The organism is Streptomyces sp. NPDC048211, assembly GCF_043202315.1.
GTDB lineage: Bacteria > Actinomycetota > Actinomycetes > Streptomycetales > Streptomycetaceae > Streptomyces.
The window spans coordinates 114,571-227,589 of sequence record NZ_JBIDAD010000007.1 but is presented as its reverse complement, the minus strand read 5'-3'; the positions used below and the strand labels follow the sequence as shown (position 1 = coordinate 227,589).

The window sequence follows — 113,019 nt, the reverse complement described above, 5'->3', positions numbered from 1 at the left end:
AACGCACGGCGCTCCGCCCACGGCGCGGGCCGGCGCCTCAGCCCACCGAGCTGTAGGCCACCACTCCCCGCAACACCTCGTCAACCGCCTTCCGGGCGTTCCGCCCCACCGAGCTCCCCTCACGCGGAGCCGCCGCGGCCACCTGCCCCAGCACGTCGATCACCTGCTTGCACCAGCGCACGAAGTCCCCCGCAGGCATCTCCGCCTCGCGCAGCACCTCGTCCAGCGTCCGCCCGGACGCCCACATGTACACCGCCCAGGCGAATCCGAGGTCGGGTTCGCGCTGTCCGACCCCCTCCGCCTGGTTGATCTTGAAGTCCTCCTCCAGGGCGTCGAGCCGCCCCCAGATCCGGACCATCTCGCCCATCGCGGTCTTCGCAGGCCCGGACGGCAGCTTCGGCGCGACCGCGTCGTCCGACTGCCGCGCCTCGTACACCAACGCCGAGACACACGCGGCGAGTTCGGCAGGGTTGAGGCCCTCCCACACACCCGCCCGCAGGCACTCGCTCGCCAGCAGGTCCAGCTCGCCGTACAGCCGGGCCAGCCGTCGCCCGTGTTCGGTGACCTCGCTGCCCCGCAGATAGTCGAGCTCGGTGAGCAGGGCCACGATCCGGTCGAAGGTACGGGCGATCGTGTTCGTCCGCCCCTCGATCCGCCGCTCCAGCTGCTGCGTGTCCCGCTGCAGCCGGTGATACCGCTCGGCCCATCGCGCGTGGTCCTCGCGCTCGTCGCACCCGTGGCAGGGGTGGGCACGCAACTCGGCCCGGTAGCGCGCGATCTCGCGGTCGTCCGCCGCGACGGCACGCCCGCGGCGATGCCGGTCCGGGACGATGTGCCCGGCCTTGGTCCGCAGCGCGGACGCCAGATCGCGGCGCGACTGCGGAGAGCGCGCGTTGAACGACTTCGGGACCCGCATCCGCTCCAGCGCCTCCACCGGGACCGGGAAGTCGATCGAGGCCAGCCGCTTGACCTGGCGCTCGACCGTCAGCACCAACGGCCGTGGCCCGTCGTGGTACTCCATCCCCCGGTGCCCGTGCCCGTTGGTCCGCCCGGCCGGAAGTCCCGGGTCGAGGACGAGCGCCAGCCCGGCGAACTTGCCGGTCGGCACATGAATGACGTCGCCCGGCTTGAGCTTCTCCAGGGACGCCGCCGCGGCGGCCCGCCGCTGCGAGGCTCCCTGCTTGGCGAGCTCCGTCTCCCGGTCCTTGAGGTCGCGGCGCAGCCGCGCGTACTCCTCGAAGTCACCGAGGTGGCAGGTCATTCCCTCCTTGTAGCCCTCCAGGCCCTCCTCGTTCTTCTGGACCTGGCGGGAGATCCCGACCACCGAGCGGTCCGCCTGGAACTGGGCGAAGGAGGTCTCCAGCAGCTCGCGCGAGCGGTGCCGCCCGAACTGCTGCACGAGGTTGACGGCCATGTTGTACGAGGGGCGGAAACTGGAGCGCAGCGGATACGTACGCGTGCCCGCGAGTCCGGCCAGCGCGCCCGGGTCCATGCCGCGCTGCCAGAGCACCACCGCGTGGCCCTCGACGTCGATGCCGCGGCGGCCGGCGCGGCCGGTCAGCTGGGTGTACTCGCCGGGGGTGATGTCGGCGTGCTGCTCGCCGTTCCACTTGACGAGCTTCTCCAGTACCACCGAGCGCGCGGGCATGTTGATGCCGAGCGCGAGGGTCTCCGTCGCGAAGACCGCCTTCACGAGTCCGCGCACGAAGAGCTCCTCGACGACCTCCTTGAAGGTCGGCAGCATCCCGGCGTGGTGCGCGGCGATGCCCCGCTCCAGGCCTTCGAGCCATTCGTAGTAGCCGAGGACGTGCAGGTCCTCGGTGGGGATGGACGCCGTGCGCTGCTCGACGATCTCCCGGACCAGCCGGCGCTTGTCCTCGTCGTTGAGCCGCAGTCCGGCGTGCAGGCACTGCTGCACGGCGGCCTCGCAGCCGGCCCTGCTGAAGATGAACGTGATGGCGGGCAGCAGTCCCTCGGCGTCCAGCCGGTCGATGACCTCGGCCCGCGACGGTGTCCAGATGCGGCTGCGCTGGCGCCGCTCGCGCTCGCGGTCCGCCTCGCGCACCATCTTCCCGCGACGGCGTTCACGCGGGTTGTATCCGCGCTGGTTCTCCATGCGGGCGAGCCGGACCAGGTCGGGGTTGACCTCACGGCGTCCGGACCCGCGGCCGCCGTGGTCGCTCTCCTCCTCGAAGAGGTCGTACATCCGGCGGCCGGCCAGCACGTGCTGCCAGAGCGGCACCGGCCGGTGCTCGGAGACGATGACCTGGGTGTCACCGCGGACGGTGTCCAGCCAGTCGCCGAACTCCTCCGCGTTGGACACGGTCGCCGAGAGCGAGACCAGGGTGACGGATTCGGGGAGGTGGATGATCACTTCCTCCCACACGGCGCCCCGGAAGCGGTCGGAGAGGTAGTGCACCTCGTCCATCACCACGTAGCCGAGGCCGTTCAGCGCCTGGGAGCCCGCGTACAGCATGTTCCTCAGCACCTCGGTGGTCATGACGACCACCGGTGCGTCGGCGTTGACGCTGTTGTCCCCGGTCAGCAGGCCCACCTTGTCCGCGCCGTAGCGCTTGACCAGGTCGGCGAACTTCTGGTTGGAGAGGGCCTTGATCGGCGTGGTGTAGAAGCATTTGCGGCCCTGGGCCAGGGCGAGGTGCACGGCGAACTCGCCGACGATCGTCTTGCCCGACCCCGTGGGGGCCGCGACGAGCACGCCCTTGCCGGCCTCCAGCGCCTTGCAGGCCTCGATCTGATAGGGGTCCAGATCGAACTCGTACATCTCGCGGAACGGTCCGAGCGCGGTCGCCTGCTCGGCGGCTCGGATCCGGGAAGCCTGGTATCGCTCAGCTGGTGAGAGGTCCTCTGTCATCTTGTCCACGAGCCTACCCGCCGCCTGTGACAGTCACTCGATCTTTAATCGGCCGTGGTGGAACGCGCCCCCAGCACCCGGACGGCACCCCTGACACAGGTGGCGGTCAGCGGCAGCGGACCGAGCGGCTCACCGTCCGCGTACGCGGTGACACCGACCGCTTCGAGGGCGATCGAGGACACCCGGTGCACCGTGACGACCGGGTGTCCGAGGTGCGTCCCCTTGTACACCTTGGGGAACACCTTGAGGAGGGTCGTACGGCTGCACTCGCCGACGACGGTCACGTCGAAGAGGCCGTCGTCCATGACGGCGTCCGCGCAGATCCGCATGCCGCCCCCGTAGGTCGAGCCGTTGCCGACGGCGATGAGCGTCGCCTCGATCTCCCGGACCGGCCCGCCGTCCAGACTCATGCGGTACGTGAGGGGCTTGAAGGCGGCGAGTTCGGCGAGGATCGCCAGGTCGTACTTGAACCGGCCGCCGACCCAGCGCATCCGGTTGCCGCGGTCGTTGACGCGGGAGTCGAAGCCGGAGGCGAGCACGGAGCCGAACCAGCGCTCACCGACCCGGCCGAGGTCGATCTCGCGGACGGTACCGCCCTTCAGCGCCTCGGCGGCCAGCCGTCCCGCCGCCGCGGGGTCCCGTATCGGCATGCCGAGAGCGCGGGCGAAGTCGTTGCCCGTACCGACGGCGACGACACCGAGCGGGGTCAGGGTCCCGGCGACCGCCTGGAGGGCGAGGGACATCATCCCGTCGCCGCCGACGGCTATCAGCGCGCCCGTTCCCCCCGCCACGGCCTCGCGCGCCCGTCGCAACGCGTCGTCGGCGTCCTCGCCGAGGACCGTACGGACGGAGAATCCGGCGTCCCGCAACGCGGAAGCGGCCGGCTGCGCGGCGTGCGCGCCCCGGCCGCGTCCTGCGGTGGGATTGACGAAAAGAGTGATCTCGCTGGTCACCCGGGGGACCTTACAAGGTCAGGTGATGTCGTCGTAACCGTCTCGTCGGCCCGACCGTCCGCCGTCCTGTTCCCCGTCCGCCTGTGCGGGCAGCGAAGCCGAGACGTTCTCCATCTCGCCGATGTCCTCGGGGGTCAGATCCAGGTCCGAGGCCTCGTCGTCGTCCAGCTCGGCGTCGGGGTTGCCCAGACGCCTGCGCCGGTCGTTGGCGACGCAGATACCGAGCGCGAGGAAGTAGAGCAGCACGATCGGCGCGGCCAGCACCACCATCGTCAGCGGGTCACCCGTCGGGGTGGCGACCGCTGCGAAGACCGTGATGCCCATGATCATCGCGCGCCACCAGGACGCGAGCCGCTTGGCCGAGAGCACTCCGGTGAAGTTCAGCAGGACAAGCAGGAGCGGCAGCTCGAAGGCCAGACCGAACACGATCACCATGCGCGTGACGATGTCGAGATAGTCGTCCACGGGCAGCAGGTTCGTCGTGTTGTCCGGCGTGAAGTCGAGCAGCACCGCCGCGGTCTGCGGCATCAGGATGTACGCGAGCGCGGCACCCACGCAGAACAGCGGCACACCGGCGCCGACGAAGCCCAGCGCGTACTTCTTCTCGTTCTTGTGCAGACCCGGGGCCAGGAACGCCCAGAGCTGGTAGAGCCAGACGGGGGTGGAGAACACCACGCCCGCCATGAGGGAGACCTTGAGGGCGATGGAGAACGGGGCGACCAGACCGTTCACCGTCATCTCGGCGCACGGGTGACCGTTCGCCTGCTTCTTCTGGCCGTCCGTGCACCCGACCGACTCCAGGATGGGCTTGATCAGGAAGTCGATCAGATCCTGGTAGAAGAAGGCCGTGACCGACGTGATCACGATGACCGCCACGACCGCGATCAGCAGTCGGTTACGCAACTCACGCAGGTGATCAGCGAGGGGCATCCGCCCCTCGCCGTCCTTCTCCTGCTTGCGGGCAGACTTGAGCAACCCACTTCCCTCGTCTCGTGCGGCAGCTGTCGGGGAGACCCGTCAGCGATCAGCTCTGGGTGGTGGGCTTCGCTTCGTTCACCGGGCGGGAGCTCGTCACGTCGCCGGGAGCGGCCTGGATCGTGCGCGCTGCGGCGGGCTGCTGGGCAGCCTGGTCGGCGACGGTGTCCGTCGTGGCGACCGGCTCGTCGTCCTTCTTCATCGCCTTGGCCTCGCTCTTGAGGATGCGGGCCGACTTGCCGAGGGAACGGGCCATGTCGGGAAGCTTCTTGGCACCGAACAACAGCAGGATGACAGCGATGATCAGAACGATCTCGAGAGGCTTCAGATTGCCCATGATGTGCTTCCTTCTCGCTGTGGCGGCTGGAGGTGGGCTCGCTGCCCTTGGACCGGACACACGTCCGATCATTTCGCTGGGAGCGATCGTAACCCGCGGGAGTAAACGCGAGGCAATGCCTATGCATACTTTCGATGCGGCCCGCACCTCCTGCCAGGACCGTCACCAGCAGCGTACCCCCCGCGTCCGTGAAAGAGGAGGCCGCGCCCGCCTGGACGGAACGGGCCCCGCTAGCGCAGGGTTTCGCCCGTGGCGGCGAGATCCGTGGCGGCGCGCTCCAGGTCCTCGGCGGCCCTGTTGATGCGCTCAGTGGTGCGCGTCACCTGATGACCGAGACGCTGGGCCTCGATGAAGACCTTGACGGCCAGCACGCCCAGGACGGCGATGCCGAGGAATCCCAGGGCGATGGCGAGCATGGGCCAGAACATGCGCAGAGCCTCGATGTGTCTAGTGTCCGAAGGTCCGGAGTGATGTCTCAGGCACCGGTGTGCAGGCGCAGCGTCCGCACGCCGCCGCCGGTGAGGAGTTCCACTATCCGCTCCCCCGCGGCCCGGCGGACGGACGCGTCGCACGCGGGACAGGTGAAGGAGTAGAACGTGGTCCGGCTGCTCGCGCCGATCGCGAGACGGAACTCCGCCGCCGCGAGTTCGGAGCGCGCGCGGCACTCCGGGCAGGCCGCCTTGAACCGTACCGACTCGGGAACGACCACGGTCGGCACGGCAGGCACACCTGACACCACAGACTTATGGGTCATATCTCCTCAGGTATCCCCTCAGGCCGGGCCGTCGTACGCGGCGAGCGCCGCCCGGGCCGCGGCCTGTGCGCTCCGCGCCAGCTCCGGCGGCGAGACGATGCGCCCTTCCCTGCCGAGCCGGAGCGCGAGTCTGCGCAGCGAGGCCGGGTCGGGGGTGCGCAGGGTGATCCGCAGGCCGCCGTCGGGCAGCTCATCGGCGCTGTCGTGGGGGTAGTACTCGGCCACCCAGCGCCCGCCGGGGCCGACCTCGACCACCACCTCCGGGTCCTCGGCGGCAGGCTGCACCAGCCCCTCGGACAGGTCCCTCAGCTCCAGCTCGGGCGGTGCGGCCGGCTCGTCGAGGAGCCGGATCTCGGCGACCCGGTCGAGTCGGAACGTACGCCGGTCCTCGGAGGACCGGCACCAGGCCTCCATATAGGTGTGGCCGACGGCGAACAGCCGGATCGGGTCCACCTCGCGCTCGGTCAGCTCGTCGCGCGCGGGCGAGTAGTACCGCAGCCAGAGCCGGCGGCGCTCGGAGATCGCCCGGTCCACGTCGGCGAAGACGCCGCCCTCGGACTCGAACGTGACCGAGAGCCGGGAGCTGGCGGCCCCGACCTCACCGGCTGCGGCCTCCAGCTTGGCGGTGGCCCGCAGCAGGGCCTGGCGGTCGCTCTCGCGCAGTCCGGGCAGCGTCGCGACGGCGCGGGCGGCGACCAGCAGGGCCGTCGCCTCGTCGGCGGCGAGGCGCAGGGGCTCGGCGACGTCATCCGGGTTGTGCCACCAGATGCGGTCGCCGTCGGTGTCGATGTCCAGCAGATCGCCGCCGCGGAAGCTCGTCCCGCACATGGGCAGGACGTCGAGGTCCGAGATCAGCTCGTCCTCGGTGATACCGAAGGCCCGGGCGACGTCCTGGACATGGGCGCCGGGGCGCTCGCGCAGATACGTCACCAGGGAGAGCATCCGGCGGGTCTGGTCGATGGCGTTCGTGGCCATGAATACGGTCCCCTCAGTCCTTGGCCACGGCGCGCAGCCGGTCCACCACGTCGGCCCGCAGATCCGCAGGTTCACTCACCACGACGTCCGGACCGAACTCGACGAGCCAGGCGTCCAGACCGTGTCCGTACGGAATCTCCAACTCCTCCCACCCGTCCCCGAGTTCCCGGACCGATATCGCCCGGGCCCGCAGCGGGTAGCCGGAGTCCGCCCGCAGCCTGATCAGCGCGGTGCGCGTCGCCGTCTCGCCCGCCCAGCTCTCGACGGTCTCTCGGACGGTGACCACGTCGGGCACCTCGGCGGTGAAGGCTCCGGCGCGCGAGCGCACCTTGCCGGAGATCCGGGAGAGCCGGAACACCCGCTCCGCGCCCCGCTCCCGGTCCCAGCCGGCCAGGTACCAGTGGCCGCGCCAGCATTCCAGCGTCCACGGCTCGACCTGGCGCTGCTCGGGGCGTGCGGCATTGGCCTTGCGGTAGTCGAAGGTCACCGGCCGGCGGTCGCGGCAGGCGAGCATCAGCGGTTCGAACGCGGCCTCGTGGACGGGGATGCGGGGTTCGAGGGCGCTGTGCACCTCGTACGCGTCCTCCGCCTCCGGCATGCCCGCGGCCCGCAGCTTCTGCAGGGCTCCGCTGGCGGCGCCGGCCAGCCGGGCCTGCTGCCAGACCTTGGCGGCCAGTCCGAGGGCTGCGGCCTCCTCGGCGTCCAGGGTGATCGGGGGCAGCCGGTTGCTGTCGCGGCGGGCGAGGTAGCCGGTGTCGCCGTCCAGGTTCTCCACGGTCTCGATGACCAGACCGAGCTCGCGCAGATCGTCCTTGTCGCGCTCGAACATCCGGTTGAAGGCGTCGTCGGAGCCCGCTTCGAGATAGGCCTCGATGGAACCGCGCAGTTCGCGCTTGCTGAGCGGGCGCCGGGTCCCCAGCAGACACAGTGCCAGGTTCATCAGCCGCTCGGCCTTGGCAATCGCCATCGACGCCCTTTCTGTTTTGCTCTACGACCCTCGACCGTACCGCTCCGGGCTGTCCGGACAAAAGCCGGTGCCGCGACGGGGCAGACCCCGCCCGCCACAGCACGAGGGCCCGTGCCTGGCGGCACGGGCCCTCGGAGCGCGGAGGCGCCGGATCAGACGGCGACCAGGTCGCAGACGAAGATCAGCGTCTCGCCCGGGGCGATCGTGCCGCCACCGGCGCCGCGGTCGCCGTAGGCGAGGTGCGCGGGGATGGTCAGCTGGCGACGGCCGCCGACCTTCATGCCCTGCACGCCCTGGTCCCAGCCCTTGATGACCTGACCGGCACCGAGCTGGAACTGGAGCGGCGTACCGCGGTTCCAGGAGGCGTCGAACTCCTCGCCGGTGGAGAAGGCCACGCCCACGTAGTGGACGGAGACGGTCTGGCCGGCCTGGGCCACGGCACCGTCACCTTCCCAGATCTCCTTGATCTCCAGGTCGGCCGGCGGCTCGCCACCCGGGAAGTCGATCTCGGGCTTCTCGATGCTCACTGACTTGCTCCTCTAAATGATGAACTGGGCAACCGGGACAGTCTTACATCTTTGCCAGGATGTCCACGGCGAAGACGAGCGTGGAGTTCGCGGGGACCGACTGCTGCGCCTTGTCACCGAGGCCCTGGTCCGGCGGAATGACGAGCAGCACACGGCTGCCGATCTTCTTGCCGATCAGGCCGTTCTTGAGTCCCTTGAGGGTGACCTGGGCCAGCGGGAAGGAGGCGGTCTTGCCCGTGGTGTAGGTGTTGTCGAACTCCTTGCCGTCCTTCCACAGCTTGGCCACGTAGTTCACGACGACCGTGTCGGTCTCCTTGACGACGTCGCCCTTGGACTCCAGGACGTAGTTGGAGACCAGCTTCTTGGGCGGAGTGACCTTGCTGGGGATCGTGAGGGTCGGCGCCTTGCCGTCAGTGTTCGTGCCCACCTTCGGCAGGTCGACGTTGTCCTGGGCGACCGGCGTGCCCTTGGCGGATGCCGGGATCTGCTTGGCCTTCAGGATGTCGACGACGAAGACGAGGGTGGCGTTCGGCTTGATGTCACCCTGGCCCTGCGCGCCGTAACCGAGGTCCGGCGGGATGACGAGCTCGACCCTGCTGCCGACCTTCTGGCCGACCAGGCCCTTGTCCCAGCCCTGGATGACCATGCCGGCGCCGAGCGTCAGATCGAACGGCTGCTTGCGGTCGAAGCTGTTGTCGAACGGCTTGTCGGAGTCCCAGGCCTGGCCCAGGTAGTTGACCTGGATCGCGTCGCCGTTCTTGAGCGTGGCGCCGTCACCCTCACTGACGACCTTGGTCTTCAGCTCTTTGGGCGGCGTTCCCGTGCCCTTGGCCAGGGTGGGCTTCTCGCCGAACTTCGCGCCCGCGGTGATGGCGGGGAACCCGCCCTTCGTGGGGGCGGACGCGGAGGCGGAAGCGGAGTCGGAGCCCTTGTCGTCGCCGCCGCAGGCCGCTGTCAGCAGCAGCAGGGGGATGACGAGAAGGCCGGCAATTCGGCGCACTGGTTCCTCAGATCTCAGACGGCACGTTGTTGGGACACAGCCCCAGGGGTCCCCGACACTCTAAGGGCTGTCCCGCAATTCCTGGCGGGCGCACGACGACAGCTACGGCACCTCGCCGCGTTGTCGAAACGCCCGAATACATCCAGTATGCGGGCGCCCCTCCGCCTTGCGATGCACCGCATCTGACGCCGCGCGCTGATCCACCAGGAATTGCGGGACAGCCCTTAGGGCGTGCGCAGGGCCCCGTACGAGGAACGTACGGGGCCCGAGTCGCACAAGAGCCGAGGCGCGTCCTGCGCCGGCTCACATACCCGCGATCAGCTTCTCCACTCGGTCGTCGACGGATCGGAACGGGTCCTTGCACAACACCGTGCGCTGCGCCTGGTCGTTGAGCTTGAGATGGACCCAGTCGACGGTGAAGTCCCGCCGCTGCTCCTGGGCCCGCCGGATGAAGTCGCCCCGCAGCCGCGCCCGGGTCGTCTGCGGGGGCACCGACTTGCCCTCGAAGATCTTCAGGTCGTTGCAGATACGGGCGGCCTGCCCCTTGCGTTCCAGCAGGTAGTACAGGCCCCGGCGGCGGTGGATGTCGTGGTAGGCGAGGTCTATCTGGGCGACCCGCGGATTCGACATGGTCATGTTGTGCTTGGCCCGGTACCGCTCGATGAGCTTGTACTTCATGACCCAGTCGATCTCGGTGCCGATCCGGTCGAGGTCCTCGGCCTCGATCGCGTCGAGCGTGCGGCCCCACAGTTCGAGGACCTTCTCGACGTTGCCCGTGCGGATGCCACGGCGGTCCACGAAGTCCACGGCCTTCTCGTAGTACTCGCGCTGGACCTCTATGGCGGAGGCCTCGCGGCCGCTGGCGAGCCGGACCTTGCGCTGCCCCGTGATGTCGTGGCTGACCTCGCGGATCGCCCGGATCGGGTTCTCCAGCGTCAGATCCCGCATCACCGTGCCCGCCTCGATCATGCGGAGCACCAGGTCGGTCGCGCCGACCTTGAGGAGCATGGTCGTCTCGGACATGTTGGAGTCGCCGACGATGACGTGGAGGCGGCGGTAGCGCTCCGCGTCCGCGTGCGGTTCGTCGCGGGTGTTGATGATCGGACGGGAGCGCGTCGTCGCGGAGCTGACGCCCTCCCAGATGTGCTCGGCACGCTGGCTGACGCAGTAGACGGCGCCCCGGGGGGTCTGCAGCACCTTGCCGGCGCCGCAGATCAGCTGTCTCGTGACGAGGAAGGGAATGAGGATGTCCGCGAGCCGGGAGAATTCCCCGTGCCGCGCCACGAGGTAGTTCTCATGGCATCCGTAGGAGTTTCCTGCCGAGTCGGTGTTGTTCTTGAAGAGATAGACGTCGCCCGCGATTCCCTCCTCGTGCAGGCGGCGTTCGGCGTCGACAAGCAGGCCTTCGAGAATGCGCTCGCCGGCCTTGTCGTGGGTGACCAGCTCGGTCAGGTTGTCGCATTCGGGGGTTGCATATTCCGGATGCGATCCCACGTCGAGGTAGAGGCGGGCGCCGTTCCGCAGAAAGACATTGCTGCTGCGGCCCCATGACACAACACGGCGGAAGAGGTAGCGCGCCACTTCATCAGGAGACAGTCGGCGCTGTCCCCTGAACGTGCACGTGACGCCGTACTCGTTCTCCAGCCCGAAAATGCGGCGGTCCATGACTGAACATTACGCCTGATGGCCCGAGCTGAAACCGGGTTCGACGGCACCGTTTCGATCATTTTCCGATCCTCGCACCGCGACAGCACTACGCCCGGGAGCTGCGAGGACCTTTCCGGTGGCCAGCAGAACCACCAGAGCGGCCACTCCACCGGCCCCCGCGACGGCGAAGCTCCACGCCGTCCCGCCCAGTTCCACGGCCGGGCCCGCCACGGCCGTCCCGGCCGCCGCGCCCACCCCGAACGTCGTCACGAGCCAGGAGAACGCCTCCGTCACCGTGCCCCGCGGGGCGTGCCGGTCGACGACGATGAACGAGCAGGCGATGGCCGGGGCCAGGAACACCCCGGCGACCGCGGCCAGCACGGTCATCGCCACCACGCCCGGGGTCAGCACCAGCGGGAGGTAGCCGAGCGCGAGCAGCGCCACGATCACCCGGAGCCTGCGCTCGGGCGGCCCCGACCACTGACGTGCCCCGTACACCGTCCCCCCGATCAGCGCGCCGAGTCCCAGGGCCGCCATCAGCCAGCCGTAGACGGACTCCTGGCCCTGGTCGTCCGCGTACGCCACGCCCGCCACCGTGATGGACCCCAGCGCCAGGCCGACGAAGAAGAAGGAGCCGAGCAGCGCCAGCAGCCCCGGCGAGCGGAGCGCCCCCAGCCAGTGGGACTCGCGCGGTGCGGAACGCCAGGCCCTGGACGGCTCGGACAGGACGACGGAGAGCGCCCCCAGGACGCCGATCGCGTTGATGACGAGCAGGGCCGCGGCCGGCGACCAGAGGGAGACCAGCACGGTCACCAGCAGCGGCCCCACCGTGAACATGACCTCCTGCGCGACCGCGTCCATGGCGTACGCGCGGTGCACCCGGTCCTCGCTGCCGAGGATGCTGGGCCACAGGGCCCGCAGACCGCCCTCCAGCGGCGGTGTGAACAGTCCAGCCACGGCCACGGCCGCGTAGGCGAGCGGCAGCCACCCGAAGCCCGCCACGGCGAGCAGGACCATGCCGAGGGCCGACAGGGCGGCGGCGGGCAGCTGGACGCGCGGCTGGCCGTACAGGTCCACGGCACGGCCCAGCAGCGGCTGCCCGACCGCGGTGCCCAGCCCGTACACCGCGGCGAGCGCGCCCGCGAGGGCGTAGCTGCCCCCCTCCGCACGGGTGAACAGCACGATCGCGATGGGGGCGGTGCCGTTCGGCAGCCGCCCCACGAGGGTGCCCGTGAGCAGGCGGGCGGCATGCCGCGCCCGGAGGATGTCCAGATATCCCGCGGCCATGTCCCGCCCTCTCCTTGGAGCGCCCTTCCGGCCACCCTAGGTTTTACGTATAACTTCCAGGTACATACGTACCATGAGCCCAGCCCGCAGGTCCACCTCACGGCGCCTGCCCCGACCGGCCCGGAGGCCCGCGTGACCAGCCCAGCCCCACCCGGCCCGCCCCGGCCCACCAGCCGCGACGTCGCACGGGCCGCAGGCGTTTCCCAGGCCACCGTCTCCCTGGTCCTCGGCGACAAATGGCGCGGCCGGGTCTCCGAGGCGACCGCCGGACGGGTCCGCGACGCCGCCCGCGGCCTGGGCTACCGGCCCAACCTCGCCGCCCGCAATCTGCGCCTCGGCCACACCAGGACCGCCCTGCTCGTCGTCCCCGCCCTGACGAACGAGTTCTTCGCCCGGGTCTACACCGGCGCCGCCGCGGTCGCCGCCGAACACGGCTTCGGCGTGGTCCTCTACCCCTCGCCCGACGGCACGGGGCCCGCCCGGGACCCCTTCGCCTCGGCACGCGCCGCCCTGGACGGCGTGATCGCCTCCTCCATGGCCGCCGACGCCCTCGGCGCCCTGCACGGCGCCGACGTCCCTCTGGTCATGCTCGACAGCGATCCCGCCGCGCCGGGACCCGCCGCCCGGGTCAACCTCGACATCGCCGACGGGATGCGCCAGGTGGCACGCCATCTGCTCGCCCTCGGCCACCGGCGCTTCATCCATCTCGCGTCGGCCGTCGACTCCTGGACGTTCGTGGTCCGCGCCCGGGCGCTCCACGACACCCTGAGCGGCGTCCCCGGGACCGACGTCCGTTCCGTGCGGGCCGCGCTGGACGTGCGGGCCGGACGCGCGGCCGCAGAACGCGCGCTGGCCCTACCCGGCCCCCGGCCCACTGCCATCGTCTGCGACGACGACATCCTGGCCGCGGGTGCCTGCAAGGCCGCCCGACGGCTCGGGCTGCGGGTCCCGGACGACCTCTCGGTCACCGGCTTCGACGACCTGGCGCTGGCCACGGCCGTCGAACCCGAGCTCACCACCGTGCAACTGCCCGCCGAGCAGGTCGGCGAGCGCGGCATGAGCGCGCTGCTGGCCGTACTGGACGGCAGGCCGGCGGAGCCCGGCAGCCTGCCGGTGCACCTGGTCGTCCGCGGCTCCTCCGCGCCCCCGCCCGACTGCGGCACCCCATGACAGTGCCCCGGCCCGCCGGGGAGGCGGACCGGGGCACAGAGGCCGGCGCAGCGGCTACTCCACGTCGCCGCCCGAATCGGTGGAATCCTCGGACGCACCGGCACCGGGGGACTTCGGGGCGGCCTTCTTCGCGCTCGCCCCGCCGGTGTCCGTCGTGGCCGCCGAGGTGTCCGCGCCCTCGCCGTCCTCCGTGTCCGAAGGAGCGTCCGTCGGCGTCGAACCGGCGCCGTCCGCCTCCAGCAGCCGCGCCAGCTGCCGGCCGACGATCCGCTTGAACTTGCGCTGCTGCGGCCTCGTACGGTCCAGGACCGCGACCTCCAGCCGCTCCGCGGGGATCTCCCGCTCGCTGCCGTTGGGATCGCGGGACAGCGCCTGCACCGCGAGCTTCAGCGCCTCGGCGAGGGACATCCCGTCGCGGTGGCGCTGATCCAGGAAGGTGCTGATCTGTTCCGCGTTGCCGCCGACCGCGACCGAGCCGTGCTCGTCCACGATCGAGCCGTCGTGCGGCAGCCGGTAGATCTGGTCGCCCTCGGGCCCGGCCCCGACCTCGGCGACCACCAGCTCCACCTCGTACGGCTTCTCGGCCGCACTGGAGAAGATGGTGCCCAGCGTCTGCGCGTAGACGTTCGCCAGTCCACGCGCCGTCACGTCGTCGCGGTCATAGGTGTATCCGCGCAGATCGGCGTAGCGCACTCCGCCGATGCGGAGATTCTCGTATTCGTTGTACTTTCCGGCGGCGGCGAAACCGATCCGGTCATAGATCTCGCTGAACTTGTGCAGCGCACGGGACGGGTTCTCGCCGACGAACACAATGCCGTCGGCGTACTGCAGCACAACCAGGCTGCGACCACGGGCGATGCCCTTCCGGGCGTATTCCGCCCGGTCGGCCATGGCCTGCTGAGGTGAGACATAGAACGGCGTCGACACCGGCTATCCGTCCCTTTCTGTCAGTGGCAGGAGCATCGAAGAAGCCTCGGAACGGACGGTCAGAGCAGCGCTGCGCGCGGGCCGTCGGGCTGTTCCAGCCGGCGTTCCAGAATGGAGCGCGCGATCTCGGAGGATTCCGCCGCGGTCAGCTTCCGGAAGCCCTCGTCGGTGATGACGGTGACGATCGGATAGATACGGCGGGCCACGTCCGGACCGCCGGTCGCCGAATCGTCGTCCGCGGCGTCGTACAGCGCCTGGACGACCAGCGTGAGCGTCTGCTCCTCCGTCAGGTCCTCGCGGTACAGCTTCTTCATCGAGTTGCGGGCGAAGATCGATCCCGAGCCGGTCGACGCGTACCCGTGCTCCTCGGAACGGCCGCCGGTGACGTCGTAGCTGAAGATCCGGCCCCGCTCGCGGTCCACGTCGTAGCCGGCGAAGAGCGGCACCACGGCGAGACCCTGCATGGCCATCGCCAGATTGCCCCGGATCATCGTGGAGAGCCGGTTCGCCTTGCCCTCCAGGGAGAGCTGGGCCCCCTCGACCTTCTCGAAGTGCTCAAGCTCCAGCTGGAAGAGCTTGACCATCTCCACGGCCAGCCCGGCCGTACCGGCGATACCCACCGCCGAGTACTCGTCGGCCGGGAAGACCTTCTCGATGTCGCGCTGCGCGATCATGTTGCCCATGGTCGCCCGCCGGTCACCGGCCAGGACGACGCCGCCGGGGAAGGACGCCGCGACGATCGTGGTGCCGTGCGGCGCCTCGATGGCCCCCTTCATGGGCGGCAGCTGCCGGTTGCCCGGGAGCATCCCGGGCGACTGCTCGGTCAGGAAGTCCATGAACGAAGAGGACCCGGGCGTCAGGAAGGCAGCTGGTAGACGCCCGGTGCTACGAGTGTTGGCTTCCACGCGTTTCCCTCCAGGTAAGCGATGGCCCTGCGCAAGGTGTCAGGAGCATCTCCCAACTTGCCGATGGCCGAGTTGCAGTTGAAGCACAGTACGCCTCGGACCCTACCCGTCTGGTGGCAGTGATCCACATGAACGGCGGGTGAGGCCAGACAGATCGTGCAGACCCCCGACTGCGAGGAGATCGTGTCGTCGCGCTGAGCCATGGTCATGCCGTACTGGCGTTTCAGGTGACCCTCGCGCCCCTCAACCGACTTGCACGCCTTGCAGCGCGTCGCCAAGCCATCGGGGGCGGTCGAGTTGCGGTGCCAGTCGCTGTGTGGTTTGACCTCACCGCACTTCCGGCATTCCTTGTGCCCCTGCGGAACGCGTACACGCTCTCGCACCGGCTTTCCCTGGGACCCTCGGCGGCGCCGGTAATGCGCAGCGCCGTAAGCAGCCACGCATTCCCGGCACCGAGGCTGAAGCCCGTCGCGCCGGTTCCTGTCCGACGCGAAGGAAGTCATTGGCAGCTCCCGCTCACACCCAGAGCACCACTTCGCCTCAAACGATGGGGACATCTCGCCTACTGTCCGCCTTTTTGAACGAAGCTCCGCACGAAATCCTCTGCGTTGGCTTCGAGTACGTCGTCGATCTCGTCCAAGACGTCGTCCACGTCGTCGCTCAGCTTCTCCTGTCGCTCCTTGAGGTCCTCGGAGCCCTGCGCATCCTGCGCCTGCTCCTCGGCCTCTTCCGTGGAACGCGTCGCCTTCTGCTGTCCGCCGCCGGTGTCCTTGGTCGCCATATAGCTCACCCCGCTCGGTTCGAAGCACTTGATCAGACCCTACCTACGGGGTCCGACATTGGCCCGGTACTTGTCTCAACGTCCGGAGGTCATCGGAATGATTCCCAGTCGGCGGCCCTTTCAGCCGCCCGACAGCACCCGGACCAGTTCCTCCGCGGTGCGGCAGCGGTCCAGGAGTGCCTTGACGTGGTCACGGGTGCCCCGCAGCGGCTCCATCGTGGGGACCCGCTGAAGGGAGTCGTGGCCCGGCAGGTCGAAGATGACCGAGTCCCAGGAGGCCGCGGCGACATCGTCCGCGTACTGTTCCAGACAGCGACCGCGGAAATACGCTCTGGTGTCCTCCGGGGGCGCTGTACGGGCCTTCTCGACCTCGTTCTCGTCCAGCAGGCGCTTCATCCTGCCGCGGGCCACCAGACGGTTGTAGAGGCCCTTCTCGGCCCGCACGTCGGCGTACTGCAGGTCCACCAGGTGCAGGCGGGCCGCGTCCCAGTCCAGGTCGTCGCGGCGGCGGTAGCCCTCCATGAGCTCCCGCTTGGCGATCCAGTCCAGCTCCCGGGAGAGGCTCATCGGGTCGTTCTCCAGCCGGTTGAGCGTGTCCTCCCAGCGGACCAGGATGTCCTTGGTCTGCTCGTCGGCGTCCGCCCCGTACCGCTCCTCGACGTATTTGCGGCCCAGCTCGAAGTACTCCATCTGGAGCTGGACAGCGGTGAGTGTCCGGCCGCTGCGCAGAGTGATCAGCTGCTGGAGGTCCGGGTCGTGGGAGACCTGGTGCAGGGTGCGCACCGGCTGGTCGACGGCCAGGTCGACGTTGATGAAGCCGTCCTCGATCATGGAGAGGACCAGCGAGGTGGTGCCGAGCTTGAGGTAGGTGGAGATCTCCGAGAGATTCGCGTCACCGATGATCACGTGGAGCCGGCGGTACTTCTCGGCATCGGAGTGGGGCTCGTCGCGTGTGTTGATGATCGGGCGCTTGAGGGTGGTCTCCAGACCGACCTCGACCTCGAAGTAGTCGGCGCGCTGACTGATCTGGAAGCCGTGCTCGTGGCCGTCCTGGCCGATGCCGACCCGGCCCGCGCCGGTGACGACCTGGCGCGAGACGAAGAACGGCGTCAGATGGCGCACGATGTCGGAGAACGGGGTCTCGCGCTTCATCAGGTAGTTCTCGTGCGTGCCGTACGACGCGCCCTTGTTGTCGGTGTTGTTCTTGTAGAGGTGGATCGGCTGGGCGCCCGGGAGCTGGGCGGCGCGCTCGGCCGCCTCGGCCATGATGCGTTCGCCTGCCTTGTCCCAGAGGACCGCGTCCCTGGGGTTGGTGATCTCCGGCGAGCTGTACTCGGGGTGCGCGTGGTCGACGTAGAGCCGTGCCCCGTTGGTGAGGATGACGTTGGCCAGGCCGATGTCCTCGTCGGTGAGCTGGCTGGAGTCGGCGGTCTCGCGGGCGAGGTCGAAGCCTCGCGCGTCGCGCAGCGGATTCTCCTCCTCGAAGTCCCAGCGGGCGCGGCGCGCCCGGTGCATCGCCGCCGCGTAGGCGTTGACGATCTGGGACGAGGTGAGCATGGCATTGGCGTTGGGGTGGCCTGGCACGGAAATCCCGTACTCGGTCTCGATGCCCATTACTCGCCGTACGGTCATGCGGCCCTCCTTGCCCGGCGGCGCTCCCTTCCGGGGCGGCGCTCAAGTACCGCTGCTTTACCGGTGCGTGCGCGGTTCGCCCGTTCCCGCACTGCGCGACCGGGCGGTATGCCAGAGCCTAGAGCGCCTCTGTGCCGGTGGGGAGATCAATTACGTCATTACCTGCGGTGTCGTGGGAGCTGTCCGGAAAGCAACCGGCTGCGGATGCCCGGCCGGGCATCCGCAGCCGGTCTGCGTTCTAGAGGTACTGCCCGGTATTCGCCACCGTGTCGATGGAACGACCGGTGTCCGCGCCCTGCTTCCCGGTGACGAGTGTGCGGATGAAGACGATCCGCTCACCCTTCTTGCCGGAGATCCTGGCCCAGTCGTCCGGGTTGGTGGTGTTCGGCAGGTCCTCGTTCTCCTTGAACTCGTCCACGCAGGCCTGGAGGAGGTGGGAGACGCGCAGGCCCTTCTGGCCCTGCTCGAGGAATGCCTTGATGGCCATCTTCTTGGCCCGGTCGACGATGTTCTGGATCATCGCGCCGGAGTTGAAGTCCTTGAAGTAGAGGACTTCCTTGTCGCCGTTGGCGTACGTGACCTCGAGGAAGCGGTTCTCCTCGGACTCGGTGTACATCCGCTCGACGACCGACTGGATCATGGCGTGAGCCGCGGCCTCCTTGGAGCCGGTGTGCTCGGCGAGATCGTCCGCGTGCAGGGGCAGCGAAGGCGTGAGGTACTTCGCGAAGATGTCCTTCGCGGCCTCTGCGTCGGGACGCTCGATCTTGATCTTCACATCGAGGCGGCCGGGTCGAAGGATCGCGGGGTCGATCATGTCCTCGCGGTTGGAGGCGCCGATGACGATGACGTTCTCCAGGCCCTCGACGCCGTCGATCTCGGCGAGCAGCTGGGGGACGATGGTGTTCTCCACGTCCGAGCTGACGCCGGATCCCCGGGTGCGGAAGAGCGACTCCATCTCGTCGAAGAAGACGATGACGGGGGTACCCTCACTCGCCTTCTCACGGGCACGCTGGAAGACCAGGCGGATGTGCCGCTCGGTCTCGCCGACGTACTTGTTGAGGAGCTCCGGACCCTTGATGTTGAGGAAGTAGCTCTTGCCGGCCGGCTGGCCGGTGACTTCGGCGACCTTCTTGGCAAGGGAGTTGGCGACGGCCTTGGCAATGAGTGTCTTGCCGCAGCCGGGCGGACCGTAGAGCAGGATGCCCTTCGGTGGCCGCAGCTCGTGCTCCTTGAAGAGGTCCGGGTGGAGGTAGGGGAGCTCGACCGCGTCCCGGATGAGCTCGATCTGGTCGCCCAGTCCACCGATCTTGTTGTAGTCGATGTCCGGGACTTCTTCGAGGACGAGTTCTTCGACCTCGCTCTTGGGGACGACTTCGTAGACGTAGCCGGACCTGGGTTCGAGCAGCAGGGCGTCGCCGGGGCGGATGGTGATGTCCAGCAACGGCTCGGCGAGCCGCACCACCCGTTCCTCGTCGGTGTGCCCGACCACCAGGGCGCGTTCGCCGTCCTCAAGGATCTCCTTGAGGGTGACGATGTCCCCGGCCCGCTCGAATTCCATGGCGTCGACCACGTTGAGCGCTTCGTTGAGCATGACCTCCTGGCCGCGCCGGAGGTCCTCCAGCTCGACACTGGGGCTGACGTTCACCCGGAGCTTGCGGCCCCCGGTGAAGATGTCGCAGGTGCCGTCCTCGTTCGCCTGCAGGAACACACCGAAGCCGGCCGGCGGCTGTGCGAGCCGGTCGACCTCTTCCTTGAGGGCCACGATCTGATCGCGGGCCTCGCGGAGTGTGCCGGCGAGCCGCTCGTTCTGTGCGGACACGCCTGCGAGGTTGGTCTGCAACTCGACGATCCGCTCTTCGAGAATCCTCGTATGACGCGGAGAGTCGGCGAGCTTACGTCGCAGGACGGCGATTTCCTGCTCGAGATAGGCGACCTGGCCGGCTGGGTCATCGGACCCCCGCCCGGGCCGGATGCCGCGGTTGATGTCGTCGTCGTGGGCTGCCACGGTCCTCACCTCCTCCAAGGGGAGCTGGACGCTTCCTGACCCTACCTGGGTGGGTGATGATTGAAACCCCTAGATCACAAAGACTGTGGGGTGTGTCCGATCTTCACCCTTGCGCTCTCTCCCTCGTGTCAGGTGAATACCCACCCTTCAACCTCCGAAAGCGGCCGGTTGTATCGTCGAAGTGTTCAACACCCGTCAGGGCTGGCTTTTTTTGGTTCCGATACGCAGGAACGGCAGGAGAAATGACCGTGCAGCAGGACGCTCCGACCGGTAGCGAGACGCAGGACCTGGAGGTCTGGATCGACCAGGACCTCTGCACGGGGGACGGCATCTGCGTGCAGTACGCCCCGGAGGTCTTCGAGCTGGACATCGACGGTCTCGCCTATGTGAAGAGCGATCAGGACGAGCTGCTGCAGGACAAGGGCGCGACCACGCCCGTCCCGCTGCCGCTCCTCCAGGACGTCGTCGACTCGGCCAAGGAGTGCCCGGGCGACTGCATTCATGTACGGCGCGTTTCGGACAGGGTCGAGGTCTTCGGACCCGAAGCCGCCTGACCGCGGCCCCGTACATCTGACGCGCGCCCGCCGGGACGCCGCCCGGACATCTGACGCGCTCCGGGACACATCCCGCCCGGCCACGGCCTCCGGGGGGCGTGCGGGGACCGCGGACCCGCCGCGTGACGGTCAGACGCCGGTGGCGGCGGGGTCCTCCGACTGGCTGCTGCGCACGAAGGCGCCGTTCTGCCACTGCCAGGTGACCTTCTCCTGCTCGTCGGGGCAGCAGGAGGGCACGGAGGCCGAGGAGTAGCCGAGCAGCGTCGCGGAGACGACGCCGTCACGCACCGCGAAGTCGCCGACGCTCATCTTCTGGACGGGGTCCACCAGGGTCGCGACGATCCGCGGTGCGGCCCCCTTCCCCTGGGTCAGGACGTAGACGCCGCTGGGCGGGGTGCCGGATCCCGCCGCGCAGTGGACCACGGCGACGGTTTCCGGACGGCCGTCGCCGTCCAGGTCGCCGGGGGCCTCCTTGGCCACGGTGTCGCCCGCCCCGCCGCATTCCAGAGGGAAGGCCGCCCGGGCCGGGTCGGGAGCGGCGACGGGCGCCGTGCCGTGCTGCGCCACGGTGCGGTGCGGGGTGGAGGCCGAGGCGCTCGCGTCGGGCTGGAGCAGACCGGCTGCCGCGACGACGGCGGCCATGGCCGCCGCGGTGGCGAGCCAGTGCATCGGCGTGGTGTCGGTGTGCGCGAGGTCCGGGAGCGCGGAGGTCTGCACGCGGGATGTCTCCTGTGGTCCTGTGGTGCGGAATGCCGGAAGAGGCGGTGCCGTCGGCGGGACGCCGGCGGCGGGGTGGGGGTGGCCAGCATCGTGCCACACCTCACACGGCAGTGGAACGGTGGGGTCGCCACCGATCCCGCTCCCGTTCGGTGGGCCGCGTTCGGGCAACGCAAAGGCGCCGCCGCCGAGTTCCCGGGTCGGTCCGGGAAATCGGCGGCGGCGCCGGCATGCGCGGGCGCGCGTCGAAGACCGCGCCCCTGGTTCAGTCGCGGTCGGAGCCGCTCTGGCTGCCCGGTCCGGTGTAGTCCTCGCCGTAGGCGCCCTTGGAGGGGCGGCGGCGGCGCGGCGGGGCCTGGACTCCGTCGGCCAGCCGGCGGGCGGTCACGAGGAATCCCGTGTGGCCGATCATGCGGTGGTCCGGCCGGACGGCGAGACCCTCGACGTGCCAGTTACGGATCATCGACTCCCAGGGCTGCGGCTCGGCGAAGCAGCCGATCTCACGGATGGACTCGACGGTCCGCGAGAGCTGGGTGGTCGTCGCGACGTACGCGCAGAGGATGCCGCCGGGGACGAGCGCCTTGGAGACGACGTCCAGGCACTCCCAGGGCGCGAGCATGTCCAGGACGACACGGTCCACGTCGGTTTCCGTGAGGTTGTCCTGGAGATCGCCGACGGTGAGCTGCCAGGCGGGGTGCGGGCTGCCGAAGTAGCGCTCCACGTTCTGCTGGGCGATCTCGGCGAAGTCCTCGCGGCGCTCGTAGGAGTGCAGCATGCCCTGCTCGCCGATGGCGCGGAGCAGGAAGGTGGACAGTGCGCCGGATCCGACGCCGGCTTCCACGACGCGCGCGCCGGGGAAGATGTCGCCGAAGGCCAGGATCTGACCCGCGTCCTTGGGGTAGACCACGGCGGCGCCGCGGGGCATGGACAGGACGTAGTCGGGGAGCAGGGGGCGCAGCGCCAGGTAGACGACGTTTCCCGTGGTACGGACAACGCTGCCCTCGGGAGCACCGATCAGCTCGTCGTGCGAGAAAGAACCCTTGTGGGTGTGGAAGTTCTTTCCGGCTTCGAGCGTGAAGGTGTAGTGGCGTCCCTTGGGATCGGTGAGCTGGACCTGGTCCCCGACCTTGAAGGGCCCACGTCGGCGGGCGGCACCGGTCGGTTCAGACATGTGACCAGCGTACCGGTGTTTCAGGGGGCTCCTGCCGCCCGCCCGGGCACGTCGCCGGCCGCTCAGGCGGCGGGGCGGGCCATGGCGGCGACGAACGCCCGCTCGACGTCGGCGGTGGAGAGGACTCCGTAGATCTCGCCGGTGTCCTCGACGACGAGGTACTCGGTGGCCGGGCTGGCCTTGAGACGGTCCAGCAGGGCCTCGCCCGCGAGTTCGGCGGAGACCCTCATGCCGTCGGTGAGGTCCTGGGCGAGACCGCTGACCGCGACCCAGGGGCGGCGGTGTTCGGGGACCGCGACGATGGCGGTCTCCCGGACGACGGCCGTGGGCTCGCCGGTCCCGTCGACGACGACGAGGGCGCGGGCCCCCGCCTCGTTGGCCCGGCGCAGGGCCTCGGAGAGCGGGGTGCCGGCCTCGACCGGGACGGCGCGCCGGGTGAGGGCGCGGGCCTGCAGGTCGGGGAGGTGTTCGCGGAGCCGGGCCATGCGCAGGCTGTTGCCCGCGCCGGTCCAGATGATGGCGGCGAGGATCGCGGCGAGCAGGGCGTCGGTGACGGTCTCCATGCCGCTGATGTCGCGGTTGCTGCTCCCGAGGGCACCGGTGTGGGTGAGGAGGGGCAGGCCGATGAGGGTGGTGACGGCGAGGGCGCGGCCGACCCAGGCGGCGGCCACGGTGCCGCTCATCGGGCGGCCGGTGATCTTCCACACGACGGCACGGAGCATCCGGCCGCCGTCGAGCGGGAGGCCGGGCAGGAGGTTGAACGCGGCGACGATGAGGTTGGAGATCATCAGTCCGCCGAGCAGCACGCCGGGCACGGTGCCGGCTTCGACGAACTTCATCGGTACGTAGAAGACGCCCGCGAGGACGAGCGAGAGCAGCGGGCCGACGAAGGCGAGGACGAATTCGCGGCCGGGGGTCTCGGACTCCTTCTCGATCTCGGAGACGCCGCCGAAGAACTGGAGCTGGATTCGGCGGACCGGGAGCTTGTAGCGCAGGGCGACGACCGTGTGCGCGAGTTCGTGGACGAGCACGGAGGCGTAGAACGCGATCGCGAAGAAGAGGGCGACCAGGTAGCGCGCCGCGCCGAGGTCGGGCAGCACCCGGTCGAGCTGGCCGCCGAAGACCCAGGTGATCAGGGCTGCCACGACGAACCAGCTGGGTGCCACGTAGACCGGCACTCCGAACGGGCGGCCCATGAGGATGCCGCCGCCCGGCTCTTCCCCGCGTCCCGGTTTGCCCTTGTCGGGGCCGTCGCCGGGGGCCTTGTCCCCTGCGCCGGGCTGCGGCCGCCCGCTGTTGCCGCTCTCGTCCACGAGGTCCCTTCGGTCGGTGCCGTTTCGGCACGATCATGCAGTGTTCGAGGGTCTGTGGTCGATGGTATGCCGATTGGTGTCAGTGGGGGGTCGTAGGGTCTTCGTCATGACCTCTGTACCGCGGCCGCCCCAGCCGCCCTCGTCCCTTTCGCCGTCGCGGGCGAGCGATTTCATGCAGTGCCCCCTGCTGTACCGCTTCCGTGTCATCGACAAGCTGCCGCAGAAGCCCAGCGAGGCGGCTACCCGGGGCACGCTGGTGCATGCGGTCCTGGAGCGCCTCTTCGACAATCCGGCGCCGGAGCGCACGCCGGACCGGGCCACGTCGCTGATCCCCGGCCAGTGGGACCGGCTGCTGGAGTCGAAGCCGGAGCTGGCCGGGCTGTTCGCCGAGGATCCGGAGGGCGAGCGGCTGGCGCGGTGGCTGTCGGAGGCGGAGCGGCTGGTGGAGCGCTGGTTCTCGCTGGAGGATCCGACGCGCCTGGAGCCGGCCGAGCGGGAGATGTTCGTCGAGACGGAGCTGGATTCGGGGCTGCGGCTGCGCGGGGTGATCGACCGGATCGACGTGGCGCCGACGGGCGAGGTCAGGATCGTCGACTACAAGACGGGGAAGGCGCCGCGTCCGGAGTACGCGGAGGGCGCGCTGTTCCAGATGAAGTTCTACGCGCTGGTGATCTGGCGGCTCAAGGGTGTGGTGCCGCGCCGGCTCCAGCTGGTGTACCTGGGCAGCGGCGACGTGATGACGTACGACCCGGTGGTGGCGGACCTGGAGCGGGTGGAGCGCAAGCTGCTGGCGCTGTGGGACGCCATCTCGCTGGCCACGGAGACCGGTGAGTGGCGGCCCCGGCCGACGAAGCTGTGCGGCTGGTGCGACCACCAGGCGCTCTGTCCCGAATTCGGCGGGACTCCCCCGGTGTATCCGCTGACGGTCCGGCCTGCGGATTCGGCGCAGGATGGCCAGGGCAGAATGGATCCGGTCCGGGCTGAGGCCGGCCGGTCTGTGGCCCTTGAAGGACTTTGAGGAGATCCCGTGGCAATCCGCGTCCTACTGGTCGACGACCAACCGCTGCTGCGCACCGGCTTCCGGATGATCCTGGAGGCGGAGGGTGATCTCGCGGTGGTGGGAGAGGCCGGTGACGGCCTCCAGGCGCTCGACCAGGTGCGGGCGCTGCAGCCCGATGTGGTGCTGATGGACATCCGGATGCCGCGGATGGACGGCGTCGAGGCGACGCGTCAGATCACGGGGCCGGGCCGGGACGGTCCGGCGAAGGTGCTCGTGCTGACCACGTTCGATCTCGACGAGTACGTGGTGGAGGCGCTCCGCGCCGGCGCCAGTGGCTTCCTGCTGAAGGACGCCCCGGCCAACGAGCTGGTGCAGGCGATCCGCGTCGTCGCGGGCGGCGAGGCGATGCTGGCCCCGAGCATCACGCGCCGGCTGCTCGACAAGTACGCCGACCATCTGCCGTCCGGCGAGGAGCCGGTGCCGGACACCCTGCACACGCTCACGGACCGCGAGGTGGAGGTCCTGAAGCTGGTGGCGCGCGGTCTGTCGAACGCGGAGATCGCCGCCGACCTGTTCGTCAGCGAGACCACGGTCAAGACGCATGTGGGCCATGTGCTGACGAAGCTGAGCCTGCGCGACCGGGTGCAGGCCGCGGTGTACGCGTACGAGAGCGGACTGGTGCGCCCCGGCGCCCAGTGACCGTGTGAGGCCGGGGCGCCCGGGGCGGTGTCCGCCCGGTCAGCTGGTGCCGGGACCGAGCTCCCAGAGCTGGAGGTCGGCGGAGGAGTTGACCGCCCACTCGACTCCGGTGAGACCCTCGCGGGAGGCGACGTACTGCTTGCCCTGCCAGACCGGGAGGACGGGAACGTCCTCGGCGACGATGTCCTGGAGCTGCTGGAAGCTCTTGGCGGCGGCGCTGCGGTCGTCGGCGCGGCGGGACTGCGGGATGAGCGTGTTCTGGGCCAGGGCCGACCGGTAGGGCGAGTTGAGAAAGTTGTTCTTGTCGAGGAACGGCGCCGTGTAGTTGTCCGGGTCCGGGAAGTCGGGGAACCAGCCCATGCCGTAGGCGGCGTAGTCGCCGCGCACCTCGGCCGGACGGTACTTCGCCCAGGGGGTGCCCTCGACGGTGATGTCGAACAGCCCGGTGTCGTTGAACTGCTTCTTCAGCGTCTCGAACTCGGCGGCGGTGGCCTCGCCGTAGTGGTCGGTCGTGTAGTGAAGCGTGAACTTCACCGGAGTGTGGATCCCGGCGTCCTTCAGGATCGCGGCGGCCTTGGCGGTGCTGGGCTCGCCGTACTTGTTGAAGAACGAGTTGGTGTGTCCGGTGATGCTGGACGGAATCAGTGAGTAAAGCGGCTCGGCCGTCGTGCCGTAGACGTCGCTCGCGATCTGACCGCGGTCGACGATCTGGGCCATGGCCTGGCGGACCGCCTTGTTCTTCACGGCGGGGTCCTCGGTGTCGAAGCCGAGGTAGCTGATCGCGAGGCCGGGCATCTCGGTCAGTTTGATGTCGTCCTTGGGCTTTTCCAGCATCTGCTGGGCCTGCAGGGGCGACATGGTGCGGGTCATCATGTCGATCTTCTTGTCGTCGAGCGCCTTGCCCATGGCGGTGGCGTCGGGAAAGAGATCGAGTTCGACCTTGTCGTTCATCACCTCGAGATCCCCCTTGTAGCGGGGGTTCTTGGTGAAGACGACTTTCACGACCTGGTCGTTCTTCACTTCGGGCTTCATCGTGTACGGCCCGGAACCGTCGACCTGGAAACCGCTGCGCGGGGAGTCCGCCGGGTATTTGTCCTTCTGGACTATTCCGGCCGGCGGGGTGGCGAGCTTGTACGGGAACGTCGCGTCCGAGGTCCGGAGATGGAATATGACTTCGCGGTCACCCTTGGTCTCGACGGTGTCGATGTTGTTGAGCAGGGCCACGGGTCCGTTGGTGGACTTGATCCGGATGACGCGGTCGATGGAGTACTTGACGTCCTCGGCGGTGACGGCGCTGCCGTCGGCGAACGTGAGGCCCGCGCGCAGCTTGCACCGGTAGCTCTCGTTGGCCGTGTCCGTGAAGATGCAGCTCTCGGCCGCCTCGGGCACCGGCTGGCCGCCGCCGCGGGGGACGTGCATCAAGGTCTGCACCGTCTGCCGCAGCACGTTCCAGACACCCGCCTCGTAGCCGATGGCGGGGTCGAGAGGTGCGGGAGCGTCCTTCGAGGCGACGAACTGGTCCGTGGTGCCGACAGCGATGGCGCCGCTGCCACCGCTCCCGCCGTCCGACGCGCCGCAGGCGGCGAGTACGGGGGCGAGCAGGCCGACGACGGCCGGCAGCACCAGAGTCTTGCGGTTCATCGTGGACGTTCTCCCTCATGCGGTCATGGAGAAAACGACATTAGTAGGCGTCGTCGGCAATGCCGGACCGGTGCCGCCCGCTGCGTCATCACATGGTCAAGGGAATGAGTGGCGAGACGATTTCCGGTTCCCGGAATGATTCGTACAGGGATTCATCAACCGGGACACTTGGGGGCACGGAACGGGCGGTGCGGCAGATCCCGGGGACTCATCGGCGACCACGCGAGTGACAAAGGTCACGCCGTGGACAGTTTTGCGAATTTGGCATGTCCCCGGCTTATCCACACCTGGACGCGACGTAAAGCGCACGACCGCACGCAAGAGTTTTTCCATTCGTTCACAGAAATACTCTCGGTATGCGGATCACCGCATTCCGGTGACCAGCCTCCTGAGAAATGCGAGATCGACTTCTTCGAGCGAGCCGACGACCACCCGGCCGGCCGCCGGCGCGATCGGCGACACCGACGGCACGGCGACCACCCTGCACCCCGCGGCCTCCGCGGCGGCCACGCCGGTCGCGGTGTCCTCGATGACGGCGCAGAGCCGGGGATCGGCCCCGAAGCCGCTCGCGGCGGTGAGATAGGGCTCCGGGTGGGGCTTGGTGCGGGTGACCTCGTCGCCCGCCACGGTGAGCGCGAAGTGATGGCGGCCCACCGAGTCCAGGACCCGGTCGATGATGCGCCGGTGCGAGGCGGAGACGAGCGCGGTGGGAACCTCGTGTCTCGCGAGTTCGGCGAGCAGCCGCGCCGCTCCCGGCATCAGCGGCACACCGTCGGCGATGCGCTTCTCGAAGCGGTCGTTGAGCAGCACGGTCAGTTCGTCGAGGGTGACGTCCGCCCCGGTGACGTCCATGAGGTAACCGGCACTGCGGGTCATCGGACCGCCGACGACGACGTCCTTCCACGCCTCGTCCAGCCGGTGCCCCAGATCGGCGAAGACCGACACCTCGGCGTCCCACCAGAAGCCCTCGGTGTCGACCAGGGTGCCGTCCATGTCGAGAAGGACCGCCTGCAGGGCGCCACCCTCGGCCGTACGGGTCAGGGACGCGGGGATCGTACTCGTCATCCGGCACACCTTCCATGAGGGACGAGAAGGCCGGTCACCTCTCCCGGAGGGAGGGCGACCGGCCTGCACTGGACCGACCAGTGTACGACTCGTGCCGCTACCGTGCGGCGAACGCGGCCTTACCGCGCGTTGAAGTACTTCGCTTCGGGGTGGTGGATGACGATCGCGTCGGTGGACTGCTCGGGGTGGAGCTGGAACTCCTCCGACAGGTGGACCCCGATCCGCTCCGGCTGGAGCAGGTCGGCGATCTTCGCACGGTCCTCCAGGTCCGGGCACGCACCGTAACCGAGGGAGAAGCGGGCGCCGCGGTACTTGAGCGCGAACATGTCCTCGACGTCGGCGGGGTCGTCGCCCGCGAAGCCGAGCTCGGAGCGGACCCGGGCGTGCCAGTACTCGGCGAGGGCCTCGGCGAGCTGGACGGACAGGCCGTGCAGCTCCAGGTAGTCACGGTAGGAGTTGGCTTCGAAGAGCTTGGCGGTCTCGCCGCCGATCTTCGAGCCGACCGTCACGACCTGGAGGCCGATGACATCCGTCTCACCGGACTCCTCCGGGCGGAAGAAGTCCGCGAGGCACAGACGGCGGCCGCGGCGCTGGCGGGGGAAGGTGAAGCGGGTGCGCTCGGAGCCGTCCTCGTGGAGCAGGATCAGGTCGTCGCCCTTGGAGACGCAGGGGTAGTAGCCGTAGACGACGGCGGCTTCCAGGAGGTTCTCGGTGTGGAGCTTGTCGAGCCAGCCGCGCAGGTGCGGGCGGCCCTCGGTCTCGACCAGTTCCTCGTACGTCGGTCCGTCGCCGGCGCGAGCCTGCTTGAGGCCCCACTGGCCCTTGAAGAGGGCGCCCTCGTCGAGCCAGGAGGCGTACTCCTTGAGCTGGATGCCCTTGACGACCCTGCTCCCCCAGAACGGCGGGGTGGGGACCGGGTTGTCGACGGCGACGTCGGAACGCACGCCCTCCTCCGGCTCCTCGACCTCCAGCACGGCCGTCTCACGCTTGGGCACACGGCGCTGCTTGAGCTCGGGGAGGACGGCACCCGGGACGCCGCGCTTGACCCCGATGAGGGCGTCCATCAGGCGCAGCCCCTCGAAGGCGTCACGGGCGTAGCGGACCTCGCCCTCGTAGATCTCGTGCAGGTCCTGCTCCACGTAGGCCCGGGTGAGGGCCGCGCCGCCCAGGATGACCGGGTACTCGGCCGCCAGCTTGCGCTGGTTGAGCTCCTGGAGGTTCTCCTTCATGATCACGGTGGACTTCACCAAGAGGCCCGACATGCCGATGACGTCGGCCTTGTGCTCGTCGGCGGCTTCCAGGATCGCGGAGACGGGCTGCTTGATGCCGATGTTGACGACGTTGTAGCCGTTGTTCGACAGGATGATGTCGACGAGGTTCTTGCCGATGTCGTGGACGTCACCGCGGACGGTGGCCAGGACGATGGTGCCCTTGCCCTCGGCGTCCGACTTCTCCATGTGCGGCTCCAGGTGGGCCACCGCGGACTTCATGACCTCGGCGGACTGGAGCACGAAGGGCAGCTGCATCTGGCCGGAGCCGAAGAGCTCGCCGACGACCTTCATGCCTTCGAGCAGGGTGTCGTTGACGATGTCGAGTGCGGGACGGGTCTGCAGCGCCTCGTCGAGGTCGGCCTCCAGGCCCTTCTTCTCGCCGTCGATGATCCGGCGCTGGAGGCGCTCGTCGAGGGGAAGCGCGAGGAGCTCCTCGGCCTTGCCCTCCTTCATCGACTTCATGTTGACGCCCTCGAAGAGCTCCATGAGCCGCTGCAGGGGGTCGTAGCCGTCGGCCCGGCGGTCGTAGATCAGGTCGTGGGCGACCTTGACCTGCTCCTCCTCCAGGCGAGCGATCGGCAGGATCTTCGAGGCGTGCACGATGGCGGAGTCGAGACCGGCCTTGACGCACTCGTCGAGGAAGACGGAGTTGAGGACGACGCGGGCCGCCGGGTTGAGGCCGAAGGAGATGTTCGACAGGCCCAGGGTCGTCTGGACGTCGGGGTGGCGCTTCTTCAGCTCACGGATCGCCTCGATGGTGGCGATGCCGTCCTTGCGGGACTCCTCCTGCCCGGTGCAGATGGTGAAGGTGAGGCAGTCGATGAGGATGTCCGACTCGTTGATGCCCCAGTTGCCGGTGAGGTCCGCGATGAGCCGCTCGGCGATGGCGACCTTGTGCTCGACGGTGCGGGCCTGGCCCTCCTCGTCGATGGTCAGCGCGATCAGCGCGGAGCCGTGCTCGGCGGCGAGCCGGGTGACCTGGACGAAGCGTGACTCGGGTCCGTCGCCGTCCTCGTAGTTGACCGAGTTGAGCACCGCGCGTCCGCCGAGCATCTCCAGACCGGCCCGCAGCACGGGCAGCTCGGTGGAGTCCAGCACGATCGGCAGGGTGGAGGCCGTGGCGAACCGTCCGGCCAGCTCCTTCATGTCGGCGACACCGTCGCGGCCGACGTAGTCGACGCAGAGGTCGAGCATGTGCGCGCCCTCGCGGATCTGGTCGCGGGCCATCTCCACGCAGTCGTCCCAGCGGGCCTCCAGCATGGCCTCGCGGAACTTCTTGGACCCGTTGGCGTTCGTCCGCTCGCCGATGGCGAGGTACGAGGTGTCCTGGCGGAACGGCACGGTCTGGTAGAGCGAGGCGGCGCCGGGCTCGGGGCGCGGATCGCGGACGGTGGGAGTGAGGGCGCGGGCCCGCTCGACGACCTGGCGCAGATGCTCGGGCGTCGTACCGCAGCAGCCGCCGATCAGGGACAGGCCGTAGTCGGTCACGAAGGTTTCCTGGGCGTCCGCCAGACCCTCCGGGCCGAGCGGGAAGTGCGCGCCGTCCTTGGTCAGCACCGGCAGGCCTGCGTTCGGCATGCACATCAGCGGCGTACGCGAGTGCTGGGCCAGATAACGCAGGTGCTCGCTCATCTCGGCCGGGCCCGTCGAGCAGTTCAGCCCGATCAGGTCGATGCCCAGCGGCTCCAGGGCGGTCAGCGCGGCGCCGATCTCGGAGCCGAGCAGCATGACGCCGGTCGTCTCGAAGGCGAGTGAACAGATCAGCGGTACGTCGATGCCGAGGGCGTCCATCGCCCGGCGCGCGCCGATGAGGCTGGACTTGGTCTGCAGCAGGTCCTGCGTGGTCTCCACGATCAGGGCGTCCGCGCCGCCGGCGAGCAGGCCCTCGGCGTTCCGCTGGTAGCCGTCCCGCAGCACGTCGTACGCGATGTGGCCGAGCGAGGGCAGCTTGGTGCCGGGACCCACGGAGCCGAGGACCCACCGCTGGCGGCCGTCCTTCGCGGTGAACTCGTCGGCGACCTCGCGGGCGATGCGGGCGCCCGACTCGGACAGTTCGACGATCCGGTCGGCGATCTCGTACTCGTTCGCCGCCGAGTGGTTCGCGCCGAAGGTGTTCGTCTCCACGCAGTCCACGCCGACCGCGAAGTACTCCTCGTGCACGGAACGCACGATGTCGGGGCGGGTGACGTTCAGGATCTCGTTGCAGCCTTCGAGGTTCTGGAAGTCCTCGAGCGTGGGGTCCTGTGCCTGGAGCATGGTGCCCATGGCACCGTCGGCCACCACCACACGGGTGGCGAGCGCCTCGCGGAGGGCTGCGGATCGGTTCCGGCTGTCAGCGGAAGGGGTCGGCGACGAGGCCATGGATGTACTCCCTGGGATGCGACGGCTGTCGGCTTTGCGTCTTCGGCGGAAGGCGCACCCGGCCAGGGTAGCCGGGCGGCCCCCCGGACCGTCACTCTGTCCCACGAATCGGACCGCATGCTGTTCAGGCGGTCACCCGGAGTGCCGGGGTGCCGCAGAATTTCCTTGCGGTCGAGCATGGGTCGGCATGGGCCGATAGTGTTCAGCATTGTCGAACCACAGTGGAGGAGTACGGCGCGATGGCCAAGAACATCCAGTCGCTCGAGCGGGCGGCCGCGATGCTGCGTCTGCTGGCGGGCGGCGAGCGGCGGCTGGGGCTGTCGGACATCGCCTCCTCCCTGGGCCTGGCCAAGGGCACCGCGCACGGCATCCTCCGCACGCTCCAGCACGAGGGCTTCGTCGAGCAGGACGCGGCGTCCGGCCGCTATCAGCTGGGGGCCGAGCTGCTGCGGCTGGGCAACAGCTATCTGGACGTCCACGAGCTGCGCGCCCGCGCCCTGGTCTGGACGGACGACCTGGCCCGTTCCAGCGGCGAGAGCGCCCACCTCGGCGTCCTGCACCAGCAGGGCGTCCTGATCGTCCACCACGTCTTCCGGCCCGACGACAGCCGCCAGGTCCTGGAGGTCGGGGCCATGCAGCCCCTGCACTCCACAGCCCTGGGCAAGGTCCTTTCGGCCTACGATCCGGTGGCCCACACGGAGGCACTGGAGGCCGAGCGGCAGTCCTTCACGCCCCACACGGTCACCGACCCGGAGGAGTTCGAGTCGATGCTCGACCTGATCCGCGCGCGCGGCTGGGCGGCCGACGTGGAGGAGACCTGGGAGGGGGTGGCCGCGGTGGCCGCCCCGGTCCACGACCGGCGCCGGATGCCGGTGGGAGCGGTGGCCGTGACCGGCGCGGTGGAGCGGGTGTGCGCGGACGGCGAACTGCGGCCCGAGCTGATCGCCGCGGTCCGGGACTGCGCCCGCGCGGTCTCCCGGGATCTGGGCGCCAGGCGCTTCTGAACGCCCTGCGGGACCATCGGTAACGATCGAGTCATAGAACACACACCCCTTGACGCCTGATTCACCTTAGGGAAACACTGCCGTTCATCGGTCGGCATTGTCGAACGACTAACGGAAATACGCGTTAGGGTGTGACAGTGCCAAGGCCGCAACGCCCTCACATGAGGGCGCGGACCACCGGAGGGACCCGGGGTTCGGCTTCCCTGGACGAAGGACAAAGGAGTCGCGGGTGTCCAGCTCCGACATCTTCATCGGCGAGACCATCGGTACCGCCGTACTCATCCTGCTCGGCGCCGGTGTCTGTGCCGCCGTCACGCTCAAGCACTCGAAGGCACAGAACGCCGGCTGGCTCGCCGTCACCTTCGGGTGGGGCTTCGCGGTACTGACCGGCGCCTATCTCGTCGGCGGTGTGTCCGGAGCGCACCTCAACCCGGCCGTCACCCTCGGTCTGGCGATCGAGGGCGGCACCAAGTGGAGCGACGTACCGCTCTACCTCGTCTCCCAGCTGTTCGGCGCGATGATCGGCGCCGTGCTGTGCTGGCTGGTCTACTACGGACAGTTCCGGGCCCATCTCACCGATCCGGAGATCCTGAGCGCCCATACGGGTGAGGAGGGCATGGTCGACAAGGCCGCCGCCCCCAAGGCCGGACCGGTGCTCGGCGTCTTCTCCACGGGTCCCGAGATCCGCAACGCCGTACAGAACGTCGTCACCGAGATCATCGCCACGGTCGTGCTGGTCCTGGCGATCCTCACCCAGGGCCTCAACGACGACGGCAACGGCCTCGGCACGCTCGGCGCACTGATCACCGCGCTGGTGGTCGTCTCCATCGGTCTCTCGCTCGGCGGACCGACGGGCTACGCGATCAACCCGGTTCGCGACCTCGGTCCGCGTATCGTGCACGCGCTGCTTCCGCTGCCGAACAAGGGCGGATCCGACTGGGGATACGCCTGGATCCCGGTCGTCGGACCGCTCGTCGGCGGCGCGATCGCGGGCGGGCTCTACAACCTCGCCTTCGCGTGAGCCACAGGGCCCAGAACCGTCACCCCCAAGACCACTCAGACTTCCGGGAGCACACCGTGACCGACGCACACACCACCGGCACCCACGGCACCGGGCCGTTCATCGCGGCCATCGACCAGGGCACCACCTCCAGCCGCTGCATCGTCTTCGACAAGGACGGCCGGATCGTCTCCGTCGACCAGAAGGAGCACGAGCAGATCTTCCCGAAGCCGGGCTGGGTCGAGCACGACGCGGCCGAGATCTGGGAGAACGTCCAGGAGGTCGTGGCGGGCGCCATCGTCAAGGCGGGCATCACCGCCGCCGACGTGAAGGCGATCGGCATCACCAACCAGCGCGAGACCACCCTGCTCTGGGACAAGCACACCGGTGAGCCCGTCCACAACGCCCTCGTCTGGCAGGACACCCGCACCGACGCGCTCTGCAAGGAGCTCGGCCGCAACGTGGGCCAGGACCGCTTCCGCCGCGAGACCGGGCTGCCGCTCGCCTCGTACTTCGCCGGCCCCAAGGTCCGCTGGCTGCTCGACAACGTCGAGGGGCTGCGCGAGCGCGCCGAGCGCGGCGACATCCTCTTCGGCACCATGGACTCCTGGGTCATCTGGAACCTGACCGGCGGCACCGAGGGCGGCGTCCACGTCACCGACGTCACCAACGCCTCGCGCACGCTGCTGATGAACCTGCACCGCATGGAGTGGGACGACAAGATCCTCTCCTCCATGGACATCCCGGCGGCCCTGCTGCCCGAGATCCGTTCCTCGGCCGAGGTGTACGGCACCACCAAGGGCGGAGTGCTCGACGGTGTGCCGGTCGCCTCCGCGCTGGGTGACCAGCAGGCCGCCCTCTTCGGCCAGACGTGTTTCGCCGAGGGCGAGGCCAAGTCCACGTACGGCACCGGCACCTTCATGCTGCTGAACACCGGCGAGACGCCCGTCAACTCCTACAACGGGCTGCTGACCACGGTCGGCTACCAGATCGGCGACCAGAAGCCGGTCTACGCCCTGGAGGGGTCGATCGCCGTCACCGGTTCGCTGGTGCAGTGGATGCGCGACCAGATGGGCCTGATCCAGTCCGCGGCCGAGATCGAGACCCTGGCCTCCTCGGTCGAGGACAACGGCGGCGCGTACTTCGTGCCGGCCTTCTCGGGCCTGTTCGCCCCGTACTGGCGCCCCGACGCCCGCGGCGTCATCGCCGGTCTCACCCGCTACGTCACCAAGGCGCACATCGCCCGCGCCGTGCTGGAGGCGACCGCCTGGCAGACCCGCGAGATCAGCGACGCCATGACCAAGGACTCCGGCGTCGAGCTGACCGCGCTCAAGGTCGACGGCGGCATGACCTCCAACAACCTGCTGATGCAGACGCTCGCCGACTTCCTGGACGCACCCGTGGTGCGGCCCATGGTCGCCGAGACCACCTGTCTCGGCGCCGCCTACGCCGCCGGCCTGGCCGTCGGCTTCTGGCCCGACACCGACGCGCTGCGCGCCAACTGGCGCCGGGCCGCCGAGTGGACCCCCCGCATGGACGCGGACACCCGCGACCGCGAGTACAAGAGCTGGCTCAAGGCCGTGGAACGGACCATGGGCTGGCTGGACGACGAGGAGTAGACAACATGACCACCCTGCAGAGCGTCCCCGCCCTCGGGACGCACCCGGCCTCCGGCTCCCTTCCGAGCCGTGCCGAGACACGGGAGCAGCTCTCCAAGGCGACGTATGACCTCCTGGTGATCGGTGGCGGCATTCTGGGCATCTCCACCGCCTGGCACGCCGCGCAGTCCGGGCTGCGGGTGGCCCTGGTGGACGCCGGCGACTTCGCCGGCGCCACCTCCTCCGCCTCCTCCAAACTGCTCCACGGCGGTCTGCGCTACCTGCAGACCGGTGCGGTGAAGCTGGTCGCGGAGAACCACTTCGAGCGCCGTGCGGTATCGCGCCAGGTGGCCCCGCACCTGGCCAACCCGCTCACCTTCTACCTCCCCGTCTACAAGGGCGGGCCGCACGGCGCGGCGAAGCTCGGCGCGGGTGTGTTCGCGTACTCGGCGCTCTCCGCCTTCGGTGACGGTGTCGGCCACGTGATCAGTCCGGCGAAGGCGCAGCGCGATGTGCCGGAGCTGCGTACGGACAACCTGAAGGCCGTCGCGGTGTACGGCGACGACCAGATGAACGACGCGCGGATGGCGCTGATGACGGTCCGCGCGGCCGTCGAGTCGGGGGCGACCGTCCTCAACCACGCGGCGGTGACCGGGCTCCGGTTCACCAGGGGCCGGGTGACGGGCGCCGATCTGGAGGACCGTACGGACGGCACGGAGTTCGGCGTCACCGCCCGGCTGGTGCTGAACGCCACCGGCCCGTGGGTCGACCACCTGCGGAAGATGGAGGACCCGAACGCGGCTCCCTCGATACGGCTGTCCAAGGGCGCGCACCTGGTGCTCAGGCGAACCCGCCCGTGGAAGGCGGCGCTGGCCACGCCGATCGACAAGTACCGCATCACGTTCGCCCTGCCGTGGGAGGACATGCTGCTCCTCGGCACGACGGACGAGGAGTACGAGGGCGATCCGGCGGACGTCTCGGTGACCGAGAAGGACACCGCGCAGATCCTGGACGAGGCGGCGTTCTCGATCCGGGACCAGCAGCTGTCCCGCGATCTGATCACGTACTCCTTCGCGGGGCTGCGGGTGCTGCCGGGCGGGCCCGGTGACACCTCCAAGGCCAAGCGCGAGACGGTGGTGACCGAGGGCCGCGGCGGGATGCTGTCGGTCGCGGGCGGCAAGTGGACGACGTTCCGCCACATCGGCCGTACGGTGATGAACAAGCTGGCCGCGCTCCCCGGGCACCCCCTCGCGGAGGACATGGAGCCGATGGCCCGGCTGCCGAGGAAGCTGCCGCTGCCCGGCATCGCCAACCCGAACGCGGTGGCGCACCGGCTGATGGTCGACGGCGGCACGCCCGGTCCGCGGATGTCGGCCGACACCGCGCGGCACCTGGCCACGCACTACGGTTCGCTGTCCTTCGACATCGCCAGGCTGGCCAACGAGAACCCGGCGCTCGCGGAGCGCATCCACCCGGACGCGCCGGAGATCTGGGCGCAGGTCGCCTACGCCCGCGACCACGAGTGGGCCGAGACGGCGGACGACGTGCTGCGGCGCCGGACGACGCTGACGATCCGGGGACTGGCGACGGACGGGATCCGCGCCGGTGTCGAGTCGGTGCTGGGCGACCGCGACAGCTGACGCCTGCGGACGGGGGCGGCATCCGGGGACGCCGCCCCCGTCCGTGTGTGCCGTCTCACCCGGGGCCGTTTCGGACTCCACCGCCCGGAACCGGGCGAAACGGCACGGCGTTGCGGGGCCGGCGGGACGCAGGTGGCCCGCAGGGGCGCATCGGCCGTCTCCAGGGACGCATAATGGGGCGATACATCGGATGTCTGGAGGTCGCCCATGGCTGTCACTGACGAGGCCATCGAGAAGATCAAGGGAATGATCGTCTCTGGTGCGCTACGGCCCGGCGATCGTCTCCCCAAGGAGAGCGAACTCGCCGCGGAGCTCGGCCTGTCCCGCAACTCGCTGCGGGAAGCGGTGCGCGCGCTGTCGCTGATCCGCATTCTCGATGTGCGCCAGGGCGACGGCACGTACGTCACGAGTCTCGACCCCCAGCTGCTGCTGGAGGCCCTGAGCTTCGTGGTGGACTTCCACCGCGACGACACGGTGCTGGAGTTCCTGGCGGTCCGCCGGATCCTGGAGCCGGCCGCGACCGCGATGGCGGCGCGCCACATCAGCGAGGAACAGCTGGACGCACTGAGCGCCCAGCTGGACGCGCTGGGCGAGCACCCCTCGGTCGAGGAGCTGGTGGCCTGCGATCTGGAGTTCCACCGCGGCATCGTGCAGTCGTCCGGCAACTCGGTGCTGTGCTCGCTGCTCGACGGTCTCTCGGGGCCGACGACGCGGGCGCGGGTCTGGCGCGGTCTGACCCAGGAGGACGCGGTGAGCCGCACGCTCCACGAGCACCGGGCGATCGTCTCGGCGCTGCGGGACCGCGACGCGGAGGCCGCACGGGCCTGGGCCACGGTCCATGTCGCGAGCGTGGAGCAGTGGCTGCGCTCGACGCTGTAACCCCCGGACCCGGTTCACCCACGCCGGACGGGCTGCTACGGCCCGTCCGGCGTGGGTGAACCACGGGGTTCAGTCCTGCTTCTCGCCGCTCGCGAAGCGGGAGATGACCAGGGCGACGATGATGATGGCGCCGTTGAGGAACTGGTTCCACAGCGCCGGTACGCCGCCGAGCGTCATCACGTTGACCACGAGTTGCAGCGTCAGTACGCCGGTCAGCGCACCGAACAGCGTGCCGCGGCCGCCCTTGAGGCTGATGCCGCCGATCACGGCGGCGGCGAACACCTGGAAGATCCAGCCGTTGCCCTGGGTCGCGGCGACCGCCCCGTAGTGCCCGGTGTAGAGGATGCCCGCGAAGGCGGCCAGCAGGCCGCCGATGGCGAGCACGATCCAGGTGACCCGGTCGACCCGGATGCCCGCGGCGCGTGCCGCTTCCGGGTTGCCGCCGATCGCGTACAGCGAGCGTCCGTGGCGCAGCCAGGCCAGGGCCGCGCCGCCGATCGCGAAGAGGACCAGGCAGATCCAGACGGCTGCCGGAGCACCGAACCACGAGGTCTTGCCGAGGTAGCGGAAGGACTCCGGGACGTCGGTGATGGACTTGCCCTCGGTGATGCCGATGTGGAGCCCGCGCAGCATCGTCAGCATGCCGAGCGTGGCGATGAAGCCGTTGACCCGCAGCTTCAGCATCAGGAAGCCGTTGATGGCGCCGATGGCGAGCCCGACCAGCAGACAGAGCGGGATCGCCGACCAGCTGGGCAGCAGTCCGAGGCCGGCGAAGCGGCCGCCCTCGGCGGGCAGCACCAGCCACATGGCGACGACGGGCGCGATGCCGATCGTCGACTCCAGCGAGAGGTCCATCCGGCCGCAGATGAGGATCAGTGCCTGGCCCAGGACCAGCAGGCTCAGCTCGGAGGACTGCTGGACGACGCTGATCAGGTTGTCGGAGGTGAGGAAGACCGGCGAGACGATGAAGCCGATCAGCATCAGCACCAGGATCACCGGCACCAGGGAGAAGTCGCTCCACCGGATCAGCTTGAGCCGGCTCAGCGGGCTCTCCTCGCCCGCGCCGCCCTTCAGCACCTCGTTGACGTCGTCGGCCGTGGACGGCCGTATCGTGCCGGTCATTCCCTTTCCCCCACACCTTCCATGGCGGCGACGAGTTCCCCGTCGGACCACCCGCTTGCGAATGTTGCAACGACCCGGCCGTGGAACAGGGCGAGGACCCGGTCGCAGACCCGCAGATCGTCCAGCTCGTCCGAGACGACGACTGCGGCGTTGCCCTCGTCGGCGACCCGGCGGACGACCCCGAGCAGCGAGTCCTTGGACTTGACGTCCACGCCCGCGGTGGGCCGGACCGCCACCAGCACGCTGGGCTCGCGGGCCAGCGCGCGGGCGACCACCACCTTCTGCTGGTTGCCGCCGGAGAGACCGGAGACGGGCTGCTCGGGTCCCTGGGTCTTGATGTCCAGCGATGCGATCATGCCCCGGGCGAACTCCCGTGTACGCGAGGGCAGTACGGTCCCCCACGGGCCGAGCTGGTCCGTGACCGTGAGCGTGGCGTTCTCGGCGACGCTGCGCTCCAGGACCAGGCCCTGGTCGTGCCGGTCCTCGGGGATGTAGCCGATCCCGGCGGCCAGGGCGTGCGGCACGCTGCCCGAGCGGACGGCCTGTCCGCGCACCCGGACGGTACCGCCGCCCGCCTTGCGCATGCCCGCGAGCACCTCGCCGAGCGCGGTGTTGCCGCTGGCCGCGGAGCCCGCGAGACCGAGCACCTCACCGGGGCGCACCTGGAGGTCCAGGGGTTCGAACCGGCCCTCCAGGGTGAGCCCTTCGGTACGCAGGACGGGCTCCGCCGACGCATCGGGGGGCGCGGCGGTGCCGGCCGCGTGCCAGGCGGTCGCTCCGGCGGCCTTCTCGCCGGTCATGGCCGCCACCAGCTCCGTCTTCGTGACGTCGGCGACCGGGGCGGTCAGCACATGGCGGGCGTCGCGGTAGACGGTGACCGCCGTGCACAGTTCGTACACCTCCTGCAAGTGGTGGGAGATGAAGAGGAACGCCACTCCCTGGGCCTGCAGTTCCCTGAGCTTGTCGAAGAGCCGGCCGATACCGCGGGCGTCGAGCTGCGCCGTGGGCTCGTCGAGGATGATCAGGCGGGCGCCGAAGGACAGCGCCCGGGCGATCTCGACGAACTGCCGCTGCTCGACCGCGAGATCGCGCGCCCGGGTGTTCGGGTCGACCTGGACGCCGTACTCGGCGAGGAGCTGCTCCGCGCGCTTGCGCAGCCGCCCCCAGCTGATCCAGCGGGCCTGGTCGTCGAACCGGTTGAGGAAGAGGTTCTCGGCGACGGTCAGATCGGGGACGACCATCGACTTCTGGTAGACGCAGGCGACCTTCGACTGCCAGGCCGTGGTGTCCCCGAAGGCGGGCGCGGGCTCCCCGCCGAAGGCGACCGTGCCCGCGTCCGCCTTGTGGAGTCCGGTCAGCACGCTGACCAGCGTCGACTTGCCCGCGCCGTTGCGTCCGACGAGTGCGTGCGACTCACCGGGCCGCACCGTGAGCTTCACCCCGTCGAGCGCCACGGTCGGCCCGAAGCGCTTGACGACGCCTTCCGCCTGTACGGCAGGTGGTGGTCCCTGGTCCATGACTAGCTCTTCTTCTCCAGCTGGTTGGCCCACAGCTTCGGGTCGTCGACGTTGTCCTTCGTCACCAGGGGCGCGGGGAGCTGGTCCTCGAAGCCGTTGGGGATCTTGATGATCGTGGAGTCGTGGTCCGTCGGACCCTCCTTGAAGGTCTTCCCGTCCAGGGCCGCCTTGGCGTAGTACAGCGCGTACTTCGCGTACAGGTCGGCGGGCTGGGAGATCGTCGCGTCGATCTTCCCTGCCTTGATGGCGTCGAACTCCTCCGGGATGCCGTCGTTGGAGATGATGGTGATGTGGCCCGCCTGCCCGGCCGGCTTCAGGAGCTTCTTCTGCTCCAGGAGCGCGAGAGTGGGCTGCAGGAAGACGCCGCCGGCCTGCATGTAGATGCCGTTGATGTCGGGGTGCGCGGCGAGGGTCGACTGGAGCTTCGCGGAGGCGACGTCGCCCTTCCAGTCGGTGGCCAGCTCGAACACCTTGATGTCCGGGAAGTCCTTGTCCATGCACGCCTTGAAGGCCTCGGACCGGTCGCGGCCGTTGATGGAGGAGAGGTCCCCCTGGAACTCGACCACCTTGCCCTTGCCCTTGAGCTGCTCGCCGAGGTATTTGCAGGCGTTCGTCCCGTACGCCTTGTTGTCGGCGCGCACCACCATGTAGATGTTGCCCTTGTCCGGGCGGGTGTCGACGCTGACGACGGGGATCTTCTTCTCGTTCAGCGTGTTGAGCGACTCGGCTATCGCGCCGGTGTCCTGCGGGGCCATCACCACGGCCTTGGCGCCCTGGTCGGTGAAGGTCTGGACGTTGGCGACCAGCTTGCCGATGTCGTTCTGCGAGTTGGTCAGCGGAAGCGCCTTGACGTCACCGTCCTTCACCCCCTTCTCGACGTAGTTCTGGTAGGAGTTCCAGAAGTCGCTGTCGCTGCGCGGCAGGTCGATGCCGACCTTTCCGCCGCCCTCGCCGCTGTCCGATGATTCGCGGTTGCAGCCCGCGAGGGCAGTGACGGCCAGCAGTACGGCGCAGGCCGCCGCACTCGTCGTACGCACTCTCATTGGTGTCCCGTTCCTTTGTGGAGTACCGGCTCGAAGGATCTGATGGCAATGCGGGGGTGCGTGGTGCAGGTGGTGCAGGTGGTGTGAGAGGTACGGTCCGGGCTGTCCCGGCCCGGACCGCGCCTCCCCTGTCAGCTGTCGGCGGGGCGCAGGCGCAGGCCTTGCATTCCCCCGTCGACGGCCAGTGCCGTGCCCGTCACGGAGGCCGCGGCGGGGCTGGCGAGGTACAGGATCGCGGCGGCCACCTCGTCGGCGGAGACCAGCCGGCCCAGCGGCTGCCGGGCGTTGAGGGCCGCGCGTTCGGCTGCCGGGTCACCGGCCTGGCCGAGCAGCCTGCCGATCCACGGGGTGTCCGCGGTCCCGGGGTTGACGCAGTTGACGCGGACGCCCTCGCGGACGTGGTCGGCGGCCATGGCCAGGGTCAGGGAGAGGACGGCGCCCTTGCTCGCGCTGTACAGGGCGCGCTGGGGCAGCCCCGCGGTCGCGGCGATCGAGCAGGTCTGGGTGATCGACACGGCGCCGGGGCGCTCGGCCGCCGCCCTCCGAAGGTGCGGCAGCGCATGCCGGGCCGCGCGGACCATGCCGAGGACGTTGATGTCCAGGACCCGGGTCCACTCGTCGTCGTCGTTGTCCTCGACGCTGCCGATGGAGCCGATGCCCGCGTTGGACACGAGCGTGTGCAGGGAGCCCAGTTCGGCGGCCGCGTGGTCGACGGCCGCACGGACGGCGTCGTCGTCGGTGACGTCCGCCTTGACGGCGAGGGTCCCCTCCGGAGCGCCCGCGGTCTCCCGGTCGAGGACCGCGACGCGGGCCCCGCGCTCCAGCAGCATGGTCGCGACGGCCGCCCCGATGCCGGAGGCGCCGCCCGTCACCAGAGCGTTCATCCCCTCGAAGTCGCGTGTGCCGGTCATCGGCTGTCCTCCTCGTTGGTGCGGCGGGCCTGCCATACGGGGCCCTCCGGATAGCGGTGTGCGGCGATGGACTCGGCGTGCATCCGGGCGGAGAAGCCCGGCGCCGCCGGAGTGGCATAGCGCCCGGATTCGATCACGACGGGGTCGACGAAGTGTTCGTGGAGGTGGTCGACGTACTCGATCACCCGGTCCTCCCACGTACCCGAGACGGCCACGTAGTCGAACATCGAGAGGTGCTGGACCAGCTCGCAGAGTCCGACGCCGCCCGCGTGCGGGCAGACGGGCACCTCGAACTTGGCTGCGAGCAGCAGGATCGCCAGGTTCTCGTTGACTCCGGCGACGCGTGCCGCGTCGATCTGGACGAAGTCGACGGCCCCGGCCTGGAGCAGCTGCTTGAACACGACACGGTTGGCGACGTGCTCGCCGGTGGCGACCTTGACCGGCTGGCCGGCGCGCACGGCGGCGTGGCCCAGGACGTCGTCGGGACTGGTCGGCTCCTCGATCCAGTGCGGGTCGAACGGCGCGAGCGCGGTCATCCACTCCACCGCGTCGGCGACGTCCCAGCGCTGGTTGGCGTCGACGGCGATCCGTACGCCGGTGCCGACGGCGTCCCGGGCGAGCGCCAGCCGGCGGACGTCGTCGGCGACGTCTCCGCCGACCTTCAGCTTGATCTGGGTGAAGCCGTCGGCGACGGCCTCCTTCGCCAGCCGCACCAGCTTGTCGTCGGAGTAGCCGAGCCAGCCGGGCGAGGTGGTGTAGGCCGGGTATCCCTCGGCGCGCAGCCGGGCCGCGCGCTCGGCCCGGCCCGGTTCGGCGGCGCGCAGGATGGTGAGCGCCTCCTCGGGGGTGAGGGCGTCGGTGAGGTACCGGAAGTCGACGAGGGAGACGAGCTCCTCGGGCGTCATCTCGGCCAGGAACTGCCAGACGGGTCTGCCCGCGTGCTTGGCCGCCAGGTCCCAGGCGGCGTTGACGACCGCGCCGGCCGCCATGTGCATCACGCCCTTTTCCGGGCCCAGCCAGCGCAGTTGCGAATCGTGGGTGAGGTCCCGGTACAGCGCGCCGAGGTCGGCCGCGGTCCGGGGCACCGGACGCCCGATCAGATAGGGCCGCAGTGCCTCGATGGCGGCCGCCATCACCTCGTTGCCGCGCCCGATGGTGAAACAGAAGCCATGGCCCTCGACATCGCCACCGCCGCCGCCACCGTCCGCGGCATCGGTTCGCAGGACGACGTAGGCGGCCGAGTAGTCGGGGTCGGGGTTCATGGCGTCCGAGCCGTCCAGTTGTTCCGAGGTCGGAAAACGGATGTCGTGGACCTCGAAGTCCGTGACGGTCTGACTCATGTGCGCCCCCAGGGGAAATAACATCGGACCTCTGCTCTGGTCATCCGATGTATAGCGCCCTGAAGGCCCCAACGTCCAGAGTTGAACGGAAACTCACCCCACACAGCTCGGATGTATCGCGAAGTCGATGCCCCGTCCCGGCCGGTGATGCATTCCCATCGCCCCGGTTCACTCCGCCCTGCGCAAGGGCTGCGGAGGGAGTGGCCAAAAGCCGTAAGGTTGTTCCGTACGCAAGGGAACTTCGGAAGGAGGCCTGGGTGATCGAGCTCGAGGGGGTTCCCGAGCTGATCGACCCGGTCATGGTGGCCGCGTTCGAGGGGTGGAACGACGCAGGTGACGCCGCTTCCACGGCGGTCGCGCACCTGGACCGGGAATGGAAGGGCGAGGTGTTCGCGGCGCTGGACGCCGAGGACTACTACGACTTCCAGGTCAACCGCCCCACGGTCTGGCTGGACGGCGGGGTGCGCAAGATCACCTGGCCGACCACCCGGCTCTCCGTGGTCCGTATCGGCGGCGACAAGCCGCGCGATCTCGTCCTGGTCCGGGGCATCGAGCCGTCGATGCGCTGGCGCTCGTTCTGCAACGAGATCCTGGGCTTCGCCCATGAACTGGGCGTCGAGATGGTGGTGGTGCTCGGTGCGCTGCTCGGCGACACCCCGCACACCCGGCCGGTACCGGTCAGCGGTGTCACGTCCGACCCGGATCTGGCGCGGACCATGGACCTGGAAGAGACCAAGTACGAGGGGCCGACCGGCATCGTCGGCATCCTCCAGGAGGCGTGCACCCACGCGGGTGTACCCGCGGTGAGCCTGTGGGCGGCGGTGCCGCACTACGTGTCACAGCCGCCCAACCCGAAGGCCACCCTGGCGCTGCTGAACCGCCTGGAGGACCTCATCGGGCTGCGCATCCCGCTGGGTGAACTGCCCGAGGACGCACGCGCCTGGCAGCTCGGTGTCGACCAACTGGCGTCCGAGGACAGCGAGGTGGCGGAGTACGTGCAGACGCTGGAGGAGGCCCGGGACACCGCCGAGCTGCCCGAGGCGAGCGGCGAAGCCATCGCCCGCGAGTTCGAGCGCTATCTGCGGCGCCGGGATCCAGGCCCCGGCCAGGCACCGGGCGGGCATGCCACGGAGAGCGGCGAGGGCCCCTATCTGCGGGATCCGTCGAGCGGCAGGACCAGGCCGCCCAAGCCGCCCCGGCCGGAGACCGGCCCCGGGACGGCGGGCGGTCCCGGCGCCGGTCCCGTGACCGGCTCCGGCGAGGGCTCCGGGCCGGCCGACGGTCCCGGCAACGGCGGTACCCCGCCGGATTCGTCGGAGGACTCCCGGGACGACTCCTCGGAGGACTGATCCGGACCGTGCGGAGCCGGGCGGGTGCGTACCCGCCCGGCTCCGCCGCGTCGCTGCGGACACTCAGGAACAGACGAAGCGCGCCGCGCCCCAGTCCCCGTGGTCACCGGTCTTGGACCCGTTGGTGTCCGTGACCTTCAGCCGCACATGCCGCGCGCCGTCGAGCGGCACGTCGACCGGCACCGTCGCCGACGCCCCGGTCACCTTGGGAGAGGTCCACAGCACCTTGCCGTCCGCCTCGACGGAGAACGCCACCTCGCCGTAGCCGTTGATCTCGTCGTCGATGCCTGCGTCGGCGGTGAACTTCGAGCACTGTCCGCCGAGATAGACCTCGATGTCGGAGTCGGCGTGGGTGCCGATCCCCTTCTCGTACACCTTCCCCGCCAGGGTCAGCGGGTGTCCGTCGGCAGCGCCCGATTCGCCGTTGCTGCGATCGCGCTCCGCCGGTCCGTACCCGTTGGTCGCGGTGAGCCACTCCAGGTCGCTCGCCCACACCTCACCGGTGGGCGGGGCCGGCATCACGGCCGCGGCCAGGCGCTGGACGGCCGTGCGGGGCTCGCCCGCCGACCGGTAGCGCGTGAGCGCGGTGATCCGGGCCTCCCCCGCCTCGGCGTCCTTCGCCGGGGTGACGTTCACCTCGACCCGACGGGTGGTGCCCGCCGGGATCCGCTCCACGGCCGCGGCCGGCGTGGTCCGCCAGCCCTCGGGGACGTCGAGCGAGACCACGGCGTCCGTCACATCGGCCGTGCCCGCCGTGACGTCGACGGCGACGGTGCCCGTGGCCCCGGCGCCGATCTCCTGCCCCTGCGGCGCCGAGAGGACAGCGGTCGCGGCGGTGTGGCGGCCGCCGACCGCGCTGGTGTTCTCCAGCTTCACGGAGAACTTCTTGCCCGTGGGCAGCGGGACGGTCTTGATCTTCACCACGCCGCCGCGGTCGTCGCGGTCGTACCACCAGCCCTGCTTCGCCGAGGCGTAGGCGGCCGCGGAGTCCAGCCGGGGCAGCTTGCCGGCGAGCTTCACGGCACTCGGCGCGGAGCCGGTGTGCACGCTGAACTCGTACGGGCGGCTGCTCTGCTTGCCCGCGAACGTCCCCTTGCTCCCACCGATGTCCACGGTGACGTCGCCCGCGCCCCTGGCCGGTGCGCGCACCTCGGCCGTCTGGGTGGCGTACGCGCCGTCGCGGTGCTGCCGGGTTACCCCGTCGTCCTCGTACAGCGTGAAGGAGGAGCGGCCCTGGGGGTAGATGTCCCAGGCGAGCGGGGAGGTGGCGGTGCGGTCCTTGAACGAGCGGATGCCCGGCCACATCGGCACACTGGCACCGCCCTTGACGAACAGCGGCAGCGTGTCGAGCGGAGCGCTGTAGTCGTCGAGGGTGACCGGCCCCTCGTACGTCCGGCCGCTCCAGTAGTCGGTCCAGGTGCCCTTCGGCAGGTAGATGCCGTCGCGCTCGGTGCTGTCCTCGTAGACGGGCGCGACGAGGAAGTCCTCGCCGGACATGAACTCGTACTTCGCGGCGTCCGTCGCCGCCTTCGGGTCGTCCGGGTACTCCAGCACCAGCGGACGGACCATACCGACACCGGTCTTGGTGGCCTCGTGGGCGTAGGAGTACTGGTACGGCAGCAGCGACTCCTTGAGCTTCAGGTAGTCGCGGTTGATGGAGGTGTACGGCTCGCCGTAGCGGAAGGGCTGCTTGTCGCTGGCCGCCCAGCCGTCCATCGTCATCGTGGTGCCCAGGAACATCTTCCACTGGAGATCACGGGTGTACGTCTTGGCGCTGCCGCCGAAGATGCCGTCGACATCGCCCGTGGTGTAGGCGAGGCCGGACATCGTGGCGCCCGCGTAGGTCGGGATCTGCCAGCGGATGTAGTCCCAGGTGCCGTACTGGTCGCCGGACCACTGCACACCGCAGCGCTGCGCGCCCGACCAGCTCTCGGGGGCGTACGTGAAGCCGCGGGCGTCACTGTTGTCCTCGATGCCCTTGTAGGCGTCCTTGCAGCCGTCCAGGGCGAACTTGTAGCCGTCGCCGACCCACGCCACGTCGAGCTTGGCGACCCGCTGGCCGGCCTTCACCTGGTCGGCGATCTTGTCGATGCCGTCCTCGGTCCACAGGCCCATCTCCATGTCGCGGTCCTGGAGACCCTTCGCGGTCTCGGTGAGGTCCTCGTAGCCGCAGCCGTAGCCGTCGTTGACGAGCATCCAGCCGTTCGGCATGTCGTTCTCGACGTAGCCGTCGGCGACCTTCAGCGAGTCCAGGGTGCGGCGCTCACCGCGGTTGGCGTTGTGCAGGTAGCAGTCGGAGTCGCCCATCTCCAGTCCGTACACCGGCGGCATGAACGGCTTGCCGGTGAGCTTCGTGTACTGGCCGATGACGTCCTTGGCGCTGTCACCCGCGAAGTAGTAGGCGTCGAAGCGCTGTTCCTGCTCCGTGGTGGTCACCGGGTCGGTGAAGGCGTAGGTGCCCGGCGCGAAGGTGTTGCGGAAGACGCCGTAGCCGGCCGACGAGAGGTAGAACGGCACCGAGTTGGGGTGTCCGCCGTCGTCCCAGTTGTAGTCGACGCCCACCTCGACGGTCTTGTCCCGGTGCGAGGTGTTGCCGCGGCCGTTCTGCATCCCGGCGCCGTAGAACTGCTCGTCGGCGCCGCGGGCCAGGGTCTGGGTGGTCTTCTCGCCGTCCCAGCTCAGCCCTTTCGCCTCGGACCAGACCTGGCTGCCGTCGGCCCGGTACAGGGCGAACCGCAGGGGCGACTTGTAGACACGCAGGGTGACGTCGCCCGTGGAGAGGTCGTAGCGGTCGCCCCGCTCCTTCCACCGGGTGCGGGGCGGTGTGCCCTGCGGCAGGACGATGGCGTCGCCCGCGGGGTCCTCGAAGGTTCCGTCCGGAGCGAGTTCGATACGGAAGGTCTCCTCGGACACGAAGCTCACGCGGGCCTTGGCGGCCCCCGCACTCAGCCGGTAGACGGGCCCGTCGGCCGTGAAGCCGGTGAGGTCGCCGACCGTCGTGCCGGCGGGTTCGGCCGGGTCGGCCGCCTGGGCGCTGCCCGGCCCCGAGACCGCGGCGAGCAGTCCCAGCAGCGCTGCAACTACTGCCCCTCTGATGCGCGTTGATGATTGCATAGAGCGCTTTTAGCGCAGCACCGAGCATTTGACCATGGACAAAACGGAACCGGCCCCGAACTTCGTCAAGAAGTTCGGGGCCGGTGAACGGACCTTGTACGGCGGGTGGTTACAGCGCGACACCGAGCAGGGCGTCGACGGTGCGCGAGACGAGTCCCGGCGCCCCCTCGTCCGTCCCGCCCTCGGCGGTCTGCCGCTCGGCCCAGCGGTCCACGGCGGCCAGGGCCGCCGGGGCGTCCAGATCGTCGGCGAGGGCCGCCCGGACCTCCTCGACCAGCGCGTCGGCGGACAGCCCGTCCGGCCGGGAGACGGCGGCGCGCCAGCGCGCGAGCCGCTCCACCGCGTCGGCGAGCACCCGGTCGGTCCACTCCCAGTCGGAACGGTAGTGGTGCGAGAGCAGGGCGAGGCGGATCGCCGCCGGGTCCACGCCGTCGCGGCGCAGGGCCGAGACGAAGACCAGGTTGCCCCGGGACTTGGACATCTTCTCGCCGTCCAGGGCGACCATGCCGGCGTGCACGTACGCCTGGGCGAACGGGTGCTCGCCGGTCAGCACCTGGGCGTGCGAGGCGCCCATCTCGTGGTGCGGGAAGGCGAGGTCGGAGCCGCCTCCCTGGACGTCGAAGCCCATGCCGAGGTGGTCCAGGGCGATGGCCACGCACTCGATGTGCCAGCCGGGCCGGCCGGCGCCGAGCGAGGCCCCGTCCCAGCTCGGCTCGCCCTCACGGGCGGCCATCCAGAGCATCGGGTCGAGCGGGTTCTTCTTGCCCGGGCGGTCCGGGTCGCCCCCGCGCTCGGCGGAGAGCAGCCGCATCGCCTCGGCGTCGAGGTTGGAGACCTCGCCGAAGTGCGGGTCGGTGTCGACGGAGAAGTACACATCGCCGTCGAGTTCGTAGGCGGCGCCCGCGTCCCGGAGCCGTTCGACGAGCGGCACGATGCCGGGTATCGCCTCGACGGCTCCGATGTAGTGCTGCGGCGGGAGCATGCGCAGGGCGGTCATGTCCTCACGGAACAGGGCCGTCTCGCGCTCGGCGAGCTCGGTCCAGTCCTGACCGTCGCGCACGGCCCGCTCCAGCAGCGGGTCGTCCACGTCGGTCACGTTCTGGACATAGTGAACCTGCCGCTTGGTGTCGAGCCACACGCGCTGGACGAGGTCGAACGCGTTGTAGGTCGCCGCATGACCCATATGGGTCGCGTCGTACGGCGTGATGCCGCAGACATAGATGCGGGCGACGGGACCGGGGTCAAGGGTGATCCGTCCGCCGGTCGCGGTGTCGTGGATCCGAAGGTCGCGGCCCTTGCCAGGCAGGGCGGGGACCTCAGAAGCGGGCCAGGCATGCATGTCACGAGCGTAACCGGACGCGGCTTCCGGATACGAACCGGAGGGGGGATCCTGTCCGAAGTCGCACTCTTGCGTCCGGGGCCGGAAGGTGCATGCCCCGGTGCCTCGGGGGCACCGGGGCGGTCACGGCGGCTTCGTCACACCGGTGGCCACGGGATGGCAGGCCACTCGCCGCTGGGCTCCCGGTGCAGCCCGGTGCTCCGCAGCGCCGCCACCCGGGCCCGCAGGGCCTCGATCTCGTCGGTGGTGATCAGTTCCCCCAGCCGGGTGACCAGCGCGGCCTCAGGCTCCAGTTCCGCCGCCAGGCGGTCCAGCACCGCGACGGCCTCCGCCGGCAGCGGCTCCCCCGCCCACCCCCACAGCAGCGTGCGCAGTTTGTCGTCCGCGTTGAAGGTCACACCGTGGTCGATGCCGTACAGCCGGCCGTCGGGTGCGGGCAGCAGATGGCCGCCCTTGCGGTCACCGTTGTTGATCACGGCGTCGAGAACCGCGAGGCGGCGCAGCCGGGGATCGTCCGCGTGCACCAGCAGGGCGGTCTTCCCCTCCCCCACCTCGGCGAGGGCCACGGCCTTCCAGCCCTCGCCCGGCTCCTCGTCCTCGACCAGCGCGAGCAGCCCGGAGCCGCCGTCGTCCTGGGGTGCCGCCTCGATCCAGAGCTGGCACATGCCCTGGCCGTACGGCCCGTCCCGCAGCACGGTCGGGGGCACCAGACCCCACCCCGTCACCTCGGAGACCTCGTAAGCGGCCACCTCGCGCTGGGCGAGGGTGCCGTCGGGGAAATCCCACAGCGGCTGCTCGCCGGCCACCGGTTTGTAGACGCAGTGCGCCTCGTCGCCCTCGTACGCGACCGAGCAGTAGAGCACCGCGTTGGAGGCCCCGCGGACCTGTCCGAGGACGGTGAGCTGCCCCTTGCCGAGCAGGGTGATCAGCTCGGCGTCGGTCAGGCCCCGCGACGGTATCCGTTCTGGCGCGGGCATACGTGTCCTTCCGGATCGAGCGGCAGGCTGCACAGGGGGCACGGGGGGCGGCCGGCGTTCACGACGTCCAGGGCGCGTTTGGCGAAGGCCCTGGCCTGCGCTCCGCTGAGCCGGACCCGGAGCATCGGCGGGCCGTTCTCCTCGTCCTGGAGCAGCCGCTCCTCGGCCTCCGCGAGGTCCTCGACGGAGTCCGCGTCCAGTTCGACCAGGGCCTGCGCCTCGACGATCATGCGCTGTTCCTCGCCGTCCCAGGCCAGCGCCATGGTGCCGACCCGGAACTCCTCCTCGACGGGGTTGTCGAGTGGAGCGGTGTCGGTGACGTCCATGGGGGCCACGGCCGGCACGGGCGAGTTCCCGCCGGTGCGCCGCACCACTTCGTCGAGCAGTTCGTCCACCCGCTCGGCGAGCGCGGCGACTTGGGTCTTCTCCAGGGCCACGCTGGTGACACGTCCGCCTGAGGAAGCCTGCAGGAAGAACGTACGGCGTCCAGGCAGCCCGACCGTACCGGCCACGAAACGGTCCGGGGGGTCGTAGAGGAACACCTGACGGGACACGTCCTGTCTCCCTTGAGAATTGACAGCGGATGAGGGTCGGCCTGGCCGGCCCGGGAGAGTCCCCCGGAAAGGCTCCTACGGCGCGTCCACCCTACTGCGCGGAGCGATCACGGCGCCCCAGCGCCGCCCCCGACCTCCGCGTCCCCCGCGCCACCGGCCGCCGCTCCCGTCCCGGCGCTCGCGTCCGGCCCCGGTTCGCGGGGCGCCAGGGAGGCCAGGTCGCCCGTGTCGCCGAGCCTCAGCAGGAACGGGCGCAGCCTCGTGTAGCGGATCGCGGTGACGGAACACGGGTCCGCCTGCACGCGCTGGAAGAGGTCCAGATGCATGCCTAGGGCGTCGGCGACGAGGGACTTGATGATGTCCCCGTGGGAGCACATCACGTAGACGGCGTTCTCGCCGTGCTCCGCCTCGATCCTCGCGTTCCAGTCCCGTACCGCGTCGACCGCGCGTGCCTGCATCGCCCGCATCGATTCGCCGCCGGGGAACGCCGCGGCGGACGGGTGCTGCTGCACGACGGTCATCAGCGGCTCGTCGGTGAGTTCCGCGAGCTTGCGCCCCGACCAGTCGCCGTAGTCGCACTCGCTGATCCGGTCCTCGGTGTGCAATGCCAGCTCCGGCCGGGCGGCGAGCAACGGCGCGAGGGTCTCCCGGCAGCGTTGCAGCGGGCTGCTCACGGCGGCGACGAGGGGCAGGGCGGCCAGCCGGCCCGGGAGTGCGGCGGCCTGCTCGGTGCCGCGCTCGTCGAGTGCGACACCGGGGGTGCGGCCGGCGAGCACGCCGGAGGTGTTGGCGGTGGAGCGTCCGTGGCGGACGAGGATCAGGGTCGGCATACCGGCCAGCGTAAAGGCTCTCCCTTGGACCGACGCCTCCGCAAAGGTGCGCCGGGGGCCGGTGCGGGGGGACAATGCGCGCGTGATCGTGGACTGCGCCATTTACCGGGACGGACGCCGAACCGACGGACCCGCCGACTTCTCCGACGCCCTCGACGAGGCGCGGGCCGGCGGCGACGCGTTCTTGTGGATCGGCCTGCACGAGCCCACGGAGAAGGAGTTCGGCCTCGTCAGCAGCGAGTTCGGGCTGCACCCGCTGGCGGTGGAGGACGCGCTGGCGGCACACCAGCGGCCGAAGCTGGAGGTGTACGACGACTCCCTGTTCGCGGTGATCAAGCCGATCGTCTACGCGCACGAGAGCGACACCGTCACGACGGACGAACTGATGGTGTTCATAGGCGACTCGTTCGTGGTGACGGTCCGCCACGGCGAGGGGGCGCCACTGGCCGCGGTGCGCCGTCGGCTGGAGGCCGAGCCCGAGGTGCTCAAGCACGGGCCCACCGCGGTCCTGTACGCGGTCAGCGACGCGATCGTGGACCACTACATCGATGTCGCGGGCGAGCTCCAGGTCGACCTGGAGGAGCTGGAGACGCAGGTCTTCGCCCCGGACGGCAGCGGCGATTCCAAGAACACCGCGGCCCGTATCTACACCTTCAAGCGCCAGGTGCTGGAGTTCCGCCGGGCGACGGTCCCGCTGGCCGCGCCGATGGCCAGGCTGGCGAGCGCCGGGGTGCCGTTCGTCCATGAGCACGCGCAGCCGTTCTTCCGTGACGTGCAGGACCATCTGACGCGTGCCAACGAGCAGGTGGAGGGGCTGGACCGGCTGCTCTCCGACATCCTGTCGGCGCATCTCGCGCAGATGGGGGTGCGGCAGAACGACGACATGCGCAAGATCTCGGCCTGGGCGGCGATGGCCGCCGTGCCGACGATGGTCGCGGGCATCTACGGCATGAACTTCGAGCACATGCCGGAGCTGCGGTGGGTCTGGGCGTACCCGGCGGTCGTCCTGCTGATGACGGCCGCCGTCGTCGGCCTGTACCGCCAGTTCAAGCGACGCGGCTGGCTCTGACGACGGCCCCGGCGGGCGGGAGGGACGCGGCCCCGCTCAGGCGGCCCCGGCGGGCGGGAGGGACGCGGCCCCGCTCAGGCGAACTCGGGGGCGGGAACGGCCGGCCCGCCCAGCGCGTCGTGACGCTCGGGAGGCGTCAGGCTGACCATGCGCCGCCAGCCGATGAGCCGCTCGTACGCGTACACGGCGTGGATCCCCGCAGCCAGTACCGCGGCCTTCGCCCGGGACCAGCCGAGGACACGGCCCATGTGGTCCATCACGGCGAGGCTGACGTCGCGGTACACCCGGATCTCGGCGAGGGCGCACTCGCGCAGGATGTGCTGGATGGTCCGCCCGTGGCCGGCCGCCGCGAAGCGCAGCAGTTCCTCGTGGCAGTACGCCAGGTGGTTGTCCTCGTCGTTCGAGATCATCTTGACCGCGCGGCCCAGCTCGGGATGGTCGGCGAAGTACTTGCGCAGCAGCCGCATCTGCTCGGACGCGCGCTGTTCGGTCACCCGGCTGTGGGCCAGGTACGTGATGATGTCGCGCTCGGTGAGCGGCTCCTCGCGCCCCAGCTGCTCGTGGGCGAGGCCGATGCCGTGCTTCTCCAGCAGCATCGTGTAGTCGGTCTCGTGCGGGACCGGTACCGCCGTCAGACCGCGCTTCCTCAGCAGGGCGTTGAAGATCCGCCCGTGCTTGTCCTCGTCGGCGCCGTGCCGGACGATCTTGGGGGCGAGCGCGCGCTGGCTCGCGGGGACGAGGGCCGCGATGCGGCCGTTCTCCCAGCCGCCCTGGGACTCCCCGCTGGCGGCGATGGAGCAGAACAGCCGGAACGACTCGTCGTCGTCGAGAATCTCCTGGAACAGGTTCTTTGCCGAGAGCATCACTGCCACCTCCGTGCCGGCGTCTGCCGAGCGACAGTCAAATGCGCCCGGTCCCGACGGGCAACAGGAGGGCTCACCCACTGGTCCGAACGGGTTACCGCCCCTCGCGGCGCCCCACTCCGGCGAACCGTTTCCGCACAGGCCCCGTAACCCCGGCGCCCCGCTCGCGTTGTCCCCGTGACGGCCGTGGCGGGGAAGACCCCCGAGCCCCCACCACGGCCGTAGTGCTTCCCGGGACGGGCAGGGCGCGCGCCAGGGCCTGTCGTTCGGACCGGGCCGGGCCCGCGGGGTCCGGCCCGATCCGAACGGAAGACCCTAAGGGCTGTCCCGCAATTCCTGGCGGGACAGCCCTTAGGCGAGCCCGGAGCGCTCCAGCGCGTCCGTACCGGCCCGCAGCGCGGCGATCCGCTCGTCGAGCGTGAAGCCCGCGGGGGCCAGGGTCAGGGTCGTGACGCCTGCGGCCGCGTAGCCCTGCATCCGGTCGGCGATCCGCTCCACCGAGCCCAGCAGCGTGGTCTGGTCGATCAGCTGGTGCGGTACGGCGGCCGCCGCACCGGCCTTGTCGCCCGACAGGTACTTCTCCTGGATCTCGGCGGCCTCCTTCTCATACCCCATGCGCTGGGCGAGCTGGTTGTAGAAGTTCTGCTTGGGGCTGCCCATGCCGCCGACGTACAGGGCGGTGTACGGCCGGAACATGTCGGCGAGGCCCTTGATGTCGTCGCCCACCGCGAGCGGCAGCGTCGGGCAGACGTCGAAGCCGTCCATGGTCTTGCCGGCCTTCTCGCGGCCGGCCCGCAGGTACTTCATCGCGGTGTCCTCGAGGTGCTCCGCGGACGGGAAGATCAGCAGGGCGCCGTCGGCGATCTCGCCGGTCTGCTCCAGGTTCTTGGGCCCGATCGCGGCGATGTACAGCGGGATGTGCTCGCGCTCGGGGTGCACGGTCAGCTTGATCGGCTTGCCCGGACCGCCGGGCAGCGGGAGCGTCCAGTGCTGTCCGTCGTACGAGAGGCGCTCCCGGGCCATCGCCTTGCGGACGATCTCGACGTACTCCCGGGTGCGGGCGAGCGGCTTGTCGAACTTGACGCCGTACCAGCCCTCGGACACCTGCGGCCCGGACACGCCGAGGCCGAGGCGGAAACGGCCACCGGAGAGGGAGTCCAGGGTGGCCGCGGTCATCGCCGTCATGGCGGGCTGACGGGCCGGGATCTGCATGATCGCGGAGCCGACGTCGATGGACTCGGTCTGCGCGGCGACCCAGGACAGCACGGTCGGCGCGTCGGAGCCGTACGCCTCGGCCGCCCAGCAGACGTCGTAGCCGAGCCGGTCGGCCTCCTGCGCGACGGCGAGGTTGTCGCCGTCCATTCCCGCGCCCCAGTAACCGAGATTGATGCCGAGCCGCATAGCCGCTCCCCTTACTGATCAGTAACGTCCCTGTGCTCCGGACTCTAGCGCGCGGGAAGGCGATCCGGCAGGGGCAACCCGGGCCCCGGTTGTCCACAGGCCTGCGACGCGTGGGGCTCCGGCCAGTAATCTCAGCGCCCATGGAGCAGAGGCATCTCGGCCGCACCGGCCTTCGAGTGTCCCGGATCGGACTCGGCACCCTCACCTGGGGCCGGGACACCGACGAGCACGACGCTGCCGAGCAGCTGAAGGCCTTCTGGGAGGTGGGCGGCACCCTGGTCGACACGGCGGACGTGTACGGCGGCGGGGAGGCCGAGTATCTGCTCGGGCAGCTCGTCGGAAGCCTCGTGCCGCGGCACGATCTGGTCCTCGCGACCAAGGCGGGCAGCGTGGCCGATCCGTACCGCAGGTTCGACGGCTCGCGCGGACATCTGCTGGCCGCCCTGGACGCCTCGCTGGCACGGCTCGGCACGGACTACGTGGATCTGTGGCAGGTCCACGCCTTCGACCCCATGACCCCGCTGGACGAGACGCTCCAGGCACTGGACATAGCCGTCTCCAGCGGACGCGCCCGCTACGCGGGAGTGTCCGGCTTCTGCGGCTGGCAGCTGGCGAAGGCCGCGACCTGGCAGCTCGCCGCGCCCGGGGTGCGGACCCGGCTGGCCAGTACGCAGATGGAGTACTCGCTGCTGCAACGGGGCGTGGAGCGCGAGGTGCTGCCTGCCGCGCTCGACCTCGGCGTGGGGCTGCTGCCGTCCTCGCCGCTGGGGCGGGGCGTACTGACCGGGAAGTACCGCACGGGCACCCCGGCGGACTCGCGGGGCGCCTCCGAGCTGCTGGCCCCCTTCGTCGAGCCGTATCTCGACGACCCGGCGAGCCGCATCGTGCACGCCGTGGCGACCGCGGCCGACGGACTGGCCACCACACCGCTCCAGGTGGCACTGGCCTGGGTGCGGGACCGTCCGGGAGTGGTGGCCCCGATCGTCGGCGCGCGCAACGCGCAGCAGCTCACGGAGGCATTGTCAGTGGAGGCGCTTAGTCTTCCTGACGAGATCTGCCAGGCGCTCGACGATGTGTCGGCGCCCGTGCACCGCTATCCGGACCAGGACTGGAGCACGCTGTGACTGCGCTTCCCCGGGGGGAATCCCCCGGCCCCTCGGCCACCGACGACGTCGTCGCGGACGAACCCGCCACCGCGCCCGAACCCGCCGGGGAGGCCGCTGCGGGGGCGGACGACGAGGCGGCGGACGGGGGCCCGGACGGGACCGCCGAGAGCGAGACCGCGGCCCCGGCGGACGCGGACGGCGACGCGCACGCGAACACGGACACGGACACGGACGGCGACGCAGAGACGGGCGAGGACGCGGACGGCGACGCGCACGCGGCCACGGGCGACGACGCGGACGCGGACGCGGACACCGTCGTGGGCGACGACGCCGTCGCGCACACGGACGCGAGTGCCGCGAGCGCCGGGGCCGCGGCTCCTTCCGAGGCCGAGGCGGAGCTGGCGGCCCAGCGCGAGCTGCGGGAGCGGATCGAGAAGCGCAAGGCCGAGAAGGAGGGCCCCATCGCCGCCGGTGCGAAGCTGAGCGGCCCGGCGGCCGATCTGCTGGCGGCCGTGCGCGCCGTGGAGAGCGGCGAGAAGCCCGGCACCGCGTTCTTCGACTCCCCCGCCCCCTCCCCGGCCCGCCGGAGCGTCCCGGCACCGGCACCGGCGCGCACACCCGCCCCCGAGCCGGCCCACGCGTCCCGGGGCGCGTCACCGGAGACCGTCGCCGCCGTGGCGGCCGTGCTGGCCGAGGGAGGGGCGCCGGAGGCCCTGGCGGCCGCCGCCGGCGCCACTCTGGGCGCGCAGGCCGGCGAGGCGCTGCGGGAGGACCCGTGGCAGCTGCTGTCCCTGCCCGGTGTCGGCCCGGAGCAGGCCGACGGCTTCGCCCGTGCGCTCCTCGGCGCCGGGTGCGGACCCGACGACGAGCGGCGCACCGCCGCCCTGGTCGGCTGGCTGCTGGAACGGGCCGCGCTGCAGGGCCACACCGCCCTGGACGCGGAGCAGGTGCGCGCCGCACTCGCCGCGCGCGCGGTGACCGACCCCGGCGCGGCGGTGCAGCACGCCATCGCTGAGGGCGTCGTCCTGGTCTTCCAGGACGGCCCGGAGGACGAGGACGCCGACGGGGAGACGGGCGAGGAGAGCGACGGGACGGACGAGGGCGGCGAGGGCGCGGAGCGGGAGCCGGTCCAGGTCCTCCTCGGCCTCGACCGGTACGCGCTGGCGGAGGAGAGTCTCGCCGACGGACTCGCCCGGCTGGTCAACGCCTGCGAGAAGGACGCGGACTGGTCGGACGCCGCCGCTGCGGCCCCGTCCCCCTCGGCCGCCGAACTGATCCGCACCGCGGCGGCCCACGGCCTCGTCGCTCATACGGGCGGCGAGGCGGCGAGGGCCGAACCGGCGGCGCTCATCGCCGCCGCCGGCGGTCTCGGGCTGCGCGCCCTGGGCGCCACGCACAGCGCGGACGGCCGTCAGCGGCTGGCCGGGGCGGTCGGCGACCCCGCGGCGGCGGTCACCCTCGCCGGGCTGCTCTCCGGCGCGGAGGGCCCCGGGCGGGACGGGGAGGGGGCGCTCGCCCTCGACCTGCTCGTCGTGCTGGACGCCCCGCAGCTGGACGTCGAGACCGGCGCCATGCTGGTCGAGTCCCTCGCCGACGGCACCCGCCTGGTGTTCAGCGGCGATCCGGGCGTGCTGGGATCTGCCGGTGCGGGGCGGGTGTTCGCCGATGTCGTGGCCGCCCGCGCCTGCCCCCAGGTCGTCTCCCGCACCCCGGACCCGGGGCCGATCGGCGAGCTGGTCTCCGGCATCGGCATCGGTGAGCTGAACCAGGTGGAGGCGCCGGGCAAGGAGGTCGTGATCGTCCCTGTGCGCGACGCGGGCGAGGCCGTGCACCGCACGGTGCAGCTGGTCGCCGACTCCGTACCGCGCGCGATCGGGGTGCCGTCCTCGGACACCCAGGTCATCACGGTCGGCCACGGCGGTTCGGCCGGCACCCGGGCGTTGAACGAGGCCCTCAAGCAGCGGCTCAACCCGGGCCCCGGCCGCTTCGGCGGCTTCGATCCGGGGGACAGGGTGGCTCATGTCCCCGCGCCGGGCAGGACCGTGCCCGGTGTGGTCGTCTCGGCCGACGCGGAGGGCCTGCATCTGGACTGTGCGGGGAGCCCCGTCGTCGTACCGCAGGAGCGGGTCGCGGCGTCCGTCCGGCATGCCTGGGCGCTCAGCGCCCACCAGGCGGCGGGTATGCGGTGGCCCGCGGTCGTCGTCGTGCTGCCGGGTGACGCGGCCCAGGGGCTGAGCCGCCCCTGGGTCTACACCGCCTTCAGCCGGGGGGAACGCCATCTGTCGGTGGTGCACGGCGTCGACCAGGCCCTTCCCCGCGCCGTGGCCGAGTCCCCCGCCCAGGACCGCACCACCCGGCTGCGCACCCTGCTGGAGGCGTCCGACGGCTGACGGCCGGGCGGCCCCGGGGCCGCCCGGAAACCGCTGAGGGCCGGGCGGACGCGTCGCGCGTCCGCCCGGCCCTTCGGTACGACCCCTTCGGGAGCGAAGGAGCGGGCGATCAGCTCCTGCCCTTCGTCAGACCGTCCAGCTCCTCGTCCAGATCGTCCTCGTCGAAAACGGCACTGACGTCGAAGCGGCAGACCACCAGCTGCGGATCCGCGTCGTCGAACGGGGCGCCGAGCCACTCCCCCGGCTCCGGCAGCTCGTCCACGGCGGCGACCCAGAGCGTCGAGTCGCCCTCCTCCAGACCGAACTCCGTGTGCCGGGAGGCGATCTCGTCCGCCTCGTACTCCCCGAAGAGCACTCCCAGCGCCGCGTGGACACTGCTGCCGACCACGGCCGCGCTCTCGCTGCCGCGCTCGTCCGGATCCACGTCGGCGAGGCGCTGCGCCTGCGCGAGCAGCCGCTGCGGCTCCACCACCGCGTAGTCGCGGCGGATCAGCACGCTGAGCGCGTTCGGCTCCTCCGGGCCGCTGTACGGCGGCAGGGAGTCCTCCACCCCGGGAATCTCGAACGGGGTGACCTCGTCATGACGGTCGTAGAGGAGTTCGTCGTAGACCTCGGCCGCAGCGGCCAGTGCGTTGAACGCGTCGTAGACAGCGGGGTCGTCGTCCCCGGACCGGCGTTCGACCGCCGCGAGGTGGTGGTCGATCGCGGCTTTGACCGCATCGGCGGCGGCGCGTACCTCGGCAGCGGTGGGCTGCACAGCATCAGACATAGGGCAGACGCTATCCGTACACGGGCTCTGCCCGCACAATAGATGCGATGCCGGAATACGAATTTGTCGACGTGTACGTGCCGCGCGGGGTGTCCCGGAAGGATACGGCCCGCCTGTTGACCGACCATGCCGAGTACGGGCACTGGGAGTTGGACCGACTCACGCTGCGCCTGGACGGCAGTCGCCGGGTGCGGCTGCGGCGGCGGATCATCCGCCAGCTGCGAGCCACCTGGTGAAACGGAACGGGCCCCGCTGCCGCGGGGCCCGTTCCCTTCGCCGTGCTGCCTGCTGCCGTCAGGCGGCGGCCTTGGCGCGGCGGTACAGCACGGTGCCCGCGCCTGCGAGCAGCAGACCCGCGCTCGCCGGGATGAGCAGGTCGAGCCCGCCCGCTCCGGTGTGCGCGAGCTGCGGCGTGCTCGCCGGCAGGGTCTGCGGTTCGGGCGCGTTCGGGATGGTGCGCGGTCCGGGTGCCGGCGGCGCCTCATGGGTCACCGGCGTGACCGGAACCGGGGGCGTGCTGTCGTTCTCGCACGTGTTGCCGCCGGCGGGGTTCAGCAGACCGATGAGGGTGACGCTGTTCCCGCAGGCGTTCACGGGGATGTCGATGGGCGCCTGGATCTGGTTGCCCGAGAGCAGACCGGGCGACCCCTTCGCGATCCCCTCCGCGGTGGCTCCGCCCCCGTTGTCGCTGCCGGCGGCCCGGTGCTTACCGGTGCCCGCCCGCACCCCCTGGCCACGGCCGTCCGAGCCCCGGCCGTTGTCCGAGGCATGGCTGCCCGAGGTCCCGGCGGTCGCGCTGTGACGGCCCGCGGCCGCACCGTGCGAGCCGTTCCCGCAGGCGTTGCCCGCTGCCGGGTTGAGCAGTCCCACGACGTTCACGGAGTTGCCGCAGACATTGACCGGTACCTCGACCGGAATCTGTACCGAATTCCCTGAAAGCACCCCCGGGGAATTCGATGCGCCGCCGGCCGCTCCCGCGTCGGCGTGCGCGTAACCGCCACTGAGCGCGAGCACGCCGCCCGCAGCCGCCATGGTGATCAGGCCTTTACGCGTGACCTGTCGCATACGTTGTTCCTGCCTTCTACCTTCCGGAATACCCCCGGACTTGACCGTGCGGAGGCAAAGGACCCGACGGCCCCGGAGCACATGGCATGCGCTCCGGGGCCGAGCGGGCTCAAACCCTTACGGGTTGACGCACAACGTCAGGCGTTGACGCAGGTGTTGCCGAAGGCCGGGTTCAGCAGCCCGATCACGGAGATCGTGTTGCCGCACACGTTCACGGGAACGTGGACGGGAACCTGAACGACGTTGCCCGAGAGCACGCCGGGGCTGCCGATGGCGGCACCCTGGGCGCCCGAGTCGGCGACGGCCATGCCGGCACCCGCGAGCACCAGACCACCGGTGACAGCCGCAGCGGCGACGATCTTCTTGATCATTATTCCTCCTAGTTGGCAAGTGCGGTCCCAGCCGCGGACCGCATCACCTGTAACGAGGAAGAAGTAATCGGGCTACGAGCGATCATTCCCTTTCACTCGTACCGGTGAGGTACGTACACGCTGGCGATTATGTCGAGAGGGGGACGGGATACCACCTGTTCAGCTGTGGTCGATGAATCGGTCGAGCACGCGCGCACCGAACTTCAGGCCCTCGACCGGAACCCGCTCGTCCACGCCGTGGAACATGCCCGCGAAGTCGAGCTCCGGCGGGAGCTTCAGCGGAGCGAATCCGAAGCAGCGGATGCCGAGGTCGTCGAAGGACTTGGCGTCCGTACCGCCGGAGAGCATGTACGGCACCGCGCGCGCGATGGGGTCCTCGGCCTTGAGCGCGATCTGCATCGCGTCCACGAGCGAGCCGTCGAAGTCCGTCTCCAGCGCCTTGTCGCCGTGCACGTCCTCGCGCTTGACGCGCGGGCCGAGGATCCGGTCGAGGTCGGCCAGGAACTCCTGCTCGTACCCCGGCAGGAAGCGGCCGTCGACGTGGGCGGTCGCCTGCCCCGGGATCACGTTCACCTTGTAGCCGGCGCCGAGCATGGTGGGGGCCGCGGAGTTGCGCAGGGTCGCGCCGACCATCTTGGCGATGCCGCCCAGCTTGGCCAGCGTGGCGTCCATGTCCTCGGGGTCGAGCGGGGTGCCGAGCGCGTCGGACAGCTCGTCCAGGAAGGAGCGCACGGTCTTGGTCACCCGGACCGGCCAGGTGTGCCGGCCGAGCCGCCCGACCGCCTCGCACAGCTCGGTGATCGCGTTGTCGTCATTGGTCATCGAGCCGTGGCCGGCCGTGCCGTCCACGGTCAGCCGCATCCAGTGCATGCCCTTCTGCGCGGTCTCGACGAGATAGAGCCGCAGGTTCTCGTTGACCGTGAAGGAGAAGCCGCCGACCTCACCGATGGCCTCGGTGACGCCCTCGAACAGGTCCGGGTGCTTGTCGACGAGGAACCGGGCCCCGTACGTACCGCCCGCCTCCTCGTCCGCGAGGAAGGCGAGCACGATGTCGCGCGGGGGCTTGCGGCCGCTGCGCATCCGGTCGCGCACGACCGCCAGGGTCATCGCGTCCATGTCCTTCATGTCGACCGCGCCCCGGCCCCACACGCAGCCGTCCGCGATCTCCCCGGAGAAGGGGTGGTGCGTCCAGTCGTGGGCGTTGGCCGGCACGACGTCGGTGTGGCCGTGGATCAGCAGGGCGGGCTTGGACGGGTCCTCGCCCTCGATCCGCGCCACCGTGGAGGCGCGGCCCTTGTGGGACTCGAAGATCCGGGGCTCGAGACCGACCTCGGCGAGCTTCTCCGCCACGTACTCCGCGGCCAGCCTCTCGCCGGGCCCGGAGTGGTCCCCGTAGTTGCTGGTATCGATCCGGATCAGGTCACGACAGAGGTCCACGACCTCGTTCTCGGCGCTCTCACCGGAGCCGGTCCTGGCCGCTTTGGTCTCGCTCACGCTGGTTCCTTCCACTGTCGCTGTGGTGCTCCCCCTCATCCTCCCGCGCCCGGCCCGCGGACCCAAGGCCGCCCGCCCCTCGTCATACGCGCGTCACACCGACCGGGGCGTGATCGAGCACCCCCCAATGTTTGCTATGGTTTTCCACGTCGGAACGGGCACGGCCCGCGAGACAGACACCTGGTCCGGGTGGCGGAATGGCAGACGCGCTAGCTTGAGGTGCTAGTGCCCTTTATCGGGCGTGGGGGTTCAAGTCCCCCCTCGGACACAGAGCACGTGCCGATCAGGAGAAATCCTGGTCGGCACTTTGCGTTGCCGGAGCCGCCGCGACCTGGGTAACGGTTCGGCGCATCGTTCGGAGGCAGCCGCCCCACGGTCGCGTGCACGGATTCTTTCGATGCGCTCCGACCTGGCCCCGTCCCCGCGGCCCGGACGGGGCCGGAACGCCCCGGAACACCGAACCGCCGCGGTCCGGGGGGTGGGAGACAGCCGGCCGGGTTGCTGTCCGGCGTCCGGGACCGGCCGCCCGGCAGTCTTCACGTCGCGGCGTACGCGTCGCCCACGCGCCCCGCCGCCCCGGGGCGTGCCGGGCCGTCCGGCCGCGTCCTGCGGGCCCGGTGGCGCCGCCCGGGGACAGCAGGGAGGCGGGCACCGACGTGCCACGGACGGGGCGCAGCCCCCTCCGACCGGGCCACCGGAGTCGCGGACCGCGTCATCATCCGTGCCACCACCCCTTGTTGAAACGGTTCATTCGTCGTTAACGTCACCCTTGAGAAGGGCGTTTCCGAACGAGGAGAACCATGAGCCGGACCGACACCGACACGCTGCCCTGGTACGAGGACCCGAGCCCGGGTTCCGGTGGGCTCGCGCCGCGTTCCTGGTACGCGACGTCCGATGCCTGGCGGATGTGCCTGAACGGCGAGTGGGCCTTCCGGCTCTCGGCGGGGGCGGGTACCGAGGACGAGGCGTTCGCCCGGCCGGAGTTCGACGCGTCGGCGTGGGGGACGGTGGCGGTGCCCGGCCACTGGGTGCTCCAGGGGGCCGGCGGCGCTCCCGCGTACACGAACGTCGTCTACCCCTTCCCCGTCGACCCGCCGCGGGTGCCGTCCGAGAACCCGACGGGCGACCATCTGCGGACGTTCACGCTGCCCGGGGACCTGCCGCGGGGCGGCAAGTTCGTGCTGCGGTTCGACGGCGTGGAGTCCTGCGCCCGGGTCTGGCTCAACGGGCGGGAGCTGGGCGACTTCAAGGGCTCCCGGCTGCCGCACGAGCTCGCCGTGGGCGATCTGCTGAACCCCGGCGAGAACACCCTCGCCGTACGGGTGCACGCCTGGTCGTCCGGGAGTTATCTGGAGGACCAGGACCAGTGGTGGCTGCCGGGCATCTTCCGAGAGGTGACGCTGCTGCACCGTCCCCCGGGCGCCGCCCGGGACTTCTTCGTGCACGCGGGCTACGACCACCGGGAGGGTTCCGGGACGCTGCTCGTGGAGTGCGAGGGGGCGAACGGCCGGGTCCTGGTGCCCGAGCTGGGTGTCGACATCGCCGCGGGCGAGTCCGTGACCCTTCCGGTCGAGCCGTGGACCGCCGAGACGCCCCGGCTGTACGACGCGGAGCTGGTCACGCCCGGCGAGCGGACGCCCCTGCGGATCGGTTTCCGCACGGTCGCGGTCGAGGACGGGGTCATCAAGGTCAACGGCAGGCGGCTGCTCTTCCGCGGGGTGAACCGGCACGAGTTCGACCCGGAGACGGGCCGGGCGGTCGACGCGCAGACGATGCGGCGCGATCTGGTGCTGATGAAGCGGCACAACATCAACGCCGTGCGGACCAGCCACTATCCGCCGCACCCCGCCTTCCTCGACCTGTGCGACGAGCTCGGGCTCTGGGTGATCGACGAGTGCGACCTGGAGACGCATGGCTTCGTCGACCTGGAGTGGCGGGGCAACCCCGTCGACGACGAGCGGTGGACCCCGGCGCTGCTCGACCGGGCGGCCCGCATGGTCGAGCGCGACAAGAACCACGCCTCGGTGATCATCTGGTCGCTGGGCAACGAGTGCGGTTCGGGCAGCGGCCTGACCGCGATGGCCGGTTGGATCCGGGGGCGGGACCCGGAGCGGCTGGTGCACTACGAGGGCGACCTCTCCTGCAAGGACGTCGACCTGTACTCGCGGATGTATCCGACGCACGCCGAGGTCGAACTCATCGGCAAGCGGGCGGAGGAACCCTGGGCCGACGCGGAACTCGACGCCCGGCGGCGTGCGATGCCCTTCATCATGTGCGAGTACGGGCACGCCATGGGCAACGGGCCGGGCGGTCTGAGCGAGTACCAGCGGCTCTTCGAGCGGTACGAGCGCTGCCAGGGCGGCTTCGTCTGGGAGTGGATCGACCACGGCTTCGCCCATCCCGAGCACGGCTTCGCCTACGGCGGGGACTTCGGCGAGGAGCTGCACGACGGCAACTTCGTCTGCGACGGGCTGCTCTTCCCGGACCGTACGCCCTCCCCCGGGCTCGTCGAGTACAAGAAGGTCATCGAGCCGGTGCGGATCGGCCCGGGCGCCGCGGCGGGCTCGTTCACCGTCACCAACGGCCACGACTTCGCCGGGCTCGGGCACCTGGAGTTCCTCTGGACCCGCGAGGTGGACGGTACGGCCGTCGCCTCGGGCACTCTGGCGGTGCCGGAGCTGGCCCCGGGCGCCTCGGCGGAGGTGACGCCCGACGCCGCGGGCGACGGCCTGTGGACGGTGCGGGCCGTCCTCGCCGAGGACACCGCCTGGGCCGAACGCGGGCACGTGGTGGCGTGGGGCCAGCTGGAGACGGGCGCACCGGCCACCCCGGCGCCGGCGACCGGTGAGCGGCCCGTGCGGTCCGGCGGCGTGATCACGCTCGGACCCGGCGTCTTCGACGCGGCGACCGGGGCTCCGGTGCGCATCGGGAGCATTCCGGTGGAGGGGCTGCGGCTGGACGTCTGGCGGGCGCCCACCGACAACGACAACGGGGCGGCCTGGCAGCCGGACGAGCGCTACGGGCTGCGCTGGCGGGAGCTGGGGCTGCACCGGATGCGCCACCGCCTCGACGCGGTCGAGATGGAAGGGGACGCGCTGACGGTGCGCACCCGGGTGGCACCCGCGGGCTGGGACCTCGGGCTGCGCACCACGTACCGGTGGACGGCCGCCGGGGACCGGCTCGGGCTGACGGTGTCCGTGGTACCGGAGGGCGACTGGCGGGTGCCGCTGCCCCGGCTCGGCATCCGGTTCGGGCTGCCCTCGGCGTACGGGGACGCCCGGTGGTTCGGCGGCGGGCCGGGCGAGGCGTACCCGGACACCCGGGCCGCCGCGATGCTCGGGCAGTGGCGGCGGGAGGTGGACGCGCTCCAGACCCCGTACGTCAGGCCGCAGGAGAACGGGGCCCGGGCCGACGTCCGGTGGGCGGAGCTGACGGACACCGGAGGAACGGGGCTGCGGGCGGAGGGCGGTACGCCGTTCTGGTTCACCGCACGGCGCTGGACCAGTGAGCAGCTGGACGCGGCGGAGCACGTGCCGGATCTGGTGGCCGGGGACCGCGTCTGGGTCAACCTGGACCACGCGCTCCAGGGCATCGGCTCGCAGTCGTGCGGACCGGGCGTGCTGCCGGAGCACCGGCTCGACGCGGCGCCGGCGGAGTTCTCGTACCGGTTCTCGGCGCTGGGCTGATCCCGTGCCCCGCGCCGTCCCGGCTCCCCCGGGGACGGCGCGGGGCTTCGGTCAGCGGAACAGGCGTCCCGGCAGCAGGCCCTGGTCGCGCAGCGCGTCGCGGACCAGGCCGGCGTACTCCGTGGCTCCGCGTTCCGAGGTGTGGGTGTTGTCGCGCTTCTCGTCGGTGAGGTAGAGCGCCTTGGAGCCGTCGGGGCCGAGCTCCTCGACCCGTTGCCGGGTGAGGGCGGTCAGGTCGACGAGCGGTACGTCCTGTTTGGCGGCCAGCAGCCGGATCTGCGCGGGCAGATCGACCCCGAGGCCGTTGACCAGGAGCGCGGTGCCGTTGTCCAGCGTGCCGTCGGTGTTGAACCATCGGCGGACGATGGGGGTCACCAGCACGGGCCGTCCCCCCGCGGCGCGGATCGCCCCGATCATGGTGGTGAGGTTGGCGCGGTAGTCCGCTTCGGTCGTCTGCTTGTCGTTGTGGGCGAGCTGGATGAGCACGGTGTCGCCCCGGCGGATCAGCGGGCGGACGGTGGGGAAGAGCTGGGGCTGGTCCAGATAGGTCTGCGAACTCTCCCCGGAGTCAGCGTAGTTGGCAACGGATATGCCGGCCCGGAGGTACTGCGGGAGTTCCTGCCCCCAACCCGTGTACGGCTCGCCGAGCTGGTCGCAGACGGTCGAGTCGCCGATCAGGAAGAGCTGCGGGGTGTGCGGCGCCGGTGTCACGTGCAGGCCGGTGAGGAGCGGGGCCGGTCCCCCGAAGACGAGGTCGAGACCGGGGCTGCCGCTCGCCCCGGTGGGCTCGCCCTCCGGTTCGCGCACGTTGACCGTGAAGGTGCGAACCACCTGTCGTCCGGCGGCGGTCGGCGTCTCACCGAGGACGGTGCGCCGCGTCTCGGCGGTGACCGTCGTACGGCCTGCGGCGGCGCCGCCGATGCGTGCGGTGACGCGATAGGTGCCGGGGGCCACGTCGAAGTGACAGACCACGGGCGCGGTTCCGGTGCAGCCGGCGGGGGCTGCCGCGCCGGATGCCGGGGCGGGCGTCACCGCGTCGGCGACGGCAGGCGTGGCGAGGGCGGTCACGGCCGCCAGGGCGGTCAGCAGGGCGGGTCCGGTTCTGCGTGCAGAGAGCACGGCGGGGCTCCTTCATGGCTGCGGATGCGGTGCGGCACGGGCTGTCCCCGTGCTGGGCGCAAGCGCTTTCTACCCTCGCGCTCCGGGTGTTGAATCCTTTCAGTGGAGGGGAGTCGGCCACGGATCGCGCCCGCTCGGTCTCCGCCCCGTGCCGGACGGGGCGTCGCGCGTCCGCCGGGTGTGACGCGGGGCCCCGGGGTCCGGTGCCCGCCGCGCCTGTGGGGCGCCGTCGCTGTGAAAGGATGCCCGGCACCATGAGAACCAGCACCCCGGGCCTCGGCGGACCGGCCGGCGAGCGCCGATGAGGGGCCGCGCGAAGCCTCCGCCGTCGCCGCTCCCCCAGCGCGACGGAATCGATCCGGTCCGGGTGCGGCTCCCGGAGGACCCGGACCGGCAGTGGCCGACGGTCCGCGATCATCTGCTGGCCCGGTTCGCCGACGCGATCGGCGCGGCGCGGGTGGACGCCATGCTGGCCGGGGGCCGGTTCGTCTCCGTCGGGGGCGCGGTGACGGGCGACGAGCCGTACGCGGCGGGCCGGTACCTCTGGTTCCACCGGGACTTCGCACCGGAGGAGCCGGTGCCCTTCCCGGTCGGTGTGGTGTACCGGGACGAGCATCTGGTCATCGCGGACAAGCCGCACTTCCTGGCGACCACGCCGCGCGGCCGGCACATCACCGAGACCGCGGTGGCCCGGCTCCGCCGCGAGCTGGCGCTGCCGCTGCTTCAGCCCGCCCACCGGCTGGACCGGCTGACCGCGGGGATCGTCCTCTTCGTCGTACGGCCGAAGGAACGGGGCGCATACCAGACGCTGTTCCGGGACCGCCTCGTACGCAAGGAGTACGAGGCGGTGGCACCGTACGAACCGCGGCTGGTCCTCCCCCGCACCGTGCGCAGCCGCATCGTGAAGGAGCGCGGGGTGATCGCCGCCCGCGAGGAGCCCGGGGAACCGAACAGCGCGAGCCGGATCGAGCTGCTGGAGCACCGCGGCGGGCTCGGCCGCTACCGGCTGCTGCCCGCCACCGGACGGACGCATCAGCTCCGGGTCCATATGAACAGCCTCGGGCTGCCGATCGTCCACGATCCCGTCTACCCCGTGGTCGAGGCGGAAGGCGCTCGCGACGACTTCGCGCACCCGCTGCAACTCCTGGCCCGGGTGCTGGAGTTCACCGATCCGGTCACGGGAGAGCCGCACCGCTTCGAGAGCGGCCTGCGGCTCTCCGCGTGGCCGGAGGAGTAGCCCGGGGCGTCAGTGGCCGCGGGCGATCCACTCGTCCAGGTGCGGGGCCTCCGCGCCGATGGTGGTGGAGTCGCCGTGTCCGGTGCGGACGGTCGTCGCCGGGTCCAGGGCGAGCAGCCGGTCGCGGATCGAGTCGACGATCGTCGGGAAGTGCGAGAACGAACGGCCGGTGGCGCCGGGCCCGCCCTGGAAGAGCGTGTCCCCGGTGAAGACGGTGGACAGCTCGGGGGCGTACAGGCAGACCGCGCCCGGGGCATGGCCCGGGGTGTGCAGCACGGTGAGGGCCGTGCCCGCGATCCGGATCTCCTGGCCGTCGGCCAGTTCGCCGTCCGGGGCACGGTCCGGGTGGGTCTGCTTCCACAGCGGCAGGTCGTCGGGGTGGAGCAGAATCGGTGCGCCGGTGGCGGCGGCGAGCGCCGGCGCCGCGTCGATGTGGTCGTTGTGCGCGTGGGTGCAGATGATGGCGCGCAGCGTACGGCCGCCGAGTGCGGCCTCGATGGCGGCGGCGTCGTGGGCGGCGTCGATGACGACCGCCTCGGTGTCGTCGCCGACGATCCAGACGTTGTTGTCGACATCCCATTCGCCGCCGTCGAGGGCGAAGGTGCCGGAGGTGACGAGGTGGTCGATGCGGGCGGTCATCAGAAGACCACCACCGAGCGCAGGACGTCGCCGTCGTGCATCCGGGCGAAGGCCTGCTCGACGTCGCCGATGCCGATGGTCTCGGTGACGAACGCGCCGAGGTCGATCCGGCCCTGCTGGTGCAGGTCGATGAGCATCGGGAAGTCGCGCGAGGGCAGGCAGTCGCCGTACCAGGACGACTTCAGCGAGCCGCCGCGGCCGAAGACGTCCAGGAGCGGAAGTTCGAGCTGCATCTCCGGGGTGGGGACGCCTACGAGGACGACGGTGCCCGCGAGGTCACGGGCGTAGAACGCCTGCTTGTACGTCTCCGGGCGGCCGACCGCCTCGATGACGACGTCCGCGCCGTTGCCGCCGGTGAGCTCGCGGATGGCCTCGACCGGGTCCTGGGTGCGGGAGTTGACGGTGTGCGTGGCACCCATCTTCTTCGCCGTCTCCAGCTTGCGGTCGTCGATGTCCACCGCGATGATCTTCGCCGCGCCGGCCAGCCGGGACCCGGCGATCGCCGCGTCACCGACTCCGCCGCAGCCGATGACCGCGACCGAGTCGCCGCGGCCCACCTGGCCGGTGTTGATGGCGGCGCCGATGCCGGCCATCACACCGCAGCCGAGGAGACCCGCGACGGCCGGGGAGACCTCGGGGTCGACCTTGGTGCACTGGCCGGCGGCGACGAGGGTCTTCTCCGCGAAGGCGCCGATGCCGAGGGCCGGGGAGAGCTCGGTGCCGTCCAGCAGCGTCATCTTCTGCTTCGCGTTGTGCGTGTCGAAGCAGTACCAGGGACGGCCGCGCAGACAGGCACGGCACTGCCCGCACACGGCACGCCAGTTGAGGACGACGAAGTCGCCGGGCTCGACGTCGGTGACGCCCTCGCCCACGGACTCCACGACGCCCGCGGCCTCGTGGCCGAGAAGGAAGGGGAAGTCGTCGTTGATGCCGCCCTGCTTGTAGTGCAGGTCGGTGTGGCAGACGCCGCATGCCTGGATCTTCACCACGGCCTCACCGGGGCCGGGATCCGGAATCACGATCGTCTCCACGCGTACCGGCTCGTTCTTTCCCGGTGCGATGACCCCTTGTACGTGCTGCGCCATTCCCGTGGACTCCCTTGTGCGGCTTTCCCTGAGATCGATTCACGGCTTTCCTGAGATCGATCACGAACAACCGTACGCGGTGCGAGGGGGCGGCGGGAGCGCGCCGCGTGGCCGGTGGGGCCGTACGGCCCCGGCAGGGGCACCGTGTCGCCCCCGGGGGAGCTATTCGATCTTCGCGGCGACCGTCCGGACGAACTCGGGGAGGACCTCGTCCCGCCAGACGAACGGCGCCGGGGCCGGGGCGCCCTGGAACGTCACGGTGCTCTGCCCGCCCACGGTGAACAGCACGGGGCCCTTGCGGCAGCTCCAATCGCCCTCGTGGTTCCCGGTGATGACACAGTGATCGGCGCCCTGCGCACCCTGGTTGGTATTGCTTCCGGGCGCGGCACGATCGGCGTACCGGGCGATCAGCCCGGGATCGGCCACGGCCTCGATACGGAACCAGAACTGGGTGGCGCTGTAGGTCTCGCCCGGAAGGCGCATGCTGTAGAGGCACTGTCCCGACTCGGACCTGACGCTCTTCTTCCATGAGGAGTCGGCGGCGAATTCCTTGATGGACAGGACATTGACCGGGCGGCTCTCCTGTTCGATGTCCTCGGCTCCGGGGAGGATCGCCTTGATCTCCGCCTCGTCCACGAACGCACACGCGTCCGGCCACTCGTCCGCGGGCAGGATGGCCCCGCCTTCGAGCGCGGGAAGGTTCACCGACGCGTCTCGCGGCGTGGCCTTGCCTATCGGCACCTCACCCCCGGACGACGTGTCCGCACGGACCAGGAGCGTCAGCAGAACGACGTTCGAGAGCAGCAGGACGCTCAACAGGAGGCGCAGGGTGGCTCTGTTCTTCGGCATGGCGGCCGATTCTCCCCGCGGAGCGCGCCGGTTGTCGACCGCGTGCGCCGGTCCGTTCGGACGGCGCGGGGGGCCACCGGCCCGCGGCTCCGTGGATCCGCGCGGTCGCACACACGTTCAGCCGGCCGGCGCGGCCGGGGACCAGACGCCGAGCCACTGCTCGGCGCCGTAGGCCTCGAACCGCTCCGCCTCGGTGAACCCCAGCTTCGCCGCGAGGCGCATCGAGCGGACGTTGTCGGTCCGGGTGGCGAGCACCACGGGTTCGCCCGGAAACGCGCCGGCGAACCGGTCGAGTGCCGCCGCGCACGCCTCGGCGGCGTATCCGTGCCCCCACGCACTCGGCAGGAACAGGTAGCCGAGCTCGGTTCTCCCCGCAGCCTGCCGAAGGTGCCCTGCCGCCTCGGCGAGCGTGATCCGCCCGATCATCGCTCCGTCGAGATCGACTACGAGATGGCCGGGGCGCCTGCCGGGCACCTCGGGCATCTCCCGCTCCAGCACCTCGCGCGGCTGGGCGCCCCCGATGAAGGCGCCCGCCTCCGGCGAGGAGAACAGCTCGATGAACGCCGCCCGGTCCCGGGCCTCGGGCTCGCGGAGCACGAGCCGATCGGTCCTGATCGGCACGCGTGGCAGGGTCATGGGGCCGGGTCCGGTCATGGCGGGCAACCTACCGCACACCCGTCGGCGAGGGCCCCGGAGGACGGGCGGGAGGAGCCGCCCTCTCTGCCTTCCCCCGCGGGCCACGCCATCGACGCCGCCGAGAGGTCAGTCCCCGTACACCCGGCGGCCGCCCACGTACGTCGCCAGGACCCGCGTGCCGGCGATCTCCTCCGGCGGAGCGGCGTAGAGGTCGCGGTCCAGGACCACCAGGTCGGCCAGGGCCCCGGCCCGGATGCTGCCCGTGTCGTCCAGGTGGTTCACGTACGCCGAACCCGCCGTGTACGCGGCCAGCGCCTCGGTCAGGGAGATGCGCTGCTCGGGGAGGAAGACCGGCCCGTCGCCGCCGGGCGCGACACGGTTGACCGCGGTGTGGATGCCGTCCAGCGGATCGGCGCTGCTGACCGGCCAGTCGGAACCGGCGGCCACGGTGGCGCCGGAGCGCAGCAGGGCAGCGAACGGGTACTGGAGCGCGGCCCGTTCGCCGCCGAGGAAGGGGATGGTCAGCTCGTCCATCTGCGGCTCGTGGGCGGCCCAGAGCGGCTGGATGTTGGCGGTGGCCCCGAGAGCGCGGAAGCGGGGGATGTCGTCGGGGTGGACGATCTGGAGGTGGGCGAGGTGGGGACGCGTGTCGGTGCGCCCGTTGGCGGTGCGGGCGGCCTCGACGGCGTCCAGGGCCTCGCGCACCGCGCGGTCGCCCAGGGCGTGGAAGTGAGTCTGGAAGCCGAGGGCGTCCAGCTCGGTGACGTACCGGCGCAGTTCGGCGGGGTCGACGAAGCTGGTGCCGCTGTTGGCGGTGGCACAGCCGCAGGCGTCGAGATACGGGGAGAGGAGGGCGGCGGTGCCGGTCTCGGCGACTCCGTCCTGCATGATCTTCACGGATCCGGCGCGGAAGTTCCGGCCGTTCAGCTCCGCGCGCCTGGCGACGAGTCCGGGGATCTGCTCGCTGCCGTGTTCGCGGTCCCACCACAGGGCTCCGGTGACGCGGGCCGTGAGGGTGCCGTCGCGGTCCGCGGCGAGGTAGGCGTCGGCCACGTCGTCCATCGAGCCGTAGGTACCGACGATGGCGTCCTGCCAGGCGGTGATGCCGTACGCGTGGAGCAGGCGCTGGGCGCGCAGCAGGCCGGCGAGGCGGTCGGCGGCCGTGGAGCGCGGGGTGTGGCGGGCGACCAGGTCCATGGCGCCCTCCTGGAGGAGTCCGGTGGGTTCGCCCCGGTCGTCGCGCTCGATGCGGCCGTCGGCGGGGTCGGGAGTGCGGCGGTCGATCCCGGCGAGGGCGAGCGCCCGGCTGTTGACCCAGGCGCCGTGGTGGTCGCGGTTGACCAGGCAGGCGGGGCGGTCCGGGACGGCCGTGTCGAGCTGCTGCCGGGTGGGGGCGCCGCCGTCGAAGGCGTCCATGGACCAGCCGCCGCCGGTGATCCAGTCGTGTGCGGGGTTCGCGTCGGCATAGGCCCGTACGGCCGCGACAGTGGCGGCGGCGTCGCCGGCGCCGGTGAGGTCGCACTGGGCGAGTTCCTGCCCGGCGGTGACCGGGTGGATGTGGGCGTCCTGGAAGCCGGGGAGCAGGAGGCGTCCGGCGAGGTCCACCACCTCGGTGCGCGGGCCGATGAGTTCGCGTACCTCGTCATGGCCGACGGCGGTGATCCGGTCGCCGGTGACGGCGACCGTCGTCGCGCGGGTGCGGGCGGCGTCCGTCGTGTGGACGGGACCGCCGGTGAAGACGAGATCGGCGGGGGTGCGGGGCATGGTGGTTCCGTTTCGTCGGGTGGGTGCTGGGGGCTGCTGGGCGGGGGTGTGGTTCAGGCCGGACCGGGGACGGGTTCCGCGAGGGCGTCCGGGGCCACGGAACGGCCGGTGACGAAGTAGGGGGATTTGCGGACCCACTTGGCCCAGGCGGCCGCGACGAAGCCGGTCAGCAGGATGGCGGCCGGGCAGAAGAGCATGAACCACCCGTTGTCCGGGCTGACCTCGAAGTGGTCGGCGGAGGTGTAGAAGGTCCAGCAGAGGTACCCGCCGAGGCCGAGCAGCACCGCGGCGCTGAGCACGGGCAGCACCACCGCGCGCACCGCCAGGGACCAGCTCTCGCGGAAGGAGCCGCGGAAGCGCGACGCGGCGGCGAGCGCGGTGAGGGCGTAGTAGATCGAGACGACGACTCCGATCGCGTTCACGGACGCCAGGATCAGGTCCCCGACCTTCGGAATGACGAGCGAGAGCACGGCGATGGCCGCGGCGACGCAGCCGACCGCGACGGTACCGGCGGCGGGTGTTCCGTAGCGCGGGCTGACCTTGGTCCACAGGGGCCCGAGCGTGCGGTCGCGGCCCATGGCGAACATGCCGCGCACCGTCGGGATCACTCCGGACTGCAGGGACGCGACGGCGGACAGGGTGAGGGCGATCAACGGGAGTGCGGCGAGCGGCTGGTCGGCCAGCTGGTTGCCGAAGTAGGTGAGCCCCTGGGCGCCGTGGGCGGTCAGCTCGTCGAGCGACAGGACGCGCTGGAAGGCGAAGGAGCCGAGCAGGAACAGGCCCAGCATGGTGAAGAGCGTGATGAGCCCGGCCTTGGAGGCGTCCTGCGGGTCCCGGATCTCCTCGGTGACGCTGAAGGTGGACTCGAATCCCCAGAAGCAGAAGACGGAGAGCAGGAGTCCCTGGGCGAGCTGCTCGAACGAGGGGATGGAGAACGGGTTGAGCCAGTCGAGGCTGAAGGGCTGTGAACCGGCGAACAGGCCGTATCCGCAGAAGCCGAGCAGGACGGCGTACTCGAAGACCAGGAGGTACTTCTGGAAGGTGGCGGCCGACCGCAGGCCGGTGACCGCGGTGAAGGTGACGGCGACCAGGACGACGATGCCGAGCGCGGTCGACTGGGCGGTGGAGTCCGGGTCGAGCCGGAGCCCGGCCACCTCGTGCAGTCCGCCCTCGCCGGCGAGCTGGAGCAGCGCGGAACCGGTGACGGTGGTGGTGTAGGCGAGGAACACGATCGTGGAGACGATGCCGATCCAGCCGACGAGGAAGCCGAGCCAGGGGCTGAGCGAGCGGCCGACCCAGACGTAGCCGCTGCCCATGTTCGGCTCGACCCGGTTGAGCCGGGAGTAGGCGGCGGCGATGCCCAGGATCGGGAGGAAGGCGAGCAGCATGATGACCGGGAGGTGCAGCCCGACGGCGGTGGCGGTGACGCCGAGCCCGATGCCGATGCTCGTGGTGGCCGCGGTCGACGAGGCCGCGATGGCGAACCCGTCCACCACACCGAGGCTCTTGCGCAGGGCCGTCGGCGCCTGTGCCGTTCCGGGTGGCTCGTCGCCGTAGGGAGTACGAGAGGACGTCACGGTCGCTCCTTCACCGAGGGGCGCTTTTCGGCCCCGATGGCGGCACATCGAACTCCCCGGGGCTTCCGCACGTCAACGCTGTTGTCATAAGGTCCCCGCATGAAGGCGAGCGAGCGGGTGGTGCCGGAGGGAGCGCGGCGGCGCAGGCGTCCCACCAAGCAGGGCACCGTGCTGTCCGAGCAGTTGATCGTGGAGACGGCGCTGCGGCTGATCGGTGAGCACGGGGCGGCGGCGCTCACCGTGCGCCGGCTCGGCGCCGCCCTGGGATGTGATCCAAGTGCGCTCTACCGGTACTTCCGCGACACGGACGAGCTGTTGCTCGCGGTGGCCGACGAGCTGATCGGACGGACGCTGCGCAGTTGGCGGCCGACGGGTGAGTGGCGGGCCGATCTGCGGTCACTGGGGCTGCGGATGCACGCGGACTATCTGGCCCATCCGCAGGCGGCGATGCTGACCTGCGCGCGGGTGACCGGCAGGACACACGAGATCCGGTCGGTGGAGGCGATCCTCGGTGTGCTGCGGGGCGCGGGGTTCCCGGATGCGGAGGCGGTGCGGATCTACCACGTCTTCGTCGACCAGACGCTGTCGTTCGCGGCGCTGGACGCGTCCACGCTGGTGCTGTCGGAGCAGGCCAGGGCCCTGGAGGTGCAGGCCTGGCCGGAGATCTACGCCCGGCAGCCTGCGAGCACGCACCCCCACATCGCGGCGACCGCGCCCGTGCTGGTCGCGGAGATGAGCCGCAGCGGCTATCCGGCCGCGCTGGAGATGGTGCTCGCCGCGGCCGCCGCACGGTTGCAGCACGTACGTCCGGACCGTTCCGGTGCGTGAGGCGTGGCGGGGCAGGGGTGGGGGTCGTCCACACCGCTGAGGCGTCATCGGCTCAGGCGCTGAAGACGTCCACACCGATGAGCCGCGTGAGGTTCGGCCGGGTCGGGGCGCGAGCAGGCCCACGTCACCGGAGTGCGCGTCGGACGTGACCGGCCCAGCGCTGGAACACGTCCACGCCGATGAGGCGCCGGGACGTGGCCGGTCAGGGCGCGAGTACGTCCAGTTCGTGCAGGGCGCCCACCGCGATCTCCTTCGTCAGCCGCTCCGCCTCCGCCGCGTCACCCTCCCGGACCGCCTCGGCGAGCCGGACGTGCAGGGTCACGGCCGCCGGGTCGGGGTCCTCGAACATCACCTGGTGATGAGTGCGTCCCGCCAGGACCTCGGCGACCACGTCTCCGAGGCGGGCGAACATCTCGTTCCCGGAGGCGTTGAGGACGATCCGGTGGAACGCGATGTCGTGTTCCAGATAGCCCTCCAGCTGCTGGCCCCGCGAGGTGGCGACCATGCCGAGGGCCCGTTCGGTGAGCTCGGCACACTGCTGCGGGGTGGCATGGCGAGCGGCGAGCGAGGCGGCCACGGGTTCGATCGCCGAGCGCAGGACGGTCAGTGAGCGGAGCTGGCGCGGGCGGTCGGCGCCGGCCAGCCGCCACCGGATGACCTGCGGATCGTAGACGTTCCACTCCTCGGTCGGCCGGACGGTCACACCGACCCGGCGCCGGGACTCGACCAGGTGCATGGACTCCAGGACCCGGATCACCTCCCGCACGACCGTGCGGGAGACGTCGAAGCGCTGGGCCAGCTCGTCCGTACGCAGGACCTGGCCGGGCAGGTGCTCACCCGCGGCGATCTCCAGACCCAGGGTGTCCAGCACATGTGTATGCAGCCCCTGGCCCTGTGTGGTCATGGACCAAGAGTACGGGGGTCCACTCCTGACCAAAAAGTACGACGTTTATGTCACACCATCTTGAATAAGTCGTACGTATAGGTTTCAGTAGCGCGACGGACCGATGTCGAGGAAGACATCGAAGAAGACAGCGAGGCACCGTATGAGCACCCCCCACGTCGTCGTGGTGATGGGCGTCGCAGGAACCGGCAAGACCACGATCGGTCCCCTGCTCGCCACCGCACTGGGCGTTCCGTACGCCGAGGGAGACGACTTCCATCCCGCGGCGAACATCGCCAAGATGTCGGCCGGCACCCCGCTGGACGATGCGGACCGGTGGCCCTGGCTCGATGCGATCGGGCAGTGGGCGCACGGCCGGGCGGGGCTCGGCGGCGTGGTCAGCAGTTCGGCGCTGAAGCGTGCCTACCGCGACCGGCTGCGCAGCGAGGCCCCCGGTGCCGTCTTCCTTCATCTGAGCGGCGACCGGTCGCTCATCGAGGAGCGGATGGCGGGCCGCAAGGGCCACTTCATGCCGACCGCACTCCTCGACTCGCAGTTCGCCACCCTCCAGCCCCTGGAGGCCGACGAGGCCGGCGTCGCCGTGGATGTGTCCGGCACCCCCGAGGAAATCACCGAGCGAGCCGTCGCCGCGTTGCGCCGGCTCGATAACTAAGGATCTTCACCGTGACCAGTCTCAGCGTCGAGATGCTGGCAGCGGATGCCGTCGAACCCATCACTTCGGCCGGCAACGCGCAGTTGGGCATCGCCGTCCTGGCGGGCATCGCCGTCATCGTCCTGCTCATCACCAAGTTCAAGATGCACGCGTTCCTCGCGCTGACCATCGGCTCCCTGGCGCTCGGTTCGTTCGCCGGCGCCGCGCCGGCGAAGACGATAGCGAGCTTCACCGCGGGTCTCGGCTCGACCGTCGCGGGTGTCGGCGTCCTCATCGCGCTCGGCGCCATCCTCGGCAAGCTGCTCGCCGACTCCGGCGGCGCGGACCAGATCGTCGACACGATCCTCGCGAAGGCGAGCAAGCGCGCCATGCCGTGGGCGATGGTCCTGATCGCCTCGATCATCGGCCTGCCGCTGTTCTTCGAGGTCGGGATCGTGCTGATGATCCCGGTGGTGCTGCTCGTCGCCAAGCGCGGCAACTACTCCCTGATGCGGATCGGCATTCCGGCCCTGGCCGGCCTCTCGGTGATGCACGGGCTCATCCCCCCGCACCCCGGCCCGCTCGTCGCGATCGACGCCCTGGGCGCCAATCTCGGCGTCACGCTGGCCCTCGGTGTGCTGGTCGCCGTCCCGACGGTGATCATCGCCGGCCCGGTCTTCTCCCGCTACGCCGCCCGCTGGGTGGACATCAAGGCGCCGGAGACGATGGTCCCGCAGCGCCCCGCCGAGGACCTGGACCGTCGGCCGAGCTTCGGCGCGACCCTGGCGACGATCCTGCTGCCCGTCGTCCTGATGCTGGTCAAGGCCCTCGTCGAGATCGTGGTCGACGACCCCGAGCAGGGGCTTCAGCGGGTCACCGACGTGATCGGCTCCCCGCTCATCGCGCTGCTCGCGGCCGTCATCGTGGGCATGTTCACGCTGGGCCGGGCCGCCGGGTTCACCAAGGCACGGCTCTCCACCACCGTGGAGAAGTCCCTCGCCCCGATCGCCGGCGTGCTCCTCATCGTGGGTGCGGGCGGCGGCTTCAAGCAGACCCTGATCGACGCCGGTGTGGGCCAGATGATCCTGGACTTCTCCGAGAACTGGTCGATCCCCGCGCTGCTGCTCGGCTGGCTGATCGCCGTCACGATCCGGCTCGCGACCGGCTCGGCGACCGTCGCCACCATCTCGGCGGCCGGTCTGGTCGCCCCGCTGGCAGCCGACATGTCGACTTCGCACGTCGCCCTGCTGGTCCTGGCGGTGGGTGCGGGCTCGCTCTTCTTCAGCCACGTCAACGACGCGGGGTTCTGGCTGGTGAAGGAGTACTTCGGGATGGACGTCGGCCAGACGGTGAAGACCTGGTCGGTGATGGAGACCATCATCTCCGTGGTCTCGCTGGCCTTCATCCTGCTGCTGTCACTGATCCTCTAGGGACCGCTCCCCCGGCTCCCGCCACAGCGGGTGCTCGCGACGGGCCCACTGGCGCTCGACCGATCCGGTGCGCATGCCACGGCGTGCCTCCGGGTCGGCGAGCGCCTTCGCGATGTGCCCGCCCAGCACGATGCCGATCGCGAGCGCCAGCCAGTCGTGGACGAACGTCGCGCCGGTCCGCCACATCAGCGGGGCGAGGCCGGTGAACCACATCAGCAGGCCGGTGCCCGCCATGACGAGCACCGCTCCCGCGATCCACGCCGCGTACAGCTTCTGTCCGGCGTTGAACTTCCCGGCCGGGCGGGACGCGGGCCGGTGGTCGCGGCGGCGCACCGCCCGCAGCCACTGCCGGTCGTGCGGCCCGAAGCGGTTGAGCCTGCGCAGATCGGCCCGCAGGGACCGCGCGAGGAGTCCCGCGAGCAGCGGTACGGGAATGAGCAGCCCGGACCACTCGTGCACGGTGACCACGAGGTGGCGGCGACCGACGAGTTCGGCGAGCTGCGGCACGTACAGACAGGCCGCCGTGGCCACGCAGGTGAGCATCAGCGCCGCCGTGGTGCGGTGCACCCACCGCACCGGACGGCTGAACCGCCGTACCCGCCCGTCCGTCTCAGGTCGTGGGGGCATCGTCGCGGCCGTTGGACCGGCCGACCCAGGCGTCGACGTCATATCCGAGCTTCTCCCAGTAACCGGGGCGAACGGATTCCGTGACGGTGATCCCGGAGAGCCATTTCGCGGACTTGTAGAAGTACATCGGGGCCACGTAGAGCCGGACCGGGCCGCCGTGGGAGTGGGACACCGGCCGGTCCTGCATCCGCAGGGCGACGAGCACATCGGCGCGGCGGGCCTGCGCGAGGGTGAGGCTCTCGGTGTAGGTGCCGTCGAAACAGGTGAAGCGGACGGCCTTCGCCCCGGGCCTGACACCCGCCGCGTCCAGCAGCGCGGAGAGCCGTACACCCTCGAAGGGCGTCTCGGGCACCCGCCAGCCGGTGACGCACTGGACGTCCCGGACCATCCGGGTCTGCGGCATGCGCTTCAGGGCGTCCAGGGTGTACGTGGCCGGACGGTCGACCAGGCCGTCGACGGTCAGCGCGTAGTCGGCGGCGCTCTTCTTCGGTACGGACGCGGCGACGGAGTAGTAGCGGAAGCCGCCGCCGTTGGGCAGCAGTCCGGTCAGCCCGGTGGGGTCCTTGTCGGAGAGCGCGCCCAGGCCGGATTCGAGGGTCCGCTGCAGTACGGGCGCGGCGACGAGTCCGGCGGCGCCGAGGCCCAGCATCGTCAGGACCAGGCGGCGGCCCACGGGGGTTCCGGCGCCGTCCGGATCGGGGCCCTGGGCCGCCGTGTCCGGTTCGGCGCCGGGCGAGGAACTGTTCACTCCTCGATTCGAACACTCCGGGCCGCCGGAAGCCAGGGGCGACGGTGGTCCGTCACCGTCACGTCAGATTCTCCCCGCCACCGGCCGCCCGCGGATGCCAGACTTGCGCCATGCCGAACCGCGAAGCGCTCAAGCCCTTCCTTCTCGCCTTCCCCGGTCCGTTGCGCGACCGGTTGGTCGCCGCGGTGCTCGACGGCCGGAAGGTGTCGACCACCGGACTGTTCGTGGAGTACCAGGTGGAGCGGGAGGAGCCGCCGCCCGTGGGCGAGCGGTCCGCGCTGATCGACTCGGACGGCCGGGAGGTCGCGGTGGTCGAGGTGACCGAGGTACGGATCCTGCGGCTCGGGGACGTCGATCTGCGGCATGTGCTCGACGAGGGCGAGGGCGACACGTCGGTGGCCGGATGGCGGGCGGGCCACGAGCGGTTCTGGCACAGCGACGAGATGCGCGAGGCGCTCGACGACCCGGAGTTCACGGTCGACGACGACACGCTGGTCGTGGCGGAACGGTTCCGGGTCGTCGAGATCATCGAGCCGGTCTGACCGGCCGCGCCTTCCGGCCCCGGGCCTCGTCCGTGTCCGCTCCCCTGGCTCCCCCGGGCCGGGGCCCGGATCAGCGCCCCCGGTCCGCGTCCTTGGCCAGGCCCAGCCGGCGCCTGACGGCGAGCAGACGGGGATGGCGCTCGTGCATCTCGCCCGACCGGCGGTCGAGCTCCTTGCCCAGCCGCTCCGTGCGCTTCTCGATGTCGAGCTCGTCCAGGATGCGGTCGACCTCGGCGAGCAGCGCCCCGTGCAACTGCCACTTCCTGGGGTGTTCCTGGACCGCGGCGAGCAGCATGTCCGCCACCCGGTCGCGGGTCGCGCGGCTGACCGCCAGCGCGTCGGCCAGCCGCGTCTCGGCTCCTTCGGCACTCGCGGCGACCGGGGTCGTGATCAGCAGCGAGAAGCTCTCGACGGCATCCGCCAGCTGCCCGGACAGGTCCGTGAGCCCGGCGGCCACCTCGGCGGGGAAGAGCGGTTCGCCGACCCGCTCCTTGGCCAGGTCGGTGAGCGTCCTGGCCATCACCCGCAGCACCACGGCGCAGATCTCCAGGGTGTCGAGGCCGGTGCGCAGCACGACGCGGTAGAGCAGCCCCTGACGCACGCGCGGATTGAGCATGAGGCTCTCCTCGGCCTGCCGCAGCGAGGCGTCCACCGCCACGATGTCGTGGTCGATGCGGCGGGCGCGGTGCAGCCGTTCGGCCGCGTCCTCGACGGTGACCCGGCCGCCCAGGTCACCCCCCAGGTCGCGGAAGAGGTCGCCCATCTCGCGGGCCAGGCCGTCGATCGACGCCCCCGCTGTCTGCACCCACACGGGCGGGGCGAACAACAGGTTGAACAGCAGCCCCACGCCCGCACCGATCAGTGTCTCGAAGACGCGTTCCCAGGCGGTGTCGGCGACCTGGGCGACGCCGAGCACCAGCATGGCGCTGATCGCCACCTCGGGGACGAACTCGTTCACCCGGACCAGCCGGCCGATGATCAGCGAGGTGAAGATCGTCAGCCCGAGGCTCCACCAGGACAGTCCCACCAGCGAACTGAACCCGCTCGCGATCAGCACCCCGACGATCACGGAGTTCACCCGCCGGATCCCCGTGGTGAGGGTGGCGTAGAGGGTGACCTGGACGACGAGCAGCGCGGTGAGCGGGGCGGTCAGGGGTGCGGGCTGGGACAGCGTCGCCGTCGCCACGGCGTAGGCGATCACCGCCGCTCCCGTGGAGCGCAGGGTCTGGGCCCCCACGGGCTCGGTGGTGCGCCGGACGAGTTTGATGACGGGCTCGGCTACTCCTGGCATCTCCTTCACATGCCCGGATCCGGCGCCCCCGCCCGGTTTCCGGCCCGAACCCCACCGGACGGACGCGCGCGGGCGGCGGACGCGCGGCGACGGCCATCCGGCTGTCGCCGCAGCCGTCCGCCCGACCGACCGCCCCGGCCCTCCGCCCGCCCGGCCGACGCCCCGGCCCTCCGCCGAGAGGCCCTAGCCGACCGCCGTCGCGGCCGCCCGGCCCGCCGCCCGGCCGGAGAAGATGCAGCCGCCGAGGAAGGTGCCCTCCAGGGAGCGGTAGCCGTGCACGCCACCGCCGCCGAACCCGGCCGCCTCACCGGCCGCGTACACCCCGGCCAGCGGGCTGCCGTCGGCGGTGAGGACCCGCGAGAAGAGGTCCGTCTCCAGGCCGCCGAGCGACTTGCGGGTCAGGATGTTGAGCCGGACGGCGATCAGCGGCCCGGCCTTGGGGTCGAGGATGCGGTGCGGCGCGGCCGTACGGATGAGCTTGTCGCCGAGGTAGGTTCGGGCACCCCTGATCGCGGTGATCTGGAGGTCCTTGGTGAAGGGGTTGGCGATCTCCCGGTCGCGGGCGGTGATCTCGCGGCGCAGGTCGTCCTCGTCGATGAGCGACTCGCCGGTGAGGGCGTTCATGCCGCGGACCAGGGCGCCGAGGTCCCGCTCGACGACGAAGTCCACGCCGTTGTCCATGAACGCCTTCACCGGTCCGGGCACGTCCGCGCGGGCCCGGCCGATCACGTCCCGGACGGACTTGCCGGTCAGGTCGGGGTTCTGCTCGGAGCCGGAGAGGGCGAACTCCTTGCCGATGATCTTCTGGTCCAGGACGAACCAGGTGTAGTCGTGGCCACTGCGCATGATGTGTTCGAGGGTGCCGAGCGTGTCGAATCCGGGGAAGAGCGGCACGGGCAGCCGCTTGCCGCGGGCGTCCAGCCAGAGCGAGGACGGGCCGGGCAGGATGCGGATGCCGTGCTTGGCCCAGATCGGGTTCCAGTTCTCGATGCCCTCGGTGTAGTGCCACATCCGGTCGCGGTTGATGTGGTGGGCACCCGCCTCCTCGGTGATGCCGAGCATCAGCCCGTCCACGTGCGCGGGGACGCCGGACAGCATCTTGGCGGGCGGGGTGCCGAGCCGCTCGGGCCACTGCCTGCGCACGAGGTCGTGGTTGCCGCCGATGCCGCCGGACGTGACGATCACCGCCTGGGCCCTGAGCTCGAACGTGCCGGCCGTCTCCCGGCTGCTCGCGGTGCCGCGGGACGCGTCGCTGGGCGCCAGGACCTCCCCGGTGACCGTGTCGGTCGTGCCTCCGGTACGGCCGAGGCCGGTGACGCGGTGCCGGAAGCGGAAGGTGACGAGCCCCTTGGCGACGCCCTCGCGCACCCGGCGCTCGAAGGGGGCGACGACGCCGGGACCGGTGCCCCAGGTGATGTGGAAACGGGGGACGGAGTTGCCGTGGCCGTTGGCGTCGTAGCCGCCGCGCTCGGCCCAGCCGACGACGGGGAAGAACCGCATGCCCTGCTGGTGCAGCCAGGAGCGCTTCTCGCCGGCGGCGAAGTCGACGTACGCCTCGGCCCACTTCCGCGGCCAGTGGTCCTCCTTGCGGTCGAAGCCGGCCGTGCCGAGCCAGTCCTGGAGGGCCAGCTCGTGGTTGTCCTTGATGCGCATGCGGCGCTGTTCGGGCGAGTCGACGAGGAAGAGGCCGCCGAAGGACCAGTGCGCCTGCCCGCCGAGCGACTGCTCGGGTTCCTGGTCGAGCAGAATGACCGAACGGCCCGCGTCGACGAGTTCCGCGGTGGCGACCAGCCCCGCGAGTCCTGCCCCGATCACGATCACATCAGCGTCGTACGCCATGGGTTCCATCCTTGTCGGGACGACCGGGCCGCGGTCCGGTGGAGGACCGCACGTCACCCGTGCGGCCGCTCGCGAAGTTACTGGTGCGTCAGATCTTCGGCACCGGCCGTCCCGGCGTCAACCGCCCGGCCGGCGGCACTCCGGCCGCCGGGGCCGGTCCCAGGCGCTATCGTCGATACGAATCACCCTCCTACGGCCTGACTCGGGGTGGGGAAGCGTGTCGGTGCTGGTCATCGTGCTCTCCGTGAGCGCCGCCTGCTGTCTGGGGTTCGGCTTCGTGCTGCAACAGGCCGCCGCCCGCCACGCCCCGAAGAGCGACTACCTCTCGCCCCGGCTGCTGCTGGACCTGATGCGGGTGCGCAGCTGGCTGGCCGGCATCGGGCTGATGGTCTGCGGCATGGTGCTGGGCGCCCTGGCCCTGGGCAAGGGCGAGGTCTCCGTCGTCGAACCGCTCCTCGCGACCAATCTGCTCTTCGCGATGGCGCTGTCCCGTCACCGAACGGGCCAGCGGCTGGGCCGGCAGGGCTGGGCGGGGCTCTGGCTGCTGGCCGGCGGGGTCGCCGCGTTCCTGGTGGCCGGTGAGCCGAAGGGCGGGCAGGCAGTCTCCAGCCCGCTGCGGCACTGGCTGGTGATCGGCGTGGTGGTGGGCCTGGCGCTGCTGCTGACCACGTTCGCCAAGCGGTCCCGGTCGGGGGTGTCCCCCGCGCTGCTCGCCGTGGCGGCGGGACTGCTGTACGGACTCCAGGACGCGCTCACCCGGGTCAGCGGGCAGCGGCTCTCGGACGGGGGCTGGGCGGCGCTCGTCACGGGCTGGCAGCCGTACGCGGTTCTGGTGCTGGGGGTGACGGGGCTGATCCTCGTGCAGAGCGCGTTCGAGACGGGCCCGCTGCGGATGTCCCTGCCGGCGCTGACCGCGGCCCAGCCGCTGGCCGGGATCGCCTGCGGGATCGGGTTCCTGGGAGACCAGGTGCGGACCGATACAGGCGCCCTGGCCTGGCAGGCGGCGGGGCTCGCGGCGATCGTGGGCGGGATCGTGCTGCTCGGGCTGCACCCGGCGATGCCGGAGGGCCCGGTGGGCGGGCGCCGCTCGCAGAGCCTCCAGCCGCACTGAGGGTCCGGGCCGCCCCGGTGATGTCCGGTCCCTCACAGTCCTGCGGGCCGGCCTGGCAATTAATAATGGACAGCATTACATTGGTCCCATGGCGAGGACACCGGGGCAGTCGGGACAACAGACCAGGGACAAGCTGATCCGCGCGGCCGAGGAGATCTTCGCCGCGCAGGGCACGGACGGCGCCCAGCTGCGCGACATCGTCGCTCTGGCGGGCCAGAGCAACCCTTCCGCGGTGCAGTACCACTTCGGCTCCCGCGCCGGGCTGCTCGACGCGGTGATGGCCGGCCGTCAGGAGCGCACCGAACGGGTCGTCGCACCGCTGCTCGACGGGCTCCCCGTGGACTGCGGTGTACGGGACCTGCTCACCGCGCTGGTGACGGCGGAGGCGAGCCTGCTCGCCGACGACCGGGGCCGCCGCTGTCTGCGGATCTCGGCGCAGCTCAGCCATGAGACCGGGCTGCGGACCGGCCGGCCGCACCCCGCACTGGACGGCACCGCCTACGGACGGCTGATCGGCCGGATCGCGGACCGCCTGGGCGCACTGCCGGAGCCCGTACGCCTGGAGCGCCTCGACCTGGCGCTCACCCTGATCGGCGCGGCCCTGGCCGACCGGGCCCGCCAGGGGCTGGACGGCACGGATCCGCTGACCGGCCAGGAGCTCTTCCTCGCCGATCTCGTCGGCACCACCACCGCGTTTCTGCACGCCCCCGCGCCGCACGGCGCGTGATGCACCCGCACCACGAGAAGGACACGTCATGAACGACAAGAACAGCCTCACCGGCCGCACCGTCATCATCACCGGCGCCGCCCGCGGCCTCGGCGCCGAGGCCGCACGCCTCGCCGTGGCCGGCGGCGCCGACGTGGTGATCACCGACGTACTGGACGAGGAGGGCGCGGCCACCGCCGCCGAGCTCGGGCCGAAGGCCCGCTTCCTCCACCACGACGTGACCTCCGAGGAGGAGTGGCAGCGCGTCGCCGCGTTCGCCCTCTCCGAGTTCGGACGGATCGACGGCCTCGTCAACAACGCGGGCGTCTCGACCGGTCAGCCCCTGGAGACGGAGACGGTCGAGCACTTCCGCAAGGTCGTCGACATCAACCTGACGGCCGTCTTCATCGGCATGAAGACGGTGATCCCGCTGATGAAGGAGAACGGCGGCGGCTCGATCGTCAACATCTCCTCGGCGGCCGGTCTCATGGGCCTCGCGCTGACCTCCAGTTACGGCGCGTCGAAGTGGGGCGTGCGCGGGCTGACGAAGGTCGGCGCGGTGGAGCTCGGCACGGCCGGGATACGGGTGAACTCGGTGCACCCCGGCATGGTGTACACGCCGATGACGGCCTCCGTCGGCATCCGGCAGGGCGAGGGCAATTACCCCAACACCCCGATGGGCCGGGTCGGCGAGGCGGGTGAGATCGGGGAGGCCGTCGTCTTCCTGCTCTCGGACGCCGCCTCGTACGTCACCGGCGCCGAACTCGCCGTGGACGGCGGCTGGACCACGGGCCCGACCGTCAAGTACGTCATGGGGCAGTGAGCACGGCCGGAGGTCTGATGTTGGATGAGGGTCATGAACCCTTCTGACGAGATCCTGGACATCGTCGACGAGAACGATGTCGTCGTGGGTCGGGCCCCGCGCGGCGAGGCGACCGCGCGGGGCCTGACCCACCGCTGCGTCTTCATCGAGGCCCGGGACGCGAGCGGCCGGATCTTCGTGCACCGCAGGACCGCCGGCAAGCTGGTCTTCCCCTCCCACTACGACATGTTCGTCGGCGGGGTCGTCGGCGCCGGCGAGTCCTACGACGAGGCGGCCCTGCGGGAGGCCGAGGAGGAGCTGGGCGTCACGGGCCTGCCCCGCCCGGAGCCGCTGTTCAAGTTCCTCTACGAGGGCGGCGGGCACAGCTGGTGGTCGTACGTCTACCAGGTGCGGTGCGAGCTGCCGGTGCACCCGCAGGTGGAGGAGGTCGCCTGGCACACCTTTCTCACGGATGCGGAGCTGGAGCGGCGGCTCGGCGACTGGCCGTGGGTGCCGGACGGCCTGGACGGCTACCGGCGACTCCAGGCGTTCCGGGCATCGCCCTGAACCGGCCGGGGATGCACACAAAAGCGCCAGATAGGGTCCCTACGTGAACGAATTTGTACAGAGCCTTCGATTGTGGTTCGCGCCGCAACGGATCCGCGAAGAAGGCGACACCCCCGACTACCGCTTTTCGCTGGCCAACGAGCGGACGTTCCTCGCCTGGATCCGCACGGCTCTCGCACTGATCGGCGGCGGGTTCGCGGTCGACCAGTTCCTTCCGGAACTGGTGTGGGGGGTGCGCGCGGGGCTGGCGCTCGCGTTGCTGGCGGCCGGTGTGCTGTGCGCTCTGCGCGCCGTCAACCACTGGGTGCGGTGCGAGCGGGCGATGCGGCGCGGGGAGGACCTGCCGGTGTCGCGTTTCCCGACGCTGCTGAGTCTGGCCGTCGCCGTGGTGGCCGTGGCGATGGTGGTGGTGGTCCTGTTCGGCTGGGAGGGCCGGTGACCGCAGAGGAACGCGATCCGGGGCTCCAGCCCGAGCGGACCCGGCTGGCATGGCGCCGTACGACGCTGTCCTGCACGGTCGTGGCACTGCTGGCGGGCAAGCAGGCGCTGCACAACGGGGCCACCCCGGCCGGGATGATCGCCCTGTCGTTGAGCGTGCTCGCCTGGCTGGGATTCCTGCGGGTGGCGAACCGGCGGGTGCAGGGCATGGGGACCGCCCGCCCCCGGACCCTCGGGTCCCGGGAGGCCCTGACGGCTGCGGCGTGCACGGTGGCGCTGGCCGTGTTCGCCGCCGCGATGCTCTTCTGAGCCCCGGCACCGGGCCGCTCAGCCCTCCCAGTCCACCGTCACGACGATCTTTCCGCGGGTACGCCCCTGCTCGTTGAGCCGGTAGGCCTCCGCGGCCTCCGCCAGCGGGAAGACCCGGTCGACATGGACCGAGACGATGCCCCGCTCGGCCAGTTCGGCCAGATGGGCCAGGTCCTTGGCATCCGGCCGCACGAAGGCGTACTTGCCGCCGTACGAGATGACCTCGCCGTCCGCGATGGACGCCAGTCTGCCGTCCGGTGCCAGCGTCTCGGCGGACACGCGCAGCGCTTCGCCGCCCACGGTGTCGAACGCCGCGTCGATCCCCTCCGGGGCCAGGGCGCGCAGCCGGTCGGCGAGCCCGTCCCCGTACGCCACGGGTTCCGCGCCGAGCTGTCGCAGGTGGTCGTGGTTGCGCTCGCTCGCGGTCCCGATGACCCGGCAGCCGCCGTGCCGGGCGAGCTGGACGGCGAGCGAGCCGACGCCACCCGCCGCGGCGTGGACGAGGACGGTGTCGCCGTCGCGGATCCGCAGCGACCGGTGGAGCACCTGGTAGGCGGTGAGCCCGGCCAGGGGCAGTCCGGCGGCCTCCTCGAAGCTCAGGCTCAGCGGTTTGCGGGCGAGGGTGCGCACCGGGGCGGCGACGTACTCGGCGAAGGTGCCCCGGCTCAGGAAGTCCTCCCGCACATAGCCGATCACCTCGTCGCCGACGGCGAACTCGTCGACGGCGGCGCCGGGCTGCACCACGACACCGGACACGTCCCATCCCGGGATCACCGGGAAGACCGCTTCGAGTCCGGCGTCGAGGTAGCCCTCCCGGGCCTTCCAGTCGACCGGATTGACCGCCGCGGCCCGCACCTTCACCAGGACGGTGTCGGGGCCGACCTTGGGATCGGGCCGCTCGCCGTACTCCATGACGTCGGCCCCGCCGTACCTGCTGTAGCTGATCGCCTTCATCCTTCGACCATCGTGGCAGGTCAGGGGTGGCGCAACTCATGCCGTGGCGGCCTCGAAGGGCGGCAGCAGGGTGCGCGGGTCGTGGCCGGAGTGCCAGAGCCCGATGAGGAAGGCCGTGGTGGCCTCCAGATACGCGGCCCGGTCGAGCCCGCCGACCGTCAGGGGGACACAGCCCAGATCGCGCACCAGCGCCGCCACGGTGTCCAGCGCGTCCGCGTCGTCCCCGCACAGCGGCACGGAGAGCGGGCCGTCGGCGAAGGCGGGCGGGGTGAGCCGCCACACCGAATCGGGCAGGTGGTTGAACGCTTTGACGACCCGGGCGCCGGTGGCGTCGGCGAGGGCGCGCGCGGCCCCGGGGCCGCCCTCGGTGGTGAGGACGAAGCCGGGTCCCACGGCGTTCGTGCAGTCGATCAGCACCCGCTCGCGCAGGGTCGCGTTCCCGGCGCCGAGCGCCGTGAGGGTGTCGCGCGCGACGTCGTGAGGCAGGGCGAGGAGTACGGCCGAGCCGAAGGTCACGGCCTCCTCGAAGGTCCCCGCCGCGCCTCCCGTCCGGCGGGCGAGGGCGCGGGCCCGGTCCGGCGAGCGGCCCGCGAAGAGGATCTGATGTCCGGCCCCGGCCCATTGGGTGCCGAGGGCGTCCGCCATGTTGCCCGTGCCGAGAATGCCGATGCGCATATCCGTCTCCCTGGCGAGTGTCCGCGAAGTAGCGTCGTGCCGTGGGAGGTGACGGTAGGAGATCCGTTGCTGACCATCCGGTGCCCGACGGGTGCCGCGGGGAGGGAGAGCTGTGGAGAGACTGCTCGCGGACTGCCGGGCGAGGCTCGGCTTCGATCTGTTCGCACACACCTGGAACGCGGTGGTCATCCACGCACTGGGCGGGGGGCCGCGCCGCCCGGTCGACCTCCGTGCGGAGATCGGCGGGATCAGCGCGAAGGTGCTCAACGAGACGCTTCGCCGGCTGGCCGGGTACGGGCTGGTCGAGCGGCAGGCGTACGCGGAGGCGCCGCCGCGCGTCGAGTACGCGCTGACCGGACTCGGCCGGACCCTGCTGGAGCCGATCGAGGCGCTCGGCCGGTGGTCCGCGGAGCACGGCGACGCCTTCGTGGCGGCGCAGGACTGGGACGACTGAGCCTCGCCCCGACGGGGCCGGCCCCTGTCGCCCCGGCCCCGTCCCGGGCTCTCACCAGCGCGGGATCGCGGGCGTGGCCCACCCCGGCTCGGCCTTGCGCATCGCCGCGGCGTCGTCGCGCTCGCGCATCGTGCCGTCGTCGTCGAGCCAGCGGCGGTGCAGTGCGGCCAGGCGTTCCCGGTCGAGTTCGACGCCCAGGCCCGGGGCGTCGGACACCGCGAGCCGGCCGTCCTCGAAGACGTGCCGGGTGGTGATGACGTCCTCGGTCTGCCAGGGGTAGTGGCTGTCGCAGGCGTAGTCGAGGTTGGGGACGGTGGCCGCGACATGTGTCATGGCGGCGAGGCTGATCCCGAGGTGGGTGTTGGAGTGCATGGAGAGTCCGACGCCGAAGGTGCGGCAGATGCCGGCCAGTTCGCGGGTACGGTGCAGCCCGCCCCAGTAGTGGTGGTCGGAGAGGACGACCTGCACGGCGTCGCGGGCGAAGGCCTCCGGGACCTCGGCCAGCGTGGTGACGCACATGTTCGTGGCCAGCGGTACGTCGGTGCCGGCCGCGACGGCGGCCATCAGCTCCGTGCCGCTCGCCGGGTCCTCCAGGTATTCCAGTACGTCCTTCAGCTGCTCGGCGACGTACAGCGAGGTCTCGACGGACCAGGCGCCGTTGGGGTCCAGGCGCAGCGGCTGCCCGGGGAAGGCGTCGGCGAGGGCGCGGACCGCGGCGATCTCCTGCTCGGGCGGGAAGACGCCGCCCTTCAGCTTGAAGGAGGAGAACCCGTACGCACGGGCGAAGCGCCGGGCCTGGGCGACGACTCCGGCCGGGTCGACGGCCGCGCCCCAGTCGTCGTGTTTGCCGCCGGCCGGGTGCTCGGCCCAGCGGTAGAAGAGGTACGCGCTGTACTCGACGCTGTCGCGGACCTTGCCGCCGAGCAGCGCGTGCACGGGCAGGCCGAGGGACTTGCCCAGCGCGTCCAGGCAGGCCACCTCGAAGCCGGAGACCACCGAGAGCCGCAGCTTGTCCGCGGTCTGGACACCGCGCAGCCCGCCCGCGTCGACGCGTTCGTCGGCCGCCCGTGAGTCTCCGCACACCTCGTCGGCGAGGGCGAAGAGACCGTTCACATCGCTGACCGGACGCCCGACCAGGGCCGTGGCGAGGGGCTGGGCCAGTTCGAGGTACTTACCGTCGCCGTAGGTCTCCCCGACCCCGGTCGTCCCGCCGCGTGTGACGACCTCCACGATGAGGCGCGGGGTGTACGGCTGGTGGACTCCCTGAGTGTTGAGGAGCGGCGGGTCGGCAATGAGGATCGGGGTGAGCCGGACTTCGTCGATCAACAAGGCAGTATCCATACGTGAACTCTATTCAGAGATACGACTCAACGCCAGGGGGTGGCGCCTCGTTCGGGCCGGAGTCCGCACATTCCGTTCCGGAAGTTCACTGGACGACATACCGACTGGTCGGCATCATGAGCACCGACGATGTATTCACCCCGGAGGTGCGCACGATGAGCCCAGTCCACCCGCCAGGTCTCGACCTCGACCGGTTGCGCGGCCACCTCGACCGCGAGCGGCCGGGTCTGGTGAACGGACCGCTCGACGCCCGGCTCATCGAGGGCGGCCGCTCCAACCTGACGTACGTCGTCACGGACACGGGCGGCACCGGTCGCTGGGTCGTCCGCCGGCCGCCGCTGGGTCATGTCCTGGCCACCGCACATGACATGAAGCGCGAGCACCGGGTGATCAGCGCACTGCACCCGACGGCCGTCCCGGTCCCCGAGACCCTGCTGCTCTGCGAGGACGACTCGGTCGTCGGCTCGCCGTTCTACGTGATGGAGTACGTCGAGGGCACCCCGTACCGCACGGTGGAGCAGCTCGCCCCGCTGGGCCCGGAGCGCACCCGCAAGGCGGTGCTGGGCCTGGTCGACACCCTGGTGGAACTGCACGCCGTGGACCCGCAGGCCGTCGGCCTGGGCGACTTCGGACGCCCCGAGGGCTTCCTCGACCGGCAGCTGCGCCGCTGGGGCAAGCAGCTGGACGCCTCCCGCAACCGCGAACTGCCCGGCATCGACGAGCTGCACGCGGCGCTCGGCCGCCGGCTCCCCGGCTCCCCCGCCCCGGCCGTCGTCCACGGCGACTACCGCCTGGACAACGTGCTGATCGGGTCCGACGACGAGATCAAGGCCGTCCTGGACTGGGAGATGTCGACGCTCGGCGACCCGCTCACCGACCTCGGCCTGCTGGTGATGTACAGCTCGGACCTGGGCCTCCCCGAGTCGCCGGTCTCCACCACCAGCGGCGCGGCCGGCCATCCCTCCCCCGCCGAGCTGATCGAGCGCTACGCCGCCCGCTCCGGCCGGGACACCTCCGGCATCTCCTGGTACACGGCGTTCGCCTGGTTCAAGCTCGCCGTGATCCTGGAGGGCATCCACTACCGCTACACGCTGGGCCAGACGGTCGGCGGCGGTTTCGACCGCATCGGCGACCTCGTCCCCGTCTTCATCGAGCACGGCCTCACCACCCTCCAGGAAGGCTGATCCACCCCATGGACTTCGCATTCGACGCCCGTACCGAAGAGCTGCGCGCCCAGCTGCTCACCTTCATGGACGAGCACGTCTACCCGGCCGAGAAGACCGCGGACGAGCAGCGCGAGGGGCTCGCGTCGCCGTGGGACACCCCGCAGGTGGTGGAGGACCTCAAGGCCGAGGCCCGTAAGCAGGGGCTGTGGAACCTCTTCCTGCCCGACGCCGAGTACGGCGCCGGGCTGACCAACCTCCAGTACGCCCCGATGGCCGAGATCCTGGGCCGTTCCCCGCAGTTGGCGCCGACCGCGCTGAACTGCGCGGCGCCGGACACCGGGAACATGGAGGTGCTGGCCCAGTTCGGCACCGAGGAGCAGAAGAAGCAGTGGCTGGAGCCGCTGTTGGCCGGGGAGATCCGGTCCGCGTTCGCGATGACGGAGCCGGAGGTCGCCTCCTCCGACGCGACGAACATCGAGACCCGGATCACGCGGGACGGGGACCACTACGTCATCAACGGGCGCAAGTGGTACATCTCCGGGGCGATGAACCCGGACTGCGCGGTCTTCATCGTGATGGGCAAGACCGACCCGGACGGCGAGGACATCCGCCGCCAGCAGTCACAGATCCTCGTCCCGCGCGACACCCCGGGTCTGACGGTGAAGCGGGCCATGAAGGTGTACGGCTACGAGGACCACTACCACGGCGGTCACGCCGAGGTGGTCTTCGACGACGTGCGGGTACCCGTCACGAACCTGGTCGGCGAGGAGGGCGGCGGCTTCGCCATCGCCCAGGCGCGGCTGGGTCCGGGCCGGATCCATCACTGCATGCGGCTGATCGGCATGGCCGAGCGTGCCATCGAGCTGATGTGCCGCCGTGCCGTGTCCCGGGACGCCTTCGGCAAGCCGCTCGCCCAGCAGGGCGTCGTACAGAACTGGATCGCGGACGCCCGGGTCACGGTGGAGCAGCTGCGACTGCTGGTGCTGAAGACGGCCTGGCTGATGGACACCGTGGGCAACCGCGGTGCGCACACGGAGATCCAGTCCATCAAGATCGCCACCCCGCGTGCGGTGGTCGCCATCCTCGACCAGGCGGTGCAGCTGCACGGCGCGGGCGGGGTCAGCCAGGACTTCCCGCTGGCCGAACTGTGGGCGGCGGCGCGGACGCTGCGGCTGGCGGACGGTCCGGACGAGGTGCACCAGCGGTCGCTGGCGCGGCGGGAGATCAAGAAGTACCTGTAGGGGCTCTCCCGTACGGGAGACCGAGGCACACCCGTGGAACGGCGGCCCGGCGGGAGACCGGGAAGCACCCGTGGTCGGCGGCCCGGCGGGAGACCGGGATGCACCCGCGGGTTGTGGTCCGGCCGGGGCGGCGGGTCGTGTCAGGGTGCGCCGGCCCCGATCCGGTCCAGTACCTGCGTGTACCGGCAGCGCCGGTCGGGCCGGGCGCGGGCGGCGGCGTGACGGAGTGCCGGGACCGCCGCCGGGCCCAGCCCGACGAGTCCCTCGACCGCCGCCTCGCGTACGACGGCGTGCGGATGTCCGAGCAGTGCTGTCACGGCGGGAACCGCCGGCGCCCAGCCCGCCCGGCAGAGCGTCAGAACCGCCATGCGCACCACGTCCGGCCGGGGGTCGTCCAGCAGGAGTTCGGTGTGGCGCAGATGGGCGCTCCGGCCGAGCATCGCCCGTGACGTCCGGTGCGCGCGCAGCCGGACCCTGGGCCGGGGGTGCGTGAGCAACCCACCGAGCAGGTCCAGGAGTTGCGGGCTCTCGTCCGGCTCGGGGCCGGGGTGCGCGGCCGCGAGTTCCGTGAGCGCCCGGCAGATCTGCTCAGGCGTGCCGGTTCCGGCCAGGTCCAGGAGTTCCTGCCGGGTCGGGCGGTGCCCCGTCGCGAGGGGGCCGGCCGCGCCGCGGTCGCGGAGGGCCGCCAGCGCCTCCGCGTCCCGCTGCCCGGCGTCCGGGTCCCGCAGCGGCCCGTCCACGAGGCGCAGCCGGTCGGCGAGTTCGGTGCGCCCTTCCGCACGCAGGCGCCGGCGGGTCCGGGTCAGGGCCGGGGTACGCAGCAGCGGCCGTCCCGCGAGCAGGTCCAGGTATCCCCAGGCCCCCGCGTCGAGCCGGTCGCCGAGCACGTCGGCCAGCGCGTCGGCGGGATGCGTGCGCAACGCGTCCGCGACGGCCCGGGCCATGTCGGGCGGTGCGTGCTCCCACCACTCCAGCAGCAGGGGGACCAACCGTTCCCGCTCCCAGGGGTCGATCCCCTCGGCCGCACGTGCCACCCTGTCGCGCAGGATCCCGTCGCCACGGAGTTCCGTCTCGCCGATGGCGCCGAGCATGCGGGCGGTCCCGGCCCCTGCGGGCAGGGCGACCCGGCCGCGGAGATACGCGCGGAGCACCGCCAGGCGGGCCTCGGGCTCGGGCCACCGCGCCAGCGCCTCGGCCGCGGTCTGCCGGCCCTCCGCCCCGGCCGACGCCAGCATGACGAGCAGCCGCTCCCGCTGGGCCGCCGAACGCGGCTGGTCCAGGTCGTCCGCGCGGACGAGGCGCGGTGACGGCTCCGGTTCCCCCGCGCTCTCCGCGAGGGTCCAGGGGGGCGCGCCGAGGGGCTGGAGCCGCGTCATCCAGTCGATGAGCGCGGACCGGACCCCTGCGCCGGCGCTGCGGTGGGCATCGATCAGCCCGGCCAGCCGCTCCCGCGAGGGAACGGTGCCGTCGTCCGCGCGGCGGAACGCGGCCAGGGTGTCCGGTGCCCGGACGGCATCGGCCGCCGCAAGACGCCAGGCCCGGGCCGCGGCGGACACGGTTGCGGCGTCGTCGGGTTCCGGTACGGCGAACGCCTCACGGAGCACGGCTGTCCCGGCCCTCCAGGCGTCGGCGTCGAGCCGGGCGTCCGCGAGGGCCCGGTCGAGATCGGCGCGGACCGGTACCGCGCCGAGGCGGCGCAGCAGGGGCAGCGTGGAGCGGCTCGGCATCGCGGGCGCGGGGTCGAGGGCGCGTACGGCGGCGACGGCGGCCGGTCTCGCGGTGGCCTTCAGCAGCGGCGCGACCTCTTCGAGTACGGCGATCAGGTCGTGCCGGTCCTTGTCCCTGGCGTCGGCCAGCGCGTCCAGCAGGAGGGGCGCGGACCGGGCGAACACCGCGAGCTCCTGAGGGCTCCGGGGCTCGGCGCAGAGGGTCAGCGCGAACCGCAGCACCTTGTTCCCCTTGTTCCCGAGGGCCTTGTCCCGGGACTCCGACTCCGGCAGCAGGGATTCCGCCAGCGCGAGCCAGCCGCCCGCCAGCGGCCGCAGACGTCTCGACCGGGTGGGGCACAGCGGCTCGTCCCGCCCGGCGAGGCGCAGCGCGACCTCGGGGTCCCAGCCTCCGGTGAGCAGGGCCTCGATGTCACGGTCCGCCGCACCGGCGGCCGACGACGGGTCCGTGGCCGCCGGTGCGGTGATCCCGTGCCGGGCCGCGGCCGGCGCCAGGTCCTCCCTGGTGCCGGAGGCCAGTGCGACCCCGCGGGACACCACCAGGCTGAGGAGGGCAGGCGCCACCGGTGACTTCTGTTCGTCCAGTGCGAGCACCGCGCGTGCGGGGAGGGCGCCGCCGAGGCCCAGCAGCAGCCGGCGCCGGGTGGCGTCGTCCCGGCTGTGTTCGGCGGCGGCGACGAGGGTGGCCGCGTAGGCGTCGCCGAGCACCGCGCGCAGGGCCGCGGCGAGGGTGTCGCGCAGAGCGAGGTTGCTGTCCCGGCCGAGCCGGGCGAGGAGCTTCGGGAGGGCCGCGGGTGCACCGGCCCGCACCAGCGCCTCGGCCGCCGTCTTCCTGATGTTCATGTTCGGATGGTCGAGGCAGTCGGCGATCGCGGCGCCCGCCCAGTGGGCCCGGGCACGGCCCAGGGCGAGGAGGGCCTGCCGGACGGTCTGGATGTCCTGGGCCCTCGTCAGCGTGATCAGCGTCGCCGAGAGCGCCTGGGCGTCCTCGCCCGTGGCGTCGTGGGCGAGCAGGGCGATGGCGTGCTTGCGTACGTGCCGGTCGCGGTGGCGCAGCAGCCGGTGCACCCTCGCCCGGGTGCCGGTCCAGGGGACCCTGAGCAGCAGTTCGAGCAGGACCGCCTGTTCGTCGTCGGAGAGTCCGGGGCGCTCCAGCAGATCCAGCGCCACTGTCGCGACGAGTGCGTGCCCGGCCTCCCGGGCGTCCGCGGCGTCGAGCAGGCAGACGGGCCGGATGGCGCCCCTTTCGTACAGCCGTCGGCCCAGAGCGCTCACGGCGTGCAGGACGTCCTGCGGGACCGCGGGTTCGCCGGCCGGCTGTCCGTGCTCGCCGGTCCGGGGAGCCTCGTCCGGGCTCCTCTTCGCGGCCTGCCCGGCCACGACACGCAGCAGCAGGTCGGCGATGGCCGGGAGGGTGCCGGCGTCGCCGTGGGCCGCCAGCCGGCACAGGGCGGTGACCGGTGCTTCCGGGTCCAGGTGGGAACGCAGCAGGGCCAGTTCCCGCGCGTCCGGGCCGCCGAGGTCCGCCGCGATGCGCGGCGGCAGGTCGACCGGGTCGAGCCGGGCGAGCAGGGACCGGCGCAGCTCGGGGTCGCGGTTCAGCTGCCAGAGCAGTTCGAGGGCCCGGTGGTGTACGGGGCGCAGGTGGGGCGCCGTTCCGCCCGTGGTGAGGCCCAGCCCCTCGCGCAGGGCCCGTACCGTCCGGTCCCCGCCGATCGCCTCCAGCGTGTCCAGGGCCGCGGCCGGCACCGAGGGCAGCAGGGCGATCACGGCTTCTTCCGCGTCCGCGTGGCGCAGTTCGCGGATCGCGCGGAGGAAGGGCACGGGTGCGGGGGCCGAGGAAAGTACGCGGGTGACGGCTTCCCCGACGGGGAGGTCGGCGGCCCCCTGCCCGGCCAGGGCGACGAGCAGGGCGATCCGTCGCGGCCAGCCCGGATCGTCGGCCGGTGCGTCCATGAGGACGTGGAGCGTCTCCTGCCGGGAGGTGAAGAGGATCGTCGCCACGTCGCGGGGCGGGATCGAGTGATCGGACAGGGCCAGGCCGACGACGGCGCGGACATGCGTGCTGTCCGGGAAGTGCCCGCGGCGGTGGAGGCCGCGCAGACAGGCCACGGCCGGGCCGCCGAGCAGCAGGGGATCGCGGGCGGCGACGGCGGCCAGCCCGCCGATGTCGTCGCGTTCCGCCAGTTCGCCGAGCAGTTCCATCGCGCGACGCCGGAGGCCGGGCGCGAGACGGGGGTCTGCGACGACCCGGCACAGCAGGTCCCGGTGGCCGTGGCGCGCGGCGGCCGAGAGCGCCGCGTCGGCCACCGCGGGCCGGGCGGGCGAGGTGTCCCCCGTCCGCTCCCCGTCCTGCCCCGGTGCCGGTGCGGGTCCCCCGGGCCGCTCCCGTGCCGGACCGGGGAGGAGGAAGGGGGCGAAGACGCCGGGCGGCAGCGGGTCGGTCGCCGCCCACGGTTCGGCGAGTGCTCCCAACGCACCCGCGACGACCGGGGCTCCGCCGGCTCCCAGCAGCGCGATCAGCCTCTCCCGGACCCGTGCCGGGGCCAGGAGTCCGGCGTGCAGCCCCTCGCGGGCCAGCCGCAGCGCCTCGGCCTGAAGGAGCGGATCGCCGCTGCCCGCCAGTTCCTCCACGAGCCGCGCCGGCCGGTGCGTGGCGGTGATCTCCATCCCCCGCACGGCCTGGTAGAGGAGTTCGCCCGGCGCCTCGGCACCGATCACTCCGGGATCGTGGAGCACATCCGCCCGCAGCCACGCGATCCGTACCTGTGCGGGCAGTGGCCCGGCAGCCGTGCGCCACGGCGGACGTGGGCGGCCGTTCAGGCGGTGGCCCAGTCGCTCGTAGAGCTCTGCCAGGAGGAGATCGGCCTCCGGCGGTCCGGTGAGTGAGGCGGGCAGCAGTCCGGCGAGCGCGTCCCTCGCACGGTCGTCGGACAGCGGGCACTCCGTGACGCGCTCGGCGAGCCGGACCAGCGCCGCATGCCGCCGACCGGGGTCCGCGGGCCCGAGCAGCCGGCCCAGGGTGTGGAGCTCTTCGTCGGCCGGGGTTCGCATCGTCGGATGCTAGCCGGGCGCCCCGCGGCCCCACCAACGCGTTTCGGGCCCTCGCGTCCTCTCCCGGGCGGTCTCAGTAGCCGCCGTACGGCACGTGGTCGGCGAGGGCCAGTTCGCGGGCGAAGGCCCGCACCCGCAGCAGGCAGCGGGCGAGGAACCGCAGGGGCATCGCCCGGTGCGGCCCGTAGGCCGCCTTCCACAGGGCGGGGACACGCGTCGAAGTCTGGATGTGCGCCATGTATCCACCTTCGCCCCACCATGCCATTCGGTCCAACAGATGGATTCGCTGGCAGTGATCGCTACGGTAGATGGATGGAGATTCGCCAGCTCCGCCACTTCATGGCGGTGATCACGCACGGCAGCTTCACCGCCGCCGCCCGCGCCGAACTGATCGTGCAGTCCGCCCTGAGCACCTCCGTCCGCAACCTCGAACGGGAGCTGGGGGCCGACCTGTTCGAACGGACCGGCCGCCGGGTGGTACTCACCGAGGCAGGCCGGGCGCTGCTGCCGTCGGCCCGGACGGTGCTGGCCGGGACGGACGCGGCGCGCGACGCGGTGGCCGCCGTCTCGGGGCTGGCCACCGGGCGGGTGCGGATCGGCACGATCCAGACGCTGACCTGCGTGGACCTGGCCGCCGAGCTGGCCTCGTTCCACAGGCTGTGGCCCGGGGTGCAGATCTCGCTCCGCGAGGCCACGACTCCCGAGCTGGTGGCGGGGGTCCGGGCCGGCGAGCTGGACCTCGCCTATCTCGCGCCGGACGCCGCCGAACTCCCGGAGGGCATCACGGCGTTCGCTTCCTGGCGGGAGGACCTGGTGCTCATCACGGCGCCGGACCACCGGCTCGCGACGGCCGGGCGCACCCTGATCAAGGACCTGGCCGACGAGCCGTTCGTGGACTTCCGCGCGGGCACCGGCCTGGAGACGGCGGTGCGGCGGCTGGCCGCGCACTGCGGTCTGGAGCGCCGGATCACCTGTGACGTCACCCAGATCCGGCTGCTCGTCGATCTCGTCCGGGCGGGTATCGGCGTGGCGATCGTGCCGCGCCGGATCGGCGAGGACGCCGGCCTGCCCTGTGTGAGCATCCGGCAGCCGGAGCCGGGCCGGACCGTACTCCTGGTGGGCCGGGCGCCCCGGCCTCGCAACCCGGCCGCGGAGGCGCTGCTGGACCGGCTGGCCGGCGGCAGCGCCTGAGGAGCGCCCCTACGGCCGCAGCGCGCGCAGCAGCAGGTCGGCGAGGTGGTCGGCGACCTCCTGCTGGGTGAGCGGGCCATCGGGCCGGTACCAGGTCGACAGGTGGTGGACCGAACCGAAGTGGTAGTCGACGATCAGGTCTGCCGGAGTGGCGGTGGAGAACACCCCGCTGCGCTGCCCCTCCTCCACGAGTGCGCGGAAGCGCTCGTGGTAGCGGCGCCGCTCCACCCGTACCTGCTTGTTCTTCTCGGGGCTCAGGTGGTGCATGGAGCGGAAGAAGATCGAGGCGTCGTCGAGGTTCTCGATGGTGGTGACGACCACGTCGGCCGCGGCCTCGCGCAACCGCTGCTCGACGGGTGCGTCGGCGTCCGCGAAGGCGTCGAGCCGCTCCTGCTGGAGCCGCAGCACCCGGGCGTAGACCTCCTGGAGGAGGTCCTCCTTGGAACCGAAGTAGTGGTACAGCGCCCCCTTGGTGACGCCGGCCGCCTCGACGATCTCCTGGACCGAGGTGCGGTCGTACCCCTGCTCGGCGAAGAGCCGGGTGGCGGCGGCCAGCAGCCGCTGGGGAACGGGAGTACCGCTCCCGTCCGTCGCCTTGGCCATAGCCGCCACCTTCCTTCCGTGCTGTGGGTCAGCCGTTCTCACGGGGTGAACGCAGCTCCCGCCTGAGGATCTTCCCACTTGCGGTCTTGGGGAGTTCCGCCAGGATCTCGACTTCGCGCGGATACTTGTACGCGGCGAGCCGTTCCTTGCAGTACGCACCCAATTCGCCGGGTTCGACCGTGGCGCCGGGCCGCAGGCTGACGTAGGCGCGGACCGTCTCGCCCCGGTAGGCGTCGGGGACGCCCGCGACGGCGGCCTCGCGCACGGCGGGGTGGGTGTAGAGGACGTCCTCCACCTCGCGCGGCCAGACCTTGAAGCCGGAGGCGTTGATCATGTCCTTCTTGCGGTCGACGACGTAGAGCCAGCCCTGGCGGTCCATGAACCCGATGTCGCCGGTGCGCAGCTCCCCGTCCGGGAAGGCGGCCTCGGTGGCCTCGGGCAGCCGCCAGTAGCCGGAGACCACCTGAGGACCCCGCACCGCGATCTCGCCCTGCTCGCCGAAGGGCACGTCCGCCCCGTTCTCGTCGATGATGCGCACGACCGTGTGCGGGCCGGGCACGCCGACCGAGAGGGTTCCGGAGACCGGGTCGACCGGGGCCTCACGCTCCGGCGGCACGGTGGCGCAGGGGGCGGTGCACTCGGTGAGGCCGTAGCCGTTGCGGATGTACGGGCCGAAGCCCGCCCGGAACTTCTCGACGAGCGCGGGCGGCAGAGGTGCGCCGCCGGAGGAGATCACCTGGAACGAGGCGAAGTGCCCGGGCGTGGCACCGGGGCTCGCGGCGAGCGCCATGAAGGCGGTCGACGGGCCGACGGTGTACGCGGGGCGGTTCTCGGCGAAGGCGTCCAGGACGACGCCGGGGTGGAAGCGGTACGCCAGGACCAGGGTGCCCGCGTTCGTGAGGCAGACGGCCAGCTGGCAGACCATGCCGGTGATGTGGAAGAGCGGGGCGAGGGCGAAGTAGGCGGCCCCCTCGGCGATGGAGTGGCCGGTGCGCTGGCGCTCGGCGTTGACCATGATGTTGCCGTGGGAGTTCAGGGCGCCCTTGGGAGTGCCGCTGGTCCCGGAGGTGTAGCTGATCAGCGCCACGTCGGCGGCGGTGAGGTCCCGGCCGGCGGGGGCCGCGAGGCCCTTGCGGGCGACAGCCACCAGGTCGTCGGCGTCGGCGGCGGGGGGCAGCCGGTCGAAGTCGAGCACCCGCTCGTCGTTCCTCGTCTGCAGGTCCAGCTCGCAGGCGGTGACGGCGATCCGGACGGACGGGGCGCCGGCCGCGGTCTCCCGCAGATACGCCTCCCAGGCCCGGTCCGAGCAGATCAGCGCCGTGACCTCGGCGTCCTTCAGCACATGGCCGACCTCGGCGGACTTGTACATCGGGTTGAGCGGGACGACCGTCGCCCCGGCCTTCCAGGCGCCGAGCAGCGCGAGGACGAACTGCGGGGAGTTCTGCAGCATGATCGCGACCCGGTCGCCGCGCTCCAGCCCCCGGGCGGCGAGGTGCCCGGCCACGGAGTCGGAGAGCTCGTCCGTCTCGCGGTAGGTGAGGCGGCCGTCGAAGTAGGCGAGGGCCGGATGGCCCGGGGCCCTGGCGACGGAGTCACGGAAGGCGTGCACCAGGGTCTCGGCGGGGTTGACGGGGGCCCGCTGGGCCTCGCTGAGCAGCGGGAGCCAGGGCTTCGCCGCGTAGATCGACTCGCTCATGCGCCGGTCTCCTCCCACTTGCGCTGGAGGTGGTTCATATTGCCGAGCCAGTGGTCGGTGTCCTTGGTGCGGGCCCGGTAGTAGCCGGCGACCTCGGGGTGCGGCAGGACGAGGAAGCGGTCCTCGGCCATGGCAGCGAAGAGGGCGTCGGCGACGTCCTCGGGCTCGATCGCGCTGGGGGCGAGGACGAGCTTCCCGGCCGATCCGGCGGCGGTGAGCATGTCGGTGCGCACCCCCTGCGGACAGATCGCGTGGACCTTGACCCCGCGGTGGCGGTAGGTGAGGGAGAGCCACTCGGCGAAGGCGACCACGCCGTGCTTGGTGACGCTGTACGGCGCCGCGCCGATCATCGTCAGCAGTCCGGCGGCGGAGGCCGTGGAGACGAACCTGCCGCTGCCGCGCTCCAGCCAGTCGGGGAGCAGCGCCCTGGCCGCGCGGACGTGGGCCATCACGTTGACGTCCCAGGCCGCGGCCCAGACCTCCTCGTCGGCGAAGACGTCGCCGGGCGAGGCAAGGCCGGCGTTGGCGCAGTAGACGTCCACGGTGCCGTCCAGCGCGTCCCGGGCGGCGTCGACGATCTGCGAGGCGTCACCGGCGACCGCGATGCCGCCGATCTCCTCGGCGAGCGCCTTGATCCGGTTCTCGTCGAGGTCGTTGACCACGACCCGTGCGCCCTCGGCGGCGAATCTGCGGGCCAGTGCGGCTCCGATGCCGCCTCCGGCTCCCGTGACCACTACGCCCGCGCCGTGCACCGTACTCATCGGTCCCGCCTCTCTCAGCCGACTGCACCGGCAGACTAACCGGTCGGTATGTGCTCACGGAAGGGGGTGCACCGCCTCTGCGCAGCAGGTTGCGCCACAGGTTGCGCCAATGACACCGCCCTCTCGGCCGTCCGACGCGTTCCCTGCGGCGCGCGAGCGCGCTACGGTGCGTGGCCATGACAGAGATCTCGATCATGGAGGTAGCGCGATGAGCTTGTCCCGACGTGGTCTGCTCGCCGCAGGCGGCGTGGTGGGAGCCCTCGCCGCGACGGCGGCGTCGGCAGGACCGGCCGCCGCCCACGGCTCGCACGGCAACGGCCACGGTGGTGTCCGTACCGGCTTCGACCGGCTGGCGGCCGACGGCTACAAGCTGCTGAAGGGCCAGAAGGTCGGTGTGGTCACCAACCCGACCGGCATCACCTCCGACGTCCGCCACATCGTCGATGTGATGCATCCCGACGGGCGGGTGAACCTGACCGCCGTCTTCGGCCCCGAGCACGGTTTCCGGGGCACGGCGCAGGCGGGCGGCTCGGAGGGGCGCTACGACGACCCGGCGACGGGGCTGCCGGTCTACGACACGTATCTCAAGAGCGGGCAGGCGCTCGCCGATGTCTTCACCGCGTCCGGCGTGGACACGATCGTCTTCGACATCCAGGACGCGGGCGCCCGCTTCTACACGTACATCTGGACGCTGTACGACTGCATGGAGGCGGCGGCCCTCGCGGGGAAGAGGTTCGTGGTCCTGGACCGGCCGAACCCGGTGACGGGGCGGGCGGCACTCGGGCCCGTGCTCGATCCCGCGTTCGGCACCTTCGTGGGGCGCCGGGAGATCGCGCAGGCACACGGCATGACGGTCACCGAGCTGGCGCTGCTGTTCAACGGGGAGTTCCTCGCGGACCGTCCGGCCGACCTGGAGATTGTGAAGATGTCGGGGTGGTCGCGCTCGGACTTCTTCGACGCGACCGGGCTGCCGTGGGTTCCGCCGAGCCCCAACATGCCGACGCCCGACACCGCGCTGGTCTACTCGGGCACCTGCCTCTTCGAGGGGACGAACCTCTCCGAGGGGCGCGGCACGACACGGCCCTTCGAACTGCTGGGCGCGGAAGGGGTCGACCACACCTGGGCGGCCGCGGCCAACGCCCTCGACCTGCCCGGAGTGGCGTTCCGCGAGGCGTACTTCGCGCCGACGTTCTCCAAGTTCCAGGGCAAGACCGTGGGCGGCGTCCAGCTGCACGTCCAGGACCGCGAGGTCTTCGACCCGGTCCGCACCGGGATCGCGCTGCTGGTCACGGCGAAGCGGACGTGGAGCGGGTTCGCCTGGCGCTCCGACAACTGGATCGACAAGCTGACCGGCAACACCCGGGTCCGCACGATGATCGACGCGGGCGCGGACACGGATGAGGTCGTCGGGGCGTGGGCACAGGACCTGGCCGCGTTCCGGGCCGTGCGGAAGCGGTACCTGCAGTACCGGTGAGGCGTGACCGGGCGGGCTCCACGGACGTGGAGCCCGCCCGGCGGGACAGCCCCTAGCGGTGTGCCGGGAACTCCACCACCTGCTGGTACGTCGGGCGGTTCTGCCAGTGGATCGCCTTCTGCGCGATCCCGCCGAGCGCCCGGTGGATGATCGAGTCGGTGCACCACTGCTCGCCGGCCTTGCAGTTGTCGTCGGCCGGGTACACCTCCGCCGCCGGGACCGCCGCCGCCTGCTTCAGCGAGGACAGCAGGGCCGCGCGGCAACTGCTCAGGTCCCCGTTGCCGCAGTACGGCTTGGCGAGCGGACCCTTGACCGGCTGCCCCAGCACCTGGCGCAGGTCCTTGTCGGCGAAGCCCCACCAGCCGTACTGGAAGGCCGAACCGCTGTGCGCGCCGCTCGGCCCGTGGCTGGCCGCCGGGGACTCGTCGGTGGCGAGGTTCGCGGTCAGCGCCCCGTACAGGTCGTCACCGAGCCCCGGCTTGAACTCCGCCTCGATCAGCCTGGGCCACCACGCGTCCATGACGCGTACCGCGTCGGCGTGGGTGTACGCGTGCGAGCCCGGGCTGCTCTCCTTGCGCTGGGCGCCCGATGCCCGCCAGGAGTCCAGTTGCTGGACCACCGCGTTCAGTTCCGGGTCGGTGACCGGCTGGGAGCGGATGACCTTCAGCAGTTCGGGGAGCAGTTGCTCTCCGCGCAGGTCGGTGAGTGCGGCGTCCGCCATCGCCCGGGTGAGGGAGGCGCGGGTGACGCCGCCCTCCTCCACCAGCTTCGACACCCGGTCGTCGAGCAGGTCGGCCCGGTGCACCGCGCTGAGCCCGAAGCCCGCCGAGGCGTACCCCTCGGCCTGCTTGTTGTTCCACGAGACGTAGTAGTCCTGGCCCGTGGAGTGCGGGTGCTCGGCGAAGGGGGTGTAGGAGGCGGTGTTGGCCGCCGGGTCGTACCCCTGCCACTCGTACGCCTTCTCGGCCCTGACGGGCAGCGCCGGGTCGACGCCGGCCGCGCGGACCGGGTTCATGCCGCTGTTGTAGAAGGAGGCGGTGCGGGAGTCGGCGTAGAACCAGTTGAAGGCGTAGTCGATGTTGCTCGCCGCCTGCTGGAAGGAGGCGGCGTCGGTGACGTACGACGGGTCGTTGAGCATCTGGAAGCCGATGATCGAGTCGGCCTCGTGGCGGTAGGTGGTGCGCAGGGAGGTGTACGCGACGGGCTTGCCGCCCACCGTGGCGCGGTGGGTGACGATGCCGTAGCCGGTGCGCCACACCTGCATCCGGTAGGAGCCCTTCGCCGTCGAGTCGGCGACGGTCGGCTTCCAGGAGTTGGTGCGCTCCAGCTTCTCCATGGCGGTGCAGGCGCCGCGGTAGAGGTAGTGCGTGGAGTCCTTGGTGGGGGCCGAGCCGTCGGGCTCGCACAGGTCGACGGCGTAGGTGTCGGTGATGTCCTGGCCCGCCGAGGTGGCGCTCCAGGCGTAGTCCTGGCCGCGGCCCATCTGGATGTACATGCCGACGCCGGCGAAGGAGACCCCCCGGGCGCTGATGCCGGGGCCCTGGAGCTCCTGGAGCATCATCAGCTGCGGGGCGAAGTAGCCGGTCTGCGGGCCGAAGACCGCGATCGGGTTGCCGCTCGCCGTGCTCCTGCCGGAGACCAGCAGGGCGTTGGACATGCCGCGCTTCTGGGCGCCGGAACCGGAGCCGGGGAGCGAGCCCTCGGGGATGACCCCGTCGTCGTAGATGCCCTGGGCCTTCCTGAGCGCGGCCGGGGCCTTGACGGGCGCCTTCGCGTCCGTGCCCGCGGAACCGGTGCGGTCGTGGATCAGCGGCTCGGCGGTGACGGAGCCCGGGTCGGGAAGAGCCGTTCCGACGGCCTTGCCGGGCTTGTTCGCGTACGGGAACGAGGTGCCGTCGTGGACGGTCAGCACGGCCTCGGGGTCGTTGCGCTGCCGGAACGACTCCCAGACCTTCGTCCCCTCGGCGACGCCGTACTTCTGCTGGGCGGAGAGGAGTGACAGCGCCGCCTGGACCTCGCCGCCGCCACCGCCGCCGAACTGGCCGCCGACGACCGAGGCGATCGAGATCAGATCGGTCAGCTGGAACGGCTGGATCTCGCCGATGTTCGTGATCGCGTCGATCTTGCCGGTGAGGACGTACTCGCCGGGGAAGTAGCGGCCCTTCTTCGACTTCTCGCGATAGGAGTTGATGCCGTCGACGTACGCCTGCGCGTCGGCCATCGCCTGTTCGCCGCGGGCGCCCTCATGGGTCCTGATGTACTCGACCTGGGCCTGGAGATCGGCCTCGGTGTACGGGGCCTGCGGCCAGAACTGCTGCTCCAGGCCCTGGTTGGCGAGCGCGCCGCCGGCGAACGAGGTCAGTTCACCGCGCCCGATGTGGCGGAAGAGGTCCATCAGCCAGAGCCGGTCCTGACCGGCCGCGAAGCCGGCGCCGAACTCGGTTCCGTAGCGGGTGGTGCCCTTGATGTGCGGGACGCCGGACACCTTGTCGCGGGTGATGGTGACGTCGTCGCGCGGCGAGGTGACCGATTCGACCTGGTCCTTCGCGACGCCGAAGGAGGCGTCGTTGAAGAAGTCGTTCAGTTTCTGGTCGGTGAGGCCGGTGTGCCCGGCCACCAGCCCGTCGTAGCGGCCGAGCTGGTCGTCGCTGTGCGCGGGATGGGTGCCGAACGCCTTGTTGCCGAGGATCTCGACGAGGGTGGCGTTGCCGTTCTCGCCGGGCGGCAGGATGTCGTCGCACTGCCCCTGGCAGTAGTCGACGACGGGGGCGGGGTCCGCCTCGGCGGCGCCCGCATGGGGCGCGGAGGCCAGCAGGGACGTTCCGAGGGCGAGAACGGCCGCGATGGTGGCGGCTCTTGTCCTGCCGATGCGTACGGACATGCGGGTGCGTGGGGGCATGCGTGCTCCTCGAAGAGGCCGATGCGCCGGACGTTACCGGCGGTATGACTCCCGGGTAAGATGAACATCGGTCACCTTTTCCGAATCGTCACATCCCGTCACATGACGACCCGTCATCTCAGTAATTGGACGGAACGGGCCTTGGATGGAGCCGATCCGGGCAGTCGTACGTCCACTCACTGACGCCGAACTACGGGCGATGGAGTACGAGCGACGGAGGTGGCAGCGCCATGGCCGGATTCCGGAGTCTTGCGAGACAGGTCCGCGACCCGCGAAGCGATCTGGCACTGCGGCGGTACTCGCTGCGCAAATGCCTGGAACGCTTCGCCCCGTACGGTCACCGGGCGACCTGGGACCACCTGTGCGCCCGGCACGGGCTGGACCCCGAGGACCGGGAACCCGACCCGGCGCGGCTGATGCGCGCGCTGGAGGAACTGGAGACGGCCCGGGCGGTCTGGCTCGGCTACGAGGCGGGCTTCGCCGAGCGGCGCAAACGGGAGAAGCACGAGGGGCTGCGGCGCCCCGCCGCGTTCGACGACTGGCACCTGCGCACCTGGGGCGGGAACGGGGTCGCGCGGTGCGAGAACCCGGCGGTCCACCCGGCGGCTCCGCTCGCCGACGTGCTGACCCGGCTGATCTCGGCCCTGGAGTCGGAGCCGGGCACCGGCTGCCCGGTGTGCGCACAGGCCCGCATCGCCTGGCGGCAGGACCTGGACAGCGAACCCTGGTCCGGCCCGGTCTGCACCGGCTGCGGGATCGTGGTCCCACAGCCGGTACTCACCCCGGACGCACTGGCGAGGGCCAGGCGGCACCGGCTCGGCGACCTGGCATCGGCCGCCTGAGGAACGGAGCGGCCCGCCCGGCACCTACGGCCGCCGGACGGGCACACGACGGCCGGACCGCTCGTCATCCTCCGGCGGGCCGGCGCACGGCCTTACCCTCCGGCGGGCCGGCGCACGGCCTTGCTCTCCGGCATCAGACGCGAACCGCTGAACCGGTCACCGGAGACGTCGTCCGGGTTGGAGAGCACACAGGTCTCCAACGACAGGCAGCCGCAGCCGATGCAGTCGGTGAGGTGGTCGCGCAGCCTGGCCAGCTGCCGGATCCGCTCATCCAGCTCGGAACGCCAGGCCTCGGAGAGCCGGGCCCAGTCGTCGCGGTTCGGGGTGCGCTCCTCCGGGAGCTCGGCCAGGGCGTCACGGATGGTGGCCAGCGGGATGCCCACCCGCTGCGCCGCACGGACGAAGGCCACCCGGCGCAGCGCGTCCCTGGTATAGCGGCGCTGGTTGCCACTGGTGCGGGTGCTGCTGATCAGGCCCTTGGCCTCGTAGAAGTGCAGGGCCGATACCGCGGCGCCGCTGCGCGCGGAGAGCTGGCCGACCGTGAGTTCATGGAGTGTCTGTGGGATCTGGGGCACTCATCGAACCCTACGCGTCCCACCCCGGCCGGTTCCGTCGTTGACAGGAACGCACCCGCCAACCATGCTGAGCAAGCGCTTAGACAGTCGGTCGAGAGCGGGAAGGCAGGGACCAGGGACATGGCAGAGCCGAGGATCTTCACGTCCGCGCAGGAGCTGCGTGACGGAGTGGGCGAGCAGCTGGGACACAGCGACTGGCTCGAGGTCGACCAGAAGCGGATCGATCTCTTCGCCGACGCCACCGGCGACCACCAGTGGATCCACGTGGACCCGGAACGCGCCGCGGCCGGACCGTTCGGCGCGACGATCGCGCACGGCTACCTCACGCTCTCACTGCTGCCGACGCTCGTACCGCAGGTCATGCAGGTCGAGAACACGAAGATGGGCATCAACTACGGGACCAACAAGGTCCGCTTCCCCTCCACCGTGCCCGTGGGCTCCCGGCTGCGGGCCACGGCCGTCCTGAAGAGCGTCGAGGAGGCCGGCGGCGGCGTGCAGGTCACCGCGGTCGTCACGGTCGAGCGCGAGGGCGGCGAGAAGCCTGCGTGCGTCGCCGAGTCGGTGTCACGCTTCTACTTCTGAGCCGGATCCCCACGCCCGAGCCGACCCGGGGACCTCTCCGGCCGAACCGGAGCCCCTCGCACCGGGCCCGGGCTGCTCCCCTCCGGGCTTCACACGGGTGTCGGCCCCGCCCCTCACGGGGGCCGGGGCCGACACGCATGTCCGGCCCGTGCGACGCCCCGGACCACGGGCGGCGTCAGCGCTCTGCCGCGACCATCCGCAGCACGAGCCCGGCGTACAGTTCGCCCACCTCGTCCGGCGTGCGGCTGCCCTGCGCGTTGAACCACCGCGCCACGTCGATGCAGAGCGAGAGCACGGCGAGCGCGGTGCCGGGCACGTCGGGGACGTCGAACTCCCCCGCCGCCACCCCCTCGCCGATGATCCGGCGCACCGCCGCGTCGCTCCTGCGGCGCAGTTCGACGATCTCGGTGCGGTGCTCCTCGCCGAGCGCGTCGAGCTCGTACTGGACCACGCGCGCGGTGGTGTGCCGCTCGGCGTGCCAGCGGACGAAGGCCCGCACGGCACCGGCGAGCCGCTCGGTGGCCGTGCCCTCCGCGTCGGCCGCCGACTCCAGGAGGGCCAGGGCCCGGTCGTGCCCGATCCGGCTGATCCGGTGGAGCAGCTCTTCCTTCGTCTTGTAATGGATGTAGAGCGCGGCGGGGCTCATTCCGGCGCGGCCCGCGATGTCCCGGGTGGTGGTCGCGTGGTACCCGCGCTCGGCGAAGGCATCGACGGCCGCGACGAGAAGCCGCCGGGCGGCCTCGGGCGTCACTTCGGCCCACGGCGTGTTCTCGCCGTCGATCTCCTCCGCCGTGCTCATCGTCGGTCGCCCCTCTCAGTCAGCAGGACGAACACCATACCCCGATCCTGAGCAAGCGCTTAGGGGTCCGGTGCGTGAGATCGTCAGAGCTTCTGGAAGGGGTCGTGCTCCGCGAGGATCTTCTCCAGCCGGGCCTGGTCGACCCGGCTGATGATCCGGCCGGCCTCCTGCCGGTCCCGGATCACCTTGGCCAGCGTGAAGGCGGAGGTGACGAGGTAGAGGACGCAGATGGAGAGGAAGCCGCGCACCCAGGCGTCGGCGTCCAGGGAGTAGATGCCGATGGCCACCGCCCCCAGCGCGATCCCGAAGGACGCGACGGCCTGCCCGTAGAAGGCGGCGGTGTTCTGCTGCTTGACCGATGTCGTCTCACTCATGCGGCCCAGCATCGGGCGATGTGGCGCAGCCCACATCCGTCCGCGTACTCAGTCCGGTACTCAGACGCCCGTTCGGGTCACGCGGGGGCCGGGAAGGCGGGACCCGGAAGGCGGGGGCTCAGAAGGCGGAGACCCCCGTCAGAGCGCGGCCGATGATCAGCTTCTGGATCTGACTGGTGCCCTCGTAGAGCGTCATCACGCGCGCGTCGCGCAGCAGCTTGCCGACCGGGTACTCGTCGATGTAGCCGTAGCCGCCGAAGACCTGGACGGCGTTGTTCGCGGCGCGGACGGCAGCCTCGGAAGCGAAGAGCTTCGCCTGGGACGCGGCGGTGGCGAAGGGCTCGCCGCGGTCGATCAGGTCGGCCACCCGCCAGGTCAGCAGGCGGGCTGCGTCGACGTCCACGGCGATGTCGCTGATGAGTTCCTGGACGAGCTGGTAGCTCGCGATGGACTTACCGAACTGCTCGCGCTCCCCCGCGTATCCCACGGCCGCGTCCAGGGCGGCCTGCGCGATGCCGACACAGCCCGCGGCGACCGACATCCGCCCCTTGGCGAGTGCGGACATCGCGATGGAGAAGCCCTTGCCCTCGGGGCCCATCAGTGCGGCGGCGGGGACGCGGACGTCCTCCAGGACCAGTTCGGCGGTCGCCTGGCCGCGCAGACCGAGCTTGCCGTGGATGGTGCGCCGGGTGAGCCCGGGGGTGTCGGTGGGCACCAGGAAGGCGGATACACCCTTGTGGCCGGGGGTGTCGCCGGTGCGGGCGAAGAGCAGCACCACATCGGCCCAGGTGCCGTTGGTGATGAACATCTTGCTGCCGTTGATGACGTAGTCGCCGCCCTCCCGCACGGCCCTCGTCGTCAGGTTCCCGGCGTCCGAGCCCGTGCCCGGTTCGGTGAGGCCGAAGCAGCCGACCGCGTCACCGGCGGTCAGCCGGGGCAGCCACTGCCGCTTCTGCTCCTCGTCCCCCCAGGCCGCGACGGTCTTGGCGACCAGCCCCAGGGAGACCGAGACGATGCCGCGGACCGAGGAGTCACCGCGACCGAGCTCCTCGGTGACCAAGCAGTACGCGAGGTGGTCACCGCCCGAGCCGCCGTACCCCTCGGGGACCGTCAGCCCGAGGAAGCCGAGGGAGCCCAGCTTCTTCACAATCGACTTGTCGACACTCTCGGAGCGGTCCCACTCGACGACGTACGGGGCGATGTCACGGGCGACGAAGTCCTTGGCGAGCTGCCGGACGGCTTCCTGCTCCTCGCTGAGTTCCAGGTTCATCCTTCGGCTCTCCACTTCGGGCCGATCCGCACGGGGCGACCGACTTTAATTAGCACTGCTAGTTTTAGATGCGCAGGGCCTACTATGTGCCGCATGGCCCGCCCGCGCAAGCCCCTCCTCAGCAGAGACCGCATCGTCGAGACGGCGAGCGCCCTCGTGGACGCCGAGGGGCTCGACGCCGTCTCGACCCGTCGGCTGGCGGCCGAGCTCGGGGTCAGCGGGCCGTCGCTCTACAACCACTTCCGCAACAAGGACGAGATCCTGGACGCGGTCGCCGACTCGGTCTCCGCGCAGGTCGATCTGTCGATGTTCGACGAGTCCGACACCCGCGACTGGCGCGCCGCGCTGCACGACTGGGCCGTCTCCTACCGTGCGGCGCTCAGCGCACATCCGCACATCGTCCCGGTGCTCGCCCAGGGCCCGGGCCGCCGCCCGGCCGGCCTGCGGGTCGCCGACGCGGTGTTCGGCGCGATGGTCCGCGCGGGCTGGCCACCCGCCCAGGCCACCTACATCGGCGCCCTGATGCGCTACTTCATCACCGGATCGGCTCTCGGCTCCTTCGCCCGGGGCTTCGTGGACGACGAGACGGCGTACGATCCGGCCGACTATCCGCACCTGGGCCAGGCGCACCTCCTGGCGGAGCGCCGTCAGAAGGTCGACGAAGGCGCTTTCGAGACGGGCCTGCGCGCACTGATCGACGGGCTCGCCCTGCAGTACGCCCCTTCCCCGCAGCAGGCGCGGTAGAGCGCTGCGCCGGGCCCACGACTATTCGGTAGGCGCCGAACCGTCCTGGCTCTACCGTCAGGTCCATGACCACGCTCCCCTCCCCCGCCACGCCCGCGCGACACCGCGACCGGCGGGCCACCGCAGCCGCCTGCACCACCGTGGTGCTGTGGGCCTCCGCCTTCGTCTCCATCCGCAGCGCGGGCGCTGCCTACTCGCCCGGCGCGCTGGCTCTCGGGCGGCTGCTGGCCGGCTCCCTGGTGCTCGGCTCCCTCCTGCTCCTGCGGCGGGAGGGGCTGCCCTCGCGGGCCGCCTGGCCGGGAATCCTCTGGTCCGGGCTGCTCTGGTTCGGCCTGTACATGGTGGTGCTCAACTGGGGTGAGCAGCAGGTGGACGCGGGCACCGCCGCGATGGTCGTGAACATCGGGCCCCTGCTGATCGCCCTGCTCGGCGCCCGGCTGCTCGGCGAGGGACTGCCCGGGCGGCTGCTGCTGGGCATGGGGGTGTCCTTCGCGGGCGCCGTGGTGGTGGGCCTCTCCATGTCCGGCGAAGGGAGTTCCTCGGTGCTGGGTGTGCTCCTCTGCCTGCTGGCCGCGGTGGCGTACGCGGGCGGAGTCGTCGGCCAGAAGCCGGCGCTGCGGCACGGCTCCGCGCTCCAGATCACCACGTTCGGCTGCCTGGTCGGCACGGTGGCGTGTCTGCCGTTCGCCGGCGCGCTGGTCTCCGACGCGGCCGACGCGCCCCTGTCGGCCACCCTGAACATGGTCTACCTGGGCGTCTTCCCGACCGCGCTGGCCTTCACCACCTGGGGGTACGCCCTCGCCCGCACCACGGCGGGCCGGATGGGCGCCACCACCTACGCGGTGCCCGCGCTCGTGGTGCTGATGGCCTGGCTGCTGCTGGACGAGGTGCCCGCACCGCTCACCATCGGTGGCGGCCTGCTCTGCCTGGCCGGGGTGGCGGTCTCCCGGATGCGTCCGCACACTGGTGCGACGCGGAAGA

Annotated in this window: 100 protein-coding genes and 1 tRNA gene (1 of these 101 only partly in view); 36 read left to right on the top strand and 65 right to left on the bottom strand. The window is 71.2% G+C overall.

Annotation, left to right across the window (positions count from 1 at the left end; all coding sequences use genetic code 11):
• Positions 1-37: 37 nt before the first annotated feature.
• The 12 genes from ACGFZA_RS25755 to ACGFZA_RS25700 all read right to left on the bottom strand — a co-directional run bounded on the left by ACGFZA_RS25755 (position 38) and on the right by ACGFZA_RS25700 (position 12,294).
• Positions 38-2,872 (bottom strand): DEAD/DEAH box helicase, encoded by a 2,835-nt coding sequence (locus tag ACGFZA_RS25755; protein ID WP_385285293.1) that lies wholly within the window; start codon positions 2,870-2,872, stop codon positions 38-40.
• 44 nt (positions 2,873-2,916) lie between these two features.
• Positions 2,917-3,825, bottom strand: a complete 909-nt coding sequence (locus tag ACGFZA_RS25750) for a diacylglycerol kinase (protein WP_385285207.1) — start codon at positions 3,823-3,825, stop codon at positions 2,917-2,919.
• A gap of 18 nt (positions 3,826-3,843) precedes the next feature.
• Positions 3,844-4,800 carry a twin-arginine translocase subunit TatC gene (gene tatC, locus ACGFZA_RS25745; protein WP_385285205.1) on the bottom strand — a complete coding sequence of 319 codons (957 nt, stop codon included), beginning with the start codon at positions 4,798-4,800 and terminating at the stop codon, positions 3,844-3,846.
• A 49-nt stretch (positions 4,801-4,849) separates the two neighbouring features.
• Complete coding sequence (gene tatA / locus ACGFZA_RS25740; protein WP_385285291.1) at positions 4,850-5,140, bottom strand: Sec-independent protein translocase subunit TatA; 291 nt, start codon at positions 5,138-5,140, stop codon at positions 4,850-4,852.
• A 227-nt stretch (positions 5,141-5,367) separates the two neighbouring features.
• A complete protein-coding gene (locus ACGFZA_RS25735) occupies positions 5,368-5,565 on the bottom strand; it encodes a hypothetical protein (protein WP_385285203.1) in 198 nt (65 codons plus the stop codon).
• A gap of 47 nt (positions 5,566-5,612) precedes the next feature.
• Positions 5,613-5,891: a hypothetical protein gene (locus ACGFZA_RS25730; protein WP_393682155.1), complete on the bottom strand. Its 279-nt coding sequence runs from the start codon at positions 5,889-5,891 to the stop codon at positions 5,613-5,615.
• 18 nt (positions 5,892-5,909) lie between these two features.
• Entirely contained in the window at positions 5,910-6,866 is a 957-nt protein-coding gene (locus ACGFZA_RS25725; protein ID WP_385285199.1) for a helix-turn-helix transcriptional regulator, read from the bottom strand.
• 13 nt (positions 6,867-6,879) lie between these two features.
• The gene (locus ACGFZA_RS25720; protein ID WP_363077187.1) at positions 6,880-7,833 is read right to left on the bottom strand and encodes a WYL domain-containing protein; all 954 of its coding nucleotides are present in this window, start codon (positions 7,831-7,833) and stop codon (positions 6,880-6,882) included.
• A gap of 152 nt (positions 7,834-7,985) precedes the next feature.
• Positions 7,986-8,360, bottom strand: a complete 375-nt coding sequence (locus ACGFZA_RS25715; protein WP_385285196.1) for an FKBP-type peptidyl-prolyl cis-trans isomerase — start codon at positions 8,358-8,360, stop codon at positions 7,986-7,988.
• A gap of 43 nt (positions 8,361-8,403) precedes the next feature.
• The gene (locus ACGFZA_RS25710) at positions 8,404-9,360 is read right to left on the bottom strand and encodes an FKBP-type peptidyl-prolyl cis-trans isomerase (protein WP_385285194.1); all 957 of its coding nucleotides are present in this window, start codon (positions 9,358-9,360) and stop codon (positions 8,404-8,406) included.
• 303 nt (positions 9,361-9,663) lie between these two features.
• Positions 9,664-11,025: a Pup--protein ligase gene (gene pafA, locus ACGFZA_RS25705; protein ID WP_123468669.1), complete on the bottom strand. Its 1,362-nt coding sequence runs from the start codon at positions 11,023-11,025 to the stop codon at positions 9,664-9,666.
• Positions 11,026-11,034: 9 nt separating this feature from the next.
• Positions 11,035-12,294, bottom strand: coding sequence for an MFS transporter (locus ACGFZA_RS25700; RefSeq protein ID WP_393682151.1), 1,260 nt, complete (start codon positions 12,292-12,294; stop codon positions 11,035-11,037).
• Between the two features lie 132 nt (positions 12,295-12,426).
• On the opposite strand from ACGFZA_RS25700, the gene ACGFZA_RS25695 reads away from it, so the two are divergent.
• Entirely contained in the window at positions 12,427-13,464 is a 1,038-nt protein-coding gene (locus tag ACGFZA_RS25695; RefSeq protein ID WP_393682149.1) for a LacI family DNA-binding transcriptional regulator, read from the top strand.
• 54 nt (positions 13,465-13,518) lie between these two features.
• Here the strand turns inward: ACGFZA_RS25695 and prcA are convergent, their stop codons facing one another.
• From prcA to arc, 6 genes are all read right to left on the bottom strand, one after another.
• Entirely contained in the window at positions 13,519-14,391 is an 873-nt protein-coding gene (gene prcA, locus ACGFZA_RS25690) for a proteasome subunit alpha (RefSeq protein WP_385286913.1), read from the bottom strand.
• A gap of 59 nt (positions 14,392-14,450) precedes the next feature.
• Positions 14,451-15,296, bottom strand: coding sequence for a proteasome subunit beta (gene prcB, locus ACGFZA_RS25685; protein ID WP_385286911.1), 846 nt, complete (start codon positions 15,294-15,296; stop codon positions 14,451-14,453).
• A complete protein-coding gene (locus tag ACGFZA_RS25680) occupies positions 15,248-15,499 on the bottom strand; it encodes an endonuclease VII domain-containing protein (RefSeq protein WP_385286922.1) in 252 nt (83 codons plus the stop codon). The genes prcB and ACGFZA_RS25680 overlap by 49 nt, the downstream gene beginning before the upstream one ends.
• A 359-nt stretch (positions 15,500-15,858) precedes the next feature.
• Complete coding sequence (locus ACGFZA_RS25675) at positions 15,859-16,077, bottom strand: ubiquitin-like protein Pup (protein WP_385286909.1); 219 nt, start codon at positions 16,075-16,077, stop codon at positions 15,859-15,861.
• Positions 16,078-16,197: 120 nt separating this feature from the next.
• Positions 16,198-17,709, bottom strand: a complete 1,512-nt coding sequence (gene dop / locus ACGFZA_RS25670) for a depupylase/deamidase Dop (RefSeq protein WP_385286907.1) — start codon at positions 17,707-17,709, stop codon at positions 16,198-16,200.
• A gap of 238 nt (positions 17,710-17,947) precedes the next feature.
• A complete protein-coding gene (arc, locus tag ACGFZA_RS25665) occupies positions 17,948-19,714 on the bottom strand; it encodes a proteasome ATPase (protein ID WP_385286905.1) in 1,767 nt (588 codons plus the stop codon).
• Positions 19,715-19,956: 242 nt separating this feature from the next.
• Here arc and ACGFZA_RS25660 point away from each other — a divergent pair, with 242 nt between their 5' ends.
• Positions 19,957-20,268 (top strand): ferredoxin, encoded by a 312-nt coding sequence (locus ACGFZA_RS25660; protein WP_311313341.1) that lies wholly within the window; start codon positions 19,957-19,959, stop codon positions 20,266-20,268.
• 129 nt (positions 20,269-20,397) lie between these two features.
• On the opposite strand, the gene ACGFZA_RS25655 is transcribed toward ACGFZA_RS25660, so the two are convergent.
• The 3 genes from ACGFZA_RS25655 to ACGFZA_RS25645 all read right to left on the bottom strand — a co-directional run bounded on the left by ACGFZA_RS25655 (position 20,398) and on the right by ACGFZA_RS25645 (position 23,469).
• A complete protein-coding gene (locus ACGFZA_RS25655; protein ID WP_385286903.1) occupies positions 20,398-20,985 on the bottom strand; it encodes a hypothetical protein in 588 nt (195 codons plus the stop codon).
• 265 nt (positions 20,986-21,250) lie between these two features.
• Positions 21,251-22,156, bottom strand: a complete 906-nt coding sequence (locus tag ACGFZA_RS25650; RefSeq protein WP_326735259.1) for a tRNA (adenine-N1)-methyltransferase — start codon at positions 22,154-22,156, stop codon at positions 21,251-21,253.
• A 62-nt stretch (positions 22,157-22,218) separates the two neighbouring features.
• A complete protein-coding gene (locus ACGFZA_RS25645) occupies positions 22,219-23,469 on the bottom strand; it encodes a site-2 protease family protein (protein WP_393682144.1) in 1,251 nt (416 codons plus the stop codon).
• 172 nt (positions 23,470-23,641) lie between these two features.
• On the opposite strand from ACGFZA_RS25645, the gene ACGFZA_RS25640 reads away from it, so the two are divergent.
• A complete protein-coding gene (locus ACGFZA_RS25640) occupies positions 23,642-24,487 on the top strand; it encodes a RecB family exonuclease (RefSeq protein ID WP_385286920.1) in 846 nt (281 codons plus the stop codon).
• Positions 24,488-24,496: 9 nt separating this feature from the next.
• Positions 24,497-25,168, top strand: a complete 672-nt coding sequence (locus tag ACGFZA_RS25635; RefSeq protein WP_385286897.1) for a response regulator — start codon at positions 24,497-24,499, stop codon at positions 25,166-25,168.
• Positions 25,169-25,207: 39 nt separating this feature from the next.
• Here ACGFZA_RS25635 and ACGFZA_RS25630 read toward each other — a convergent pair whose 3' ends face one another.
• The 3 genes from ACGFZA_RS25630 to metH form a co-directional block, all read right to left on the bottom strand.
• Positions 25,208-26,809, bottom strand: a complete 1,602-nt coding sequence (locus ACGFZA_RS25630) for an ABC transporter substrate-binding protein (RefSeq protein WP_385286895.1) — start codon at positions 26,807-26,809, stop codon at positions 25,208-25,210.
• A gap of 363 nt (positions 26,810-27,172) precedes the next feature.
• Positions 27,173-27,874: an HAD family hydrolase gene (locus ACGFZA_RS25625; RefSeq protein ID WP_385286894.1), complete on the bottom strand. Its 702-nt coding sequence runs from the start codon at positions 27,872-27,874 to the stop codon at positions 27,173-27,175.
• A gap of 119 nt (positions 27,875-27,993) precedes the next feature.
• Positions 27,994-31,506 (bottom strand): methionine synthase, encoded by a 3,513-nt coding sequence (gene metH / locus ACGFZA_RS25620; protein ID WP_385286892.1) that lies wholly within the window; start codon positions 31,504-31,506, stop codon positions 27,994-27,996.
• Positions 31,507-31,745: 239 nt separating this feature from the next.
• Between metH and ACGFZA_RS25615 the strand changes: the two genes are divergently transcribed.
• The 5 genes from ACGFZA_RS25615 to ACGFZA_RS25595 all read left to right on the top strand — a co-directional run bounded on the left by ACGFZA_RS25615 (position 31,746) and on the right by ACGFZA_RS25595 (position 37,627).
• Entirely contained in the window at positions 31,746-32,510 is a 765-nt protein-coding gene (locus ACGFZA_RS25615; RefSeq protein WP_385286890.1) for an IclR family transcriptional regulator, read from the top strand.
• Positions 32,511-32,739: 229 nt separating this feature from the next.
• On the top strand, positions 32,740-33,531 hold the full coding sequence (locus ACGFZA_RS25610; protein ID WP_385286888.1) for an MIP/aquaporin family protein: 792 nt from the start codon (positions 32,740-32,742) through the stop codon (positions 33,529-33,531).
• A 56-nt stretch (positions 33,532-33,587) separates the two neighbouring features.
• Entirely contained in the window at positions 33,588-35,129 is a 1,542-nt protein-coding gene (glpK, locus tag ACGFZA_RS25605) for a glycerol kinase GlpK (protein ID WP_385286886.1), read from the top strand.
• A gap of 5 nt (positions 35,130-35,134) precedes the next feature.
• Positions 35,135-36,748 carry an FAD-dependent oxidoreductase gene (locus ACGFZA_RS25600; RefSeq protein ID WP_385286884.1) on the top strand — a complete coding sequence of 538 codons (1,614 nt, stop codon included), beginning with the start codon at positions 35,135-35,137 and terminating at the stop codon, positions 36,746-36,748.
• Between the two features lie 207 nt (positions 36,749-36,955).
• Entirely contained in the window at positions 36,956-37,627 is a 672-nt protein-coding gene (locus ACGFZA_RS25595) for a FadR/GntR family transcriptional regulator (RefSeq protein WP_385286882.1), read from the top strand.
• Positions 37,628-37,696: 69 nt separating this feature from the next.
• Here the strand turns inward: ACGFZA_RS25595 and ACGFZA_RS25590 are convergent, their stop codons facing one another.
• From ACGFZA_RS25590 to ACGFZA_RS25570, 5 genes are all read right to left on the bottom strand, one after another.
• Positions 37,697-38,749, bottom strand: a complete 1,053-nt coding sequence (locus tag ACGFZA_RS25590; RefSeq protein WP_385286880.1) for an ABC transporter permease — start codon at positions 38,747-38,749, stop codon at positions 37,697-37,699.
• Positions 38,746-40,266, bottom strand: a complete 1,521-nt coding sequence (locus tag ACGFZA_RS25585; RefSeq protein ID WP_385286878.1) for a sugar ABC transporter ATP-binding protein — start codon at positions 40,264-40,266, stop codon at positions 38,746-38,748. The genes ACGFZA_RS25590 and ACGFZA_RS25585 overlap by 4 nt, the downstream gene beginning before the upstream one ends.
• Before the next feature lie 2 nt (positions 40,267-40,268).
• Entirely contained in the window at positions 40,269-41,309 is a 1,041-nt protein-coding gene (locus tag ACGFZA_RS25580; protein WP_385286876.1) for a sugar ABC transporter substrate-binding protein, read from the bottom strand.
• 131 nt (positions 41,310-41,440) lie between these two features.
• Positions 41,441-42,220, bottom strand: a complete 780-nt coding sequence (locus ACGFZA_RS25575) for an SDR family NAD(P)-dependent oxidoreductase (RefSeq protein WP_385286874.1) — start codon at positions 42,218-42,220, stop codon at positions 41,441-41,443.
• Positions 42,217-43,560 carry an enolase C-terminal domain-like protein gene (locus ACGFZA_RS25570; protein WP_385286872.1) on the bottom strand — a complete coding sequence of 448 codons (1,344 nt, stop codon included), beginning with the start codon at positions 43,558-43,560 and terminating at the stop codon, positions 42,217-42,219. Before ACGFZA_RS25570 ends, ACGFZA_RS25575 begins: the two co-directional genes overlap by 4 nt.
• Positions 43,561-43,817: 257 nt before the next feature.
• On the opposite strand from ACGFZA_RS25570, the gene ACGFZA_RS25565 reads away from it, so the two are divergent.
• Positions 43,818-44,909, top strand: coding sequence for a PAC2 family protein (locus ACGFZA_RS25565; protein ID WP_385286870.1), 1,092 nt, complete (start codon positions 43,818-43,820; stop codon positions 44,907-44,909).
• A 63-nt stretch (positions 44,910-44,972) separates the two neighbouring features.
• Here ACGFZA_RS25565 and ACGFZA_RS25560 read toward each other — a convergent pair whose 3' ends face one another.
• The 5 genes from ACGFZA_RS25560 to ACGFZA_RS25540 form a co-directional block, all read right to left on the bottom strand.
• Positions 44,973-48,023 carry an NPCBM/NEW2 domain-containing protein gene (locus tag ACGFZA_RS25560; RefSeq protein WP_393682135.1) on the bottom strand — a complete coding sequence of 1,017 codons (3,051 nt, stop codon included), beginning with the start codon at positions 48,021-48,023 and terminating at the stop codon, positions 44,973-44,975.
• Positions 48,024-48,132: 109 nt separating this feature from the next.
• Positions 48,133-49,362, bottom strand: a complete 1,230-nt coding sequence (gene mshC / locus ACGFZA_RS25555) for a cysteine--1-D-myo-inosityl 2-amino-2-deoxy-alpha-D-glucopyranoside ligase (protein WP_385286866.1) — start codon at positions 49,360-49,362, stop codon at positions 48,133-48,135.
• 137 nt (positions 49,363-49,499) lie between these two features.
• Positions 49,500-50,339 (bottom strand): SCO1664 family protein, encoded by an 840-nt coding sequence (locus ACGFZA_RS25550; protein ID WP_393682131.1) that lies wholly within the window; start codon positions 50,337-50,339, stop codon positions 49,500-49,502.
• Positions 50,303-50,893 carry a DUF3090 domain-containing protein gene (locus ACGFZA_RS25545; protein ID WP_385286862.1) on the bottom strand — a complete coding sequence of 197 codons (591 nt, stop codon included), beginning with the start codon at positions 50,891-50,893 and terminating at the stop codon, positions 50,303-50,305. Before ACGFZA_RS25545 ends, ACGFZA_RS25550 begins: the two co-directional genes overlap by 37 nt.
• 107 nt (positions 50,894-51,000) lie before the next feature.
• Complete coding sequence (locus tag ACGFZA_RS25540) at positions 51,001-51,723, bottom strand: histidine phosphatase family protein (RefSeq protein WP_385286860.1); 723 nt, start codon at positions 51,721-51,723, stop codon at positions 51,001-51,003.
• Positions 51,724-51,805: 82 nt separating this feature from the next.
• Here ACGFZA_RS25540 and corA point away from each other — a divergent pair, with 82 nt between their 5' ends.
• Positions 51,806-52,792 (top strand): magnesium/cobalt transporter CorA, encoded by a 987-nt coding sequence (gene corA / locus ACGFZA_RS25535; RefSeq protein ID WP_385286858.1) that lies wholly within the window; start codon positions 51,806-51,808, stop codon positions 52,790-52,792.
• Between the two features lie 74 nt (positions 52,793-52,866).
• On the opposite strand, the gene ACGFZA_RS25530 is transcribed toward corA, so the two are convergent.
• Positions 52,867-53,655 carry a ferritin-like domain-containing protein gene (locus ACGFZA_RS25530; protein ID WP_393682127.1) on the bottom strand — a complete coding sequence of 263 codons (789 nt, stop codon included), beginning with the start codon at positions 53,653-53,655 and terminating at the stop codon, positions 52,867-52,869.
• Positions 53,656-54,006: 351 nt separating this feature from the next.
• Complete coding sequence (locus ACGFZA_RS25525; protein ID WP_393682124.1) at positions 54,007-55,056, bottom strand: LLM class F420-dependent oxidoreductase; 1,050 nt, start codon at positions 55,054-55,056, stop codon at positions 54,007-54,009.
• A 140-nt stretch (positions 55,057-55,196) separates the two neighbouring features.
• Between ACGFZA_RS25525 and ACGFZA_RS25520 the strand changes: the two genes are divergently transcribed.
• Together ACGFZA_RS25520 and ACGFZA_RS25515 are read left to right on the top strand one after the other, a co-directional pair.
• Positions 55,197-56,180, top strand: coding sequence for an aldo/keto reductase (locus ACGFZA_RS25520; RefSeq protein ID WP_385281373.1), 984 nt, complete (start codon positions 55,197-55,199; stop codon positions 56,178-56,180).
• A complete protein-coding gene (locus tag ACGFZA_RS25515) occupies positions 56,177-58,552 on the top strand; it encodes a helix-hairpin-helix domain-containing protein (protein ID WP_385281376.1) in 2,376 nt (791 codons plus the stop codon). Before ACGFZA_RS25520 ends, ACGFZA_RS25515 begins: the two co-directional genes overlap by 4 nt.
• A 109-nt stretch (positions 58,553-58,661) precedes the next feature.
• Here the strand turns inward: ACGFZA_RS25515 and ACGFZA_RS25510 are convergent, their stop codons facing one another.
• Positions 58,662-59,321: a hypothetical protein gene (locus tag ACGFZA_RS25510; RefSeq protein ID WP_393682121.1), complete on the bottom strand. Its 660-nt coding sequence runs from the start codon at positions 59,319-59,321 to the stop codon at positions 58,662-58,664.
• Between the two features lie 47 nt (positions 59,322-59,368).
• Here ACGFZA_RS25510 and ACGFZA_RS25505 point away from each other — a divergent pair, with 47 nt between their 5' ends.
• Positions 59,369-59,557, top strand: a complete 189-nt coding sequence (locus tag ACGFZA_RS25505; RefSeq protein ID WP_164404066.1) for a DUF5703 family protein — start codon at positions 59,369-59,371, stop codon at positions 59,555-59,557.
• 58 nt (positions 59,558-59,615) lie between these two features.
• Here ACGFZA_RS25505 and ACGFZA_RS25500 read toward each other — a convergent pair whose 3' ends face one another.
• The 3 genes from ACGFZA_RS25500 to ACGFZA_RS25490 form a co-directional block, all read right to left on the bottom strand.
• Positions 59,616-60,386 (bottom strand): chaplin, encoded by a 771-nt coding sequence (locus ACGFZA_RS25500; protein WP_385281382.1) that lies wholly within the window; start codon positions 60,384-60,386, stop codon positions 59,616-59,618.
• A gap of 137 nt (positions 60,387-60,523) precedes the next feature.
• Positions 60,524-60,757, bottom strand: a complete 234-nt coding sequence (gene chpH, locus ACGFZA_RS25495; protein WP_123528131.1) for a chaplin ChpH — start codon at positions 60,755-60,757, stop codon at positions 60,524-60,526.
• A 159-nt stretch (positions 60,758-60,916) separates the two neighbouring features.
• Complete coding sequence (locus tag ACGFZA_RS25490) at positions 60,917-62,251, bottom strand: M20/M25/M40 family metallo-hydrolase (protein WP_393682118.1); 1,335 nt, start codon at positions 62,249-62,251, stop codon at positions 60,917-60,919.
• Positions 62,252-62,434: 183 nt separating this feature from the next.
• Here ACGFZA_RS25490 and ACGFZA_RS25485 point away from each other — a divergent pair.
• Both ACGFZA_RS25485 and ACGFZA_RS25480 read left to right on the top strand, forming a co-directional pair.
• Positions 62,435-62,519 (top strand) — tRNA-Leu (locus tag ACGFZA_RS25485).
• 532 nt (positions 62,520-63,051) lie between these two features.
• Positions 63,052-65,937, top strand: coding sequence for a glycoside hydrolase family 2 TIM barrel-domain containing protein (locus tag ACGFZA_RS25480; RefSeq protein ID WP_393682116.1), 2,886 nt, complete (start codon positions 63,052-63,054; stop codon positions 65,935-65,937).
• 51 nt (positions 65,938-65,988) lie between these two features.
• Here the strand turns inward: ACGFZA_RS25480 and ACGFZA_RS25475 are convergent, their stop codons facing one another.
• Positions 65,989-67,056: a rhamnogalacturonan acetylesterase gene (locus ACGFZA_RS25475; protein ID WP_393682114.1), complete on the bottom strand. Its 1,068-nt coding sequence runs from the start codon at positions 67,054-67,056 to the stop codon at positions 65,989-65,991.
• A 301-nt stretch (positions 67,057-67,357) separates the two neighbouring features.
• Here ACGFZA_RS25475 and ACGFZA_RS25470 point away from each other — a divergent pair, with 301 nt between their 5' ends.
• Positions 67,358-68,293 carry a pseudouridine synthase gene (locus ACGFZA_RS25470; RefSeq protein WP_393682112.1) on the top strand — a complete coding sequence of 312 codons (936 nt, stop codon included), beginning with the start codon at positions 67,358-67,360 and terminating at the stop codon, positions 68,291-68,293.
• A gap of 9 nt (positions 68,294-68,302) precedes the next feature.
• Here the strand turns inward: ACGFZA_RS25470 and ACGFZA_RS25465 are convergent, their stop codons facing one another.
• From ACGFZA_RS25465 to ACGFZA_RS25440, 6 genes are all read right to left on the bottom strand, one after another.
• The gene (locus ACGFZA_RS25465; protein WP_385281398.1) at positions 68,303-68,932 is read right to left on the bottom strand and encodes an MBL fold metallo-hydrolase; all 630 of its coding nucleotides are present in this window, start codon (positions 68,930-68,932) and stop codon (positions 68,303-68,305) included.
• The gene (locus tag ACGFZA_RS25460) at positions 68,932-70,017 is read right to left on the bottom strand and encodes an S-(hydroxymethyl)mycothiol dehydrogenase (protein ID WP_385281401.1); all 1,086 of its coding nucleotides are present in this window, start codon (positions 70,015-70,017) and stop codon (positions 68,932-68,934) included. The genes ACGFZA_RS25465 and ACGFZA_RS25460 overlap by 1 nt, the downstream gene beginning before the upstream one ends.
• 162 nt (positions 70,018-70,179) lie before the next feature.
• Entirely contained in the window at positions 70,180-70,866 is a 687-nt protein-coding gene (locus tag ACGFZA_RS25455; RefSeq protein WP_393682110.1) for a hypothetical protein, read from the bottom strand.
• Between the two features lie 117 nt (positions 70,867-70,983).
• Complete coding sequence (locus tag ACGFZA_RS25450) at positions 70,984-71,520, bottom strand: GNAT family N-acetyltransferase (RefSeq protein ID WP_393682108.1); 537 nt, start codon at positions 71,518-71,520, stop codon at positions 70,984-70,986.
• Positions 71,521-71,628: 108 nt separating this feature from the next.
• A complete protein-coding gene (locus ACGFZA_RS25445) occupies positions 71,629-73,266 on the bottom strand; it encodes an amidohydrolase (RefSeq protein ID WP_385281409.1) in 1,638 nt (545 codons plus the stop codon).
• 53 nt (positions 73,267-73,319) lie between these two features.
• On the bottom strand, positions 73,320-74,891 hold the full coding sequence (locus tag ACGFZA_RS25440) for an APC family permease (protein ID WP_393682105.1): 1,572 nt from the start codon (positions 74,889-74,891) through the stop codon (positions 73,320-73,322).
• A gap of 51 nt (positions 74,892-74,942) precedes the next feature.
• Between ACGFZA_RS25440 and ACGFZA_RS25435 the strand changes: the two genes are divergently transcribed.
• Positions 74,943-75,671, top strand: a complete 729-nt coding sequence (locus tag ACGFZA_RS25435; protein WP_385281414.1) for a TetR/AcrR family transcriptional regulator — start codon at positions 74,943-74,945, stop codon at positions 75,669-75,671.
• A 202-nt stretch (positions 75,672-75,873) separates the two neighbouring features.
• Here the strand turns inward: ACGFZA_RS25435 and ACGFZA_RS25430 are convergent, their stop codons facing one another.
• A complete protein-coding gene (locus tag ACGFZA_RS25430; protein WP_385281417.1) occupies positions 75,874-76,575 on the bottom strand; it encodes a FadR/GntR family transcriptional regulator in 702 nt (233 codons plus the stop codon).
• Between the two features lie 142 nt (positions 76,576-76,717).
• Between ACGFZA_RS25430 and ACGFZA_RS25425 the strand changes: the two genes are divergently transcribed.
• Both ACGFZA_RS25425 and ACGFZA_RS25420 read left to right on the top strand, forming a co-directional pair.
• A complete protein-coding gene (locus tag ACGFZA_RS25425) occupies positions 76,718-77,227 on the top strand; it encodes a gluconokinase (protein WP_385281419.1) in 510 nt (169 codons plus the stop codon).
• A gap of 11 nt (positions 77,228-77,238) precedes the next feature.
• Positions 77,239-78,636 (top strand): GntP family permease, encoded by a 1,398-nt coding sequence (locus tag ACGFZA_RS25420; protein ID WP_385281422.1) that lies wholly within the window; start codon positions 77,239-77,241, stop codon positions 78,634-78,636.
• On the opposite strand, the gene ACGFZA_RS25415 is transcribed toward ACGFZA_RS25420, so the two are convergent.
• On the bottom strand, positions 78,622-79,263 hold the full coding sequence (locus ACGFZA_RS25415; protein WP_393682102.1) for a cytochrome b/b6 domain-containing protein: 642 nt from the start codon (positions 79,261-79,263) through the stop codon (positions 78,622-78,624). The genes ACGFZA_RS25420 and ACGFZA_RS25415 overlap by 15 nt on opposite strands.
• Entirely contained in the window at positions 79,247-80,011 is a 765-nt protein-coding gene (locus ACGFZA_RS25410; protein WP_393682100.1) for a molybdopterin-dependent oxidoreductase, read from the bottom strand. Before ACGFZA_RS25410 ends, ACGFZA_RS25415 begins: the two co-directional genes overlap by 17 nt.
• Before the next feature lie 110 nt (positions 80,012-80,121).
• On the opposite strand from ACGFZA_RS25410, the gene ACGFZA_RS25405 reads away from it, so the two are divergent.
• The gene (locus ACGFZA_RS25405; RefSeq protein WP_385281431.1) at positions 80,122-80,553 is read left to right on the top strand and encodes an ASCH domain-containing protein; all 432 of its coding nucleotides are present in this window, start codon (positions 80,122-80,124) and stop codon (positions 80,551-80,553) included.
• A gap of 70 nt (positions 80,554-80,623) precedes the next feature.
• On the opposite strand, the gene ACGFZA_RS25400 is transcribed toward ACGFZA_RS25405, so the two are convergent.
• Entirely contained in the window at positions 80,624-81,844 is a 1,221-nt protein-coding gene (locus ACGFZA_RS25400) for an aromatic acid exporter family protein (protein WP_385281434.1), read from the bottom strand.
• Between the two features lie 183 nt (positions 81,845-82,027).
• Positions 82,028-83,683 carry an FAD-binding dehydrogenase gene (locus ACGFZA_RS25395; RefSeq protein WP_393682097.1) on the bottom strand — a complete coding sequence of 552 codons (1,656 nt, stop codon included), beginning with the start codon at positions 83,681-83,683 and terminating at the stop codon, positions 82,028-82,030.
• Positions 83,684-83,900: 217 nt separating this feature from the next.
• Between ACGFZA_RS25395 and ACGFZA_RS25390 the strand changes: the two genes are divergently transcribed.
• The 6 genes from ACGFZA_RS25390 to ACGFZA_RS25365 all read left to right on the top strand — a co-directional run bounded on the left by ACGFZA_RS25390 (position 83,901) and on the right by ACGFZA_RS25365 (position 87,616).
• Positions 83,901-84,794: a DMT family transporter gene (locus ACGFZA_RS25390; protein WP_385281445.1), complete on the top strand. Its 894-nt coding sequence runs from the start codon at positions 83,901-83,903 to the stop codon at positions 84,792-84,794.
• Positions 84,795-84,882: 88 nt separating this feature from the next.
• Positions 84,883-85,521 carry a TetR/AcrR family transcriptional regulator gene (locus ACGFZA_RS25385; protein WP_393682094.1) on the top strand — a complete coding sequence of 213 codons (639 nt, stop codon included), beginning with the start codon at positions 84,883-84,885 and terminating at the stop codon, positions 85,519-85,521.
• A gap of 28 nt (positions 85,522-85,549) precedes the next feature.
• Complete coding sequence (locus tag ACGFZA_RS25380) at positions 85,550-86,323, top strand: glucose 1-dehydrogenase (protein WP_385281451.1); 774 nt, start codon at positions 85,550-85,552, stop codon at positions 86,321-86,323.
• Positions 86,324-86,356: 33 nt separating this feature from the next.
• Positions 86,357-86,869 (top strand): NUDIX domain-containing protein, encoded by a 513-nt coding sequence (locus ACGFZA_RS25375; protein ID WP_393682091.1) that lies wholly within the window; start codon positions 86,357-86,359, stop codon positions 86,867-86,869.
• Positions 86,870-86,912: 43 nt separating this feature from the next.
• Positions 86,913-87,308: a YidH family protein gene (locus tag ACGFZA_RS25370; RefSeq protein ID WP_385281457.1), complete on the top strand. Its 396-nt coding sequence runs from the start codon at positions 86,913-86,915 to the stop codon at positions 87,306-87,308.
• Positions 87,305-87,616, top strand: coding sequence for a DUF202 domain-containing protein (locus ACGFZA_RS25365; protein WP_393682089.1), 312 nt, complete (start codon positions 87,305-87,307; stop codon positions 87,614-87,616). The genes ACGFZA_RS25370 and ACGFZA_RS25365 overlap by 4 nt, the downstream gene beginning before the upstream one ends.
• A gap of 18 nt (positions 87,617-87,634) precedes the next feature.
• Here the strand turns inward: ACGFZA_RS25365 and ACGFZA_RS25360 are convergent, their stop codons facing one another.
• Positions 87,635-88,570, bottom strand: a complete 936-nt coding sequence (locus tag ACGFZA_RS25360) for an NADP-dependent oxidoreductase (protein ID WP_393682087.1) — start codon at positions 88,568-88,570, stop codon at positions 87,635-87,637.
• A gap of 36 nt (positions 88,571-88,606) precedes the next feature.
• A complete protein-coding gene (locus tag ACGFZA_RS25355; RefSeq protein WP_393682085.1) occupies positions 88,607-89,245 on the bottom strand; it encodes an NADPH-dependent F420 reductase in 639 nt (212 codons plus the stop codon).
• A 112-nt stretch (positions 89,246-89,357) separates the two neighbouring features.
• Between ACGFZA_RS25355 and ACGFZA_RS25350 the strand changes: the two genes are divergently transcribed.
• A complete protein-coding gene (locus tag ACGFZA_RS25350) occupies positions 89,358-89,699 on the top strand; it encodes a winged helix-turn-helix transcriptional regulator (RefSeq protein ID WP_385281468.1) in 342 nt (113 codons plus the stop codon).
• 51 nt (positions 89,700-89,750) lie between these two features.
• Here ACGFZA_RS25350 and ACGFZA_RS25345 read toward each other — a convergent pair whose 3' ends face one another.
• Positions 89,751-91,040, bottom strand: coding sequence for a glucarate dehydratase family protein (locus tag ACGFZA_RS25345; RefSeq protein WP_385281470.1), 1,290 nt, complete (start codon positions 91,038-91,040; stop codon positions 89,751-89,753).
• A 155-nt stretch (positions 91,041-91,195) separates the two neighbouring features.
• Between ACGFZA_RS25345 and ACGFZA_RS25340 the strand changes: the two genes are divergently transcribed.
• Positions 91,196-92,224: a phosphotransferase family protein gene (locus ACGFZA_RS25340; RefSeq protein ID WP_385281473.1), complete on the top strand. Its 1,029-nt coding sequence runs from the start codon at positions 91,196-91,198 to the stop codon at positions 92,222-92,224.
• Positions 92,225-92,232: 8 nt separating this feature from the next.
• The gene (locus ACGFZA_RS25335) at positions 92,233-93,447 is read left to right on the top strand and encodes an acyl-CoA dehydrogenase family protein (RefSeq protein WP_393682082.1); all 1,215 of its coding nucleotides are present in this window, start codon (positions 92,233-92,235) and stop codon (positions 93,445-93,447) included.
• 140 nt (positions 93,448-93,587) lie between these two features.
• Here the strand turns inward: ACGFZA_RS25335 and ACGFZA_RS25330 are convergent, their stop codons facing one another.
• Together ACGFZA_RS25330 and ACGFZA_RS25325 are read right to left on the bottom strand one after the other, a co-directional pair.
• Positions 93,588-98,228, bottom strand: coding sequence for a HEAT repeat domain-containing protein (locus tag ACGFZA_RS25330; protein ID WP_393682080.1), 4,641 nt, complete (start codon positions 98,226-98,228; stop codon positions 93,588-93,590).
• 73 nt (positions 98,229-98,301) lie between these two features.
• Positions 98,302-98,466, bottom strand: coding sequence for a hypothetical protein (locus ACGFZA_RS25325; protein ID WP_385281479.1), 165 nt, complete (start codon positions 98,464-98,466; stop codon positions 98,302-98,304).
• A 74-nt stretch (positions 98,467-98,540) separates the two neighbouring features.
• Here ACGFZA_RS25325 and ACGFZA_RS25320 point away from each other — a divergent pair, with 74 nt between their 5' ends.
• The gene (locus ACGFZA_RS25320) at positions 98,541-99,419 is read left to right on the top strand and encodes a LysR family transcriptional regulator (protein WP_393682078.1); all 879 of its coding nucleotides are present in this window, start codon (positions 98,541-98,543) and stop codon (positions 99,417-99,419) included.
• A 9-nt stretch (positions 99,420-99,428) separates the two neighbouring features.
• Here the strand turns inward: ACGFZA_RS25320 and ACGFZA_RS25315 are convergent, their stop codons facing one another.
• Genes ACGFZA_RS25315 through ACGFZA_RS25305 form a run of 3 tightly spaced genes read right to left on the bottom strand, consistent with a single transcriptional unit; the run spans position 99,429 to position 102,479 of the window.
• Positions 99,429-100,022: a TetR/AcrR family transcriptional regulator gene (locus tag ACGFZA_RS25315; protein WP_326735315.1), complete on the bottom strand. Its 594-nt coding sequence runs from the start codon at positions 100,020-100,022 to the stop codon at positions 99,429-99,431.
• Between the two features lie 28 nt (positions 100,023-100,050).
• Complete coding sequence (locus tag ACGFZA_RS25310) at positions 100,051-101,718, bottom strand: class I adenylate-forming enzyme family protein (RefSeq protein WP_385281484.1); 1,668 nt, start codon at positions 101,716-101,718, stop codon at positions 100,051-100,053.
• On the bottom strand, positions 101,715-102,479 hold the full coding sequence (locus ACGFZA_RS25305) for an SDR family oxidoreductase (RefSeq protein ID WP_385281487.1): 765 nt from the start codon (positions 102,477-102,479) through the stop codon (positions 101,715-101,717). Before ACGFZA_RS25305 ends, ACGFZA_RS25310 begins: the two co-directional genes overlap by 4 nt.
• 208 nt (positions 102,480-102,687) lie before the next feature.
• Here ACGFZA_RS25305 and ACGFZA_RS25300 point away from each other — a divergent pair, with 208 nt between their 5' ends.
• Positions 102,688-103,953 carry an exo-beta-N-acetylmuramidase NamZ domain-containing protein gene (locus tag ACGFZA_RS25300; protein WP_385281490.1) on the top strand — a complete coding sequence of 422 codons (1,266 nt, stop codon included), beginning with the start codon at positions 102,688-102,690 and terminating at the stop codon, positions 103,951-103,953.
• Between the two features lie 52 nt (positions 103,954-104,005).
• On the opposite strand, the gene ACGFZA_RS25295 is transcribed toward ACGFZA_RS25300, so the two are convergent.
• Entirely contained in the window at positions 104,006-106,852 is a 2,847-nt protein-coding gene (locus ACGFZA_RS25295) for a penicillin acylase family protein (protein ID WP_393682074.1), read from the bottom strand.
• A 230-nt stretch (positions 106,853-107,082) separates the two neighbouring features.
• On the opposite strand from ACGFZA_RS25295, the gene ACGFZA_RS25290 reads away from it, so the two are divergent.
• Positions 107,083-107,694 carry a hypothetical protein gene (locus ACGFZA_RS25290; protein WP_393682072.1) on the top strand — a complete coding sequence of 204 codons (612 nt, stop codon included), beginning with the start codon at positions 107,083-107,085 and terminating at the stop codon, positions 107,692-107,694.
• Between the two features lie 92 nt (positions 107,695-107,786).
• Here ACGFZA_RS25290 and soxR read toward each other — a convergent pair whose 3' ends face one another.
• Positions 107,787-108,269 carry a redox-sensitive transcriptional activator SoxR gene (gene soxR / locus ACGFZA_RS25285; RefSeq protein WP_385281498.1) on the bottom strand — a complete coding sequence of 161 codons (483 nt, stop codon included), beginning with the start codon at positions 108,267-108,269 and terminating at the stop codon, positions 107,787-107,789.
• A 120-nt stretch (positions 108,270-108,389) separates the two neighbouring features.
• Here soxR and ACGFZA_RS25280 point away from each other — a divergent pair, with 120 nt between their 5' ends.
• Positions 108,390-108,851: a MaoC family dehydratase gene (locus ACGFZA_RS25280; protein ID WP_385281501.1), complete on the top strand. Its 462-nt coding sequence runs from the start codon at positions 108,390-108,392 to the stop codon at positions 108,849-108,851.
• A gap of 175 nt (positions 108,852-109,026) precedes the next feature.
• Here the strand turns inward: ACGFZA_RS25280 and ACGFZA_RS25275 are convergent, their stop codons facing one another.
• From ACGFZA_RS25275 to ACGFZA_RS25265, 3 genes are all read right to left on the bottom strand, one after another.
• Positions 109,027-109,650 carry a TetR/AcrR family transcriptional regulator gene (locus tag ACGFZA_RS25275; RefSeq protein WP_393682069.1) on the bottom strand — a complete coding sequence of 208 codons (624 nt, stop codon included), beginning with the start codon at positions 109,648-109,650 and terminating at the stop codon, positions 109,027-109,029.
• A gap of 83 nt (positions 109,651-109,733) precedes the next feature.
• A complete protein-coding gene (locus ACGFZA_RS25270; RefSeq protein ID WP_393682067.1) occupies positions 109,734-110,024 on the bottom strand; it encodes a YiaA/YiaB family inner membrane protein in 291 nt (96 codons plus the stop codon).
• Between the two features lie 118 nt (positions 110,025-110,142).
• Positions 110,143-111,294: an acyl-CoA dehydrogenase family protein gene (locus ACGFZA_RS25265; protein ID WP_393682065.1), complete on the bottom strand. Its 1,152-nt coding sequence runs from the start codon at positions 111,292-111,294 to the stop codon at positions 110,143-110,145.
• 93 nt (positions 111,295-111,387) lie between these two features.
• On the opposite strand from ACGFZA_RS25265, the gene ACGFZA_RS25260 reads away from it, so the two are divergent.
• Both ACGFZA_RS25260 and ACGFZA_RS25255 read left to right on the top strand, forming a co-directional pair.
• A complete protein-coding gene (locus ACGFZA_RS25260; protein WP_385281510.1) occupies positions 111,388-112,038 on the top strand; it encodes a TetR/AcrR family transcriptional regulator in 651 nt (216 codons plus the stop codon).
• Positions 112,039-112,103: 65 nt separating this feature from the next.
• On the top strand, positions 112,104-113,019 hold the 5' portion of the coding sequence (locus tag ACGFZA_RS25255; protein ID WP_385281513.1) for a DMT family transporter. It continues 65 nt past the right edge of the window; 916 of the gene's 981 nt are visible here — the first part of the coding sequence; it begins with the start codon at positions 112,104-112,106; the stop codon falls past the right edge of the window.

Excerpts from the sequence above, each read along its gene's own strand:
- ACGFZA_RS25560 (WP_393682135.1), bottom strand. The coding sequence starts at position 48,023 with ATGCAATCATCAACGCGCATCAGAGGGGCAGTAGTTGCAGCGCTGCTG.
- ACGFZA_RS25340 (WP_385281473.1), top strand. The coding sequence starts at position 91,196 with ATGAGCCCAGTCCACCCGCCAGGTCTCGACCTCGACCGGTTGCGCGGC.
- ACGFZA_RS25615 (WP_385286890.1), top strand. The coding sequence starts at position 31,746 with ATGGCCAAGAACATCCAGTCGCTCGAGCGGGCGGCCGCGATGCTGCGT.
- ACGFZA_RS25320 (WP_393682078.1), top strand. The coding sequence starts at position 98,541 with ATGGAGATTCGCCAGCTCCGCCACTTCATGGCGGTGATCACGCACGGC.
- ACGFZA_RS25430 (WP_385281417.1), bottom strand. The coding sequence starts at position 76,575 with ATGACCACACAGGGCCAGGGGCTGCATACACATGTGCTGGACACCCTG.
- ACGFZA_RS25660 (WP_311313341.1), top strand. The coding sequence starts at position 19,957 with ATGACCGTGCAGCAGGACGCTCCGACCGGTAGCGAGACGCAGGACCTG.
- ACGFZA_RS25675 (WP_385286909.1), bottom strand. The coding sequence starts at position 16,077 with ATGGCGACCAAGGACACCGGCGGCGGACAGCAGAAGGCGACGCGTTCC.
- ACGFZA_RS25360 (WP_393682087.1), bottom strand. The coding sequence starts at position 88,570 with ATGAAGGCGATCAGCTACAGCAGGTACGGCGGGGCCGACGTCATGGAG.
- ACGFZA_RS25425 (WP_385281419.1), top strand. The coding sequence starts at position 76,718 with ATGAGCACCCCCCACGTCGTCGTGGTGATGGGCGTCGCAGGAACCGGC.
- ACGFZA_RS25530 (WP_393682127.1), bottom strand. The coding sequence starts at position 53,655 with ATGCTCTCGGCAAAGAACCTGTTCCAGGAGATTCTCGACGACGACGAG.
- ACGFZA_RS25730 (WP_393682155.1), bottom strand. The coding sequence starts at position 5,891 with ATGACCCATAAGTCTGTGGTGTCAGGTGTGCCTGCCGTGCCGACCGTG.
- ACGFZA_RS25325 (WP_385281479.1), bottom strand. The coding sequence starts at position 98,466 with ATGGCGCACATCCAGACTTCGACGCGTGTCCCCGCCCTGTGGAAGGCG.
- ACGFZA_RS25550 (WP_393682131.1), bottom strand. The coding sequence starts at position 50,339 with ATGCCCGCGCCAGAACGGATACCGTCGCGGGGCCTGACCGACGCCGAG.
- ACGFZA_RS25445 (WP_385281409.1), bottom strand. The coding sequence starts at position 73,266 with ATGCCCCGCACCCCCGCCGATCTCGTCTTCACCGGCGGTCCCGTCCAC.
- ACGFZA_RS25380 (WP_385281451.1), top strand. The coding sequence starts at position 85,550 with ATGAACGACAAGAACAGCCTCACCGGCCGCACCGTCATCATCACCGGC.
- ACGFZA_RS25310 (WP_385281484.1), bottom strand. The coding sequence starts at position 101,718 with ATGAGCGAGTCGATCTACGCGGCGAAGCCCTGGCTCCCGCTGCTCAGC.
- ACGFZA_RS25400 (WP_385281434.1), bottom strand. The coding sequence starts at position 81,844 with ATGCCAGGAGTAGCCGAGCCCGTCATCAAACTCGTCCGGCGCACCACC.
- ACGFZA_RS25375 (WP_393682091.1), top strand. The coding sequence starts at position 86,357 with ATGAACCCTTCTGACGAGATCCTGGACATCGTCGACGAGAACGATGTC.
- ACGFZA_RS25260 (WP_385281510.1), top strand. The coding sequence starts at position 111,388 with ATGGCCCGCCCGCGCAAGCCCCTCCTCAGCAGAGACCGCATCGTCGAG.
- ACGFZA_RS25540 (WP_385286860.1), bottom strand. The coding sequence starts at position 51,723 with ATGCCGACCCTGATCCTCGTCCGCCACGGACGCTCCACCGCCAACACC.
- ACGFZA_RS25295 (WP_393682074.1), bottom strand. The coding sequence starts at position 106,852 with ATGCCCCCACGCACCCGCATGTCCGTACGCATCGGCAGGACAAGAGCC.
- ACGFZA_RS25680 (WP_385286922.1), bottom strand. The coding sequence starts at position 15,499 with ATGGCTCAGCGCGACGACACGATCTCCTCGCAGTCGGGGGTCTGCACG.
- ACGFZA_RS25355 (WP_393682085.1), bottom strand. The coding sequence starts at position 89,245 with ATGCGCATCGGCATTCTCGGCACGGGCAACATGGCGGACGCCCTCGGC.
- ACGFZA_RS25630 (WP_385286895.1), bottom strand. The coding sequence starts at position 26,809 with ATGAACCGCAAGACTCTGGTGCTGCCGGCCGTCGTCGGCCTGCTCGCC.
- ACGFZA_RS25335 (WP_393682082.1), top strand. The coding sequence starts at position 92,233 with ATGGACTTCGCATTCGACGCCCGTACCGAAGAGCTGCGCGCCCAGCTG.
- ACGFZA_RS25440 (WP_393682105.1), bottom strand. The coding sequence starts at position 74,891 with ATGTGCCGCCATCGGGGCCGAAAAGCGCCCCTCGGTGAAGGAGCGACC.
- ACGFZA_RS25700 (WP_393682151.1), bottom strand. The coding sequence starts at position 12,294 with ATGGCCGCGGGATATCTGGACATCCTCCGGGCGCGGCATGCCGCCCGC.
- ACGFZA_RS25580 (WP_385286876.1), bottom strand. The coding sequence starts at position 41,309 with ATGAGAGTGCGTACGACGAGTGCGGCGGCCTGCGCCGTACTGCTGGCC.
- ACGFZA_RS25275 (WP_393682069.1), bottom strand. The coding sequence starts at position 109,650 with ATGAGCACGGCGGAGGAGATCGACGGCGAGAACACGCCGTGGGCCGAA.
- ACGFZA_RS25585 (WP_385286878.1), bottom strand. The coding sequence starts at position 40,266 with ATGGACCAGGGACCACCACCTGCCGTACAGGCGGAAGGCGTCGTCAAG.
- ACGFZA_RS25460 (WP_385281401.1), bottom strand. The coding sequence starts at position 70,017 with ATGGCGCAGCACGTACAAGGGGTCATCGCACCGGGAAAGAACGAGCCG.
- ACGFZA_RS25290 (WP_393682072.1), top strand. The coding sequence starts at position 107,083 with ATGGCCGGATTCCGGAGTCTTGCGAGACAGGTCCGCGACCCGCGAAGC.
- ACGFZA_RS25590 (WP_385286880.1), bottom strand. The coding sequence starts at position 38,749 with ATGACCGGCACGATACGGCCGTCCACGGCCGACGACGTCAACGAGGTG.
- ACGFZA_RS25650 (WP_326735259.1), bottom strand. The coding sequence starts at position 22,156 with ATGTCTGAACCGACCGGTGCCGCCCGCCGACGTGGGCCCTTCAAGGTC.
- ACGFZA_RS25280 (WP_385281501.1), top strand. The coding sequence starts at position 108,390 with ATGGCAGAGCCGAGGATCTTCACGTCCGCGCAGGAGCTGCGTGACGGA.
- ACGFZA_RS25345 (WP_385281470.1), bottom strand. The coding sequence starts at position 91,040 with ATGGATACTGCCTTGTTGATCGACGAAGTCCGGCTCACCCCGATCCTC.
- ACGFZA_RS25455 (WP_393682110.1), bottom strand. The coding sequence starts at position 70,866 with ATGCCGAAGAACAGAGCCACCCTGCGCCTCCTGTTGAGCGTCCTGCTG.
- mshC (WP_385286866.1), bottom strand. The coding sequence starts at position 49,362 with ATGCATGCCTGGCCCGCTTCTGAGGTCCCCGCCCTGCCTGGCAAGGGC.
- ACGFZA_RS25480 (WP_393682116.1), top strand. The coding sequence starts at position 63,052 with ATGAGCCGGACCGACACCGACACGCTGCCCTGGTACGAGGACCCGAGC.
- ACGFZA_RS25525 (WP_393682124.1), bottom strand. The coding sequence starts at position 55,056 with ATGCGGCTCGGCATCAATCTCGGTTACTGGGGCGCGGGAATGGACGGC.
- ACGFZA_RS25575 (WP_385286874.1), bottom strand. The coding sequence starts at position 42,220 with ATGACCGGCACACGCGACTTCGAGGGGATGAACGCTCTGGTGACGGGC.
- ACGFZA_RS25415 (WP_393682102.1), bottom strand. The coding sequence starts at position 79,263 with ATGCCCCCACGACCTGAGACGGACGGGCGGGTACGGCGGTTCAGCCGT.
- ACGFZA_RS25570 (WP_385286872.1), bottom strand. The coding sequence starts at position 43,560 with ATGAGTCAGACCGTCACGGACTTCGAGGTCCACGACATCCGTTTTCCG.
- ACGFZA_RS25270 (WP_393682067.1), bottom strand. The coding sequence starts at position 110,024 with ATGAGTGAGACGACATCGGTCAAGCAGCAGAACACCGCCGCCTTCTAC.
- ACGFZA_RS25500 (WP_385281382.1), bottom strand. The coding sequence starts at position 60,386 with ATGCGACAGGTCACGCGTAAAGGCCTGATCACCATGGCGGCTGCGGGC.
- ACGFZA_RS25505 (WP_164404066.1), top strand. The coding sequence starts at position 59,369 with ATGCCGGAATACGAATTTGTCGACGTGTACGTGCCGCGCGGGGTGTCC.
- ACGFZA_RS25595 (WP_385286882.1), top strand. The coding sequence starts at position 36,956 with ATGGCTGTCACTGACGAGGCCATCGAGAAGATCAAGGGAATGATCGTC.
- ACGFZA_RS25265 (WP_393682065.1), bottom strand. The coding sequence starts at position 111,294 with ATGAACCTGGAACTCAGCGAGGAGCAGGAAGCCGTCCGGCAGCTCGCC.
- ACGFZA_RS25300 (WP_385281490.1), top strand. The coding sequence starts at position 102,688 with ATGAGCTTGTCCCGACGTGGTCTGCTCGCCGCAGGCGGCGTGGTGGGA.
- ACGFZA_RS25725 (WP_385285199.1), bottom strand. The coding sequence starts at position 6,866 with ATGGCCACGAACGCCATCGACCAGACCCGCCGGATGCTCTCCCTGGTG.
- pafA (WP_123468669.1), bottom strand. The coding sequence starts at position 11,025 with ATGGACCGCCGCATTTTCGGGCTGGAGAACGAGTACGGCGTCACGTGC.
- chpH (WP_123528131.1), bottom strand. The coding sequence starts at position 60,757 with ATGATCAAGAAGATCGTCGCCGCTGCGGCTGTCACCGGTGGTCTGGTG.
- ACGFZA_RS25330 (WP_393682080.1), bottom strand. The coding sequence starts at position 98,228 with ATGCGAACCCCGGCCGACGAAGAGCTCCACACCCTGGGCCGGCTGCTC.
- ACGFZA_RS25315 (WP_326735315.1), bottom strand. The coding sequence starts at position 100,022 with ATGGCCAAGGCGACGGACGGGAGCGGTACTCCCGTTCCCCAGCGGCTG.
- ACGFZA_RS25640 (WP_385286920.1), top strand. The coding sequence starts at position 23,642 with ATGCAGTGCCCCCTGCTGTACCGCTTCCGTGTCATCGACAAGCTGCCG.
- ACGFZA_RS25600 (WP_385286884.1), top strand. The coding sequence starts at position 35,135 with ATGACCACCCTGCAGAGCGTCCCCGCCCTCGGGACGCACCCGGCCTCC.
- ACGFZA_RS25450 (WP_393682108.1), bottom strand. The coding sequence starts at position 71,520 with ATGACCGGACCCGGCCCCATGACCCTGCCACGCGTGCCGATCAGGACC.
- ACGFZA_RS25470 (WP_393682112.1), top strand. The coding sequence starts at position 67,358 with ATGAGGGGCCGCGCGAAGCCTCCGCCGTCGCCGCTCCCCCAGCGCGAC.
- ACGFZA_RS25405 (WP_385281431.1), top strand. The coding sequence starts at position 80,122 with ATGCCGAACCGCGAAGCGCTCAAGCCCTTCCTTCTCGCCTTCCCCGGT.
- metH (WP_385286892.1), bottom strand. The coding sequence starts at position 31,506 with ATGGCCTCGTCGCCGACCCCTTCCGCTGACAGCCGGAACCGATCCGCA.
- ACGFZA_RS25720 (WP_363077187.1), bottom strand. The coding sequence starts at position 7,833 with ATGGCGATTGCCAAGGCCGAGCGGCTGATGAACCTGGCACTGTGTCTG.
- ACGFZA_RS25435 (WP_385281414.1), top strand. The coding sequence starts at position 74,943 with ATGAAGGCGAGCGAGCGGGTGGTGCCGGAGGGAGCGCGGCGGCGCAGG.
- ACGFZA_RS25755 (WP_385285293.1), bottom strand. The coding sequence starts at position 2,872 with ATGACAGAGGACCTCTCACCAGCTGAGCGATACCAGGCTTCCCGGATC.
- ACGFZA_RS25465 (WP_385281398.1), bottom strand. The coding sequence starts at position 68,932 with ATGACCGCCCGCATCGACCACCTCGTCACCTCCGGCACCTTCGCCCTC.
- ACGFZA_RS25520 (WP_385281373.1), top strand. The coding sequence starts at position 55,197 with ATGGAGCAGAGGCATCTCGGCCGCACCGGCCTTCGAGTGTCCCGGATC.
- ACGFZA_RS25305 (WP_385281487.1), bottom strand. The coding sequence starts at position 102,479 with ATGAGTACGGTGCACGGCGCGGGCGTAGTGGTCACGGGAGCCGGAGGC.
- dop (WP_385286907.1), bottom strand. The coding sequence starts at position 17,709 with ATGACCGTACGGCGAGTAATGGGCATCGAGACCGAGTACGGGATTTCC.
- ACGFZA_RS25735 (WP_385285203.1), bottom strand. The coding sequence starts at position 5,565 with ATGTTCTGGCCCATGCTCGCCATCGCCCTGGGATTCCTCGGCATCGCC.
- ACGFZA_RS25385 (WP_393682094.1), top strand. The coding sequence starts at position 84,883 with ATGGCGAGGACACCGGGGCAGTCGGGACAACAGACCAGGGACAAGCTG.
- ACGFZA_RS25625 (WP_385286894.1), bottom strand. The coding sequence starts at position 27,874 with ATGACGAGTACGATCCCCGCGTCCCTGACCCGTACGGCCGAGGGTGGC.
- ACGFZA_RS25510 (WP_393682121.1), bottom strand. The coding sequence starts at position 59,321 with ATGTCTGATGCTGTGCAGCCCACCGCTGCCGAGGTACGCGCCGCCGCC.
- ACGFZA_RS25395 (WP_393682097.1), bottom strand. The coding sequence starts at position 83,683 with ATGGCGTACGACGCTGATGTGATCGTGATCGGGGCAGGACTCGCGGGG.